Below are 89,107 nucleotides of genomic sequence, written 5' to 3' on the forward strand. Positions count from 1 at the left end.
ACGAAACGAAGCTCGCTGGAGCAATCCAGTCGTCAGGAAACGCCGGATACGTGATCCGTACGTCCGGTGTTGTGGGAGGACGGCGGGGGCAACCCCGCCTCCTACCCGATCGTCAGTAACGCAACTAACTGTCAGCATTTCCACACTCACCACCTCCCGCACCCGTCGCCAATGTTTTCAGTTTTTGTTGACAAAAACTGGCTGCCCGTACTCGTCTTGGCATTATCAAAACCGGGTAAGATTCCCGCCAGACAGCCGAGCAGCTTGGCTCGCAGCCTTTCGCTGACGCAACGCAGCACAAAAACTGTCGAAAATCGACGCAAAAATTGTTGACAATATTTGTGTCCGTCCTATGATGACCAACATACCGAGACGCCAACCATGTCCGACCCCGAATCCGTCGCGAACAGTTCGAAGCCCGAAGCAATCGCCGAGCGCATCCGCGCGGCGATCCTCGAGCACCGGCTGGCACCCGGCGCGAAGCTCACCGAAGCTCAGCTATGCGAAGTATTCGGTGTGAAGCGCGGCCCCATCCGCCAGGCGCTGTCGCAGCTGGCGAGTGAGCGCCTCGTCGATCTCGAGCCGAATCGTGGCGCGTTCGTCGCGAGTCCGTCGTTGCAGGAGGTGCACGAGGTGTTCGAAATGCGCCGCATCATCGAGCTGGCCGTCGTCGAAAAGATCTGTAGCGGACACGGCATGCGGCGTCTGAAGAACATCGGCGGCATGATCGGCCGGGAACGCAGGGCATTCGAAACGCGGGATTTTCCGGCATGGATCCGCTTGTCGGGCGAGTTTCATACGGAGCTCGCGAACCTGACCGGCAACTCAGTGTTGTGCGATTGCCTGAACGGGCTGGTCGCGCGTTCCACGCTGATTTCCGCGCTGTACGAATCGCTCGGACGCAGCCCGTGCTCGTTCGAGGACCACGAAGCGATTCTCGCCGCGCTCGACGCCGGCGATGCGAAGCAGGCGGCCGCGCTGATGTCTCACCATCTGCAAAGCGTCGAGTTGAAGATGCTGGAGCGCCCCGCGCGCGGGGCAGCGGATCTGCATGAAGTATTCGGCGCGCTTGCGTCGAAAGAAGCATCCACCTAGACAGCCGAAGCCGACTCCACCCCAGGCTGAGGCAAGCAGCAGGCGAGCGCCCGTTCGTGGTGCGCGCCGCACTGAATTGAACTGAACCGATAGATGCACGGCCAGGCGGCCTCGCATGAGCGCCGCCGGCCTGAACACGCACGTCCGTCGCGAGACGACGGAGCTCGGGTAGCGACGCATCGCCGGAAAGCCGCGGCGGCTGGCGATGCGACAACCACAAGTACGTCAGTACGGAGACACGCGCGGCACGGTCCGGGACCACGACGCCGACTTCTTCGACCCATGCGGGACGAGAAGCGAGCAACTGGCATGGCCGATGCAATGTCCGTCGATGCTCTTTCGACGGTCCCTATCCAAAGGAGGAATCATGGCTCAGTTCAGTGCAGCGCCAGGCAGTCACCCCATCTCCAACTATCCGGACGGCACGGCTCAAACCGATCCGTCGATGCCGGCCGGCTACAGCGAGCGGCTCTACAACAAGGACCTCGCGCCGCTGCGCGCGCAGAACTGGAGCGCGTACAACATCTTCGCGTTCTGGATGTCGGACGTGCATAGCGTGGGTGGCTATGTATTCGCGGGGAGTCTGTTCGCGCTCGGCCTGACGAGCTGGCAGGTGCTGGTGTCGCTGCTGATCGGCATCACGCTCGTGAACGTGCTGTGCAACCTGATCGCGAAGCCGAGCCAACTGAACGGCGTGCCGTATCCGGTCGCGTGCCGCGCGACCTTCGGCGTGCTCGGCGCGAATGTCCCCGCAGTGATCCGCGGCCTGATCGCGGTCGCGTGGTATGGCATCCAGACCTATCTCGCGTCGAGCGCGCTCGTGATCGTCGTGCTGAAGTTCGTGCCGCAACTGCTGCCGTACGCGGACGTGCATCGGCATGGCCTGCTCGGTCTGTCGACGCTCGGCTGGGCGGGCTTCATGCTGCTGTGGGTACTGCAGGCGCTGGTGTTCTGGCACGGCATGGAGACCATCAAGAAGTTCATCGACTTCGCCGGGCCAGCCGTCTACGTCGTGATGTTCATTCTCGCCGGCTACATGGTGTATCGCGCGGGTTGGCGCAACATCGGCATCAACCTCGGCGGCGTCAAATATCACGGCATGGAAGTGGTGCCGGTGATGATCACGGCGATTTCGCTGGTGGTGTCGTACTTCTCCGGACCAATGCTGAATTTCGGTGACTTCTCGCGCTACGGCAGGAGCTTTCGCAGCGTCAAGCGCGGCAACTTCTGGGGCCTGCCGGTCAACTTCCTCGCGTTCTCGCTCGTCACGGTGATCACCACCGCGGCCACGCTGCCGGTGTTCGGCGAACTGATTACGGACCCGGTCGAGACGGTGGGCCGCATCGACTATCCGATGGCCGTAATTCTCGGCGCGCTGACCTTCACGATCGCGACGATCGGCATCAACATCGTCGCGAACTTCGTGTCGCCGGCCTTCGACTTCTCGAACGTTGCACCGCGTCTGATTAGCTGGCGCGCGGGCGGCATGCTCGCGGCGGTCGCGTCGGTGTTCATCACGCCGTGGAACCTGTTCAACAATCCGGCCGTGATCCACTACACGCTCGACGTGCTCGGCAGCTTCATCGGGCCTTTGTACGGCGTCCTGATCGTCGACTTCTACCTCGTCAAGCGTCAGAAGATCGTGCTCGACGATCTGTACACGGTCGCGCCGAGCGGCTCGTACTGGTATCGCAACGGCGTCAACTATCGCGCGGTGGCCGCGTTGCTGCCGGCCGCGCTGATCGCGGTGATCTGCGTGATGGTGCCGGGGCTCGACGGCTGCGCGAATTTCTCGTGGTTCATCGGCGCGGGACTCGGCATGCTGTTTTACCGGATGCTCGCACGCTGAGTTTCACGGGCTTTCGTCGCTGCAATAACGAGTCGAACAGGAGTCGCCATGCGTATCAAACTGATCAATCCGAACACGACGCGCCGCATGACCGAGGCGATGGGGCGCTGCGCGCGCGACGTCGCCGCGCCCGGCACCGAAGTGATCGCCGTCAATCCGACGATGGGGCCGCCGTCGATCGAGGGCTATTACGACGAAGCGCTCGCCACGCCCGGTCTGCTCGCCGAAGTCGAGGCGGGCGAACGGGACGGCTGTGACGGCTACGTGATCGCGTGCTTCGGCGACCCCGGTCTCTATGCGGCCCGCGAGTTGGCGCGCGGCCCGGTGATCGGCATCGCCGAGGCGGCGATGCACGCGGCGAGCGTGCTCGCGCCGGGCTTTTCGGTCGTGACGACGCTCGCGCGCACCTGCGGCATGGCCTGGCATCTGGCCGAGCGCTACGGCATGAAGCGCTTCTGCCGCAACGTGCGTGCGACCGACGTCGCCGTGCTCGATCTCGACCAGCCGGGCTCGGCGGCGCGCCGCATCATCCTCGACGAATGCCGGCGCGCGCTCGCCGAGGACGGCTCGGACGCGATCGTGCTCGGCTGCGCGGGCATGGCCGAGCTGTGCGCGGAGATCGAGGATGCGCTCGGCGCGCCGGTGATCGAAGGCGTGACGGCGGCCGTCAAATGGACCGAGGCGCTGGTGACGCTGCGTCTCGCGACGGCCAAGCGCGGCGACTACGCGCGGCCGCTCGCGAAGCGCTACGACGGCGCGCTCGCGTCGTTCAGCCCCGGTCCGCTGCGGGTAAACGCCGAGTCGGCGGACTCGCACATACACTCGCTGTAACACGCACTATCTGCCCGGCTGTATGGGCGCACCGGGGTGTTTTCGCTACACTGGGTCAACTCGGCGCTGCGGTTTCCGCAGCCGCTGAAGCCGCCCGTTGCGTGGCTACACGTGTGAACCCCGCATCGTTGTCGAGGGGTTTCGAACCGCGTTCACGCGCATTCCTGGTCCCGTCACTACGCATCCGTCAAACCATGCCACTCGACCCGAACTACCCGCGCGATCTGATCGGCTACGGCCGCCACCCGGTGCATCCGAACTGGCCGGGGCGAGCGCGCGTTGCGGTGCAATTCGTCCTCAATTACGAAGAGGGCGGCGAAAACTGCGTGCTGCACGGCGATCCCGCTTCCGAGCAGTTCCTGTCGGAGATCGTGGGCGCGGCGGCGTATCCGGCGCGGCACATGAGCATGGAGTCGATCTACGAATACGGCTCGCGCGCGGGCGTGTGGCGCATTCTGCGCGAATTCGAAAGGCGCGACCTGCCGCTGACGGTGTTCGGCGTCGGCATGGCGATCGAACGGCATCCAGAAGTTGCGCGGGCGTTCGTCGAACTCGGACATGAGATCGCGTGCCACGGCTATCGCTGGATTCACTATCAGGACATGTCGCCGGAGGAGGAGGCGCAGCACATGCGCCTCGGCATGGAGGCGATCGAGCGCGTGACCGGCGTGCGGCCGCTCGGCTGGTACACCGGCCGCGACAGTCCGAATACCCATCGGCTGGTCGCCGAATATGGCGGCTTCCTGTACGACTCCGATTACTACGGCGACGACCTGCCGTTCTGGATGGACGTCGAGGTGGCGGGCGGCAAGACCGTGCCGCAACTGATCGTGCCGTACACGCTCGACACCAACGACATGCGCTTCGCCACCCCGCAAGGCTTCAACACCGCGGACCACTTCTTCACCTACCTGCGCGACGCATTCGACGTGCTGTACGAAGAGGGCGACGAAGTGCCGAAGATGCTGTCGATCGGCATGCACTGCCGGCTGCTCGGGCGGCCGGGGCGTTTCCGGGCGCTGCAGCGCTTTCTCGACCACATCGAGCAGCACGATCGCGTGTGGGTGTCGCGGCGCGTCGATATCGCGCGGCACTGGCACGAAACTCATCCTTACCAGCAAGACAACCGCGAGGCTGCGGCATGAAGGCGATGCAATACACCCTGGACCAACTCAACAGGATCTCGACCGACGCGTTCGTCGCGGCGCTGTCGGGCATCTTCGAGCACTCGCCGTGGGTCGCCGAAGTCGCGGCGCGGGAGCGGCCGTTCGCGAGCATCGACGAGCTGCATCGCAGGATGTCGCAGATCGTCGAAACGTCTGGCGAGGACAAGCAGCTCGCGCTTATCAACGCGCACCCGGAGCTGGCCGGCAAAGCCGCGGTGCGCGGCGAGCTGACCGCCGAGTCGACGCGCGAGCAAAGCGGCGCGGGTCTCGCGCAATGCACGCAGGAAGAGTTCGACAAGCTGCATGCGCTCAATCAAGCGTATCGCGAGAAATTCGGTTTTCCGTTCATTCTCGCGGTGCGCGGCTACGACCGCCACGGCATCATCGCGGACTTCGAATCGCGCGTGAACAACAGCCGCGCCGACGAACTGCGCGCGAGCCTCGATCAGATCTATCGCATTGCACGTTTGCGGCTCGACGACCTGATCGGCGCGTGACGCGCATTGCGTCACGCAGCGAGCCGTAACGTTTTTCCCGCACCAATCGATCTCAAGGACGACAAAGATGGCACTTCCGATTCTCGACCCCAACGCACCGGAATTCACGCGCCGTTACGTGAACCTGGCGGACCCGCGTCTGGGCGCGCAGGCGCTCGAGGCCAGCGACGAATTCTTCGCGCCGAAGGACCGCATGCTGAATCCGGAACCGGCCGTCTTCATTCCGGGCAAGTACGACGACAACGGCAAGTGGATGGACGGCTGGGAAACGCGTCGCAAGCGCACGACCGGCTACGACTGGTGCATCGTCAAGCTCGCGCGGCCCGGCGTGATCAAGGGACTCGACCTCGACACGAGCCACTTCACCGGCAACTTCCCGCCGGCGGCGTCGGTGGAAGCGGCGCGCGTTGCGGATGGCGAGCCGAATCAGGCGACGCAATGGACCGAGATCGTGCCGTCGACCACGTTGCAGGGCAATAGCCACCACTACCTCGAAGTCGGCGACGCGAGCGCGTATACGCATCTGCGCGTGAACATCTATCCGGACGGCGGCATCGCGCGTCTGCGTGTTTACGGTCAGCCGCAGGTCGACTGGGCCGGCGCGAGCCGCACCGAGCAGTTCGATCTCGCGGCGATGGAAAACGGCGCGTATCTGGTCGGCGCGAACAACCAGCACTTCGGCGCGGCCTCGACGCTGCTGATGCCGGGTCGCGGCGTGAATATGGGCGACGGCTGGGAAACGCGTCGTCGTCGCGAGCCGGGCAACGACTGGGCGATCATCGCGCTCGCGCAGCCGGGCGTGATCCGCAAGATCGAAGTCGACACCGCGCACTTCAAGGGCAATTATCCGGATCGCTGTTCGATCCAGGCCGCGTCCGTGAAGGGCGGGACCGACAGCTCGCTCGTCACGCAGGCGATGTTCTGGCCGGTGCTGCTCGGCGAACAGAAACTGCAGATGGACGAGCAGCATTTCTTCGAGAGCGAGATCGCGGCGCTCGGGCCCGTTACGCATGTGCGCTTCAACATCTATCCGGACGGCGGCGTGTCGCGTCTGCGTCTGTGGGGTACGCTCGAATGAAAACGCTCGCCATCGAAGCGCTGACGAAAGCGGCGTTCGCCGCATTCGGCGACGTGATCGAACTCGAAGGCGCGAAGCAGATTCCGATCAACCTCGGCACGACGATCCGCTATCACGACCTCGCGAAAGTCGACGTGGCCGACGAGCACGGCCGCACGCTCGTCAATCTGTTTCGTGGCCAGCCGCGCACGCTGCCGTTCGAAGTGAAGATGCTCGAGCGTCATCCGCTTGGCAGCCAGGCGTTCGTGCCGCTCAACGACAAGCCGTATCTGGTCGTCGTCGCGCCCGCGGGCGAACTCGACACGAAGAAGATCCGCGCGTTCGTCACCACTGGCTGGCAGGGCGTCAACTACGCGAAAGGCGTGTGGCACCATCCGCTGATCGCATTGGGCGAGACGAGCGACTTTATCGTCGTCGATCGTGGCGGCGAGGGGCTCAATCTGAACGAGCAGGATCTGGCGGAGTCGCTGTGGCTCACGGAAGATGCGCTGAGCGCGGTGGCGTTTTGATGGCGTTGCTGCTGCCGGGTCGCCGGCAGCGTTGTGGTTCGAAGAACAGGCCCGCGACGTGCGTTACGTCGTGGGCTTTTTTGCATGGATGGCGATCACTTGCGCCTGCCAAGCAGCGGCGAATGCCCAATGACTTCCCTTGACCGTTCGGGCGGCTCCGGCGCCGAAAATCCCGCTGCTTCGATGGCCGGCTTGAGCCCCCTGAATTGCAGGCTTTTCTTCGGCGAGCGCAGCGATGTCATGCCGTCGTCCCATGCATGCAGCATCTGCTTGGCGAGCGCACGCCACTGCGGTTCGTTGCGCGCTGCTTCGATCAACTCGTGGCCGACGTCGACAGCGGAGTCGCACAGCGCTTCAACCATCTGCGCATATTGCCGCGGGGCGATGCCCATGCGTGTGTTGAAAAATCGTTCCAGCGTTTTACCGGCTGCCCAGGTTTTGCGGCCGTCGACAGGCAGCCCGGGCGGATTGGCTGCGAAGCGCGGATAAGCCTGGGTCGTCACGACATCGTAGACGGGCGTGAACGCAACGTCGTCGACCGAGGTATAGAACAGTGCGACGTTCTTGGTGTGGCAGTCCGCATTGCGCACGACGTAGTTCGTCAGCAAATGCCAGCCGAGCTGCTGGAGTTGCATCCGCATGGTGTCGCGATCGAGCAGATACGCTCTTGCCGCGTTGAGCATTTTCTCGCTCGTCGAATGGTATTTTTCGTGCGGCGGCAAGCCGAGCAGACCGCACAAGTCTTCGACGCCATACGCCGGCAGTCCCTGCGCGTCGACATCGAAGCGCTCGACGACGAGCGCCCTGCCATCGTCCGACATCCGCGTGCGCGCAACGGGCGCCACTCCCAGCCGCTCCAGCACCCGCATCGAATGGAACTCGTTGAAACCGAGAAAGGGCGTGTTGTCGTCCGAACCTTTGACGATGTGACGGCTCGTTCGAATCGTCGGCTTACCGAGCTGCACCGGTGTCGATGCGGCAGACTGCGCCTGCGGCGCGATGAACTTCGGCACGACGCCCGAAATGGCCGCTCGCGCGTATTCACGTACGAGTTGCGCGAAATGTTCGGCGGTGTTGTCGCCGTGCAGGATGTGCTGGACGTCGAGCGCCTGGAGTTCGGTGCCCGGCGCCACGCCTTCGGGCGTCACGGTGACCCGGCCGATCCCCATCGAGCCCACGACGGCGAGCAGTGACAGGTCGGTTCCGTCGAGCAAGGGCCCGAATTGCTCGCGGATCAGATTCAGCAGATAGCCTTCAGGCAGGTTCTGCCGGAAAAACGGATGCAGGTCGCGTGGCCAGCGCCAAGGCTCTTCGCGCACCGGCATCGTCAGGCTGACGAAGTCGGCCGCGCTCGCATCGCCGTTATATTTGAGGACATAGTCGTCGCGCTCGCGAAACAGCGTGGCAACGTTCTTGCCTAGCACCTGAACGTCGAGCTTCATGGCTGCGCGTCCGGGCTGCGCTGTTCAGCGAGGATGTCTTCCAGCGTGCGGCCATGTCCATGCGCGACGAACTTGAGGTCGTAACCGGCAACCTCGAGCAGGCGCACGAGCACGGACACGCTCATATCGTTCCTGGCGAGGGTTTCCATCCGCGCGACGGTCGTGCGGGCCACGCCCGCGCGGCGCCCAAGTTCTTCCTGCGATAGTTTGCTGTCGCGTCGCACGGCTTTCAGCATGTCCGAGACATCGGCGAGGGTGGTCATTTGTAGCCTCAGGGCGTCAAACTCAACGTATTTGACATTTATTGTAGCCCAAGAGACACAACAAGGTTATTCGTATTTGTGTCTCCAAGGCTACATTTTATGTATCTTTGCCAATTTTTGTAGCCCAAGGGCGACAAATTCCGCACGTCACCTTCCCAAACAACAACGGGCTTGCCGCTCTCGCGACAAGCCCGCTTCGCACTCCAGCCTCTGCCTCGGCACCGGCTCCGTGATCCGGACAGACGTCCTTACTTCGCCGCGCCGCCTTCGAACCACGCGGCGATCTTCATCCGCTCGTCGTCGGTCATATGCGTGACGTTGCCGAGCGGCATCGCCTTCAACGTGACCGCCTGCTGGTAAATGCGCTGCGCGTTCTGCGAAATTTCGTCGGGCGTATCCATCAGCACGCCGGCGGGCGCGCTGCCCATCATCGTCGGATGCGCGGAGTGGCAGGCCACGCAGCGCTGCTGCAGCACCGGCGCGATGTCGGCGACCTTCAGCGTCGGCGCGTTGGCGGCCTGCGCCTGCGGCACCACCGGACGCGGCATGGTCCACACGAGTGCCGTGCACATCAGCGCGACGCCGACGATCGGCAGATACCACAACACCTGGCCGCGATGGCGCATCACGAAGAACTGACGGATCAGCGCGCCGGCCAGCATGATGACGACGAGCACCGCCCAGTTGTACGGATGCGTGTAGGTCATCGCGTAGTGGTTCGACAGCATCGCGAACACGACCGGCAGCGTGAAATACGTGTTGTGCACCGAGCGCTGCTTGCCGCGCTTACCGTAGATCGGGTTCGGCGTGTCGCCCTTCAGCATCGCGTCGACCATCTTGCGCTGGCCCGGAATGATCACGAAGAACACGTTGGCCGACATGATTGTCGCGAGCATCGCGCCCATGATCAGATACGCTGCGCGGCCCGCGAAGATATGGCAGGCGAGATACGCCGCGATCAGCACATAAACGCCGACGCAGATGCCGAGAAGTTTGTCGCGTGTGCCGAGAATGCGGCACAGCGAGTCGTAGACGATCCAGCCGGCCCCGAGGAAGCCGATTGCCGAGGCGACGGCGACCACCGGCCCCATGTCGAGCACGTTCCTGTCGATCAGGTAGGTGCTCGGCGAGAACAGATACAGCACGGTAAAGAGACCGAAGCCCGACAGCCACGTCGTGTACGACGGCCATTTCGACCAGTGCAGGTCTTCGGGCATTTCGGGCGGCGCGACCGTGTACTTCTGCATGTTGTAGAAGCCGCCGCCGTGCACGTGCCACAGCTCGCCGAACACGCCGCGACGGCGCTGGTTCGGATCGGTCGGCGGCTTCAGGCTGTTGTCGAGCGCGACGAAATAAAACGATTCGCCGATCCATGCAATGGCGGCGACGACGTGGAACCAGCGAATCGCGAGGTTCAACCAGTCGGTGATAAAGCCTTCCATGAAACTCCTCCACTTCTGATTCGTTGCGCGCGCGATGACGTTCGACGTCGTCGGTCATCGCGCCGACTGCGGATAGAAGACGCAGCGCGGGTTGTTATGGGTATCGCGGGGCGTTGTGCCTGTCCAGGTCTGTTCGCGCCGGTTCGGACGCGGCTCGCATCCAGCAGGGCTAGCTGCCCCGATACGTGCTGTACGAAAACGGCGACACCAGCAGCGGCACGTGATAGTGCGCGTCGGCATCGGCGACGCCGAAGCGCAGCACGACGCGATCGACGAAGCGTGGTTCCGGCACCTTCGTGCCGAGCGAGGCGAAGTAGTCGCCCGCGCCGAACACGAGTTCGTACTCGCCCGCGACGAGCGCGTCGCCTTCGAGCAGCGGCTCGTCGCAGCGGCCGTCGTGATTGGTGAGCGTGGTTTTGAGCGCGCGGCGCGTGTCGCCCGCGAGCGCGAAGAGTTCGACCTTGATGCCTGCGCCGGGACGGCCGTTCGCGGTGTCGAGCACGTGGGTAGTGAGCTTGCCCATTCGCAATTGTCCTTGTGTGAATGCGAGGTGTCGGCGGCGGCCCGATCCATTACGTTTGCGGCGGATCGAGGCTCCACGTCAGTGGCTACATACCCGTCGGCGAATCGAAGCGAGCGCCGTGGCAGCCATTGTAGAAAGGATGCTCTGTCCCGAGCGCGAGCGATAGGAAAGATAATAGTTCGCGCATGATGGACAGCCAGACGAAAGCCGCGCCGGCTCATCGGCCGATCGTACCGGCGCCAAAAATGCACCACTATATTGGCGGTGTGAAGTTGGGTATCGCAACCGCGCGGGTTGTCAGCGGGATTTTGGCTACCGAAGGTAAGCGCTGTGCGGCGCGACCCACCCGTGCAAAGGCAGGCCTTTGGCACGGACAACCCCGAAGACGGCGACTCACGCTGGGTAACCGGGCCAATGGCGTTCAACGGAACGCGACGGCACGGTGGCGTGCCGCCGCATCGCGTTCGAACGGCTTTGCATGCAGGCAATCAGGCGGACAGACGAATGACGATGAATGAAGCACTGAAACAACCCGGTAAGACGATGCTCGTGAAGCACGCGGACGTGCTGGTCACGATGGATGACGAGCGGCGCGAACTGCGCGACGCCGGGCTGTATATCGAGGACAACCGGATCGTCGCGGTCGGACCGACCGCGCAACTGCCGCAATCGGCCGACCAGATACTCGACCTGCACGGCCATCTCGTGATTCCGGGCCTCGTCAACACGCATCACCACATGTACCAGAGCCTCACGCGCGCGATTCCCGCCGCGCAGAACGCCGAGTTGTTCGGCTGGCTCACGAGCCTGTACAAGGTGTGGGCGAACCTCACGCCTGACATGATCGAAGTATCGACGCTGACCGCGATGGCCGAGCTGCTGCTGTCGGGCTGCACGACGTCGAGCGACCATTTGTATATCTATCCGAACGGCAGCCGTCTCGACGACAGCATCGCGGCCGCGCGCCGAATCGGCATGCGCTTTCATGCGGCGCGCGGCAGCATGAGCGTGGGACGCAAGGACGGCGGCCTGCCGCCCGATTCGGTGGTCGAGCGCGAAGCGGACATCCTGAAAGACACGCAGCGTCTGATCGAGACGTATCACGACGATGGGCGCTACTCCATGCTGCGCGTCGTCGTGGCGCCGTGCTCGCCGTTTTCGGTGAGCCGCGACCTGATGCGCGAATCGGCGGCGCTCGCGCGCCAGTACGGCGTGTCGCTGCATACGCATCTGGCGGAGAACCTCAACGACGTCGCGTACAGCCGCGAGAAGTTCGGCATGACGCCGGCCGAGTATGCGCACGATCTCGGCTGGGTCGGCCATGACGTATGGCATGCGCACTGCGTGCAACTCGACGACGCGGGCATTGCGCTGTTCGCGCGCACCGGCACCGGCGTCGCGCACTGTCCGTGCTCGAACATGCGGCTCGCGTCGGGCATCGCGCCGGTCAAGCGCATGCGGCTCGCGGGCGTGCCGGTTGGGCTCGGCGTCGACGGCTCGGCGTCGAACGACGGTGCGCAGATGGTCGCCGAAGTGCGCCAGGCGCTGTTGCTGCAGCGCGTCGGTTTTGGGCCCGATGCGATGACCGCGCGCGAGGCGCTCGAAATCGCGACCCTGGGTGGTGCGCGCGTGCTCAATCGCGACGACATCGGCGCGCTCGCCCCCGGCATGGCCGCGGATTTCGTCGCGTTCGATCTGCGTGAGCCGCATTTTGCCGGCGCGCTGCACGATCCGGTGGCGGCTCTGGTATTCTGCGCGCCGTCGCAGGTCAGCTATAGCGTGATCGACGGCAAGGTGGTGGTGAAGAATGGGCAGTTGGCGACGCTCGAACTCGGGCCGGTGATCGAGCGGCATAACGCGCTCGCGCGGCAGCTTTACGAGGCGGCCGCTTGAGCTCGAGCGGAACGGGCGGCACTCGCGCCGCGCCGCGCGCAAGCCGCGAGTCGCTGATCCATGAGCGGCGGCGCCAGTGCGATCGGCGCCGCATGCGGCGTCAGCACTTGTCGATCAACGTCCGGGTCGCCTCGCCAACCACGCCGCGCAGCCAGCGCACTTCGTCGGAGTAATGCACGCGCTCGTGCCACAGCTGGTAGTACTGCATCGGCGGAAAGTCGAGCGGCGCGGGCATCACGGTCAGCGGCAGGAACTTCGCGTAGTAGTCGGCAAAGAGGCGCGTCGTCGTGAAGATCAGATCGGATTTGATCAGCACGTACGGCGCGAGATTGAAGTAGGGCAACGTGACGACCACATGGCGCTTGAGCCGCTCGCGCGCGAGATGCACGTCGATCGCGCCGCGCTGGCCGACCGAATACGGCGTCGGCGCGAGATGTGGCGCGTTCAGGTACTGGTCGAGCGTGAGCCCGCCGCGTTTGGCGAACGGATGCGTGTTGCTCATCAGGCACACGATCTGATCGACGAACAGGTTCGACAGATGCAACTGCTCGGGCGGCTCCGGCCAGTTGCCGACCACGATGTCGAGCTTGCCGTCCTCGAGCGCGAGTTCGTAGTCGAACGCGGGGCCGAGCGAATGGAATTCGAGCGTCGCGTTCGGTGCGGCCTTGCGGAAACGTTCGACGACCGTCGGCACGAACAGCACGTTCAGGTAGTCGGGACAGCCGATCCGGTAGCAGCGGATCGACGTGGCTGGATCGAAGTTGTGCTGCTGGAACTTGATGCGCTCGATTTCGCGCAGCGCGTTCTGCACCGGTTCGAGCAGGCGCAGACCGTACTCGGTCGGCACCATGCCGGACTTGCCGCGCACCAGCAGCGGGTCGCCGGTGATGTCGCGCAGACGGCGCAGCGCCGCGCTGATGGCGGGTTGGGACTGGTTCAGTTTGACGGCGGCGCGGGTGACGCTGCGCTCCATCAGTAGCGTGTGCAACACGCGCAGCAGGTACGTGTCGATCGCCTCGCGTTGCTGGCTCATGGATTCTCCGAATATATGTGCAGGCTGATCGAACTAACGTGAGGGTATATGCGTTTTAATATGGACGAAAAACGGCGTCAAGGGCGACATACCCGCAGAGCTTGTAGCGGCGGGGGTTTGCGGGAATTTTGTCAACTCGACTGAGTGGGGCGAATTAGGTATTGTCATCCGGTTGTGGTGACGGATCGCCCGCCGGCGGGGCGGACCGATAGTCCGCAATCCGGCGGCAATCCGGCGGCAAGCAGGCGGCAAGCAGCGTCACGAACGCACTACGGAATCTCATGAGCGACACTCCACTTAGCGACGGCGCGCAACTCACCGGCCAGGCGGTGCCTCGGCTCGCGCTGACGGGCATCACGAAGCAGTACCCGGCCGTGCGCGCCAACGACGAAGTCACGCTCGTCGTCGCGCCCGGCGAAATCCACGCGGTGCTCGGCGAGAACGGCGCGGGCAAGAGCACGCTGATGAAGATCATCTACGGCGCCGTGCGACCCGACGCCGGCGAGATCCGTTGGGAAGGCGAGACGGTCGACATCGCGAGTCCGGCGGCCGCCCGCAAGCTCGGCGTCGGCATGGTGTTCCAGCACTTCTCGCTGTTCGAGACGCTGACGGTCGGCGAAAACATCGCGCTCGCGCTCGACGAACCGTTCGATCTGAAGACGTTGGCCAAACGCATTCGCGAGGTGTCGGCCGACTACGGGCTCGACATCGATCCGCAGCGGCATGTCCACAGCCTCACCGTCGGCGAGCGGCAGCGTGTCGAGATCGTGCGCTGCCTGCTGCAGAATCCGCGTCTGTTGATCATGGACGAACCGACCTCGGTGCTGACGCCGCAGGCGGTCCGCAAGCTCTTCACGACGCTGCGCCGGCTCGCGGCCGAGGGCTGCAGCATCCTCTACATCAGCCACAAGCTCGACGAAATCCAGGAGTTGTGCGACACCGCGACGGTGATGCGCGGCGGTCGCGTGACCGGCCATGTGACGCCGAAGAACGAGACGCATGCATCGCTCGCGCAGTTGATGGTCGGCCACTCGCTGCCGGACTACACGCGGCGCGAGCACAAGCCGGGCGCGGTGCTGCTCGACGTCAGGCAGTTGTCGGTCGCGAGCGACGATCCGTTCGGCACCTCGTTGCGCGACGTGTCGTTCAGCGTGCATGCGGGCGAGATCTTCGGCATTGCCGGTGTGTCGGGCAACGGGCAGGCGGAACTGCTCGCGGCGTTGTCCGGCGAGAAGCGCGCTGAACAACGCAGCCTGCCGGCCGACGCGATCACGATCTGCGGCAAACCGGCCGCGCGCCTCGGCGCGGGCGGGCGGCGCGCGCTCGGCTTCGGCTTCGTGCCTGAAGAGCGGCTCGGCCGCGGCGCGGTGCCGGCGATGAGCCTCGCCGACAACGCGCTGCTCACCGCGCACCGGCAGAGCATGGTCAACTCGGGCTGGATCAAAACGGGTGTGATGCGCGCATTCGCGAAGCGCTGCATCGACGCGTTCGACGTGCGCTGCGGCGGCCCCGACGCGCTCGCGCAAAGTCTGTCGGGCGGCAATCTGCAGAAATACATCATGGGCCGCGAGATTTTGCAGGCGCCGAAGGTGCTCGTGGTCGCGCAGCCGACGTGGGGCGTCGATGTCGGCGCGTCGGCGTTCATCCGTCAGCAACTGCTCGATCTGTCGGCGCGCGGCGTTGCGATTCTGGTGATCTCGGAGGAACTGGAAGAGCTGTTCGATATCTGCGATCGCATCGCGGTGCTCGCGGGCGGGCGGCTTTCGCCGGTGCGCGCGACCGGTGCGACCAACGCCGAGGAAATCGGCCGCTGGATGGCGGGGCTGTTCGGCGACCGCGAGGGCGCGGCGCCCGCGGCGGATCAACCGGCGCATGCATGAGGCGAGGCGTTGCCCGCCGGCCACGCCAACACGCTAACCACGCACGCGAATGCGGACCCTGAAGAACAGAACCCGAACACATACACGCTACCCATGATGCTTCCCTATCGACTCGAAGCCCGCACGTCGCCGTCGCGCACGATGCAGCTCGCCGTGCCGCTGATCGCCGCGTTGCTGACGCTCGCGATCGGCTTCCTGATCTTCGGCCTCGTCGGCCGCGACCCGTTGCAGGCGATGCACGGGTTTTTCATCGAGCCGCTGTCGAGCATCAACGGCTGGTCGGAGCTGCTGCTGAAGGCGTCGCCGCTGTGCCTGATCGGCCTCGGTCTCGCGATCGGCTATCGCGCGAACGTGTGGAACATCGGCGCCGAAGGGCAGATGCTGCTCGGCGGCATCGCGGCGAGCGGCGTCGCGATCTATTTCGATCAGGCGAGCGGCTGGTGGATCCTGCCGACCATGATGGCGGCCGGCATCCTCGGCGGCATGGCGTGGGCCGCGATTCCGGCGTTTCTGAAGAGCCGCTTCAATACCAACGAGATTCTCGTGAGCCTGATGCTCACGTACGTCGCGACGCAACTGCTGATCTATCTCGTGAGCGGCCCGTGGCGCGATCCGCAGGGCATGAACTTCCCGCTGTCGGAGATGTTCAGCGGCGACGCGCTGTTTCCGACGCTGTATGGCGACTGGCACTGGAAATTTCTGCGTGGCACGCGCCTGAACGCGTCCGTGTTCCTCACGCTGATCGCGATTCCGCTCGTCTGGCTGTTCATGCGCAAGAGCTTCGCGGGCTACCGGATGAACGTCGGCGGACTTGCGCCGCTCGCCGCGCGTTACGCCGGTTTCTCCGACAAGAAGACGATCTGGACGTCGCTGCTGATTAGCGGCGGCCTCGCGGGCCTCGCCGGTATGGGCGAAATTGCCGGTCCGATCGGCCAGTTGCAGGCGACGTGGTCGCCGGGCTACGGCTTCACCGCGATCATCGTCGTGTTCGTCGGCAGACTGCATCCGCTCGGCATCGTGCTCGCCAGTCTGCTGATGGCGTTGCTGTATCTCGGCGGCGAAGCGGTGCAGACCTCGATGCAATTGCCGCAGGCGCTCTCGGGCGTGTTCCAGGGGCTGCTGCTGTTCTGCCTGCTCGGCGCCGACCTGTTCGTGAACTACCGCGTGCGGCGCCGCTCGGCCGCAGCAGTGGCTCGTTAAGTTTGCCAATCAGCTCGCTAAATCCGCTTTCAGACTCGATATGGATATCCAGCAAGCCAGCGCGCTCACGTCGAGCGCGATCACCGCGTCGATCCCGCTGATGTTCGCGGGCGCCGGCGAACTCGTCGCCGAAAAATCGGGCGTACTCAATCTTGGCGTGGAAGGGATGATGCTGATGGGCGCCGTCAGCGGCTACGCGGTCACGTCGATCACCGGCAGCCCGTGGCTCGGCGTGCTCGCCGCGATCGGCGCCGGTCTCGCGATGTCGCTGCTGTTCGCGTTCCTCACGCTGACGATGCTCGCCAACCAGGTCGCGACCGGCCTGTCGCTGACGATCTTCGGCATCGGGCTGTCCGCGTACGTCGGCAAGCCGTACACGTCGGCGGCGGTGCGCGCGACGATCGATACGTGGACGATCCCCGGCCTGTCGAACATCCCGGTGCTCGGCCCCGCGCTGTTTACCCTCACGCCGCTCGATTACCTCGCGTTCCTGATGTTCGCCGCGATCGGCTGGTTCCTCTATCGCACGCGCGCGGGACTCGTGCTGCGCTCGGTCGGCGAATCGCCGCAGGTCGCGCATTCGGTCGGCTTTCCGGTGGTCGGCGTGCGCTATGGGGCGGTCGCGTTCGGCGGCGGCATGGCGGGGCTCGCGGGCGGCTACTATTCGATCGTCAATCTGCACCTGTGGCAGGAGAACCTGACCTCGGGCCGCGGCTGGATCGCGCTCGCACTCGTGGTGTTCGCGACGTGGCGCCCTGGGCGACTGCTGATCGGCTCGCTGCTGTTCGGCGCGGTGACGGGGCTGCAGTTCTATGCGCAGGCGATCGGTGTGCCGGTGCCGACGCAGTTCCTCGCGATGCTGCCGTACGTTGCGACGATCGTCGTGCTCGCGCTGATCTCGCGCAATCCGAACACGATTCGCCTGAATGCACCCGCGTCGCTCGGCAAGCCGTTTTTCTCGGCGGGCTGACGGCGACACAGGTCCTTTATCGATCCGCTCAAACTATTCGCTCATTACGACAGGGGAGAAAACATGAAGAGAAGAAATCTGCTGACCGCTTTCGCTTGGGGTGCGGCGTCGCTGGCGCTTGCGGCGCCGCTCGCGCAAACCGCGCAGGCCGCCGACGTGCCGGGCGTCGCGTTCGTCTATCTCGGCAATCCGGGCGATGCCGGCTGGACCTACGCGCACGACCAGGGCTCGCGGGAAGCCGAAGCGAAGTTCGGCAACAGGATCAAGATCACGCGCGTCGAGAACGTGCCCGAATCGGCCGACTCCGAGCGCGTGTTCCGCGATCTCGCGAACAAGGGCAACAAGATCATCTTCGGCACGAGCTTTGGCTACCAGGACTTCGAGCTGAAGGTCGCGAAGGACTTCCCGGACACCATCTTCCTGCACGCGACCGGCTACAAGAAGGCGCCGAACTTCGGCACCTACGACGTGCGCATGTACCAGGGCGCGTATCTGGCCGGCGTCGCCGCGGGCTACGTGACGAAGAGCAACACGCTCGGCTTCGTCGCGTCGGTGCCGATTCCGGAAGTGGTGCGCAACATCAACGCGTTCACGCTCGGCGCGCGCTCGGTGAATCCGAAGGTGCATACGAAGGTGATCTGGATCAACAGCTGGTTCGATCCGGGCAAGGAAAAGCAGGCCGCCGAAACGCTGATCGGCCAAGGCGCCGACGTGCTGCTGCAGAACACCGATTCGAGCGCGACGCTCGCGACCGCGTCGGAGAAGCACGTGCACGCGTTCGGCTGGGATTCGGACATGAAGAAGTTCGGTCCTGATGCGCATCTCGGCTCGGTGGTCGCGCACTGGGGCGTGTACTACAGCGCGGTGATCCAGCAGGTGCTCGACGGCAAGTGGACGAACGCTCCGGTGTGGTGGGGCATTCCGCAGAAGGCCGTCAACCTCGAGGACCTGAACACGTCGGCGATTCCGGCCGATGGGCAGAAGCAGGTTGCCGCGAAGCGCGACGAACTCGCGAGCGGCAAGCGCGACGTGTTCACGGGCCCGATCAAGGATCAGTCGGGCACGGTGAAGGTGCCTGCAGGCAAGACGCTGACCGATCCGGAACTGCAGCGCCTGAACTGGTACGTGGAGGGTGTCGACGGGTCGCTGCCGAAGTAAATCGGGCGGTCCGTTGTTGAAAAAAGCTGCGTCCAGCCCCGCCTGGACGCAGCTTTTCTGTTTGCGGCTTGCGCGTGGCAACGGGCAAGCGTGTCGTGCGGTCGCCGCTCACTCCTCGATGCGCAGGCCGACCTTCAACGTTACCTGCCAGTACGCGACCTTGCCGTTCTCGATCTGGCCGCGCGTTTCCGTGACCTCGAACCAGTGCAGATTGCGCAGCGTTTCCGACGCTTTGGCAATCGCGGTGGTGATCGCGTCGTCGATCGATTTCTTCGACGAACCGGTCAGTTCGATCTTCTTGTAAACGTGTTCTGACATGAGTTCCTCCTTGGTGTGCGCCGCTGGTCAGTAAAACGCTGCTCGGAAACGTGCATGGAAAAAGTATAGGCAACGGTTCGCGCAGTCCGACGGACAGATGCGCCCTCGCCAGCGCAATCGCCTGCGCGGCGGATCAGACGCCGCCGCTCGAACCATCGATACTGCACATCGCATGCCCGGTATCGCGCGACTTCAGCGCCTGGCGCGGTCGCTATCATCTGTACGCAACATAAGCGATTCAATCTGATAGCCGACGAGGTTCGAACGTGGAAACTGGTTTTTGCGGCCCCGGCCTGATGGGCGCGCCGATGATCCGGCACCTGCTGCGCCGCGCCGCATGCGCTGGATCGTCGATCATTCGAGCATTGCGCCGGCCGCGACGCGCGCGCTGGCGCGGCGGGTGGCGGATTTCGGCGAGGCGGGCGGGGGGCGGACGGCGCGGCGGGGGAGCGCCTACGAGGCGGGCACGCCGATGCCGGTCGCGTCGACGGTCCAGCAATTGTTGCGACTGGGTGCCGCGATGGGGCTCGCCGACGCGGATTTTTCGGCCTTCATCGACATTCTGCAGACGCCGCGCGGCGGCTCGAGCGGGTGACGCGGGCCGCGCCGGAACAACTGTCCGGTTGAAATCTCCAAACCTGCTAAAATATTAGGTTTTTCGCCGATATCACATTCAAAGGGACGCGCTGTGCTGTCTACTGCCAATATCACCATGCAATTCGGGCCGAAGCCCCTCTTCGAGAACATTTCGGTCAAATTTGGGGGAGGGAATCGCTATGGCCTGATCGGTGCGAACGGCTGCGGTAAATCCACCTTCATGAAGATTCTCGGCTCGGATCTCGAGCCCAGCTCGGGCAACGTGATGCTCGAGCCGAACGTGCGTCTGGGCAAGCTGCGCCAGGACCAGTTCGCGTACGAAGACGTGCGCGTGCTCGACGTCGTGATGATGGGCCACGCAGAAATGTGGGCCGCGATGACCGAGCGCGACGCGATCTACGCAAACCCCGACGCGACCGACGACGACTACATGCACGCGGCCGAGCTCGAAGCGAAGTTCGCCGAGTACGACGGCTACACGGCCGAAGCGCGCGCGGGCGAGCTGCTGCTCGGCATCGGCATCGCGATCGAAGACCACAACGGCCCGATGAGCAACGTGGCGCCCGGCTGGAAGCTGCGCGTGCTGCTCGCGCAGGCGCTGTTCTCGAAGCCGGACGTGCTGCTGCTGGATGAGCCGACCAACAACCTCGACATCAACTCGATCCGTTGGCTGGAAGATGTTCTCAACCAGTACAACTCGACGATGATCATCATCTCGCACGACCGGCACTTCCTGAACCAGGTCTGCACGCACATGGCCGACATGGACTACGGCACGCTGAAGGTCTATCCGGGCAACTACGACGACTACATGCTAGCCAGCACGCAGGCGCGCGAGCGTCAGCAGGCCGCCAACGCGAAGGCGAAGGAGCGCGTGGCCGATCTGCAGGACTTCGTGCGCCGCTTCTCGGCGAACAAGTCGAAGGCGCGCCAGGCCACCAGCCGTCTGAAGATGATCGACAAGATCAAGATCGAGGAATTCAAGCCGTCGTCGCGGCAGAACCCGTTCATCCGCTTCGAGTTCGAGAAGAAGCTGCACAACATCGCGGTGGTCGCCGACAGCATCTCCAAGAAATACGAGCGCTCGATCTTCAATAACTTCAGCATCAGCGTGCAGCCGGGCGAGCGCATCGCGATCATCGGCGAGAACGGCGCGGGCAAGACCACGCTGCTGCGCTCGCTGCTCGGCAATCTGCAACTCGACCACGGCACGGTGAAGTGGGCGGAAAACGCCAACGTCGGCTACATGCCGCAAGACACGTACGAAGAGTTTCCGGGCGACGTCACGCTGATGGACTGGATCGACCAGTACCGCAAGGAAGGCGACGACGAGCAGATGGTGCGCGGCACGCTCGGCCGGCTGCTGTTCAATGCGGACGACATCCGCAAGTCGGTCAAGGTGCTGTCGGGCGGCGAGAAGGGCCGCATGATCTGGGGCAAGCTGATGCTGGGCCGCCACAACGTGCTGCTGATGGACGAGCCGACCAACCACATGGATATGGAGTCGATCGAGTCGCTGCAGATCGCGCTCGACAAGTTCGACGGCACGCTGATTTTCGTCTCCCACGACCGCGAGTTCGTGAGCGGCCTCGCGAACCGGATCATCGAAGTGAAGACCAATGGCACGCTGAACGACTTCGGTGGCAACTATGAGGACTTCCTGACGAGTCAGGGCGTGCAATAAGCGCTTCGGTTCACGCTGATCGAATCGCGTCACAGCAAAAAGCCCGCTTCGTCGAAGCGGGCTTTTTTTATGGTCGCGTCAACGTGCGATGCGCGCAACGAACACCCTCACACCTTGTCGTTCTGAAACCGCATCGCCGTGCCTTCCCGTTCGATCCGAGTCCAGATCGCGCGCTTTTCCTCGTCGCTCAGAAACACCCAGTTCGACACTTCGGTGGCGGTGCGGCCGCAGCCTTTACAGACCTCGTCGAAGAGCGTGGAGCAGACGCCGATGCACGGGCTGTCGGGAAGATCGTGGAGATTCGAAGTCATCGGAAACCTTGAGGCGGGGAGGCGAAGTCCCGCTATGTTAACCGATGCGCGCCGCGCGCCTTGCATGCGCCGCTCAGCGTCGTGCGAACTTCATGTCAATTGCGCTGACCTTTGCGTCTGCGATCACGCCGAAGTCGCCAGTTGCCACATCAGCGCGCCATTGAGCGCAATGATGAAACGCCGCCGACAGCCATGACAGCACGAGCGGCACGCCGTGCACGCGCCAGCCGCGCATCAGCGCCGCAGCGGACGCGCAGCGGATCAGCGGCACGACCGCGAGCGGCAATTGCAAGCTCAGCACGACCTGGCTCGCGACCAGCAACTGATTCGAGCCATGCTGACCGAACACGCCTACCGCGAGCAGGGCCGGCCCGATCGCGAGCGCACGCGTGAGCAGCGCGCGTTTCCAGCGCGGTAACCGCAGCCGCCGCAGGAAGCCCTCCATCACCGTCTGACCGGCCAGCGTCCCGGTGACGGTCGCGCTGAGTCCACACGCGAGCAGCGCCGTCGCGAACAGGATGCCGGCCCAGCGGCTGCCGACGAGCGGCGCGATCAGCCGATGCGCATCGGCCAGATCGGTCACGTCGCGATGACCGCTGGCATAGAACACGGCCGCCGCGACGATCAGCAGCGCCGCGTTGATCACGAACGCGAACGCAAGCGAGCCGAAAGTATCGAGATTGACGACGTGCAGCGCGATCTTGATCTGCGCGTCGCTGCCAGGTCGCGCCCGCGATCAGCGCGCCGGCGCCGAGGAACGAGAACCAGTGCGCGGGACGCATCGGCTCGCCCGGCAGGCGCCGGCGCCGGTCGGGACGCATCGCGAAAGGATTGGTGTTGATCGTGCCAGAGCTTGTGGGAAACGCATCCTGTTGCACGTCACATGCCCATCGCACGCGCGCAGCGGCGGGCCGGCCATCGCGCGACGACGTCGCGCAATACGCATCAAAAGATCATGATAGGAGCATTCGAGCCGTCGTGGCGGCGCCGCGGCGCATGAAAGGCGCGCCGGACGCCGACGCGGCTCTGCACCGGCAAGCACCGTCCGGCACTCGCGCGCGCCAGAGCGGCGCACCGCCCAGGTGCGAGCCAACGCCGAGCTGACAACCAGATAACAGCGACGCGATGAAACCCTCGCAGCCTGTGCCCAGCGCGGATAAAGCGCGGCCGACGTCCGCGTATTTTTCGGTAGACACGGGCCGATAACCCGTTAAAATTTCGCCCATTTTGCAAGGGTGCGGCCAGAGCCTGTACCGTTTGCGCGACAGCTCCGGGTTTTTTTTTGTGTGGGCAATAATTGGTGGTAGTTTTCGGGGTTTTCAGGGGACCGTGCGGGCGACGGCGCGGCTTGAGTGACGAGAGGATCGGAGAACGGGATGAACAAGCGGATAGTGGGGCATATGGCGGCGCTGATCTTGTGCGCGGCGCCGTGGTTGACGGCCGCTGCGAAGGATACGCAGCTCAACGTGTATAACTGGTCCGACTACATCGCGAAGGACACGATACCGAACTTCACCAAACAGACCGGCATCCAGGTCAAGTACGACAACTACGACAGCGACGACACGCTGCAGGCGAAGCTGCTCGCCGGCAATTCGGGCTACGACATCGTCGTGCCGACCAGCAACTACGCGGGCAAGCAGATCGCCGCGGGCATCTTCGAGCCGCTCGACAAATCGAAGCTGCCGAACCTGAAGTACCTCGACCCGTCGCTGATGGCGCTCGTCGCCGGCGCCGATCCGGGCAACAAGTACGTGGTGCCCTGGGCGTACGGCACGACCGGCCTCGGCTACAACGTGACGAAGGTCCAGCAGATCCTCGGCAAGGACGCGCCGCTCGATAGCTGGGACATCCTGTTCAAGCCGGAATACATCTCGAAGCTCAAGGCCTGCGGCGTGTCGGTGCTCGACGCGCCGGACCAGATGTTCGCAGCCGCGCTGCACTACATAGGCAAAGACCCGATGAGCACGAACCCGGCCGACTACCGCGCCGCGCTCGCGATGCTGAAAAAGATCCGCCCGTACATCACCCAGTTCAACTCGTCGGGCTACATCAACGACCTCGTCGGCGGAGACATCTGCTTCGCGTACGGCTGGTCGGGCGACGTCGTGATCGCCAAGCATCGCGCGATCGAGGCGAAGAAGCCGTACAAGATCGAGTACTTCGTGCCGAAGGGCGGCGCGCCGGTGTGGTTCGACGTGATGGCGATTCCGAAGGATGCGAAGCACAAGGAAGCCGCGCTCGAGTGGATCAACTACATCGAGACGCCGCAGGTGAACGCCGCGATCACCAACGCCGTGTACTACCCGAGCGTCAATATGGCAGCGCGCAAGTACGTGGACAAGGACGTCGCGAACGATCCGGCCGTGTACCCGTCGCCGGAAACCATCAAGACGCTGTTCCTGTTGAAACCGCTGCCGCAGGAAATCCAGCGGCTGCAAACGCGGCTGTGGACCGAGTTCAAGTCCGGCCGCTAGGCGCGACAACAAACAGATAAGCAGCCTATGAAGCCCTCGGTGTTCACCGGGGGCTTTGTTCGTCAAACGCCGGAGTGAAGCAGCATTATGATGAGTATTGACCAGCCGGGCGCGCTGGCCGCGACGGCCGTGCCGTCGACGGGCTCGAACGCCGTGACGGGCGACGCAGCGGAGCAGTTCATCCAGATCGTCGATGTCGTGAAGAAGTTCGGCGAGACCGTCGCGGTCAAAGGGGTCAATCTGACGGTGAAGAAGGGCGAGCTGTTCGCGCTGCTCGGCAGCTCGGGCTGCGGCAAGTCGACGTTGCTGCGCATGATGGCCGGGCTCGAAACCGTGACGTCGGGCAAGATCCTGATCGATGGCGAAGATCTCGCGCAACTGCCGCCGTATCGCCGGCCGGTCAACATGATGTTCCAGTCGTACGCGCTCTTTCCGCACATGACGGTCGAGGCGAACGTGGCGTTCGGTCTGAAGCAGGAAGGCGTGCCGAAGGCCGAGCTGAAAGACCGCCTGCACAACGCGCTGGAACTCGTGCAGATGGGCCGCTTCGCGAAGCGCAAGCCGCATCAGCTGTCGGGCGGGCAGCAGCAGCGCGTTGCGCTCGCGCGCTCGCTCGTCAAGCGGCCGAAGCTGCTGCTGCTCGACGAGCCGATGTCGGCGCTCGACAAGCAGATCCGCCAGCGCACGCAGATCGAGCTCGTCAACATTCTCGACCAGGTCGGCGTCACCTGCATGATGGTCACGCACGATCAGGAGGAAGCGATGACGATGGCCAACCGCCTCGCCGTGATGAGCGAAGGCCAGATCGTGCAGCTCGGCACGCCGCACGAAGTCTACGAGTACCCGAACAGCCGTTTCTCGGCGGAATTCATCGGCTCGACCAATCTGTTCGAAGGCCGCACGGTCGAGGACGAGCCCGATCACGTGTTCATCGAAACGCCGGATCTGACCTGCCATTTGCACGTCAATCACGGCATCACCGGTCCGCTAGGCATGCCGGTGACGATCTCGGTGCGCCCCGAACGCATCGCCCTCACGCGTAAGCCGCCGGAGGGCGCCTACAACTGGGGCAGGGGCGTCGTCACGAATATCGCGTACATGGGCGGCTATTCGCTGTATCACGTGAAGCTCGACGGCGGCAAGACCGTGATCGCGAACGTGACGAGCCTGGCGCTCACCGAAATCGATCCGCCATCCTGGGGCGACGAAGTCTACGTGCGCTGGAGCGCATCGGCCGGCGTGGTGCTGACGTCATGAAAGAGGCGCTTTCGTCGTTTTTCGCGTGGTCCGTGCGGCGTCTGAAGTTCAGGGGACGCACCGCGGTGGTGGCGGGGCCGTTCATCTGGCTGCTGCTGTTCTTCCTCGTGCCGTTCCTGCTGGTCGTGAAGATCAGCTTCGCCGATTCGCAGCTCGGCATTCCGCCGTACACGCAGCTCGTCACCTTCGCGGAAGGCGCGCTGCACATCACGCTGGACCTGTCGCACTACGCGTTTCTGTTGACCGACAGCCTGTACTTCGCGACCTATGTGAATTCGGTCGTGGTCGCGGCGATTTCGACCGTGCTGTGTCTGCTGATCGGCTATCCGATGGCGTACTACATCGCGCGCTCCAATCCGGCCACCCGCAATCTGCTGATGATGGCCGTGATGCTGCCATTCTGGACCTCGTTCCTGATCCGCGTGTACGCATGGATCGGCATTCTGAAGAACAACGGGCTGCTGAATAACTTCCTGATGTCGGTCGGCCTGATCCATTCGCCGATCGAGCTGTATCACACGAACACGGCGGTCTATATCGGCATGGTCTATTCGTACCTGCCGTTTCTCGTGATGCCGCTGTACGCGCATCTCGTGAAAATGGACCTGACCTTGCTGGAAGCCGCCTACGACCTCGGCGCGAAGCCGTGGAAGGCGTTCTGGCAGATCACGCTGCCGCTGTCGAAGAACGGCATCATCGCCGGCTGTCTGCTGGTGTTCATTCCGGCGGTCGGCGAGTACGTGATTCCCGAGCTGCTCGGCGGCGCGAACACGCTGATGATCGGCCGCGTGATGTGGAATGAGTTCTTCGACAACGCCGACTGGCCGATGGCGTCCGCCGTCACATGCGCGATGGTGTTGCTGCTGCTGGTGCCGATGGCGCTGTTCCAGCATGCCCAGGCGAAGGCATTGGAGGAGGGCCGCCAATGAAGCCGAATCGCATGCTGCAGCTGATCGCTCTGGGCATCGGCTTTCTGTTTCTGTATATCCCGATCGTCAGCCTCGTCGTGTATTCGTTCAACGAATCGCAACTGGTGACGGTGTGGACGCGCTTCTCGACGCGCTGGTACGCGGCGCTGTTGCAGGACGGCGAGCTGATCACGTCGGCGTGGCTGTCGCTGCGTATCGGCCTGCTCACGGCATTCGCGTCGGTGATCATCGGCACGTGGGCCGGCTTCGTGCTCGCGCGCATGGGGCGCTTTCGCGGCTTCACGCTGTACACCGGCATGATCAACGCGCCGCTGGTGATCCCCGAAGTGATTCAGGGCATCTCGCTGTTGCTGCTGTTCATCGAAATGGCGCGCTGGATCGGCTGGCCGGCCGAACGCGGCATCTTCACGATCTGGATCGGTCACGTGATGCTGTGTATTTCGTACGTCGCGATCATCGTGCAATCGCGCGTGCGCGAACTGCATCCGTCGCTCGAGGAAGCCGCGCTCGACCTCGGCGCGACGCCGCTGCGCGTGTTCTTCTTCGTCACGCTGCCGCTGATTTCACAGGCGCTGGTGTCGGGCTGGCTGCTGTCGTTCACGCTGTCGATCGACGACCTCGTGCTGTCCGCCTTCCTGTCGGGTCCCGGCTCGACGACCTTGCCGCTCGTCGTGTTCTCGCGCGTGCGACTTGGTCTGAACCCGGAGATGAATGCGCTCGCGACGCTGTTCATCGCGGTCGTCACGGTCGGCGTCGTCGCGGCGAACTTCTTCATGCAGCGCGCGGAGCGCAGGCGGGCCGTGATGGCGGTTTGAGCTTGCGCGACGCGCGGGCATCGCGCGACGCGTGATCGAACTGGAAATCGCGGCCCTCACTTCTTCTGACGATAGCGATGATCGAGTCCCTTCTGCGTGTGCTGGACTGGCAGCCGCTCTATCGGCTGTGGGAACTGATCGTGATCATCGTGAAGTTTCTGTGGGAGCTGTTGCAGTTGCTGAGCGGTGGCGGGTAACGAATGCGCCGGCCCATGCCCGCGGCGCCGGATTGCCATTGTGCGGACTCAACGCGCGAAGCGGTAATCCTGCGGCCGCACGCGGCGCGTACGCTTGCGAAAGCTGAACGTGAAGCCGGGCCAGATCGCGGTGACTTTGCCGCTCTGCGTTTGATACCAGCTGTGGCAGCCGCTCGTCCACACCGCGTGCCGCATCTCCTGTTGCAAACGCGCGTTGAAATCGCGCTGCACGTCGGCGCGCAAGGTCATCGTGCGCGCATTCTGTTTGCGCAGCACGCGCAGGCAATCGCCGATATATCGCAGTTGCGACTCGATCATGTAGATCATCGAGTTATGGCCGAGCCCCGTGTTCGGGCCGACGATCATGAAGAAGTTCGGGAAGTTCGCGATGCTCGTGCCGAGATAGGCCTCGGGGCCATCGCGCAGCCATAGCGTGCTGAGGTCGGTGCCGTCGAGGCCGGTCACTTCGAACGGCGCGGGCACGTCGTTGACCTGGAAGCCGGTGCCGCAGATGATCGCGTCCGCGTGGTGGTGCACGCCGTCATCGGTCACGATGCCGTCCGCGACGATCTCGCGGATACCGCTCGTCACGACGTCGACGTTCGGCTGACAAACGGCCGGGTAATAGTCGCTCGACAGCAGCACGCGCTTGCAGCCGAGCCGGTAGTTCGGCGTGAGCTTCGCGCGCAGCGCCGGGTCCTTGACGCGTCGCTGCAGATAGCTGAGACCGAACTTCATCGGCATCTTCATCAGCTTCGGATTGACGACGAACGCGATCCCACGCGACTCGAGCTGCCAATAGATCGCGCTGCGAACGAAGCGCTGCGTGAACGGCAGCGTACGGAACAGCCATTGCGCGCGCAGGCCGATCGGCTTGTCGCGCTTCGGCATCACCCACGGCGCGGTGCGCTGGAACAGAGCCAGATGCGCGACATGCGGCTGGATTTTCGGCACGAACTGGATCGCGCTCGCGCCGGTGCCGATTACCGCGACGCGTTTGCCGTCGAGCGGATAGGCGTGATCCCAGCGCGCCGAATGGAACAGCTTGCCCTCGAAACGTTCGATGCCGGCGATGCGCGGCAGCGCGGGACGCGACAGCGGACCGTTCGCGGCGATCAGCACGTCGGCCTCGACGATTTCGCGCGCGCCGTTCGTGTCGAGCTCGACGAGCCAGATCTGCCGCGCTTCGTCGAAGCGCGCGGCGCTCACTTTCGCATTGCAACGCACGTAGCGATCGACGCCGTACTTGCGCGCGCAGTGCCGCAGATACGCGAGAATTTCGGCCTGGCTGCTGAACGAGCGCGACCACGCCGGATTCGCCTCGAACGAGAACGAATAGAGATGCGAGGGGACATCGCAGGCCGCGCCGGGGTAGGTATTGTCACGCCACGTGCCGCCGATGCCGCTCGCGGCCTCATAGACCGTAAACGACGTGATGCCCATTTGCTGCAGACGGATGGCCATGCCGATGCCGGCAAAGCCACTGCCGACGATCGCAATGCGCAGCGCGGTGGATGAAGCGGAAGGGGCAGGCGTCACGGCGGTCTCCGGCACGGGGCGAAAGCGGCGGGTGAAACGATAGCGGCTATGGCGCGCTGGACTCGCGCGGCGCGACGGGCAGGGGCGAAATCGCGCGTCTACAGCTGTCTACACACGGCTTAACGCGCAGGGTAGACAACTGTACACATCGCGTCAAGATCGTTTAGAGTGCAGCTATTAAACGCGCATACCGCGCGACGATTGAACGCACGATGACGACCGTCCCCGAAGCAGCGTCCGTCGCCGGCCCGGAGTTGCCGCCCGGCAAGCGCAAGCTGATCGAAGCCGCGCTGCGGTTGACCGCCGGCGGCCGCAGTTTCGCGAGCCTCGGCTTGCGCGAGCTCGCACGCGAGGCGGGGCTCAATCCGAACACGTTCTACCGCCATTTCAGCGCGCTCGACGAGCTTGCGCGCGAAGCCGTCGCCTCGGTGAGCCGACGGCTTCGGCCGATGCTGCGGCGCGAGCGCTGGCTCGCCGCGCACGACGAACCGCACAGCGTGCCGCGGCGCGCGTGCGTCGCGTTTTTCGCGTTCGCGCTCGCGAACCGCGAGGCGTTCCTGAGCGCGCTGGCCGAATACCACGGCACGTCGCCGGCTTTGCGCGAAGCGGTGCGGGCGAACCTGCACGAGGTGTCGGCGGAGATGGCGGACGAGGTCGTGCAGCTCGAATTGATGCCGCGACTCGCGCGCGAGACCGTCGACGAAGTCTGCACGCAGATCGTGCTGCAACTGTTTCATCTATCCGCTGAATACATCGATGCGAACGCCGCGCGCCGCGACGCATTGATCGATTACGCGGAACGTTTCATCGTGCGGCTGTTTGCGGGGGCGGTCGTGCTCGCGCAGCACGAGGCTAGCCAGGCGGCGTCGGCGCGGGCCTGACCTGAACGAAGGCGGCACACAAAACCGGCGGGCAAAAAACAGGCTCCGCGAAGGAGCCTGTCTTTTCATTCGACGCGGATCGATCGGGTTCGATCAGGTATCGGTCCAACCGCCGGAATCGTCGTTGCTGCCCATGTCGATGCCGCCGCCGCTGCCGTCATCGTTCCAGTCGTTCGAACCCTGACCGAAGTCGAGGCCGCCGCCGTTTCCGCCGTCGTTGCCGCGCCGGCGCAGTTCGTCGGGGTCGACGACCACGTCGCGCTCGACTACGCGGTCACGCCCATGACTGAGCGCCTCGCCAAGCAGCACGCCGGTCAGCAGGCCGCCCATGCCGCCACCCATGCCACCGCCTTGCTGCACGATGACCTGCGGCTGCTGCTGATAGGGCCCCTGTTGCGGATAAGGCGGTTGCGGGTTGCCGAAGCGCTCGGCTTCCTGCGCGTACGTCGATTGCTGAGCGCTGCCCACGGACGCGGCGGTCGGATCGGGCCGGCCGTCGGCGCGCGCGCGCAGGCTCGCGATGCGCTGCTCGAACTCGTCGAGTGCATAGGGCGGCAGCGGATTCTTGCCGTTCGACAGCGTTTCGACGGCGCCGCGCAACTGTTCTTCGGTCGCTTCGACGTCTTTCTCGAGCAACTCGTGACCCGGCGCGGTGGATAGCTTCACGTCGAGCTTGATCGAACGCACCGTGTTGAGCATGTCGGTGGCGCGCTTCAATTGCGCGCGGCGGTCCTCGTCGGCGCGCGTGTCTTCCTGGCTGCGCGCGCGGCGCAAGGTCCAGCGCAGCACGAGCGCGATCACCGCGATCAGAACAATGATACCGATCCACATACCCACCCCCGGACCATGCCGTTGTTGCGCTTGCGACATCATCGCCGACTGTTGCTGCACAGCAGGCGCATTCTGCTGCGCGAACGGATTCGCGGCGTGACGGGTGACGTTGCCGCCCGCGCGTTCCGCGTCGCGGCGCAGGCGCGCTTCGGTTTGCGCGAAGCGGCTCGGGTCGGTGAAGCGGACCTGCGGATCGAGCGTCTTTGCCTGTTGGAGCTGCGCGAGCGCCTCGGCGGAACGGCCTTCGCGATCGAGCACCTGGGCGTACAGATAGTGCGCGTGTGCGTTGTTCGGATGCGCTTGCAACACTTCGGTGAGGCCGGCGTCGGCCTGCTGCCAGTTGCCCTGCGACATCGCCGATTCGATTTGCTGGGCGGTCGGCACCGCGAACGCCGCGGCCGACACGAGCAGCAGCGAAGCGAAGGCGGTTGCGAAAAGTTTTTTCATTTGCGGACCGGGCGGGGCGCGCCCGTCTCCATCAGTCGATTGCGGTGGCTGCCTGTGGCGGCCGGTATGCCGGTGCGTTCAGAAGCGAGCGCGCCGGCATGTACTGCTACTGCTGTCATTGCTGCGTGTACTTGCTGCGAGGAAGTACACGCATCCAGCATTTACTGCGCCGGCGTATTGAGCTGCTTCTTCAGCGCTTCGAGCCGATCGTCGACGGACGGGCCGCGGTTCAGATCCGCGAGCTTGTCGTCGAGCGCCTTGCCGCTTTTTTCGTCGGCGGAGTTCAGACGTGCGTCGGAACGCGCGTTCGACAGCGCGACTTTATCTTCGAGCTTCTGGAAATCCTCGGACAGGTTCTTGCCGCCGATGCCGCCGAGTGCGGTGGCCGCGGTATCTTTCGCCTGCGCGATCTGCTGCTTGGCTTGCAGGATGTTCGAGCGCGCGTTCAGGTCGTTGCGGCGCGTGCGCATGTCCTCGATCTGGCTCTTCAGTTGCGCGACCGACGGCTCCAGCGAAGTCAGTTCTTTGGTCAGCGCATCGCGTTCGGCTTCGGCCGTGGCCTGCGCACTGAGCGCTTCACGCGCGAGCGCTTCGTCGCCGGACTGCAGCGCGCGGCGAGCACCGTCTTCATACTTCTTCGCCTTGTCCGCGGCAACATCGCGCTTGCTTTGCTGGGTGGCGACCTGCGCCTGAATCTCGATCAGCGAGTTTTCGGCCTTGCCGATGCTGTCGTCGAGTTCGCGCACGATCTGGCGCGAGTCGCGCGACGGATCCTGCACCGAATCGGCCGCATCGTTCAAAAGACCTTTGAGCGTGCGCGAAATGCTGTCAAAAAGCGACATGAAAACCTCCAGAGAATGTGAGCGGCGCCGACGATGCGTGCGCGCCTGACTGCCTTGAACTACTGCTACTTTACGCCGCCGTGCGCCATGCTGCGCAACGTTCGGACCGGAGTTCGGGGCGCACTTGCCGATTGCAATAGCGCGGTCCGTTTTGGTTGAGGCGCAATGCCGGTTGAGGATTGCCTCGATGATGGAAAGCCGCGATGGGCATGGACTTGACGGCGGATCATGGACTTGACGGCGGATATTACACCACCGGCTGTCTTAAAGATGGCTTAATCGATGCGGCTTCCCGAAGGCTCGAACGATGCGCGAAAAGTCGCTGTTTGCGGGTGTGGGCGGGCGTTACCGAGCGGCGTTTCACGCAGGTGTCACTGATGTAACGATATGCAACGGGGACTCGTTGCGTACGCTCGCCTGCTCGCTCGGATGCAGTGATTGCGGCTCGGTGCGCAGTAATTTTCCGTCACGCTTTGCGTCACGCGAAACGGCCGCCTTCGGCGCTCGGGTCGCTGTGCGGTTCGTCGTCGTCGGAGTCCTGGTCGTTGGGGCGGCGCTTGAGTGAGTTGCGCAGACGCGCCGACGTGCCGGGCAGCCGTTTCGACGCGGCGTTGTCGATTGCGTCCGCTTCGGCGTTTTCCGCGTTTTCGGCGGCTCGTGCTGCCGTCAGACGCGCGACGGCTTCGGCGGTGGCCGCGGCCTGTTCGTCCTGCTCGGCGGCGAGCGCGGCGGCGACGCCCGCGGGAAGCAGCGGGGCGGGGGCATCCACAGCGTCGGTCACGGGAGCGGGGCGACCGGCTTGCTGCCTCGAGGGCGAAGCCACGGCATCGGCCGCGCCGGCAGCCGCCGGAGCCGCCGCGTCTTTCTCATCCGCTTGCAGCGCTACCGGCAGCGCTGCGCGCGCATAGCGCGTACCGCGCGCGACGCGCTGCAGCGCCGCGTTCAGCGGATCGGGCGCGCGCGGCGCGCGCAGCCGGTCGACGATGCTCGCGGCCTTGACCTGTTCGCTGGTCGCGCCGAAACTCAGCACCGCGCGCCGCATCAGTTCACTCACGCTGATGCCCAGATCCTCGGCAGTCGCGGTGATCGCACGTTTCTGCGCGGCCGTGACGAATACGACGATGCGCTCACTGGGCTTGGACATGATCGACTCGCAGTCTTGTTAGCATGGGCGGATCGGCGCGTGCCTTCGGATACGGTGTCGGAACCCGTCATCGGAACTGCCGTTGGATCCCGCCGTTGGGGTCCCCGTCGCGCGCATCGAGGGACGCGCGCGGGGTTCATCATATGACGAGTTGCGCCGCCACGGAACAAGCGCGGTGCGAAAATCCCGTGACATCAACGAGTTGTAGTGTTTGCGGCCGGTTTGTCCACAGCCCTTTCAACAGAAAATGTTGATAACCCCGCATAAGCTGCGCGTCGCGCGCTGCGCGAAATTACAGACCCTTACTAGGAAAAGGCGGCGGCAAAGGGAATTCTTACAAAAAAACTGCCTTGGACCGCTGCCGATTTCTTTAAAATGCGCTGTTACGTTGCGCCGGACATGGTCCGAGGCGTGCCGTGCGGCCGGCCGGGGGCAAGGTCCGCAGGGCGGCGTACGTCCCGGCCAGGATGTCGAACACGACCCATGCGCGCGCCGCGAGCGCGTGCAGACAGGCGCGCAGTTGCGGGCCCATTATTCCAGTCATGCCAATCATCAAACGACCGCATTCCTCGAACTCTCCGGCCGGTGAAGACCGGGACTCCCACCAACGCACCCCTGGACGCAATGCCGCCTCGCGCGAGCCCGAGCGCGGCCGTCGTTCGATCGGCGCGTCGCTCGTGCTGTGGTTCTTCGGCCTGATCGCGACCGTCGTCGTGGTCGGGGCGCTGATCGTCGGCTATGCGCTCGTCGTGATGGGGCCGCAATTGCCGTCGCTCGACGCGCTGACCGACTATCGCCCGAAAGTGCCGCTGCGCGTCTACACCGCCGATCACGTGCTGATCGGCGAATTCGGCGAGGAGCGGCGCAGCCTCGTGCGCTTCCAGGACATCCCCGACCAGATGAAAAAAGCGGTGCTCGCGATCGAGGACTACCGCTTTTACGAACACGGCGGCGTCGACTTCGTCGGCATCCTGCGCGCCGGTTTCGCCGACCTTGCGCATGGCGGCGCGTCGCAGGGCGCGAGCACGATCACGATGCAGGTCGCGCGCAACTTCTTCCTCTCCAGCGAGAAGACGTACACGCGCAAGATCTACGAGATGCTGCTCGCGTACAAGATCGAGCGCGCGCTGACGAAAGACCAGATCCTCGAGCTGTACATGAACCAGATCTATCTGGGCGAGCGCGCGTACGGCTTCGCCGCGGCCGCGCGCGTGTACTTCGGCAAGGACCTGAAGGACCTCACGCTGGCCCAGGCCGCGATGCTCGCGGGCCTGCCGAAGGCGCCGTCCGCGTATAACCCGGTCGTCAATCCGAAGCGCGCGAAGATCCGTCAGGAGTACATCCTGCGACGCATGCTCGAGCTGAACTACATCACGCAGCAGCAGTACGACCAGGCCGTGAAGGAAGAGATTCACACGAAGAATCCGGGCAACGAGTACAGCGTGCACGCCGAGTACGTCGCCGAAATGGTGCGGCAGATGATGTACGCGCAGTACAAGGACGAAACCTATACGCGCGGCCTGAACGTGACCACCACGATCGATTCCGCCGATCAGGACGCCGCGTATCGCGCGGTGCGCAAGGGCGTGATGGACTACGAGCGGCGCCACGGCTATCGCGGACCGGAAGGCTTCGTGCAGTTGCCCGAGGCGGGCGACGACCGCGACCAGACGATCGACGACGCGCTGACCGATCACCCGGACAACGGCGAGATCATCGCCGGCGTGGTGACGGACGCGAGCCCGAAGCAGGTGGCCGCGCAACTGGTCGACGGCACCCAGGTGACGGTGTCGGGCGACGGCCTGCGCTTCGTCGCCGCGGCGCTGAGCCCGCGCGCGAACGCGACGCTGCGCATCAAGCCGGGTTCGATCGTGCGCCTCGTCGCCGACGACAAGGGCAACTGGCAGATCACGCAGCTGCCGCAGGTCGAGGGCGCGCTCGTGTCGCTGACGCCGCAGGACGGCGCGATCCGCGCGCTGATCGGCGGTTTCGACTTCAACAAGAACAAGTTCAACCATGTAACGCAAGCATGGCGGCAGCCGGGTTCGAGCTTCAAGCCGTTCATCTATTCGGCGGCGCTCGACAAGGGGCTCGCACCGGCGACGATCATCAACGACGCGCCGCTGTACTTCCCGCCGAGCACGCCGGGCGGCGACGCGTGGGAGCCGAAGGACGACGACCAGCCTGATGGTCCGATGTCGATGCGCCTCGCGCTGCAGAAGTCGAAGAACCTCGTGTCGATCCGCATCCTGTCGTTCATCGGCACCAAATACGCGCAGGACTTCGTTACGCAGCGCTTTGGCTTCGACGCCGACAAGACCCCGCCGTACCTGCCGATGGCGCTGGGCGCGGGCCTCGTCACGCCGCTGCAGTCGGCGGGCGCGTACTCGGTGTTCGCGAACGGCGGCTACCGGATCAATCCGTATCTGATCAACGAAGTGACTGACGCGCGTGGCGTGGCGATCTCGCGCGCGCAGCCGCTCGTCGCTGGGCACGACGCGCCGCGCACGCTCGAGCCGCGTAACGCATACATCATGAACAGCCTGTTGCACTCGGTCGCGACCGCGGGTACGGGCGCGGGCACCAACGTGTTGAAGCGCTCGGACCTGCAGGGCAAGACCGGTACGACCAACGACGCGAAGGACGGCTGGTTCGCCGGCTATCAGCAGTCGCTGGTGGCGGTCGCGTGGATGGGCTACGACCAGCCGAAGAGTCTCGGCAGCCGCGAATTCGGCGCGCAGCTCGCGCTGCCGATCTGGGTCGAGTACATGCAGCGCGCGCTGCGCGGTGTGCCCCAGGCCGAGCCGCAGCAACCCGACGGTGTGACGGTGATGAACGGCGAGCTGTTCTTTACCGACAAGTTGCCGGGGCAAGGCTTCGTCGCGAGCATCGGTCTCGATTCGGGCAATCCGATGGCCGGCGCGACCGATGCGGTGGGCGGGGTCGGCCCGGCGGGCATGACGCCGCCGGTGGTGCCGCCGCCGAGCGTGTCGACGACCGAGAAGAAGCAGATTATGGATCTGTTCGAGTCGAACAAGCCTTGATGTCTCGGATGGCGGGTGCGCGGTGGGCCACGGATTCTTAAGCGATACGGGCACTGGCCCACTCTCGCCGCATACCGTCATGTCAGCGGCGAAACACCTCGACGCGAGGCACATCGTCGGAAAAAGCGGACTGAAGTGCCCACTCCTCGTAGCGTTTCGCGCCGGCAAGATGCTCTGATAACTTCATGGTCAGATCATGCCAGGCTGAATCGCCTTCCGGCACGGTCATGGTACGGCCATCGTCTAGCCGGACGAGCAATACGATCGAATTTCCAATCCATTGTTCTGACCGCGTAGCGACGATTTCGCAAATATCTTCCCAGGCAATCTGTTGCTCGCCTTGCTGATTTGTCACGACGAGACCCTTATCGCTCAGGGATAGAGCGAAGGAGAATCTGCGTGACGGCAGGCGTCCTAGCAGCCAGGAGTTGATCCGGCTCATTATCATGTCGTAGCTCTATTTCCATTTGATTGGGGCGAGGCGCCAGATATTCTCTGCGGCCTCCTTGCCGACATGGTGGCCGAGCCAGCTCGCCATCATTCCACCGGCAATACCCCCCAGCACAATTGCCCCGCCTTCCGCCAACTCTCCTACGACCGGAATCATCAACGATGGCGCGGCCCATGTGCCAGCCCATGCCGCGCCAGCCGCCGCACCTGCCCACATGCCTCCCGTGCCCGCTGCCAATCCACCGATGGCTCCTGCAAATTCCTCAGTCGCTACTCGCGCTTTGTCCTTCTGCGGCGCTTTCTCGATGACTACGCCGACGGCAACAATCTCAATCACGATGCCGGCGGACCCAGCCATCCGGCCTACAAATGCGATACGGTTAACGACAGACCGCGTTTTGCCGACGCTCAGCAGAACCGCTTCTATATTGCCTTTTTTTCGAAGCAGGGTGTCCAGGGTTGGCAAATTTTTGGATGGTTTGAGCGCCTCAGAGTAAAAGCGCCCGAATGGACTTAGACGCCTGCGCATTTCAATCACCAAACCGTTGCGTTGCACTTCGACCAATTGTCTGGCTTCCTCGTGAGTGATATTCCCACGCTGAAGGAGTCGCTTGGCCTGTTGCTGAATTACGGAATTCGTCTTGTCATAGATGTGTCTTGCATATCCGTCCCAAGCCATATTCGCGGCGACGGGAAACTGAATGTTAACTACATCTGAAACTTTAGCGGTATAGCTGTATCGTGTTCTACTTTGATCTGCCATTATCTAACTCGCATTGAGAAAATCGAAAATCTTGCATAGTCTATATGGCGAATCATCCTAAAATTGCGGCGATAGCTACCGTGACCTAAGCGCACTGTGCGCGGCAACCGTGACTCAAAGCAGTGCGCGGGTAGCCCAAAACTGGACGGAAAGGAAACGCACGAAAAAAGTATGAGCAAGTGTTAAATAACGGGATGCAGATCCAACGCAAATCATCGTCATGACCTCGGATATTGATGATATCTCCAATCGAGAGCCCTTTTTCGCGATTCTGATACAGTTCTATTCACCACAGACTCACGATGGGCGTCCGATCGATCTTTGAAATAGACAACGGTTTGAAATGAACGAAAGTGAAACCTTTGAGCGTCGCCGTTTAGTGGCAGTGGCACAGGCAATGTTGGACGGCAATCTATTCGTTCTTGAAGGGGCGGCGCAGCTACTCGCTCTTAAGAATCAGTTAGACGGGATTGCCGATCGCGATCCGGACTTTGATGTCTTCGTCGTCATTCGATCAGAGACCGATCATTTGCCTCTCGAAGCGCAACGGTCGCAGTGGCTATCTGAGGCGCTTGCTCGTCTTGAGCCCGAGTTCAAAAGCTCGCAAGAGTGGGCAAGCTCTTTCGCGCCTCAAGCATGCATCGATCTGATAGCACGATTCAGTGATCGATAAACACCGTTGAGGCGCTGCAGAGCACGTGTACTGTGGCTTGCTTCTGATTCGTTTCGCACCGTACAAACAAATCGTATTAGGTTCAATGCGTTAGCCCGTTGTTCAGACAGTTTTCAACAGGTTCATCAACACGAACTGGGGATAAGTGCGCCGCGTTCCGTACGGAATCCGAGACTTAGTTGGATGTCACCGTGTTCGTCGTCCCAACCGATGCAGGCGCAGAAGCCGAAGTCGCCGCAGCCGATGATGCGCCTGCCTGATCAACCGGCGGATTCCCCATCGCCTGAAACAGCGCGGCCGTATCCGTCAGCCGCGCGCTCATATAGCGGATCTCATCGAGCTGCGCGTTGCGCCATTGCTGCTCGCTCGAACGCGTCGCGGCGACGGGCAGCGCGCCGAGCCGATAGCGCGCCGAGGTCTCGTTGAACACACCCTGTGCCGAACGCGCGGCAACGTTCGCGGCGTCGAGCGACTGCGCGTCGTGCTCGAGTGAGGCGAGCGTGTCGGCGACGTTCTGAAACGCGGCCAGCACAGTCTGTTTGTACTGCGACACGCTCGCTTCATACGTGTGCTGCGCCGCGCGGCGCTGCGCGAGCAGCGCGCCGCCGTGAAACAGCGGTTGCGACAGCGACGCGCCGATGCTCCAGATGGCCCCCGCACCGGACATCGCGACCGGCCAGCTAAACCCGCCTTGTCCCATCGATGCCGACAGCGACAGACTCGGGAACATCTGCGCGGTGGCGACGCCCACATCGGTCGCAGCGGCCTTCAGCGCGGCGTCGGCGGCCTCGATGTCAGGCCGCGTGCGCAGCAGCTCCGACGGCACCACCACCGGCACCTGCTTCGGCACATGCAACTGCGCGAGATCGATGTCGTCGGGCGCGGCATCGGGTGTGCGGCCAAGCAGCACCGCGAGCGCGTGACGCGTAGTGAGCCACTGTTGCTTCAGCGCCGGCAGACTCGCCGACACGCTCGCCGCGCTCTGCTGCGCGTTCAGCAGATCGGCATGCGATACCGCACCGAGCGCGAAGCGCCGCTCGGTATCGCGCGCCTGATCGTTGGCGAGGACCACGAGCCGCTCGGTCGTATCGACCTGAGCATGCAGCGCGGCGCTCGTGATCGTCGCGGTCACGATGTTCGCGGCGAGCGCGCGCCGCGCCGCCTCGAGCTGGTAGACCTGCACGTTCACGCGCGCGGCGAGCGCCGCGTTCGCGAGCCGCGCGGCGCCGAACAGATCGAACGTGTAGTGCGCCTGCAACTGGCCGACGAACACGTTGTACAGAAACGTGTTCGGTCCGATCTCGGGGATCGCGAGCGCGCGATTGCGGGTGGCCTGGCCGCCGGCGTCGATGGTCGGCAGCAGCGAGCTGCCGACCTGCGCGCGCAATTGCTCGCGCGCGGCCGCGAGACTGCGGTCGGTCGCGTCGAGCGTCGGACTATTGCGCAGGCCTTCGTCGACGAGCGCGTTCAGCGCATCCGAGCGGTACAGCTTCCACCATTCGGGCACCGGCTGCGCGCCGGTCACGAACTGCTGCGAGACGCCCTGCGCAGTCACGGTTTGCGTCGGTAGCGGCTCGGCACCGTAGTGCGCGGGCTGCGGCATCGCGGGCGCATCGCCGTTCGGTCCGAACGAGCAAGCGCCGAGCATGCAGGTGATGCCGGCGATGCTGGTGGCAAGCGTGGTACGGGCCAGCGCGTCGAAGCGCGCGCGGCGGTGGCGGGATAGGGCGGGAATAGTCATGCTCGTGCTCATGCTCAGTTACCCGTGTGCGTGGCGCCGGCACCGGACGGCGTCTGCGGCTCGCGCTCGTCGGCGCGTACGCGGAACGACGCGGCGTACAACGCGGGCAGATAGAACAGCGTGAGGATCGTCGCGCTCGTGATGCCGCCCATCAGCGCGGTGGCCATCGGCCCGAAGAAGTTCGAGCGCAGCAGCGGGATCAGCGCGAGCACGGCGGCCGCGGCGGTCAGCGTGATCGGCCGGAACCGCCGCACGGTCGCGCCGACGATCGCATCGAAGCGCTTGTGCCCCGACGCAATGTCCTGCTCGATCTGATCGACGAGAATCACCGAGTTGCGCATGATGATGCCGAACATCGCGATCACGCCGAGCATCGCGACGAAACCGAACGGCTGGCCGAACAGCAGCAAGGTGAGCACGACGCCGATCAGGCCGAGCGGCGCGGTCAGCACGACCATCAGCACGCGCGCGAAGCTTTGCAGCTGGATCATCAGCAGCGTGAGCACCGCGATCACCATGATCGGAATCTGCGCGTTGATCGAGGTTTGACCCTTGGCGCTTTCCTCGACGGAGCCACCGATCTCGATCCGGTAGCCGACCGGCAGCGTCGCGCGGATCGGCGCGAGCGCGCGGTCCACCGCGTGCGTGACGTCGATGCCTTGCGCGCCGGCCGCCACGTCCGACTGCACGGTGATGGTCGGCTGACGGTCGCGTTCCCAGATCACGCCGTATTCGAGGTCGTTGCGCAGATGTCCGAGCGTGCCGAGCGGCACCGGGCCGTTGGGCGTCGGCATCGCGAGCGCGGTCAGCCGCGACGGGTCGACGCGTTCGGCGCGCGGCGCGCGCAGATCGACGCTGATCAGCTTGTCGCGCTCCCGATACTGCGTGACCGTGTAGCCGGACATCGTCATCGCGAGGAAGCTGGCGATGTCTTCGGACGTCACGCCGAGTTCGCGCGCGCGCTTCTGGTCAATCTCGAAGCGCACCGAGCGCTCGGCGGGTTCGTCCCAGTCGAACTGCACGTTGCGCGTGCCGCGATTGGCGCGCATCGACGCGGCGACGCGTTCGGCGATCGAGCGCACGGTCGCGATGTCGTCGCCGCTCACGCGGAACTGCACCGGATAGCCGACCGGCGGCCCGTTCTCGAGGCGCGACAGGCGCGTGCGGATCGCCGGGAAGTTGTTGAGCAACTCCGGTTCGAGCCACTGCGCGAGCTTCTCGCGATCCTTGACCGACTTCGCGGTGATCACGAACTGTGCGAAGTTCGGCTGCTGCAATTGCTGATCGAGCGGCAGATAGAAGCGCGGCGCGCCGGTGCCGACGAAGCTGACTGAGTGATCGATTTCAGGCCGGCCTTTGAGAACCTGTTCGAGGCGCTGCGCCTGGCGCAGCGTTGCATCGAACGACGCGCCTTCGGGCAGCCGCACATCGACCAGCAACTCCGGCCGGTCCGAGCTCGGGAAGAACTGCTGCGGCACGAGCGAGAAGCCGGCCATCGCGAGCACGAACAGCAGCACGGTGATCGCGAGCACGACGAAGCGCCGCTCGATGCACCAGCCGATCCAGCCGCGCAAGCGCGTGTAGAAGCGCGTGTCGTAGATGTCATGTTCGTGATCGTCAGGCTCGTGCGCATGGCGCTTGCGCTCGGGCAGCATGTGATAGCCGAGCAGCGGAATCAGCACGACCGCCGCGAGCCACGACGCGATCAGCGCGATCGCCGACACCTCGAAGATCGAGCGCGTGTACTCGCCGGTGCTCGACTTCGCGAGCGCGATCGGCAGGAAGCCGGATACGGTGACGAGCGTGCCGGTCAGCATCGGAAACGCGGTGCTGGAGTACGCGAAGGCCGCGGCGCGCGTGCGGTTCCAGCCTTGCTCGAGCTTCACCGACATCATTTCGACCGCGATGATCGCATCGTCGACGAGCAGGCCGAGCGCGAGCACGAGTGTGCCGAGCGATACCTTGTGCAGGCCGATATCGAACAGGTACATGCACAACGCGGTGACCGCGAGCACCACCGGAATCGAGATCACGACCACCATGCCGGTGCGCACGCCGAGCGACACGAGGCTCACGACCAGCACGATCGCGACCGCTTCGGCGACCGCTTCGAGGAAGTCGTCGACCGAGCGCGCGACCGCGTGCGGCATGCTCGATACTTCGACGAGATTCAATCCGGCGGGCAGCGCGGCGCGCAGTTGGGTCATCTGCTGATCGAGCGCGCGGCCGAGGCGGATCACGTCGCCGCCCGGCTGCATCGTCACGCCGATACCGAGCACGGGTTTGCCGCCGAAGCGCATCTGCGTGACGACGGGGTCGTCGTAGCCGCGCTTGATCGTCGCGATGTCGCCGAGACGCAACGTGCGATTGTTGATGCGGATCAGCGTGTCGGCGAGCGCGGCCACGTCGTTGAACTGGCCGCTCGGGCGCACGAACACGCGGTCGTCCGTGGTGGTCAGCGTACCCGCGGGAGCGATCGTGTTCTGCGCGTTGATCGCCTGCCCAAGCTGTTGCGGCGAGATGCCGAGACGCGTCAACTGCGTGTTCGCGATCTCGATGTAGATGTGCTGATCGGGATCGCCGAAATAGTCGACCTTGCCGACGCCCGGCACGCGCACCAGCACCGAGCGTAGCTGGTCCGCGTAATCGTGCAGTTGCGCGGCGGAAAAGCCGTCGCCTTCGAGCGTGTAGATGTTGGTGTAGACGTCGCCGAATTCGTCGTTGAAGAACGGGCCCTGGATGCCCGGCGGCAAGCTCGACGCGATATCGCCGACTTTCTTGCGCACCTGGTACCACGTCTCGGGCACCTGGCTCACCGGCGCCGAGTCCTTCATCGTGAAGAAGATCAGCGATTCGCCGGGACGCGAGTAGCTGCGCACGAAATCGATGTACGGCGTTTCCTGCAGCTTGCGGCCGATGCGATCGGTCAGCTGCTCCTGCACCTGGCGCGCGGTGGCACCCGGCCAGAACGTGCGGATCACCATCACGCGGAACGTGAAGGGCGGGTCTTCCGACTGCGCGAGCCGCGTGTAGGCGAGGATGCCGAACGCGGTGGCGAGCGCGATCAGGAATACGACCAGCGCCTGATGACGCAGTGCCCACGCGGACAGATTGAAGCGTCCTTCTTCGTGCGACGTGCTCATGAAGCGAAGTCCTCGGGATGCAGCGGCGCGATCGCGCGGACTTTCTGGCCGGCGCTCACGGTGTGCACGCCTTGCAGCACGACGCTTTCGCCATCTTTCAGGCCATCGCTGACGACGAACGTGCGCTCGTAGTAGCGCGTGACGGTCACGCGACGCAGCTCGAGCGTGTTGTCCGCGGCGCGCACGACCCACACGGCCGGTTCGCGCCCCTCGTGAAACAGCGCGGTGACCGGCAGCGTGAACACGCCGTGCTGCGCGGCCGCCGCGGCGAGCGGCACGGCCGGCGTGACGTCGGCGGTCATGCCGAGGCGCACGTCGGCGCCGGCATCGAGCAGGGTCAGACGCGCGCGCCAGGTGCGGCTCTGCGGATCGGCGGCCGGCGACAGCTCGCGCACGCGTGCGCCGAGCTTGCGGCCCGGCAGCGCGGCGAGCGTGACGCTCGCGTTCCGGCCGACCGCGAATGCGGCGAGCGCGCTTTCGGGCACGTCGCACAGCACGTCGACGTCGCCGCTCCACGCGAGGTTGTAGACGGCCTGACCCGCCGACACGTTCTGGCCCGTGTCCGCCTGTTCAGCCGTGATGACGCCCGCATGACCGGCGACGAGCGTCGTGTACTGCAGCTGGTTCTTCGCGAGTGCCGCCTGCTGCTGCGCCTGATCGCGCTGCGCGAGCGCGGACGCGTAGGCGTTGGTGGTCTGTTCGAGCTGCGCGGGCGCGATCAGGTTTTCTTTGGCCTGCGCCCTGTCGCGTTCGAGCTGCTGCTGCGCATAGACGAGGTTGTGCTGCGCGGCGTCGAGCTGCGCCTGCGTGCTCGCGGCGTTTTTCTGCGCATCGGCCGGGTCGAGCAGCGCGACGACTTCGCCGCTTTTCACCGTGTCGCCGAGCCGTACCCGCCGCTCGATGATCTTGCCGGCGACGCGGAACGACAGCGGCGTCGAATAGCGCGCCTGCACTTCGCCGGGCAGCGACGCCGCCTGCAGCGCGTGGCCGTCCGCATGCACGGCGAGCGCGACCACCGGGCGCGGCGCGGGCGCCGCGGCTTCCTTCTTCGAGCAGGCCGCGAGCACTAGCACGCCCGCCAGCGCCAGCGCGCAGGTCTGCCTGGAGAAACCGCGGTGAGAGGATGGGGGAGACTGCTGGCGCATCGCTGACGATGCAGGAGAACCGGGACGCTTCACAATTACCCCAACTGGAGACAGCGAACGAACACGGCAAGCCGCGCGGCCCGCCAGCGAAGACCCGCATGCCGCGTCATGCTAATGGCATACAGGAATGGCTTTGAATGACGAAGCGCATTCTAATACACTCATGTATCTGAATGCATAGATGGATTTGAATTCTTTTGGGTGCTAGGCTTGCGGCCATGAAACGTCAAAGACTGACAAGAGAGCAGAGCAAGGACCAGACGCGGGAGCGGCTGCTCGATGCCGCGCAGGCAATTTTCATGAAGAAGGGCTTCGTCGCGGCGAGTGTCGAGGACATCGCGGCGGCGGCCGGCTATACGCGCGGCGCGTTCTATTCGAACTTCCGCAGCAAGACCGAGCTGTTTCTGGAGCTATTGCGGCGCGATCACGAAGCGATGCAGGCGGGCCTGCATGCGATCTTCGAAAGCGCGGCGTCGCGCGAGGAGATGGAGGCGCGCGTGCTGCGCTACTACAGCTCGCTGCATCGCGAGAACAAGTGTTTTCTGCTGTGGGTCGAGGCGAAGCTACTGGCGGTGCGCGACGGCCGTTTCCGGCTGCGCTTCAACGCGTTCATGCACGAAAAGATCGAACAGTTGAGCGCCTATGTGCGCGAGTTCTCGGAGCGCGTGGGCACGCCGATGTCGATGCCGCCCGAGCAACTCGCGATCGGCCTGATGGGTTTGTGCGACGGCGTGCAGTTCTTCTACACGGTCGATCCGCAGAATGTCCCGGCGGAGATGGCCGAAACGGTGCTGGCGGGGTTTTTCTCGCGCGTGGTGTTCGGGCGCGATGCGTAACGGTAGGCGTTGAGCCTGGAGGCGCGGATGCGCGACCCGGAGGGATCGCGCATCAGATACGGTTCAAGGCGGAAAAATCATTCGACCGGCAGTCGCGCGCAGGCCTCGGCGGCGGGCGCCGCGCACGCGAACGCGTACTGGCCGCTGGCGTCGAGGAATTTTTCCCCGGCGTGCAGGGCAACCTTGATATCGGGGCAGCGCTCGTAACCGATATAGGCCGAGCCCGCGGCGGCCGACCAGCAAACCAGCGAAAACGCGATCTTTTCCAGCAGACGAAAACGATGTGGCATGGCGGTGTAGCGGTAACTTTCTTTGGCCGCCATCTTAGCAGCAAACTAGGGTTTATACCTAGCTAAAATCCACGATAGACGCCGTAATAGTGGCGCGATGGACACGCCGCGCCGAATCTGACCGGAATGTCATGTCTGGGTCAGGGTTGGGACATGTCCTATCGCTAGAATCGGTTGCGTTGGGCGGACCCGCGCGCGCCCATGCGGCGCGGGTCGACACAGGCGGCAACGGTTGCGCCGGCCCGGCTTTACCGAGGCAGGAGTCGTCCATGAATCAACTGCAGTCGATGCGCGTGTTCGTCAAGGTGGCGGACCTCGGCAGTTTCGTCGGCGCGTCGGGCGCGCTGGATCTGTCCACCGCGGTCGTCACGCGGCACGTCGCGGATCTCGAAGCGCGGCTCGGCACGCGACTGCTGAACCGCACCACCCGCCGTCTTTCGCTGACCGAATCCGGCGCGACCTATCTGGAGCGCGTACGCCACATCCTCGCCGATCTCGAGAGCGTTGAGCAGATGGTGGTGGCGCGCAATCACGAGCCGGTCGGCACGCTGCGCATCGTCGCGCCGGTCGTGTTCGGATTGCACAGTCTCGCGCCGGTCGTGCAGTCGTACGCGGCGCGCTATCCCGACGTCGTGCCCGACGTCACGCTCGCCGACCGCCACGTCGATCTGGTCGAAGAGGGCTTCGACGTCGGCATCCTGGCTGCGCGGCACATGCGCAGCGCGAGCATCGTCACGCGGCGGTTGACGACCGGCTACATGACGGTTTGCGCGACGCCCGAGTATCTGGCGCAACACGGCACGCCGAGGCGCCCCGAGGATCTGCTCAGGCATTCGTGCCTGAGCAGGCCGGCCGAGCAGGGCGGCGAGGAGCGCCTGTTCAATGGGCCGGACGGCGAAGTGCGGGTGCGGCCGACCAACGCGATCGCGGCGAACAACGCCGAGATGCTGCGGCAGTTCGCGCTGCTCGGCATGGGCGTGGCGATCCTGCCGAGCTACCTGATCGGCCGTGATCTGACGGCGGGGCGGCTCGTGCGTCTGCTCGACGCGTACAGTCTGCCGCCCATCGAAATCACGATTGCGTATCCGAGCCGGCTGCATCTGCCGGCAAAGGTGCGGACGTTCATCGACCATCTGGTCGAGCATTTCCAGCCGGACAGCGCGCAGGCGCGGGATTCCCGTAGCGTGGCGCCGGTGCGGGTGGTGGCTGGGGTGAGCGGGTCCGACGCTCCGACGGCGCGCGAGATCGCCGACGACGCGCTCGAAAACAGCCGCACGACGCGCCGTGTGACGCGGGTGGCGCGCGCGCGGATCGCGGCGTCGTCGCAGTTCTGACGTGTGAGGTGAGGCGAGGTTGAATCCGGGTTCAGATCCCCAGGCCCGGGCCATAGTTGCCGCCGATCAGGAGCGTGACCGACTCGATGTCGACATAATCCTGCTCCGGCATACCATCGAGCATCGCCAACACCTCGTTGCTCGCGCCGGCTTCGCGCGCGGCGTCGACGAGTGCGTCCTTGTTGGTCGGGAACTCGACTTCGCTGAGAAGATCGGCGATCTGCAGATCGATCGATTCGCCGGGGATGTCCGAGGCCGTCATGCGCATGCTCCTGGTGAGCTTGAGTTAGTCACGTCGTTATTGCTGCCACGACAAGCCAGCGCCTCGCCGCGATGAGTTTCTCGCAGTCTGTTGCAATCCCGCGCGCGCCACCCCAACGTTATGACAGCCGGCGCAAACCGGGCAGGCGCGCCGTCGTAGCCGCGCCGCCGCCCGCCGTTGCGGCGGCCCTCACGTGGTCAGATGCTCGTTCTGCCCGGTCAGGCTGCGGTCCAGATGTCGGGACTTCGGCAGCGCAATATGCTCCCAGTGCTGCGGACGGCTGGCGTCGGTGCTCGACACGTCTGGGGCCGGAGGCGCGACCGGCGCGGCGTTCGCGCGTTGCGCGAGCGTGATGGAATCCGTGCTGTCCGAGGCGGTATGAACCGGCGCGGCAAAGCACGAGGCTGACAGCGTCACCATGATTAACAGTGTCGAGGTTTTCATCGCCCGACCTCCTAAAGCTCATGCGGCGCTGACAATCGAGCAAACCCTGTGCCGTCCCGCGTCGAGAGGACGGTGCAAGCCGAGGACGGCATGGCGCTGCGCGGCCCAGGCTCCTTACCATCTTAGATGGCAAATACTGCAACGCGCGCACATTTGCGACAAAACCGGATTGTAGATTCGATCATCGCACGAACAGGCGCGCGCGTCCGCCATGCGCTAGCGCAGCACATCGAAGCGCGTCCACGGCCACGACGGCCGGTCGCGCATATAGCCGTTCAGCCAGTTCCACTGCGGATGCCGCTTCATGAACGCCTGTGCGTCGAACGGCCGGCCGCACGGATGCCCCCAGCGCGCGGTGAAGGCCATCTCGCGGGCCATTTCGCTGTCGATCACCTTGCCGTCGTTCGCGCCCCACGGATTGAACGGCCCGTGATCGGTGCCGCCGAAGCGCGCGTCGTCGAGCTCCAGATGCCCGCAGATCGTGCGCGAGCACGGGTTGTCGTTGCGATCGAGATAGACGTCGTGATGATCGGCGATCATCTGCTTCGCGAGCTCGACGTCGATGCTGCCGCGATGCAGTTCCTCGAGCTGCATGAAACGCAGACGCCGCGCGCCGTTCTTGCGCACGTCGGTATAGTCCTCGCCTTCGCCGATGCATTCCTGGTTGCGGATCTTCAGATCCGTCGCGGTGTTGTAGCCGCTGTAGAAACCGTCTTTGGTGGTCTCGAAGCCCGCATAGTGCAGCCCGAGTTCGTAACGCGCGATCTCGCCGGTCTTCGTGTCGCCGAGCAGCCAACTGTTCGCGTAGCCGCCGTTGTTCGCGAGCGAGAACATGTCGCACCATTCCTTGATGCTGTTCGCATATTGCGACGCGCGCCGCGAGCGATAGAACTCGGGCGCACCGGCCGCGTTGTAGCCCGCGAAGTTCGAGATCGTCGTTTCGGTGATCATCAGGCCGGCCGCCGTGACCCAGAAATCGGTCAGGCTCGAGATGCAGCCCGGCAGGCCCTGCATCAGGATGCGGTTGCCGCGGTCGGGCACGATGTCGAACACGACGTTGAACGCGTCGCCGGCCGCGTAGCGGTCCCACGAGTTGTGCGCCATCACGATACGGCCGTCGCGCGTCGCGTTGCCGGTCGCGATGAACGCGCTGCAGTGGTGACCGCGCCGGCCGCGCCACAGTTTCGCGCCCAGATGCGGCTGCGCCTGCGCGGCGTGCGTCGGCCACCAGCTTTGCAGCAGATCCATGTAGCCGTTCCACGCGAGCACTTCGGCGAACGGCAGCTTCGCGCCGTCGGCGATGCCATGGATTTCATCGGCGAATTCGGTGTCGAGCTTGCTCGCGAACTGGCTCGTCGCGGCATTGACGAAGGTGTCGAACTCCTCCCCGGTGTCCCATTTGGCGAGATAGCGCGCGGTGCGGATCGCGTTTCTGATTTCGTCGGCGAGCAACTGGCCGTGCTGCTCGCCGCGATCGTACGGTTCGCCTTCGATATGCACGAAAATCCAGCCGGCCTGATCGCGGCGTACGGCCTCGGGGGACGGTTCGCTCATCTTCGCTCCGACGCTACGGCGGGCGCTGTCGCTGCGCCCAAGCTGGGCTCACGCGTGCCGGCCGCGTGAAGGGCCGGCGGTCTGTCCATTGTAGAGAATCCGCGGCGCTTTGCATCGCGCCCCGCGAAGCCTTCGAAAGCTCTAGCGCGACGGACTCATGCGGAAGTACGCATCGAGCAGCGAGGTCTTGTAGACGACGCCGGCGAGCTTCGGATGCGCGGTGCTTTCGATCACCGGCAGCCGCTCGCCCTGAAACGCCATGAAGTGCTGTAACGCGATGGCGAGCGACATGTCCGGCGTCAGCACGTCGAAATGCGGCTGCAGATAATCGGCGGCGGTTTTCATCGACGTTTCGCGCCGCTCGAGCAGATCGGACGTGATGTCCTTCAGCGCGACCACGCCGAGAAACGCGCCCGAGTCGTTCGCGACGTACAGATACTTGACCGGATACTCGAGGAACACGCGCGTCATGTCGTGCACGGTCGCGTTCGGCGGCACGACGGTCTGCGCGGGGCGGATCAGCTCGCGCATCTGCGTCGCGCGCAATCGCGAGCGCTCCTGCTCCTCGCGATTGCGGCGCAGCGTGATCTCGTACATCGAGGTCTTGCCGATCGCGCGAGCGATGAAATACGCGACCACACACGACAGCATCAGCGGCAGCACGACCTGATAGCTCAACGTCATCTCGAAGATCATCAGGATCGCCATCAGCGGCGCCTGGGTCGCGCCCGCGAGGAATGCGCCCATGCCGACCATCGCATAGGCGTAAGCGGCCGACGTCGCATGCGGCCACAACGCGTGCATGCCCTGGCCGAACAGCGAGCCGACCGCCGCGCCGACGAACAGCGTCGGCGTGAACACACCGCCCACCGCGCCGGAGCCGGCCGTCGCCGCGGTCGCCGCGAGCTTGCAGACGAGCACCAGCAGGAGCGCGGACCATGTCCACGGCGAATGCAGGATCGAGTTCACGACGCTGTAGCCGTTGCCCCACACCTCGGGCTCCGCGACCGAAATGATGCCGACCACGAGACCGCCGAGCGCGAGCCGCACCGGCAACGCCACCGGCAGCTTGCGAAAGGCCGCCTTCGATGCGTTGAGCAGCCGCAGAAACTGCGGCGCGGCCGCGCCGCACAGCGCGCCGAGCGCGACGAACAGCAGCACCTCGGGACCGGTCACGGTCGGAAACTCCGGCATCTCGTAGGGCGGCTTGTAGCCGGCGAACTCGCGCATCGTGATGTTCGCGACGACCGCCGCGACCAGCACCGGCCCGAAGCTTTCCATCGCGATCGAGCCGAGCACGATCTCGGTGACGAAAAACGCGCCCGCGATCGGCGCGCTATACGCGGACGTGATACCGGCCGCCGCGCCGCACGCGACGAGCAGGCGCAGCCGCGGCGGATCGAAGTGGACCCAGCGGCCGATCAGCGACGCGGCGAGCGCCGCGAGCTGCACCATCGGACCTTCACGACCGATCGAACCGCCGCTCGCGATCGTAAACAGCGACGACACGCTGCGCCACAGGCTCAGGCGCACCGGCACGACGCCGTCGCCGATCGCGACCGCTTCCATGTAGTCGGTGTGCGTTTTCGTGTCGGCGTGACGCTGCGCAATCAGCAGGAAAATGCCGGCGACGAGACCACCCGCGGCCGGCAGCCAGATGCGCATGGTCCACGGTAGGCTGCGCGCCATGTCGACGAAGCTGCCGGAGCGGCCGGCAATCGCCAGTTGCAGCAGTTCGATGCCCTTGCGAAACAAGATGGTCGCCAATGCGCCGGCAATGCCGACCACAACGGCCCAGACCAGCACCGTATGGGCTTCTGAGAGGCGGAAAACGCTTTGGGCGCGGGTGCGCAGCTTCAGCAGGAATGAAAGCACGTCGTCGGTACGGGGCGTGATGGAAGGTTGAAAAAACCGCGGCACAACAGCAGCGCGCCCGCCTCGAATGGCGGGCGCGCGGCGGCGAGCGGGCGGAGGCGGGCGGCGCGGTTCAAGTCGCCGCCTTGTCGAGTTCAGGATAGTGCCGGAAGATGCAGCTTTCGTTATGGCCGATGCGCCGGTCCGAGTCCAGATACGCGGCGATGTTCGGTCTTGCGATCACGGCGTCGTGCAGCGCGGCGAGCCGCGGATAGTGCTCGCCGAAGCGCTTCAGCGCGCGCGGAAACGCGTACAGCAGACCGTCGATCAGCTGGAACATCGACAGGTCCACATAGGTCAGCGTGTCGCCGACCATGAAGCTGTCGCCGGCCGGATTCTGCGCGAGCACGCGCTCGAAGTACGACATGAACTTCGGAATCCGATGGTCGATGAAGTCGTGCGCGCGCACCTTCGCCGCGTCTTTCTGCTCCTCGTAGTAGAGGCCGCTCGCGAGCGGATGGTGGGTGTCGTGCGCTTCGGTGACGACGTCGGCGATCGTCAGCTGCAGGCCGTTCGCGACATAGCGCAGGCTGTCCACCTCCGGCGCCAGCTTGAGCCGCGGGCCGAGATAGAACAGGATGTTGGCGGTCTGCGCGATGACCAGATCGCCGTCTTTCAGAAACGGTGGCGCGAACGGCGGATACGGCTCGTCGGGGCTTTGCATCACCGCCATCATCGCTTTGGTGCCAAGGCCCTTCGAAGGCTTGCCGCGCGCGACTTCGACATAGTCGACGCCGGCTTCCTCCAGCGCGAGCCGCACGAATTCGCCGCGGCCTTGCAGGCCATCCCAGTAGTACAGTTCCAGGCTCATCGATCGATCCTCATTCCGGTCGCCCGGACGCGTCGCGGCAAGGCGGTTTCACCGCTGCCATCGGACGTCGCGCACGGGCGGGTTGGGGGGCAAAGTTCGCAGCAACGAGTATGCCGTGTGATCGGCCGGGATGGTGCGCCAGAAAGCGCAAAACCCCGCGCGCGGCGGGGTGTCGGGGAAGGCGGGAGAGCCCGCGACGGCTTAGTGGAACAGGTGCTGGACGGTCCATGTGATGCCGAGTCCGCCGGCGATCAGCCATACATACAGAATCAGGCCGGTGGTCAGCGCGCGCGGACCCGCTTCGCGAATCTGCGAGAAGCGCGTTTCCATGCCGAGTGCGGTCATCGCCATCGTCAGCGCGAAGGTGTCGAACAGGTTCAGCGTCGAGGTGGCGCTTTCCGGGAGCACATGCAGCGAGTTGATCGCCACGCAGGCGAGGAAGCCGAGTGCGAACCAGGGGATCGCCAGCTTGCGCGGGGCGGTGCCGTCCGTGCCGCCATCCGTCGCGCCGCGCGTCGCGCGGTTCACCCACAGGCCGACCACCAGCAATACCGGCACGAGCAGCATCACGCGGGTCATCTTGACGATCGTCGCGATGTGCGTCGCTTCGGGGCTCACGTTGCTCGCCGCGCCGACCACCTGCGCGACCTCGTGGATCGTGCCGCCGAAGAAGAGGCCCGCGCCGACCGTGTCGAGATGCAGCCAGCCTGCGTTGAACAGCACCGGGTAGAGGAACATCGACAGCGTGCCGAACAGCACGACGCTGCCGACCGCCATCGCGCTCTTGTGCGGCTTCGACTGCAGCGTCGATTCGAACGCGAGCACCGCGGCCGCGCCGCAGATCGCGCTGCCGGCCGCCGTCAGGAGCGCGGTGTCGCGATCGAGCTTCATGATTTTCATGCCGGCCCAGGTGCCGATCACGAGCGTGCTGACGACGATCAGCACCGACTCCGCGAGACCCGGCAGGCCCACCTGGGCGATTTCCTGCAGGCTCACACGCAAGCCGAAGAACGCGACCGCGATGCGCAGCAGCTTGCGCGCCGAGAAATTCACGCCGGCCGCCCAACTGACCGGCATGCCGTCGCGCAGCGCGTTGCCGTAGATCGCCCCCGCGACGATGCCGACGATCAGCGGACTCAGGCCGAGGCCGGCAATCGCCGGAATCGCCGCGATGCGCGTGACCGCGGCGGCGAACAGCGCGACGAACAGTACGCCGTTGAGCTGGCCGCGGGTGGACAGCGCGGGGGAGGCGGCGGCGAGCGGGGCGGTGGGTGTGGACATGATCGGTGGTTTCGTAACGGACTTGTGTGGGACTGCATGGGCAGCAATGGGGCTAATCCTAAATTAGATATATCGATATGAAAAATTGTGATTTAGAATGTGAAGTATCGGCTCAACGGATATTTAATCGAGATGACCCCGGACCAACTTATAACGTTCGCCGCCGTCGCTGAGCACCGCAACATCAGCCGGGCGGCAGTGGCGCTGCATCTGTCGCAGCCGGCGGTATCCGGCCAGCTGAGGCAATTGCAGGACGAGTTCGGCGAGCCGCTGTATCTGCGCGATGGCCGCGGGGTGCGGCTGACGCCAGCCGGCGAGCAGCTCGCCGCCTATGCGGCGCGGCTGCGCGACACCTGGCGGCAGGCGCATGCCTATCGCGACGCGCTGCGCGGTCTCGAACAGGGCACCTTGCGGATCGGCGCGAGCACGACGCCGGCGAGTTACCTGCTGCCGTACCTGATCGCCGAATTCCATCGCCGCTATCCGCACGTGACCGTGCATACCGCCAACGGCAACACGGCCGAGATCGTCGGTGCGCTCGGCTCGGTCGACATCGCGATGATCGAGGGTCCCGCCGGCGCAGATCTGCCGCCGGACACGGTCGTCCATGCGTGGCGCGAGGACGAGATCGTCGCGATCATGCCGCGCTCGCATCCGCTCGCGCAGGCGGACAACGGCGGGCGCATCGAGCTGGCCGCGTTCGGCGCGTATCCGCTGGTGCTGCGCGAGGAAGGCTCGGGCGTGCGGCAGACGGTCGAGCGCGAGTTCGCGCGCGCGGGCGTGCCGATGCGCGTGGCGCTCGAAATCGCGGGGGTCGAAGGGGTGAAGGAGGCGGTGCGGGCGGGGATGGGTGTCGGTTTCGTGTCGGCGATGTCGATGCGGCATGAGGACGGTGCGCTGCGGCTCATGTCGCTGAGCCCGCAGCCGCTGACGCGGCGGCTGTCGATTCTGGTGCCGCATGCGAGCGCGCCGTCGCGGGTGGTCGAGCAGTTTCTGGCGATGTGCGTCGCGGACGAGGGCGGCTGACTTCCGCGCTGGCAGCGTATGGGGTCGAGAATCCGAAGCCGCGCGGGGCGCTGCCGTGGCCGGCGCGCTTCGCTTTACGCTCGCCGTATGCCGGCCGCGCCTGGGGATTTCCTCTATGGTGCGCGATGGCTGTCCCGAGCACCATTCGCACATCGCAGCGCCTCGGCGCTTTTTTTCGAAGTTTAGTTGGAACCGGTTCCAAAAGCGGTTTCGCTTCAGGATTGCGTGAGTTGGATATGGCTGATGCAGTGGAGATCGTGGTCGTCGCCAGCGCGTTCGGTGTGAACGCCGTGCGCGCCGACGGCCATCTGAAATGGGCGCAGGGGGCAAAGCGCGCCGGCGCGGCGGGTTTCGAAGTGCGTCGGGAGCTGTTCGCGAGCGACGCGGACGCGGACCCGCAACGGCTGCGCGCGCTCGGCGCGGCGTTGGCCGATCTCGGGCTGTGGTCGGTGTTCTCGACGCCGGCATCGTTGTACGCGGCGGACGGCCAGCTCGATACCGACGCACTGCGTGTCGCGCTCGATCAGGCGGCCGCGCTCGGCGCGCGCTTCGTCAAGCTGCAACTCGGCGGCTTCGCGGGCGAGGCTCACGGCGCGGCCATCGTCGCGCACGTCGCGAGCGGCTCGGGCACCACGGGCGGTGTGCAGCCACGGCTCGTCGTCGAAAACGGGCAACTGGCGCAGGGCGGCTCGCCCGCGCAGTTCGTCGGGCTGTTCGATGCGCTCGCGCGTGAAGGCCACGCGGGCGTGCTCGGCATGACCTTCGATACCGGCAACTGGGCGTGGCTCGACGTCGCGCCGCTACCCCTCGCGCCGCAGCTCGCGCCGTACGTCGAGTACATCCATTGCAAGACCACCACGGGCGAGGGCGCGCGGCGCTTTGCGAGCGCGCCGGCCGAGGATGACGCGCCATTGCGCGCGCTCCTCGACCGGCTGCCGCGCGATGTGCCGCGCGGCATCGAGTTTCCCTTCGATCCGAGCCGGATCGACGCGGATGCCGCGCGTTATGTGAGCTGGCTTGCGCGCGTGTAGACGCGCGACGCGGCATCACGAAGCGCCTCGGTCGAAGCCGTAGGGAGCAGACGAGGCGGCAACTCAGGCAGCAACCCCGGCAGCAACCCAGGCAGCAAAGAACGCATTCCACGCAACACGAATCACCGCATCAGCAGCACCACCAGGAGCCCAGCATGACGCACCCTTACCCCGCGCTCGACGTGATCACCTACGGCGAAGCGATGGCGATGTTCGTCGCCGCCGAAGCCGGCCCGCTCGCGGGCGTCGGGCACTTCACGAAGCGCATCGCCGGCGCGGATCTGAACGTCGCGATCGGCTTGTCCCGACTTGGCTTCAGGGTGGGCTGGATGAGCCGCGTGGGCGACGATTCGTTCGGCCGGTACGTGCGCGACACGCTGACGAAAGAGGGCATCGACCAGCAATGCGTGAGCACCGACGCGCGCCATCCGACCGGCTTCCAGCTGAAGTCGAAGAGCGACGACGGCAGCGACCCGGCGGTCGAATACGTCCGCAAGGGCTCGGCGGCGAGCCATCTGTCGCTCGACGACTACCTCGCCGATTACGTGCTGCCCGCGCGTCATCTGCATCTGACCGGCGTCGCCCCGGCGATCTCGGCAAGCTCGCGCGAACTCGCATTCCACCTGGCCCGCGAAATGCGCGCTGCGGGCAGGACGATCTCGTTCGACCCGAACCTGCGTCCGACGCTGTGGCCCTCGCGCGCGGCGATGGTCGAAGGCTTGAACGCGCTCGCCGCGCTCGCCGACTGGGTGCTGCCCGGCATCGGCGAGGGTGAGATTCTGACCGGCCACACGCAGCCGGAGGACATCGCGAAGTTCTATCTCGAGCGCGGCGCGCGCGGCGTGATCGTCAAGCTCGGCGCGCAGGGCGCGTATTACGGCACCGCGACCGATGCCGCGACGATCGCCGGCCGGCCGGTCGCGAACGTCGTCGATACGGTCGGCGCGGGCGATGGTTTCGCGGTCGGCGTGATCAGCGCGCTGCTCGAAGGCCGCACGCTCGCGCAGGCGGTCGCGCGTGGCAACCGGATCGGCGCGCTCGCGATCCAGGTGATCGGCGATTCGGAAGGTTTGCCGAGCCGCGCCGAACTCGACGCACTGGAGCTGGCCGAGGTACCGGACATCGCAAGCGCGGCCTGACGCGGATCGGACCGCATCGATAGCGCTGCATCCACAACCAGCATCGACGACAACAAGAGCGCCCACAGCGCGCCCAGATTTTTTCATCATTGATTCGGGACGACGCCGTCCAAGGAGACTTCCATGACCTCATCGCTTGCGATTCGCCGTTGGTGGACGATCATGCCGATCGTGTTCATCACCTACAGCCTCGCGTATCTGGATCGCGCGAATTTCGGCTTCGCGTCAGCGGCCGGCATCAATCAGGATCTCGGCATCAGCAAGGGGCTCGCGTCGCTGATCGGCGCGCTGTTCTTCCTCGGCTATTTCTTCTTCCAGATTCCGGGTGCGATCTATGCCGAGCGCCGCAGCGTGAAGAAACTGGTGTTCTGGAGCCTCGTTCTGTGGGGCGGCTGCGCGGCGTTGACCGGCATGGTCAGCAACATTCCGTCGCTGATGGCGATCCGCTTCCTGCTCGGCGTCGTCGAAGCCGCGGTAATGCCGGCGATGCTGATCTTCATCAGCAACTGGTTCACGAAGAGCGAGCGCTCGCGCGCGAACACGTTCCTGATCCTCGGCAATCCGGTCACGGTGCTGTGGATGTCGGTCGTGTCGGGCTATCTCGTGCATTCGTTCGGCTGGCGGCACATGTTCATCGCCGAGGGCGCGCCCGCGATCATCTGGGCGATCTGCTGGTGGTTCCTCGTCAAGGACAAGCCCGAGCAGGTGTCGTGGCTCACGCAAGAGGAAAAAGACGCGCTCGCGCAGACGCTGCGCGCCGAGCAGGCCGCGATCAAGCCGGTGCGCAACTACAGCGAGGCGTTTCGCACGCCCGCGGTCATCAAGCTGTGCGCGCAGTATTTCTGCTGGAGCATCGGCGTGTACGGCTTCGTGCTGTGGCTGCCGTCGATCCTGAAGAACGGCTCGTCGTTCGGCATGGTGGAAACCGGCTGGCTGTCGGCGCTGCCGTATCTGGCCGCGACGATCGCGATGCTTGCAGCTTCGTGGGCATCGGATAAACTCAACCGCCGCAAGGTGTTCGTGTGGCCGTTCCTGCTGATCGGTGCGATTGCGTTCGCGGCGTCGTACGGGCTCGGTTCCGCGCATTTCTGGGTCTCGTATGCGCTGCTCGTGATCGCGGGCGCCGCGATGTACGCGCCGTATGGACCGTTCTTCGCGATCGTACCGGAGCTGCTGCCGAAGAACGTCGCGGGCGGCGCGATGGCGCTGATCAACAGCATGGGCGCGCTCGGTTCGTTCGTCGGCTCGTACGTGGTCGGTTATCTGAACGGCGCGACCGGTTCGCCCGCGGCATCGTATGCATTCATGAGCGTGGCGCTCGTCGCCGCGGTGATCCTGACGCTCGCCGTCAAGCCGGCCGCGGCCGAACAACGTGGCCCCGCTCGTCCCACCGTCGCAAGGAAAATTAGCTGATGAACAAGATCGTCGCCTGGAAGTCGCTGCCCGAGGATGTGCTCGCCTATCTGCAACAGCATGCGCAGGTCGTGCAGGTCGATCCGTCACAGCATGATGCGCTCGTCGCCGCGCTGCGCGATGCCGACGGCGGCATCGGCGCGAGCGTGCAGATCACGCCGGCGATGCTCGAAGGCGCGAGCCGGCTGAAGGCGCTGTCGACGATCTCGGTCGGCTACGACCAGTTCGACGTCGCCGACCTCACGCGCCGCGGCATCGTGCTCGCGCACACGCCGGACGTGCTGACCGAATCGACCGCCGATACCGTGTTCTCGCTGATCCTCGCGTCCGCGCGGCGCGTCGTCGAGCTGGCCGACTGGGTCAAGGCGGGGCAGTGGCGCACGAGCATCGGGCCCGCGCAGTTCGGGCTCGACGTGCAGGGCAAGACGATCGGCATCGTCGGCTTGGGGCGGATCGGCGGCGCGGTCGCGCGACGCGCGGCGCATGGCTTCAACATGAAGGTGCTGTATACGAACCGCAGCGCGAACCACCAAGCGGAGCAGGCGTATGGCGCGCGGCGCGTCGAGCTGGCTGAATTGCTCGCGCAGTCCGATTTCGTCTGTCTGCAGGTGCCGCTCACGCGAGAGACGCGGCATCTGATCGGCGCCGCCGAACTGCGCGCGATGAAGAAGAGCGCGATCCTGATCAACGCTTCACGCGGCGCGACCGTCGACGAACCGGCGCTGATCGAGGCGCTGCGCAACGGCACGATTCACGGCGCGGGCCTCGACGTGTTCGACACCGAACCGTTGCCTGCCGACTCGCCGTTGCTCGCCATGCCTAACGTGGTCGCATTGCCGCATATCGGCTCGGCGACGCACGAGACCCGTCATGCGATGGCGCTCAACGCGGCGGAGAACCTGGTCGCCGCGCTCGACGGCACATTGACGACCAACATCGTCAACCGTGACGTCCTGGCGAAGTGATTCGCAGGGCGGCACGCAAGCTCCCGTCCTCGGACCGGCACGAGCGATGAGCGAATGAGCACGACCCCGCCCCCGGCCAGCATGCCGCCTGGTCCCCCGAGCGCGCCGCCGCGCCGCGCGACGATCACCGATGTCGCGCGTGAAGCCGGCACCGGCAAGACCAGCATCTCGCGCTATCTGAACGGCGAGTTCAGCGCGCTGTCGCCCGAGCTGCGCGCGCGCATCGAAGCCGCGATCGCGCGGCTCGACTATCAGCCGAACCAGATGGCGCGCGGCCTGAAGCGCGGCCGCAACCGGCTGATCGGCATGCTGGTCGCCGACCTGACCAATCCGTACTCCGTCGAAGTGCTGCAAGGCGTCGAGGCCGCGTGCCACGCGCTCGGCTTGATGCCGCTGATTTGCCACGCGGCGAACGAAGTCGAGATGGAGCGGCGTTATCTGCAACTGCTGACCACGTACCGCGTGGAAGGTGTGATCGTCAACGCGCTAGGCGTGCGCGAGGAGACGTTGCGGCCGGTCGGCGACGGCGGGATTCCGGCGGTGCTGGTCGATCGGCGCGTGGAGGGGCTGGTCGCCGACATGGTCGGTCTCGACAATGGCGCGGCCGCCGCGCTCGGTACGCGGCATCTGCTCGAACGGGGCTTCGAGCAGATCTGGTTCGTCGTGCAGCCGTTCGAGCAGGTCAGCTCGCGGCAGTTGCGCGTCGAAGCATTCGATCGGGCGATGCGCGACGATGGCCGCGCGCGCGGTCGTACGCTGGTGCTCGATCTCGCCGATGCAACTGCGCTCGAGCGCGGTCTCGCGGAGCTGGATCGTGCGATCGACGCGCCAGGCGGGGCCGGTGCCGAGCCCGCCGGCGCCTCCCCACGCGTCGCGCTGTTCGCGGCCAATGCACCGGTCGCGTTGCGGCTCGCGCTGCATCTGAACGCGCGTTACGGCACGCACTGGCAGAGCCGCGTCGCGCTGCTTTCCATCGACGATCCGGATTGGGCCGAGCTCGCCGGCATCACGACGATCCGCCAGCCGACCTACGACATCGGTTATCGCGCGGTCGAATTCCTGCACGAGCGCATCGAAGGCGCGCAGACGGGCGCGCGCGACTGCCTGCTGCCCGGCGAGCTGATCGTGCGTGCGTCGACCGCACGCTGATTTCCGGCCAATCTGCGATGATGCGGGCTGCGGCGCGCAGCGGTTGCGCGCCGGGGATTGCAAGGAACCCCGCAAGGATACTCATGGTTGTGCCACCGCTTACCCTCGCGAGCCTCGCGCTCGCCACGCTCGTCATCGCCGCTTTACCGTTTCTGATTTACCGACAATTGCGCCGTCCGCTCGCGCTTCGGCCGCGCGACGCGATCGCCGGCGTCGCGGTGTTCGCGCTGTTCGCGATGGTCATCGAGCGTGCGCTGCACGACTATCTGTTGCGCGGCAACGAAACGACCGCGGCGTTCCTTTCGCAGCCGCTCGCGTTCGTCGTCTATGGTGCGCTGGCCGCGGGCGTTTGCGAGGAAGTGGGGCGGTTCTTCGGCATGCGGCTGCTCATGAAGCGCGCGGCGGCGCGGCCGGCGGTGCGCAAGAAGGCGACCGTCGACGCGCCCGCCGGCGTCGCTGCAAGCGCGGGCGCGAGCCCCGCCGCCAGCACGACCGCCGACACGCGCACCGCCGCATTGCGCGCCGACGATGGCGCCGCGCTCAGCTACGGCCTCGGCCACGGCGGCGCGCAAGCGTGGATGGTCGGCGTGTTCGTGCAGTGCCAGTGGCTCGTGTTCGCGGTCCTCGAAAACCGTGGCCGGCTCGGCGATTACCTCGGCAATCTGCCGGCCGAAGCGGTGATGCGCGTGCATCTGATTCTCGCGAGCCTGACGCCGCAACTGGCCGGCATTTTCGCGCTCGAACGCGTCGCGGCGCTGGTGTTCCAGATCGGCTTGTCGGTGCTGATGTGGCGCGGCGTGCGGGCCGGCTCGCGCGGCATCCTGCCGCTCGCGATCGGGGTGCACGCGCTGATCGACGTGCCTGCGGCAATGACGCAGGCGCGGCTGCTGCCGCTCGCGGCGGCCGATACGATCTATGGGGTGGCGGCGGTGTTCGTCGCGGGACTGCTGATACGGATTTACCGGCGGCCGGCGGCGGCGTGAGCGGATGAGCCGCTGGACAGCAGGCGCCTCGCTATCCCTTCAGCGTTTCTCTAAAATGCGCCTACGTTTCAGGACCTTCTTTTCCCGGCAGCCTTCATGGAAGCTTACCAATACGACTGCGCGCATCCGGAGTTCGACGAGATCGCGCGCGTCATCAGCGATCTGTTTCCCGAGCAGACGCAGTTCATCGAGCGTGCCGCCGACGATGGCACGCCCACACTGACGGTTCACTGGGTAGCAATGCGCTTCGGCTCGACCGCGCGCCGTATCGCGATGACGGTCGCGATCGCGCCGGCGGCGCTCGCGCGTTATCGCGCGATGCCGGCGCGGTTGCGTGGCCGCAGCTTTGCGGTATTGCGCGCGTACGTCGAAGCGAGCCTGGGCTCGCTCGAAGAAATGTACGCGAACGGCCAGGCGGTCCCGCGCGAAGTCACGGTCGATCTCGGCGAAGAGTTCGCGTGACGCGCGAATGAAGCGCGGGTGAAGCGGATTCAATCCGCGAGCCGATAGACCTTCGCGAAACGCGCGGCCTGCACGACGCCATAGTCGCCGGGCGCGTACTGCATGACCCAGTCGCCGGCCGCGCCGTGCAGCACGTCGCCGCCGCTCGCGCAGCGCGCGAGCGAGAAGGACTCGTCCATCCGGCGGGCGAGTACGACCGCCGGGCGATTGCGGTAGGCGCCGGCTTCGCCGTGCGCGAGCGCGGCATCGGCGGGCAGGTACTTCGCATCGAAGCGCTCGCGCGACACGACCCAGCGCTCGCCGGTCGAGCCGGTGATCAGCGCATCGCCGCGCACATAGCGGTTCGGGCCTTCGAGGCTCATCAACTGGCCTTCGGCGGCGGCGAATTCGACGCTTACCGTTTCGTCCTTGACGACGCGTTGGGCGTGCGGATCGTCACGCAAATCGAGATTCCTGAGTTCGGTCATGAAGCGGGTGGAAGATTAGGGGGAGAGCGTTGCGGCGAGACTTGCCGCTTTGCGGCGATCGTGCGTCGAGTCGCTGGGACGGGTTGCCGGCCCAGACAGCGCGCCCCGAATAATGCCAGATGCATGAGCCGGGCGGGGGGAGGCGAAAGGCTGAGACGTGGTGAGAAAGCCGCTGTTCGGGCGCCGGCGGAATTGCCGAAATCAACCGCGTCCGAACGGACCCGCGCCCGCAACGAGGCAACCCCCGCCGCGGGCGCTCTTTCATTACGGCTTGACAGTCGCGTCGCTCGCGGCTGCCGCGGGCTTGCCGCCCTTGCCCTTGCCATGGTGGCCGCGATGATGACCCTCGGGGCCGCCCTGGTGGAACGTCGCGTCGGCGAGCTTCTTCTGCTCCGGCGACAGGCTGCTATACAGCGGATCGAACGCATCGACGAGCTTCTTCATGCCGTCCGCATGCGCCTGCGCGATCGTTGCGTACTGTTTCATGTCGTCGAGCGCGCTCACGTTGGTGGCCGCCTTGCGCTGCTCGAACAGCCGGCCCATCGTTTCGCCGTTGCTGCGCATGACGTCGGCGAACGCCTTCCATTGCGTTTCCTGCGCGGGCGTGATCTTCAGTTGCGAGTGCAGATAAGCGATGCGGTCTTCGACGTTGCGTTCGTGGCCGGCCTTGGCCGCGGAGGCCGAGGCCGTGGTGTCCGGCGCTGCGGCCGGCGCGGTGGTTTGGGCGAACGCGCCGCCCATCGAAACGGCCGTAGCCAGCATAACCAGTGCTTTTTTCATCGAAACTCCTGATGTCTGTTCGTTATTGAGACACGGCGCGCGGCGAGCGTCTTGCCCCACGCCAGCGGCGAATGGCGCCGCACCGCAAGCGGCTGCCGCATTCGCCCGGCGCCGCTATTAGTAACACGTTAACCCTACAATACGGTGCGTGTGCGACAAACGCTTACAACCGAAACGAACGCGAAACGGCTCGGGCCTGATCGGCAATCGCGCCGACATACTGCGCCGAGGCCGCCCCACAGTGTGCCGTGCATCTGTGACCGTAGCGCGTGACATGGCGCCGCTGCGTGCAGACGCGCGATAATCCGCGACATTCCACGCCAACTTCCTTCCCCTTCGATGAGACCTCCGCGCCTCGACCAGCTCGACGACCTCGACCGCAACCTCGTTGCACTGCTGCAAGCCAACGCGCGCGAGAGCGTCGCGAATCTTGCGCGGCAGCTCGGCGTCGCGCGCACGACCGTGATCGCGCGCATTGCGCGGCTCGAGCGCAGCAACGTGATCGCCGGCTACAGCGTGAGGCTTGGCCAGGATGTGCTCGATTCGAGCATCGTCGCGTATGTCGGCATCATCATCGCGCCGAAGCACGGACCGGCCGTGCAGAAACGCCTCGGCAAAATGCCCGAAGTGCAGATGCTGTGCGCGGTCAGCGGCGAATTCGACTACGTGGCATGGCTGCGCGCCGATTCGCCCGAGCGGCTCAACGATCTGCTCGATCAGATCGGCGGGCTAGAGGGCGTCGAGCGGACCACGACGTCGATCATTCTCGCGCGCAAGATCGACCGCGGCACGGTGTGAGTCGGCGCGCGGCGTAACCTCTTCGCGAGTGCTGCGAGAGTCCATCGTTGACGCCTTTTTTACGCTGTTTCGACAAATCGTTTGAGCGGTTCGTCAGAACGTCGAACGGGATGGTCATACCGCAGCATTTTGCGCGTATGAACTGTTTTTGCTTCTTCCTACACTGTCATTCAAGGGTTCGGCCCGCAGGCGCCGCGCGCAACACGCGGCGCACTTCCCAAGCTCAGAGACAGCACATGGATAACAAGGAGAAGCAGATGAAAGTAGCTATCGTCGGCGCAGGTCTGATCGGTCACACCATTGCCCATATGCTGCGCGAGACGGGCGACTACGAAGTCGTCGCGTTCGACCGCGATCAGCACGCGCTCGACAAGCTCGCCGCCCAGGGCATTCCTACCCGCCGCATCGATTCCGCCGACGCCGCCGTGCTGCGCGCCGCGATCCAGGGCTTCGATGTGCTGATCAACGCGCTGCCGTACTACCTCGCGGTCAACGTCGCATCGGCCGCGAAGGGCGCGGATGTCCATTATTTCGACCTGACCGAGGACGTACGCGCGACGCACGCGATCCGCGCGATCGCCGAAGATGCCGATCACGCATTCATGCCGCAGTGCGGTCTCGCGCCGGGTTTCATCGGCATTGCCGCGCACGAGCTCGCGAATCGCTTCACGGAAATCCGCGACGTGAAGATGCGCGTCGGCGCGCTGCCCGAGTTTCCGACCAATGCGCTGAAGTACAACCTGACGTGGAGCGTCGACGGCCTGATCAACGAGTACTGCCAGCCGTGCGAGGCCATCCGCGATGGCCGCACGCAATGGGTGCAGCCGCTCGAAGGCCTCGAGCACTTCTCGCTCGACGGCACCGAGTACGAAGCGTTCAACACGTCGGGCGGGCTGGGCACGCTGTGCGAAACGCTGGCGGGCCGCGTCGAATCGCTCGACTACAAGTCGGTGCGCTATCCGGGTCATCGCAACCTGATGCAGTTCCTGCTCGAAGACCTGCGTTTGTCGAGCGACCGCGATACGCTGAAGACCATCATGCGCCGCTCGGTGCCGTCGACCGCGCAAGATGTCGTGCTGGTGTTCATCACCGTGAGCGGCATGCGCGACGGTCAGCTCGTGCAGGAGGTGTTCACGCGCAAGATCTTCGCGAAGACCGTCTGCGGCGTGCCGATGAGCGCGATTCAGATCACGACCGCCGGCGCGATGTGCGCGGTGCTCGATCTGTTCCGCGAGCGCAAGCTGCCGCAAAAGGGCTTCGTGCGCCAGGAGCAGGTGTCGCTCGGCGATTTTCTGGCGAACCGCTTCGGCAAGTTGTACGAAGGGCAGTCGCTGGAGGCGATGGCGACCGTTTGAGGCCGGCATGGCTCGCGTCGAATGAAAAATCCCCGTACGTCGCCGACGTACGGGGATTTTCCGTTTTTCAGCCATCATCGGGCCAGCGCGGCACTCGCCAGACAGAAGGGAGGGCCGTCATGCAGCCACGATTTGCGCGACGAGCGCTTCATGGTCCGCCGAACTGGGCGCGGTATTGTCGAACATCAGCAGACCCTCGCGGCTCGCGCCGCTCGGCTCGAAGCGCCGCCGCCGGTAGTCGTCCCAGTGCGCGAGCTTGTACGCATCGTTGGGATTCGCGCGCGCGACGATCCGCTGCCGCGCCACGTCCTCCAAGGTCCGCACCCACACGACACGCAACCTCACGTCCGGCGCGACGCCGAGCCACGCATGATCGAACAGCCGCCGCTCGCGCACCTCGCGAGACAGCGGGCCGACGACCAACGCGCTGATGCCGAGTTCGAGATTGTCGCGCGCCGTATCGATGAGGCCGCGATACTCGGGGTCGCGCAGATGCTGCAGGAAAAGAGGGCTGTCGCGATCGTTCGGATCGCCGGTCAGCATCGCCATCGCGGCCGCGCTATAGCCGCCGTACAGCGTGTCCTTGTCGAGCAGGCAGAAGGGGGTGCCGCTCACTTTCATCAGCGGGCCGAGCAGTTTTTTCGCCAGCGTCGTCTTGCCCGTGCCCGCATGACCGCAAAAGAAAACCAGAGAAGTCACGCAGGCTTGTCCTCACGCGGCGCGTCGGCGTCATCGGGGCGCGGGTCGCGCGCGAACGTGCCGTTGGCCTCGAGCCACATCACGTTGATGATGCCGAAGCCGAGCGCCACACCCACGCCGAGAATCCAGGTGAAATACCACATCGCAGTCTCCTTGATCGTGCGTCCGGCGACGCGGATCGACAGGCATGCCGGCAACCGACGATGGCCAGCCGCGAGCGCGGCCGCCTGCACCGATCATGAAGAAGAATGCCGCGCCATGCAAGAGGCGCGGCGCCCGAGCTCCGTGCACCGTGGCTGGCGGTATGTCCGCGCGTTGCTATGATGCGCAACGGTGATGCGTACGAGCGTACCGTGTCCGCCGAACCGGCGGACGCGGAGCGACGACCCACACCGCGTAGTCGGAAACTCGGGCCACAATCGAGAGCACAGGGGAGAACCAGCATGCCGATGCGCCAGTCTTGCCGCTGCCGGGCCGCACGGATGGCCGGGTCCGCACGCTGCGCCGCGTTGGCCGCATGCGTCGCGCTCAGCGTGCTCACGCTGGCCGGCTGCGCGTCGACGCCGGCCGAGCCGGTACCGTTCAAACCGGTGCCTGCCGAGCGCATCGTCAGACAGGGCTATACGGCGCCGGGCCCCGGCCTCGTCGCGGTGGACGTGCGGCGCGAGCGTTCGCGCGACGTGATCGTGCGGTTCCGCAATGCGCTCGTCTATATCGACGGCGAGCGCGTGACCGACCTGATGAACGGCGAGCACGTGGTGTTCTATCTGCCGCCCGGCGCGCATCGGATCGGCGTATCGACGCAGTTCGATCCGGTCATCGAGCTGAACTTCGTCGTGACGGCCGACCCGCGCTACACGAACCGCGCCTCGGTCACGTTCAACGACGATCACCGCATCGGCCTGCAGCGGGTCGCGCAGTAGCGTGCGGTCGAGCATTAACAATTGGAAACGCGCGGCTTAGGTATCGCGCCTTAACATGGCGGCTGATTCAAGCCGGCTGAAAGCGTGCTTGTCCGTTCATGCAGACCCGTCGACCGTCTTACGCAATGCTTACGTGAGAGGGTGGCGAGGTCTGCTTTTGTATGCAAGGTAATCCGAACATGCTGATCAATTGCGCCGCCTATCAGGACGGCCGGAAACTCGCCGACATCGATATCGACAGCATCAGCGACTACGTCGCGCGGCCCGAGTGCTTCGTCTGGGTCGCACTGAAAGACCCGGAGCCCGAGGAACTCGCGGCCATGAAAGACGAGTTCAATCTGCACGAGCTCGCGATCGAAGATGCGCAAAACGGCCATCAACGGCCGAAGATCGAGGAGTACGGCGATTCGCTGTTCACCGTGATGCACACGGTCGAGATGGACGAGCAGGGCGAATTCGTGATCGGCGAAGTCGACGTGTTCGTCGGCAGCAACTATGTGCTGTCGGTGCGCCGCGGCACGCGCACCGGCTTCAAGAGCGTGCGCGCGCGCTGCGAGCACGAGCCGCATCTGTTGAAGGAGGGCTCGGCGTTCGTGCTGTACGCGCTGATCGACGATGTGGTCGACCGTTATTTCCCGGTCGTGGAGGCGATCAGCACCGAGCTCGAAACGCTCGAGGACCGCATCTTCGAGAAGAACGATTCGGCCGCCTCGCGCGCGATCGTGCAGGACCTGTACACGATGAAGCGCCGGCTCGTGATCCTCCAGCACCATATCGTGCCGCTGCAGGAAGCGGTCGGCAAACTGACGGGCGGCCGCATTCCGAGTGTCTGCGCAGGCATGCAGGCGTACTTCCGCGACGTCTACGATCACCTCGACCGGATCGTCAGAACCATCGAGGGGCGCCGCGAAATCGTCGTCACGGCGGTGCAGGTGAACCTCGGCATGATCTCGCTCGCCGAGAGCGAAATCACCAAGCGGCTCGGCTCGTTCGCGGCGCTGTTCGCGGTGCCGACCATGATCGCCGGCATCTACGGGATGAACTTCGAGCGCATTCCCGAGCTGCATTTCAAGTTCGGCTATCCGGTCGTGCTGGCGGTGATGCTGGCGATCGACTGCGTGCTGTACCGGCGTTTTCGCAAGGCCGGCTGGCTGTAGCCGGCGCACCTTTCAATTTCCTCGGGGTTTCACTTGCGGCGCGCGCGATACCAGGCCAGCATAAGCGGCCTGTGGGTCGCGCCGCACGTAACGCACAGGCGTCATCGACTGCACGAACTGAGCGAGGGAACCTTGCCACACGCTGCCCGGATCGATCGAGCGCATTGCGGCGCCGCAGATGTTGCGCGCCGGTGCGTTGCAACAGCGCGAATCGTTGACATTCCGAAGAGCTTGCGCTGAGAATGGGCCTCGCAAACGGTTGCGCATCACAAAAAATACGGCTCGCCCGCGAGCCTGACAACCTTGGAGATACGCATGAGCCATCGAACCCGTCGTCGCATTCTTGCCGCCGCAGTTCTCGCCGCCGCCTCCGCCGTCCTGCCTTTTTCCGCCGCCCACGCGCAGAACGCCCCGGCTCATAAGCCGAAGGTCGCGCTCGTGATGAAGTCGCTCGCCAACGAGTTCTTCCTGACCATGGAGACCGGGGCGAAAGACTATCAGAAGCAGAACCCCGGCAAGTTCGACCTGATCACCAACGGCATCAAGGACGAAACCGACACCGCCAACCAGATCCGCATCGTCGAGCAGATGATCGTGTCGAAGGTCGACGCGATCGTGCTCGCGCCGGCCGATTCGAAGGCGCTGGTGCCGGTCGTCAAGAAGGCGGTCGACGCGGGCATCATCGTCGTCAACATCGACAACCGGCTCGATCCGGACGTGCTGAAGTCGAAAGACCTGAACGTGCCGTTCGTCGGCCCCGACAATCGCAAGGGCGCGCGGCTCGTCGGTGACTACCTCGCGAAGCGCCTGAAGGCCGGCGACGAGGTCGGCATCCTCGAAGGCGTGTCGACCACCACCAACGCGCAGCAGCGTACCGCGGGCTTCAAGGACGCGATGCAGGCAGTCGGCGCGAAAGTCGTGTCGGTGCAGTCGGGCGAGTGGGAAATCGACAAGGGCAACGCGGTCGCATCGGCCATGCTCAACGAGTATCCGAACCTGAAGGCGCTGCTCGCCGGCAACGACAACATGGCAATCGGCGCGGTGTCGGCCGTGCGCGCGGCCGGCAAGCAGGGCAAGGTGCTGGTGGTCGGCTACGACAACATCAACGCGATCCATCCGATGCTGAAGGACGGCCGCGTGCTCGCCACCGCCGACCAGTTCGCGGCGAAGCAGGCCGTGTTCGGCATCGATACCGCGTTGAAGGCATTGAGCGAAAACAAGAAGCAGTCGCAGCTGTCGGGCGTCGTCGAAACGCCGGTCGTTCTGGTGACGAAGGACACCCTGAAGTAAGCGCGCCGCGCCCGGCGTGAAGCACGAGCCGGGCGCAGCCGGAAAAACGCACGGGAAGCCGCAAAAATCACCACGAATTATGGATAGCGTGTTTTAGAGGCAAACCACCACCCAGCGATCCGCTTTTATTCAACGAACGCTCAAGAATCCCGCCGCACCGCCGTTAATCCCAGAGATAAGCGTCATGACGGCGGCTCGCGTGGTGAGAGGGAGCGCGGCCATGAGCAGATGTGCATTCCGCGTAGTGGGGCGCCACGAAGGCGCCAGAAGCGCCATGTAACCAGGAGCGCGATGGATTCGACCGACCACGACGCCTTGCCTGTCGTACTGAGCGTCAGCGGCATCGGCAAGACGTATGCCGAACCCGTGCTCGCCGACGTATCGCTGTCGCTGCGAGCGGGCGAGGTATTGGCGTTGACCGGCGAGAACGGCGCGGGCAAGAGCACGCTGTCGAAGATCATCGGCGGGCTGGTCGAAGCGAGCGCGGGCACGATGCGCCTTGCCGACGCGCCGTACGCGCCCGCGAGCCGCACCGAGGCCGAGGCGCTCGGCGTGCGCATGGTCATGCAGGAGTTGAATCTACTGCCTACGCTGTCGGTCGCCGAGAACCTGTTCCTGAACCGGCTGCCGCGTGCGGGCGCGTTCAGCTTCGGCTGGATCGATCGCGGCAAGCTGCGCGAGAACGCGCGCGAGGCGATGGCGCAGGTCGGGCTCGACGCGATCGATCCCGACACGCTGGTCGGCGAACTGGGCATCGGTCATCAGCAGATGGTCGAGATCGCCCGCAACCTGATCGACGACTGCCGCGTGCTGATCCTCGACGAGCCGACCGCGATGCTGACCGCGCGCGAAGTCGATCTGCTGTTCGAGCAGATCGGGCGGCTCAAGGCTCGCGGCGTCGCGCTCGTCTATATCTCGCACCGGCTCGAAGAGCTGGCGCGGGTCGCCGAACGGGTCGCGGTGCTGCGCGACGGGCGCCTCGTGCATGTCGACGCGATGGCGAACCTGACGAGCGAGCAGATCGTCACGTGGATGGTCGGCCGCGAGCTCGGCGAGCATATCGATCTCGGCGAGCGCAACATCGGCGCGCCGTTCCTGAAAGTGGAGCGGCTCGCGCGCGGCAAGGTCGTGCGCGACGTGTCGTTCGAGGTGCGCGCGGGCGAGATTTTCGGTGTGAGCGGACTGATCGGCGCGGGCCGCACCGAGCTGATGCGGCTCATCTACGGCGCCGACCGCAAGGACGGCGGCAGCGTGTCGCTCGCCGCGACGCCGGGCGCGCCGCCTACGCCGGTGCGAATCGACTCGCCGGCGGACGCGGTACGCGCGGGTATCGCGCTGATCACCGAAGACCGCAAGGGCGAAGGCCTGCTGCTGCCGCAACCGATCGCGGCCAACCTGTCGCTCGGCAATCTCGGCAGCGTCGCGCGGCACGGCCTCGTCGACGCGAAGCGCGAGAACGCGCTGGCGCACCAGCAGATCGCCGCGATGCGGATTCGCAGCTCGGGGCCCGCGCAGGTTGTCGGCGAGCTGTCGGGCGGCAACCAGCAGAAGGTCGTGATCGGCCGCTGGCTCGCGCGCGACTGCCGCGTGCTGTTGTTCGACGAACCGACGCGCGGCATCGACGTCGGCGCGAAGTTCGATATTTACGGCCTGATGGGCGCGCTCGCGCGCGACGGCCGCGCGCTCGTCGTGGTGTCGAGCGATCTGCGCGAACTGATGCTGATCTGCGACCGGATCGGCGTGATGTCGGCGGGCAGCATGACAGGCGTGTTCGAGCGCGCGAGCTGGAGCCAGGATGCGCTGCTCGCGGCTGCGTTCGCCGGCTACCGCGGCCGTGACGCGCTGCTGCACACGCACGGCGTCAACGAAGCAGGGAGTCTGTGATGACCGATCAATCGTGGCGCGAGGCGACGGGTGTCAAACAGGACGGCCAGCAGGACGGCAAGCAGGACGGCAAGCAGGGCGGTGCGCCGGACGCGCCCGCCGTGACGCCGCCCGCCGATCGGTCGGCGCCGCTCGCGAGCGGCAAGCCGGCCGGCACGCGGCTCGGCTTTTCGAACTACCTGGGCCTCGCCGGCGCGCTGCTCGCGATGATCGTGCTGTTCTCGCTGCTGAGTTCGCACTTTCTGACCTACGACACGTTCAGCACGATCGCGAACCAGATTCCGGATCTCGTCGTGATGTCGGTCGGCATGACCTTCGTGCTGATCATCGCGGGGATCGATCTGTCGGTGGGCTCGGTGCTCGCGCTCGGGGCGTCGGTGGTCAGCGTGGTGACGCTGAAGTGGGGCTGGGGGCCAGCTGCCGGCGCGTTGCTCGGGGTCGCGGTCGCGGCGCTGACCGGCACCGTGACCGGCGCGGTGACGGTGGGCTGGCGAATTCCGTCGTTCATCGTGTCGCTCGGCGTGCTCGAGGCGGCGCGCGGCATGGCGTATCAGATGACCAATTCGCGCACCGCGTATATCGGCGATGCGTTCGATTTTCTGTCGAACCCGATCGCGCTTGGCATCTCGCCGGCCTTTCTGATGGCGGTCGCGGTGATGGTGATCGCGCAACTGGTGCTGACGCGCACGGTGTTCGGGCGCTATCTGATCGGGATCGGCACCAACGAGGAAGCGGTACGGCTCGCGGGCGTCAATCCGCGGCCGTACAAGGTGATCGTGTTCGCGCTGATGGGCGCGCTGTCCGGACTCGCGGCGCTGTTCCAGATCTCGCGGCTCGAGGCGGCCGATCCGAATGCGGGTGTCGGCGTGGAGCTGCAGGTGATCGCGGCGGTCGTGATCGGCGGCACGAGTCTGATGGGCGGGCGTGGTTCGGTTATCAGCACGTTCTTTGGCGTGCTGATCATTTCGGTGCTGGCGGCGGGCCTCGCGCAGATCGGCGCGAACGAGCCGACCAAGCGCATGATCACCGGCGCGGTGATCGTGGTGGCGGTGGTGCTCGATACGTACCGCAGCCGTCGCAAACGCGCCTGAGATGGGAGCCGCGGCGCAACGATGATTGAGTGCATGGGACCGGAGTAAGCGCTAAAGCGCTAACTCCGTTCGACCGCGATGAAACTGCATGGGATCGGAGTAAGCGCTAAAGCGCTAACTCCGTTCGACAGGAGAGCAACAGGTTATGACGACGATCAAGGATGTAGCGGCGGTGGCGGGCGTGTCGTTCACGACGGTATCGCACGTCGTGAACAACTCGCGGCCGGTGTCGGCCGATGCGCGCGCGAAAGTCGAGCACGCGATCCGTCAACTGCACTATGTGCCGTCGGCGGTCGCGCGCTCGCTGAAGGCGCGCACGACCGCGACGATCGGACTGGTGGTGCCGAACAGCACGAACCCGTATTTCGCGGAGCTCGCGCGCGGTATCGAGGATGGCTGCGCGCGCAATGGCTACTGCGTGTTCTTCTGCAACTCCGACGATGACCCCGCGAAGCAGCGCAACTATCTGCGCGTGCTGCAGGAAAAACGCATCGACGGATTGATCGTCGCGTCGGCCGGCGACGACGCCGTGCTCGCGCAGGCGCTCGCCGACGCGCGCGAGCCGCTCGTGGTGGTGGACCGCAACATCGAGGGAGTCAGCGCGGACCTCGTGCAGATCGATCACGAGAAGGGCGCGTATCTGGCCACCCGGCATCTGCTCGAGTTCGGGCATGTGCGGATCGGTTGCATCACGGGGCCGGTGCAGACCGCGGTCAGCGCGATGCGGGTGCACGGCTTCATTCGCGCGATGGCCGAGCGTGGCATCGAGATTCCGGCCGATGCGATCGTCGAAAGCGATTTTTCGGGGACGGGCGGACATCGCGCGGCCGCGCAGCTGTTCGATACGGTCAGGCCGTCGGCGATTTTCGCGGGCAACGACATGATGGGCATCGGCGCGTTGCGCGCGGCGGCGGAGCGCAATATCAGCGTGCCGCGCGATTGCTCGATCATCGGTTTCGACGATATCGAGCTGGGCCGCTTCACGTTCCCGTCGCTGTCGACGGTCGGACAGTCGGTGCGCGCGCTTGGCGACACGGCCGCGCAGACGCTGATCGACCGGATCGCCGAGGCGTCGTCGAACAGCACCACGCGAGCGCCTGCGCGCCGCCGCGTGGTGTCGCCGCGGCTGATCGTGCGGGAGTCCACCGCGACATGGGCGGGCGAGGAACGGCGGGATCTGGCGGCCTGATGCGCCGGATCAAGGACGCATGAGGGGTGCTCGAAGGACGCGCGCGCAATCGCGACGCGACCCGTCGCGCAACGGAGGACACTCGAGTGGCAAGCAACCCAACGCGCGCACGCGTCACGGTGGTCGGTAGTCTGAACATGGACCTCGTGGTGCGTTCGCCACGCCTGCCCCAACCGGGCGAGACGCTGGCCGGCCGCGGCTTCGCGCAGGTCGCGGGCGGCAAGGGCGGCAACCAGGCGGTCGCGGCCGCGCGGCTCGGCGCGCAGGTGTCGATGCTCGGCTGCGTCGGTGCCGATGCGAATGGCGCGCAGCTGCGCGCGGGCCTCGAAGCGGAGCGCATCGACTGCGCCGCGCTCGAAACCGGCAGGGAGCCGAGCGGTGTTGCGCTGATCGTCGTCGACGATGCGAGCCAGAACACGATCGTGATCGTCGCGGGCAGCAACGGCGAGCTCACGCCGGCCACCATCGCGCGACACGAAGCGACGCTCGCCGCCGCCGCCGTCGTGATCTGTCAGCTCGAAACCCCGCCCGAATCGGTGCGCGCGGCGCTGGCGGCGGCGCGGCGGCTCGGTAAGACCGTGATCCTGAATCCGGCGCCCGCCACCGCCCCGTTGCCGGCCGACTGGCTGCCGCTGATCGACTACCTGATTCCGAACGAACTCGAAGCCGCCGCGCTGAGCGGTCTCCCCGTCGACTCGCCCGCGGACGCCGCACGGGCCGCCGCCGCATTGCGTGCGGCCGGCGCGCGCAACGTGCTGGTCACGCTCGGTGCGCGCGGCGTGCATGCGTCGCTCGAAGGCGCGGCCGCGACGCTGTACGACGCGCCGCGCGTCGAGGCGGTCGACACGACCGCGGCCGGCGACACCTTCATCGGCGGCTTCGCGGCGCAGCTCGCGCAGGGCGCGAGCGTCGATGCGGCGATCCGCTTCGCGCAGCGCGCCGCCGCGCTATCGGTGACGCGCGCGGGCGCACAGCCATCGATTCCGACGCGCTCCGAGCTCGACGCATCGGACTGATGCCGCGGCGGCATTGGCACCGCGCACGCTGCCTGATCGAACTGTCCTGCCACCGCTTCGGGCGACTCCGAACGGCTCGCATCTCCACCCATTCCCGCCAACACAACGTCAAAAATCGTGCTTTGACGAATATCGCCGCGTTTCCCTGCGCGCCGCGAACACACTCATTTGCAGTCAACTTGCTTTCAACGTCTTACAACGTCTTTGTTCATACCTTTTAAATGCTTCAAGTCTATGAGTGCGCTGCCGTAAACGGAAATTAGAGCGCTCTTTCAAAAAAGCGCCGGACCCAACACACGCCGCTCCCACGCTGCGTAGGCAGCAGCCTCTCATTGAGTACAGCACACAGGACCAAGCATGTTGAATAAAGGCATCACGATCAAGGCGCGAATTGGCCTCACGATGGCGTTCCTCGCCGCGTTGCTGGTTGCGATCGGCGTTTTCGGTCTGTTCGGCATGAGCCGTTCGAACGACGCGTATGAGGACACGTTCACCAACGCGATGCCGGGCGCGGTGAACATCGGCAACGCGGAAATCTACGCGGCGCGCGAACGACTCGCGCTCGACCGCGCCGCGTTCCTGGTCGGCACACCGGAAGCGGCCACCACCATCGAGCGCGGGCGCATGCTCGGGGGCACGTCCGACATGTGGTGGAAGAAATATCTCGATCTGCCACGCGACGCGGACGAAGACCGGCTTGCGCAGGACGTCGCCGCGAAGCGCAACGCGCTGCATCAGCAACTCGAAACGTTCGCGGCGGCGATCACGGCGAACGATCAGGGCAAGCTGGTCGAGCACGCGAAGAATCTGCAGGTCGTCTTCAACGACCTCGTCGGCGCCGACGACGCGCTGCGCAAATACCAGTTCGATTCGGCCAGGGAGGGCTTCGACTCCGCGCAGAGCAGTTTCCAGACCTTCCGCGTGGTCAGCATCGGCGCGCTGGTGGTCGGCGTGCTGGCGGCGGCGCTGTCGTATCTGACGCTGAGCCGCTCGATCGCGCGTCCGCTCGACGAAGCGCTCGGCCACTTCGATGCGATTGCGGCCGGCGATCTGCGTCATCCGGTGATCGCGACATCGCGCGACGAAATGGGGCAACTGCTCGAAGGCATCGCCAGAATGCAGCGCAGCCTCACCGAAACGGTGCGCAGCGTGCGCGGCGGTAGCGAGTCGATCGCGACCGCGACGCGCCAGATCGCGGCGGGCAACATCGACCTGTCGTCGCGGACCGAGGAGCAGGCGTCGGCGCTGCAGGAAACCGCCTCGAGCATGGAGCAGCTGACCGGCACGGTGCGGCAGAATGCCGACAACGCGCGCCAGGCGAGCGCGCTCGCGGCCAACGCGTCCGAGATCGCCAACAAGGGTAGCGCGGTGGTCGGCCAGGTGGTCGGCACGATGGGCGACATCAACCAGAGCTCGGCGAAGATCGCCGACATCATCTCGATCATCGAAGGCATTGCCTTCCAGACCAACATCCTCGCGTTGAACGCAGCCGTCGAGGCGGCGCGCGCCGGCGAGGAGGGGCGCGGCTTCGCGGTCGTCGCGGGCGAAGTGCGCAGCCTCGCGCAGCGTTCGTCGGCGGCGGCCAAGGAGATCAAGGAGCTGATCGATACGTCGGTCGAGCGCGTGCAGTCGGGCTCGGCGCTCGTCGACGAGGCCGGCCGCACGATGAGCGAAATCATCGGCGCGGTGCAGCGTGTGACCGACATCATGGGCGAGATCGCGGCGGCGTCGGAGGAGCAGAGCGGCGGCATCGACCAGGTCGCGCGCGCGGTCACGCAGATGGACGAGGTCACGCAGCAGAATGCGGCGCTCGTCGAGGAAGCGGCCGCCGCCGCGTCGTCGCTCGAGGAGCAGGCGGCGCGGCTGCGCAGCGCGGTCGCGGTGTTCCAGGTCGACGACAGCGGCCGGGGCGGTCACGAAGCGGCGTCGGCGCTTGCGGCGCCGAAGCGCCCGGTGTCCGCGAGCCCGGTCGCTACACGCGCACGCAAGCTCACGCTGGCGACGGCCCAGGCGGCGTTGCCGGCGAAGTCATCGATCCCGGCCGCGGCCGCTGTCGCGCCGCCGGTAGCGGCCGCCTCCACGCCCACGCCCACGCGCGCGCCGGCCAGGTCCGCGGCGACGGCCGGCAGCGATCGGGATTGGGAGACCTTCTGAGCTGGCTCGGATCAGGTGTACATGGGCAGCGGCGCTGTCGTGCGTCAGGTGAGTCGAGACGCGCCGTTCCCGTTCGCTAGCTGTCCGGCGTCCGCGTCGCACCCGCGACGATCGCTTCGCGAAAAGCCGCGCCTGGACACCCCATGCGCGGTTTTTTTCAGCTCCGGCAAGAATTAACGTTTGCGCGCCGCCGCCTTTCACCGGCGCGTGTCGCGATCCGGTACATTGACGGGCACGGCCCCGATCCGTTTGCGCGGCGCGCGGCTGCCCGCACCTCCAACAGGTGGTTCCCACATATTGCTACGTCCTGCGAACCCTGCCATGCGCCAGCCACAAGGAACCGACATGACGCGATACGATCTTGCGCAACGCCTCGTCGAGGCGCGCCGGCAGCGCCGGCCGATCGACGCGCCCGCACCCGACAGCCTGCCGCCCGACGCGGCGACCGCCTACGCGATCCAGCAGGCGGTGATCGTGGGCCTCGGCGAGTCGACCGGCGCGTGGAAGATCGGCGCGAAGTCGCCGGGCGGCGCCGCGTCGGGCGCACCGATTCCGGCCTCGCTGGTGATGCCATCGCCAGCGAGGCTCGCGCATGACGGCTTCTTTCGCGTGCTGGTGGAGCTCGAGATCGCGTTCCGCTTCGACGTGACGATCGAGCCGCGCGCTCAGGCGTATGCGCGCGACGAGGTACTGTCGAAGGTCGGCGCCGTGCTGCCGGCCATCGAGATTGTCGACAGCCGCTTCGCCGAATGGCCGAACGTCGCGCCGCTCGCGCAGTTGGCCGACGCGCAGAACAACGGCGCGCTGATCACCGGCCATCCGGCCGTCTATGCGAGCCTCGCGCGCGGCTTCGACTTCGTGTCGCCGGAACTGGAGCTGAGTTTCAACGGCCGCTCGCTGATACCGGAAGTGACCGGCAATCCGGCAGGCGATCCGCGCGAGCTGCTCGTGTGGTTCGTCAACCATTGCGCGGCGATGGGCATCACGATCGAGCGCAACTGGACCTTGACCACCGGTTCATACGTCGGCGCGCACAAGATCGACGAACCCGGCATCGTGCGTGGTCATATCGACGGATTGGGTGAAGTGGAAATTGAACTGACCTGATCGATGCTGCGGCGCTTGTAACCGCAAATTACAACGCTTGATTCCAAACGGCTGCCCGCGTGCAGCCGTTTTTATTTTGGCGAATTTGAAACGGTGGCAGTCTTTGAATCGTCAACCTGTTCGAATGCATTTGTTGCAACATTGCCGCGTCCTTCCGTATACACCTATGAGAGCGCCGTGAGTTCGTCACGTGCATGCTTTTGGTGACGAAGTGTGCGTGCGCAGACAGCCGCATTTTGGTGGACGGTCGACGGTGCGGGTACGGGATGTGCAATAGCAACGCGGTGACTTGACGCGATGCAGCGGTAGGGCGAAGTCCTGCAGGAGCACTGAATAGAGCGATGCGGTGCTGAAGAAAGTAGCGATACAGCGGTGCAGCAGATGAGGTGACTGGTTGCTGCGTGAGCAAAAAAAATTGTAGGTGGTTGAATCTCTGTTTCCAAGTGAGGATTGTAGGGTGGCGGTTACGGCGCGATTTTCGCAACGTAGTCCGTGAAAAAAAATTTAAAAGGGTTTAGGATGAATTCGAGCGATGTCGTTTCCGAATAGCGCGCCGCGCACGACATCGCCCCAGACTTCGGCGAGGAGGTAGCATGGATATCTACAGCAGTTTCGCGACCCGCTTCGAGAAAACACGGGAGGACGAACTCTCGCTCGAGGAGTATCTCGCGCTCTGCAAAGACAATCCCGCCGCGTACGCCACTGCGGGCGAACGCATGTTGACGGCAATCGGAGAACCGGAACAGATCGACACTCGCAACGATCCGCGTTTATCGCGTATCTTCGCGAACAAGGTCATCAAGGTATACCCCGCATTCCGTGAATTCTACGGAATGGAAGAGGTGATCGAGCAGGTGGTCGCCTACTTCCGGCATTCGGCCCAGGGGCTCGAAGAAAAGAAGCAGATCCTGTATCTGTTAGGACCGGTCGGCGGCGGCAAGTCGTCGATCGCGGAACGTCTGAAGCAATTGATGGAACGCGTGCCGTTCTATGCGATCAAGGGCTCGCCCGTCAACGAATCGCCGCTCGGTCTGTTCGACTACGAGGAAGACGGTCCGATCCTCGAAGAGCAATATGGCATTCCTCGTCGCTACCTGCGAGGCATTCTGAGTCCGTGGGCGGTCAAGCGCCTGCACGAATACAACGGCGACATCCGCAAGTTCCGCGTGGTGCGCCGCTATCCGTCGATCCTTCGCCAGATCGCTATCTCGAAGACCGAACCGGGCGACGAGAACAATCAGGACATTTCGTCGCTGGTCGGCAAGGTCGACATCCGCAAGCTCGAACAGTACGCGCAGGACGATGCCGACGCGTACAGCTACTCGGGCGGCCTGTGCCTCGCCAATCAGGGCCTGCTCGAGTTCGTCGAAATGTTCAAGGCGCCGATCAAGGTGTTGCACCCGCTGCTCACGGCGACCCAGGAAGGCAACTTCAAGGGCACGGAAGGCTTCGGCGCGATTCCGTTCGACGGCATCATCCTCGCTCACTCGAACGAATCGGAATGGAAGGCATTCCGCAACAACCGTAACAACGAGGCACTGCTCGACCGGATCTTCGTCGTCAAGGTGCCGTACTGCCTGCGCTATAGCGAAGAGGTCAAGATTTACGAGAAGCTGCTGCGCAACTCGTCGCTCGCCAGCGCGGTCTGCGCGCCGGGCACGCTGAAGATGATGGGGCAGTTGTCCGTGCTCACGCGTTTGCACGAGCCGGAGAACTCGAGCCTGTTCTCGAAGATGCAGGTCTACGACGGCGAGAATCTGAAGGACACGGACCCGAAGGCGAAGTCGTATCAGGAGTATCGCGACTTCGCGGGCGTCGACGAAGGCATGACCGGCGTGTCGACCCGCTTCGCGTTCAAGATTCTGTCGCGCGTGTTCAACTTCGACTCGACCGAGGTCGCGGCCAATCCGGTGCATCTGATGTACGTGCTCGAACAGCAGATCGAACGCGAGCAGTTCCCGCCGGAAACCGAGCAGAAGTATCTGTCCTTCATCAAGGACGTGCTCGCGTCGCGCTATGCGGAGTTCATCGGCAAGGAGATTCAGACCGCTTACCTGGAGTCGTACTCCGAGTACGGTCAGAACATCTTCGACCGCTATGTCACGTATGCGGACTTCTGGATCCAGGATCAGGAGTTCCGCGACCACGACACCGGCGAGAGCTTCGACCGTGCCGCGTTGAACGCCGAGCTGGAGAAGATCGAGAAGCCCGCGGGCATCAGCAATCCGAAGGACTTCCGCAACGAGATCGTGAATTTCGTGCTGCGTGCGCGGGCTGCGAATGCGGGCAAGAACCCCGCGTGGATCAGCTACGAGAAGCTGCGCGTCGTGATCGAAAAGAAGATGTTCTCGAACACGGAAGAGCTGTTGCCGGTGATCTCGTTCAACGCGAAAGGCTCGGCCGAAGAGCAGCGCAAGCATGAAGACTTCGTCAATCGCATGGTGGCGAAGGGCTATACGCCGAAGCAGGTGCGCTTGCTGTGCGACTGGTATCTGCGCGTGCGCAAGTCGTCATGATGCGCGCATGATACTCATGGTGTGCCGCCCGTACGGTTCGACCGTACGGGCAACCGGCGAGGCGCAAGCCGCATAGCATTGCACTGCGCGGCGGGCGTCTCGCGCACCCGAAATATTAGTGCGGCCGCAGGGAATCGCGGTTGCATGGACGGGAGACCGGGCGTGCTTCATCAAATCATCGACCGCAGGTTGGCAGGCAAGAACAAGAGTATTGCGAACCGTGAGCGCTTTTTGCGCCGCGTCAAAAACTATATTCGTCGTGCCGTTTCGGAGGCGGTGCGTGATCGCAGCATCAAGGACATCCAGAACACCCAGAGCATCACCATTCCGCGCAAGGACATCGCGGAGCCGTCGTTCCGTCATGGACCGGGCGGCCGGCGCGAGATGGTGCATCCCGGCAACTCGGACTACATCCGCGGCGACAAGATCAAGCGCCCGCAAGGCGGCGGTGGCGGCGGCGGAGGCAGTCAGGCCAGCAACGAGGGCGAGGGTCAGGACGACTTCGTGTTCGAGCTGAGCCGCGAAGAGTTCATGCAGTATTTCTTCGACGACCTCGAACTGCCGCGTCTCGTCAAGACCCATCTGATGGCCGTGCCGACGTGGAAAAGCGTCCGCGCGGGCTGGGCCGCGGAGGGCACGCCAAACAATATCGACGTGGTGCGCTCGTTGCGCAGCGCGCTCGGCCGGCGCATCGCGCTCGGCGCGCCGCTCGTCAACCAGCTGCACGAAATGGAGCGGCAACTGGAAGAGTTGAAGGCCGATCCCGCCGATCGCCGCGACGAGATCAAGCTGCTCGAGGACGACATCCACCATCTGAAAGGACGCATCTGGCGGATTCCGTTCATCGATCCGTTCGATCTGCGCTACGTGAATCGCGTGAAGCAGCCTACGCCGTCGAGCCAGGCGGTGATGTTCTGCCTGATGGACGTGTCCGGTTCGATGGACGAGCAGCGCAAGGATCTCGCGAAGCGCTTCTTCATCCTGCTGTACCTGTTCCTGAAGCGTAACTACGAGCGCATCGAAGTCGTGTTCATCCGCCACCACACGCGCGCCGAGGAAGTCGACGAAGACACGTTTTTCCACTCGACCGAAAGCGGCGGCACCGTGGTGTCGAGCGCGCTCGAGCTGATGCGCAAGGTGATGGACGAGCGCTACTCGCCGACTGAATGGAACATTTACGGCGCCCAGGCGTCCGACGGCGACAACTGGACCGACGACTCGCCGAAGTGCCGCAAAATACTCTCGGATGACATCCTGGAGAAGGTGCGGTATTTTGCGTATATTCAGGTGACGCCCGAAGAGCAGAATCTGTGGCTCGAATACGCGCAACTGGCGCTGTCGCAACCGCACATGGCGATGAAGAAGGTCGAAACCGCGGCCGATATTTATCCGGTGTTTCGCGAGCTGTTCGAGAAGCAGGCGGCGACTTCTTGATGGGATGCTGGTGGCGCACGAAGCGCCTGAACGACGAAGCGCGCGGCGATTCGTACGACAAGGGGTGACCCGCCGTATGACCGCGCCGCAGCGCAACAAAGGCGTGCCGCAGCGACAGTCGGGGCATGCCGAGGCAGGAGCGGCCAGCACGGGAGCCGCTCACGCCGGAGCAGTCCGCGATGCTGCAGCACGGGACACACCGGAACGCCCAACGAGGGCAAAGGGAAGTCCGTATGAACGTAGCCGATAGACGGCCTCTGCCGTGCCCGTCCGACTGGACCTTCGACTTGATCGAAGAGTACGACTCGCATATTGCCCGTGTTGCGGAGCAATACGAGCTCGACGTATATCCGATCCAGCTCGAACTCATCAGCGCCGAACAGATGATGGATGCCTATGCGTCTGTCGGCATGCCGGTGAACTACCGTCACTGGTCGTTCGGCAAACATTTCCTTGCTACCGAAAAAAGCTATCGCCGCGGCCAGATGGGGCTCGCGTACGAAATCGTCATCAATTCGAACCCCTGCATCGCCTATCTGATGGAAGAGAACACGATGACGATGCAGGCGCTCGTCATCGCGCATGCGGCCTATGGTCACAACTCGTTCTTCAAGGGCAACTATCTGTTCGGCTTATGGACGGACGCGCACGCGATCATCGACTACCTCGTCTACGCAAAGAATTACATCGCGGAATGCGAGGAGCGCTATGGGCTCGATCGCGTCGAGGAATTGCTCGACTCGTGCCACGCGCTGATGAATTACGGCGTGGACCGCTACAAGCGTCCGCAGAAGCTGTCGCTCCAGAAGGAGTTCGCCGCGCGTCGCGAACGTGAGGCGTATCTGCAGTCGCAGGTCAACGAGTTGTGGCGCACGTTGCCCACGCGCCATACGCCGCTGCCCGAAGAGGTCGAGGGGCGCTATCCGCCCGAGCCGCAGGAAAACCTGCTGTATTTCGCGGAGAAAAACGCGCCGCTGCTCGAAGCGTGGGAGCGCGAGGTGATCCGGATCGTGCGCAAGATCGGTCAGTACTTCTATCCGCAGCGGCAGACCCAGGTGATGAACGAAGGCTGGGCGACGTTCTGGCACTACACGCTGCTCAATACGATGTACAACCAGGGCAAGCTCGAAGACGGCTTCATGATGGAGTTTCTCCATTCACACAGCAACGTCGTCTATCAGCCGCCGGTCACGAAGCCGTATTACAGCGGCATCAATCCGTATGCGCTGGGCTTTTCGATGATGAGCGATATCCGGCGCATCTGCGAAGCGCCTACCGACGAAGACCGCAAGTGGTTTCCGAATCTGGCCGGCAGTCCGTGGCTGCCCGCGATGCACTACGCGATGCGCAACTTCAAGGACGAGAGCTTCATCGCGCAGTATCTGTCGCCGCATCTGATCCGCGAAATGCGCCTGTTCTCGGTGCTCGACGACGACATGCGCGACGCGCTCGAAGTGTCGGCGATTCACGACGATAGCGGCTACCAGTACGTGCGCCAGGCGTTGTCGCGGCAGTACGACATGCATCACCGCGAGCCGAACATTCAGGTGTGGGCCGTCAATACACGCGGCGATCGCAGCCTGACGTTGCGGCATTTCATGAGCGACAACCGGCACCTGTCGTCGGATAGCGAGGAGGTGCTCAAGCACATGGCGCGCTTGTGGCAGTTCGACGTGTACCTCGAGAGCGTCGACGAAAACGGTACCGTCAGAAAACGCTACGACTGCCGGTATATGCCGCCGTCCGTGAGAATATGAGCGCCGCCTGACTCCCGCCTGAGCGGTTCGTGTCGCCCGTCAAGCCCCTGCCAGTCCCCAACTGGCAGGGGCTTTGTTCTATTGGTGCGCAAATCCGGCCGACCCAGGGCTTTCATCAGGCCATGCTGACAAAAAACCTTCCTGTGCTTTCATTTATGTAAAATTCGCGCACCCGCGGCGGCCGCTCAGGCTGGGCGCGCGACATCAAGGCGGCACCACGACCGTCCTCCTCGTTTAAATAAGGAAAGACACCAGCATGAACGACCAAACCGAACAATACGTCGTGGCCTCGGCGCACGACACGCGGCGCCGCATTTTTGCAATCGTCGGCGCTTCATCGGGCAATCTCGTCGAGTGGTTCGACTTCTATGTGTATTCGTTCACGGCGCTTTACTTCGCGCCGTCGTTCTTCCCGAGCGGCAACACGACCACGCAGTTGCTGAACACGGCCGGCGTGTTCGCCGCGGGCTTCCTGATGCGGCCGATTGGCGGCTGGTTCTTCGGGCGGCTCGCCGACAAACGTGGTCGCCGCACCGCGATGATGGTGTCGGTATTCATGATGTGCGGCGGCTCGCTGGTGATCGCGATGCTGCCCACCTACGCGCAGATCGGCGCGCTCGCGCCGGCGTTGCTGCTGCTCGCGCGGCTGTTGCAGGGGCTGTCGGTGGGCGGCGAATACGGCACCAGCGCGACCTATATGAGCGAAGTCGCGTTGAAGGGCCGGCGTGGCTTTTTCGCGTCGTTCCAGTATGTCACGCTGATCGGCGGCCAACTGTGCGCGCTGCTCGTGCTCGTGACCCTGCAACAGACGCTGACGACCGAAGAGCTGAAGGCGTGGGGCTGGCGTGTGCCGTTCGTGATTGGCGCCTTCGCCGCGTTGATCGCGCTCTATCTGCGTAAATCCCTTGATGAAACCACCACCGCGGCGATGCGCCAGCGCAAGGAAGCGGGCACGCTGCGCGGGCTGTGGGAGCACAAGAGCGCGTTCATGACGGTGCTCGGCTTCACGGCCGGCGGCTCGCTGATCTTCTATACGTTCACCACCTACATGCAAAAGTACCTGGTCAACACGGCCGGCATGCACGCGAAGACCGCGAGCTCGGTGATGACCGCCGCGTTGTTCGTCTACATGCTGATGCAGCCGGCGTTCGGCGCATTGTCGGACCGCATCGGGCGGCGCCGCTCGATGCTGTGTTTCGGCCTGTTCGCGACGCTCGGCACGGTGCCGCTGCTGCATGCGCTGAAAGACGTGACGAGCCCGTATGCGGCCTTCGCGTTGGTCGTGGTGGCGCTCGCGATCGTCAGCTTCTATACGTCGATCAGCGGCCTGATCAAGGCGGAAATGTTTCCACCGCAAGTGCGTGCGCTTGGCGTAGGGCTGTCGTATGCGCTCGCCAATGCGATCTTCGGCGGCTCGGCGGAATATGTCGCGCTGTGGCTGAAGTCCGCCGGTGTCGAGACGATGTTCTTCTGGTACGTGACGGCGCTGTGCGCACTCGCGGGTATCGTGTCGCTGCGCATGCGCGATCCCTCGTCGGAAGGGTATCTGCGGCACGAGCCGTGAACCGCTAGTCGGGCACGGCGAAACGTCGTGCCGCGGTGGCAGCGTTCAGGCGGCGGCCCAGGGCAACCGGGCCGCCGTTTTTCATGGCATCGACGTTTGCGCGTCAATCCGCAAGCGAGGAGCAGCGCGCTTCGCTCAACTGACGACGATCCGTCTCCCCCACGCATGCAGCAGGTCGCGCAAGCTCTCGGCCTGTTCCATCGTCGACGAACTCATCGACCCTCGCGGCCTCATTCACCGTGGCCGCGCCAACGGCCGCGACCGTCGCCATCGACGGCGTCGCCGCTACGCCGGCGACAGCATCGGCCGCGGCGCGCGGCATCGGCAGACGGCCACGCCAGGCCGCGCGCGCCAGCATCAGCAGATGGTAGTAAAGCCGCGCGCTAAAGCCGTAGTTGTAGGCGAACAGATGCGCGCGCGCGATGCGCCAGCCCGCGCGCGCCTCGCCGTTTCTCGCGTGAATCGACACCACGATCGGTACGAGCCGCCGCAGCGCCTGCCGCCGCGACGGTTCGAGCGGCGCCGGCAGACGCAGCGACTTCACGAACGCATAGGCACTCAACGTTGCGGCCATGCTCGTGCCGCGCGTGCTGTGCGAGACCGACGTCGCGGTCTTCCGATACACCGACACATAGTCGTGCAGATAAAACACCTCGCGCGCGGCCAGGCATAGCTCATAGCGTTATACATAAGTCCTTAGCCGAGCCCGTCGCGGAGCGCGCGTAGCGTGTCAGCGGCAGCGAGTACCTGATCGAGCCCTCGCCAGATGGTCTTGGCACCCGGTTCACCGTCGCTCTTTCGGCCGAGGAAACCACCGATTTGCGCAATCAGCCGCACGACCTCATTCACAGTGGGCGGCGGCGTCGGCATCTTCTTTTTGGCCAGCAGATGGGCGCCACGAATTTCGTCCGGATCGAAGAACAAGGCGGCATCCAGATCCGGACAGGTCCGGCCTTTGCGCATCAGATACGTCACACGCCATGCCACTACCAGGAACAAGGCCAGCGCACGCTCGATCCGGTCGACAGCGGCCAATTGCAGGGTCTCGACTTCGCAGCCGTTCTTGAGCACATGGAAATAGATTTCGATTTCCCATCGGGCCCGGTACCAATTGATCAGTTCGACCGCGTCTTCCTGGGTTGCGACGGCTCGGTTGGTCAGCAAACGCCACTCAATCGGCTTGATGCCAGCGGGCGCCCCCACTTCGCGTGCGATTACGCAGTGAACCTTGAGCTTGCCGCGTTCGCCGTCCACTATCTCGACTTCGCGAGCCCACAGTTGCTGGCGTACGGTGCGGCTCTTCTGAGTCTCGCGGGCGCCGGTCATGAAGGTGATTTCACCCAAGGGCTCAGCGCTGGTTGTACTCGCCCACAGCCTGGCGCCGTCACCGCCGGGCAGGCAGCGGTCATGTTGGGCGCGCACCAGCCAGTCCGCTGGCGTGCCCAGTTCGTGCGCCCGGCGCATCATTTCCACCATGTCCGCCTCGCGGTCGGCCACGTACACCAGTCGCGTGTGCGGCATGTCCGGCGCCATTTCCGCCACGCGCTCGTAGCCTTCGATCCAGCGCGTGCTTTCTTTCGGCCCAGGACGTACACCATCGGCGTCAAGCTCCTCGCGCGCCCACATCCATGCATCGAGCACGCCCAGCGGTTCGCGTTCGGTCGTCACCGCATAGGTCGGGTGCAAGTACAGCCCGCGCCTTGCTTCGTAGTTCAACGGCCCCAGACCGTCGATGTCCTGGCCGTTAAAATCAAGCTCGGTGGTGTCCTGGATGCACAGCACGACCGACTGGCTGCGCATGCGTTCCTGCGTGCTCGCCCAATGCGGCTCCAGGATGGCTTCCCAGGCCACATCCGTATTGCGCAAAAATCGGTACGCCGCGCACGTCTCGCTCCAGCTATCGCACGCCTGGGGGATACTGGCCGTCGGATTGGCCGCAAGTCGTTCCATCAATTTCTTTGCCCTCCTGTCCAGGCGGGCGTCGCCAAGGTCCAGCCCCGCAAATTCCTGCTCGATCCACTGCTGTGCCGCCTTCGTCACCGCGTCCGCCCAAATTACGAGAGTAGACGCGATCCGGCCAAAGTTTACAAGCACGGCTTTCAAGTCATTGAATGTAAACGGCTTGCTGGCGCGGGCGGCTGCCGCAGCGAGATGTGTATAACGCTATGGTCCGAAGCCTCGAAAATGCGTGATTCCACTTGCGGATGGATTCGCTATCTGCTGGTGCTCTGTCTCAACAAACCGGAAGCGTAGTGAGCACTTCGACAAACTGAGTCCCGCCGTTGGAAACGCAGAGCACATGATCCACAAAAGAAAGGCCCGGTTTCGCGTCCTGATCGCACGGGCGCGCAGATGGCGGATGCCACGCGATGGCGTCATCTACGCGGGATGCGGTGTGGTGCTCGCAATGCTCGCGCTGTGTGGCTACGCGCTGTATCAGAGCCGCGAGGATGCGATTGCGCGCGCACTCGATTCGACGCGCGATGTCGCGACGATCACCGAGCGCGACATCGCGCGCAATTTCGAGCTGTACGCGCTGTCGCTGCAGGCCGTCGCCGATGGCCTCAGGCGTCCGGGCGTGCTCGATTCGCCGCGTTTGCGGCGCGAGATCCTGTTCGATCGCGCGGCGACCGGGCAATACGTCGGCGCGATGGTGGTGATCGACGCACTGGGCAACGTCGTGATCGATTCGGATAGCGACGTGCCGCGCGGGGGAAACCTCTCGGACCGTCCGTACTTCAGGATTCATCGTGAAGCTCCGGATCTCGGGCTCGATGTCAGCGCGCCGTACAACTCGAGACTCAGACCCGGTTCGCGCAGCATCGCGCTGAGCCGGCGACTGTCCCGGCCTGACGGATCGTTTGCGGGAATCGTCGCGCTCGGTATCGATCAGGAGTATTTCACGAGCCTGTTCGCGGATCTTCGGATCGGGCAGCATGGCTCGGTGTCGATCGTTAGAACGGACGGCACGATCATCGTGCGACGGCCCGACGATCGACACGTGACGGGCAGCGACATCAGCAAGACGGCGTTCTTCCAGCACCTGCTCGCGAAAGACGAGGGCAGCTTAATCGCGTCTTCGCCGCTCGATGGCGCCGAGCGGCTTTACTCGTTCAGACGGATTCCGCAATTGCCGCTGATCGTGCTGGTCGCCGAGGCGACCGACGATATCTATGCGGGCTGGTGGGGGCGCGCGCTGACGATCGGTTCGCTGATGCTGATCTTCGGGATCGGCGTGATCGTGTTGGCGGCGTGGCTCGGCGCCGAGTTGCGGCGTCGACAGCGGGTGGAGCACGAGCTCGAACGGCTTGCCGGCACGGATGGACTCACCGGCCTGCCCAATCGCCGCGCGCTGTGCGAAACGCTCGAGCGCGAATGGCTGCGCGCGCGCCGCACGGGCAGCGTGTTGTCGCTACTGTTCGTCGATATCGATCACTTCAAAGCCTATAACGATACGTATGGTCATCAGGCCGGCGACGTCGCGCTGACCGCGGTCGCGCGCTGCATCCGCAGGGTGATCCAGCGGCCGGGCGATTGCGTCGGTCGATACGGCGGCGAGGAGTTCGTCGTGGTGCTGCCGGATACCGACGCCGCCGGTGCCGGGGTGGTCGGCGAGAACATCCGCGTGGCGATCGGCGAGTTGGGCATCGCGCACCAGGGCGGCGAGTTCGGTCGCGTGACGGTCAGCATCGGCGCGACCACGTCGCGCTCGGATCGGGTGACGGATGTCAGCGTCGTCGTTCGGGCTGCCGATGAGGCGTTGTATACGGCAAAGGCCCGTGGCAGGAATAGGGTCGCGCAAATGGGAGTTGGGTGACCGGTCGCTCCTGATTTTTCTGCGCCGGAAATGAAGAAGGGTTGCGACGCTTTCGCGTGCAACCCTTTCTGAATTTCCGCGACGTGCTACCCTCGCGCCGGTTGTCGATGATGCCTGGATTAGAACGAGCCAGCGATAACGCGCACCAGCCCACTGCGCAGCGGCGGCGCTGCTTCAGCGAACTCGAGATTCACCTTGTTGGCGACGCTCAAGATGCGGGTCTGATACGTACGATAGTTCGTATCTTCGCTGTAGGTCACGGTTGTGCCGCCGCTGTTGCCTTGGTGCAGGTTGTGCGTGGAGTTTTCGTGGCTCGCTACGCCACTGTGCTGGCGCTCCTTGATTTGCACGTCGGTAATGGCGGGGACCGACGCTGCTGCGCCGACGTGTCTATGCATCTGGCCGGTGCAAGGTAGGTGAATTCCTGAACCGGCCAGATCTCACTTCGCACGGTGGGGAATCGGGCCAATGTGGGAGCAGCCGTCTGCTGAGCACGCAGAAAGGGCGAACAGATCACGATGGACGGAGGCTCGGCAAGGCGCTGGCTGATCGCGTGGGCCTGCTGTTCGCCCAATTCAGTCAGTGGGATCGACGCCGGGTCGCTGGTCGCATGGCCAGCGTTCGCGGCACTCTCACCATGCCGGAAGCATAGAACTCGAAGTAGGGGCATGTCTTGGGGGGCTCCGGTAGTTCTTCAGCGCAGAGCGTCGCCCGCGCTCGGAGCTTAGAAATTGCGACGTCGCACGAAATGACGTCCGTCCATAGGCGTCTAATTGTATTGCGCAATACAAATTTAGACGTGGTCTCCCCGCTCACTGACCGCATCCGCATTCGCGCAGGGCGCGCACAGGAGGCGATAGCCTGGTCCTTGGAATGAGACGGGTGTTTGCCTGGTAACAACCATCCTATCAATCCCTGGATCAGCCTCCTCCGTTTCTCTTCAAGTACTTACCCGCGTCCTCTCCTCCATGCTGGCTTAAGTAAGTGCCATTCGTTCTAAGGCGAATGGCACTTACTTAAGCCCGTGGAGCGTGCCCATATTTTTGGACGCGCTCACGTGCGATGTGACGAGGCTCTTTCAGCCATGGGTAGGACTTCGGTCTTCGTTTGCGCATTCGTGGTTCGATGCGACCGGGGCGACTCCCAACGCAAGACTGC

General features: G+C 64.8%; 76 protein-coding genes and 3 pseudogenes. 47 read left to right on the forward strand and 32 right to left on the reverse strand.

The window, feature by feature from the left end; all coding sequences use genetic code 11:
* The first annotated feature begins 381 nt into the window (after positions 1-381).
* The 7 genes from HWY30_RS26475 to HWY30_RS26505 all read left to right on the forward strand — a co-directional run bounded on the left by HWY30_RS26475 (position 382) and on the right by HWY30_RS26505 (position 7,025).
* Positions 382-1,095 carry a GntR family transcriptional regulator gene (locus HWY30_RS26475; RefSeq protein ID WP_090800528.1) on the forward strand — a complete coding sequence of 238 codons (714 nt, stop codon included), beginning with the start codon at positions 382-384 and terminating at the stop codon, positions 1,093-1,095.
* A gap of 367 nt (positions 1,096-1,462) precedes the next feature.
* Positions 1,463-2,944 (forward strand): NCS1 family nucleobase:cation symporter-1, encoded by a 1,482-nt coding sequence (locus tag HWY30_RS26480; RefSeq protein ID WP_090800526.1) that lies wholly within the window; start codon positions 1,463-1,465, stop codon positions 2,942-2,944.
* A 48-nt stretch (positions 2,945-2,992) separates the two neighbouring features.
* Complete coding sequence (locus HWY30_RS26485; RefSeq protein WP_090800525.1) at positions 2,993-3,775, forward strand: aspartate/glutamate racemase family protein; 783 nt, start codon at positions 2,993-2,995, stop codon at positions 3,773-3,775.
* A 194-nt stretch (positions 3,776-3,969) separates the two neighbouring features.
* Positions 3,970-4,920, forward strand: a complete 951-nt coding sequence (gene puuE, locus HWY30_RS26490; protein WP_090800523.1) for an allantoinase PuuE — start codon at positions 3,970-3,972, stop codon at positions 4,918-4,920.
* Positions 4,917-5,438 carry a 2-oxo-4-hydroxy-4-carboxy-5-ureidoimidazoline decarboxylase gene (gene uraD, locus HWY30_RS26495; RefSeq protein WP_090800522.1) on the forward strand — a complete coding sequence of 174 codons (522 nt, stop codon included), beginning with the start codon at positions 4,917-4,919 and terminating at the stop codon, positions 5,436-5,438. The genes puuE and uraD overlap by 4 nt, the downstream gene beginning before the upstream one ends.
* Positions 5,439-5,505: 67 nt before the next feature.
* Complete coding sequence (gene alc, locus HWY30_RS26500) at positions 5,506-6,516, forward strand: allantoicase (protein ID WP_090800520.1); 1,011 nt, start codon at positions 5,506-5,508, stop codon at positions 6,514-6,516.
* Positions 6,513-7,025 (forward strand): ureidoglycolate lyase, encoded by a 513-nt coding sequence (locus HWY30_RS26505; protein ID WP_090800519.1) that lies wholly within the window; start codon positions 6,513-6,515, stop codon positions 7,023-7,025. The genes alc and HWY30_RS26505 overlap by 4 nt, the downstream gene beginning before the upstream one ends.
* A gap of 95 nt (positions 7,026-7,120) precedes the next feature.
* Here HWY30_RS26505 and HWY30_RS26510 read toward each other — a convergent pair whose 3' ends face one another.
* From HWY30_RS26510 to uraH, 4 genes are all read right to left on the reverse strand, one after another.
* On the reverse strand, positions 7,121-8,467 hold the full coding sequence (locus tag HWY30_RS26510) for a type II toxin-antitoxin system HipA family toxin (RefSeq protein WP_090800517.1): 1,347 nt from the start codon (positions 8,465-8,467) through the stop codon (positions 7,121-7,123).
* On the reverse strand, positions 8,464-8,730 hold the full coding sequence (locus tag HWY30_RS26515; protein WP_090800516.1) for a helix-turn-helix domain-containing protein: 267 nt from the start codon (positions 8,728-8,730) through the stop codon (positions 8,464-8,466). The genes HWY30_RS26510 and HWY30_RS26515 overlap by 4 nt, the downstream gene beginning before the upstream one ends.
* A gap of 248 nt (positions 8,731-8,978) precedes the next feature.
* On the reverse strand, positions 8,979-10,172 hold the full coding sequence (locus HWY30_RS26520; RefSeq protein WP_090800514.1) for a urate hydroxylase PuuD: 1,194 nt from the start codon (positions 10,170-10,172) through the stop codon (positions 8,979-8,981).
* A 169-nt stretch (positions 10,173-10,341) separates the two neighbouring features.
* The gene (gene uraH / locus HWY30_RS26525) at positions 10,342-10,695 is read right to left on the reverse strand and encodes a hydroxyisourate hydrolase (RefSeq protein WP_090800513.1); all 354 of its coding nucleotides are present in this window, start codon (positions 10,693-10,695) and stop codon (positions 10,342-10,344) included.
* Between the two features lie 504 nt (positions 10,696-11,199).
* Here uraH and HWY30_RS26530 point away from each other — a divergent pair.
* A complete protein-coding gene (locus HWY30_RS26530; protein ID WP_090800512.1) occupies positions 11,200-12,588 on the forward strand; it encodes an 8-oxoguanine deaminase in 1,389 nt (462 codons plus the stop codon).
* Between the two features lie 100 nt (positions 12,589-12,688).
* Here the strand turns inward: HWY30_RS26530 and HWY30_RS26535 are convergent, their stop codons facing one another.
* Positions 12,689-13,621 carry a LysR substrate-binding domain-containing protein gene (locus tag HWY30_RS26535; RefSeq protein ID WP_090800510.1) on the reverse strand — a complete coding sequence of 311 codons (933 nt, stop codon included), beginning with the start codon at positions 13,619-13,621 and terminating at the stop codon, positions 12,689-12,691.
* A gap of 281 nt (positions 13,622-13,902) precedes the next feature.
* Here HWY30_RS26535 and HWY30_RS26540 point away from each other — a divergent pair, with 281 nt between their 5' ends.
* From HWY30_RS26540 to HWY30_RS26555, 4 genes are all read left to right on the forward strand, one after another.
* Positions 13,903-15,501 (forward strand): ABC transporter ATP-binding protein, encoded by a 1,599-nt coding sequence (locus HWY30_RS26540; protein ID WP_090800509.1) that lies wholly within the window; start codon positions 13,903-13,905, stop codon positions 15,499-15,501.
* Between the two features lie 93 nt (positions 15,502-15,594).
* Entirely contained in the window at positions 15,595-16,701 is a 1,107-nt protein-coding gene (locus tag HWY30_RS26545; RefSeq protein WP_090805345.1) for an ABC transporter permease, read from the forward strand.
* A 40-nt stretch (positions 16,702-16,741) separates the two neighbouring features.
* Positions 16,742-17,671 (forward strand): ABC transporter permease, encoded by a 930-nt coding sequence (locus HWY30_RS26550; protein ID WP_090800507.1) that lies wholly within the window; start codon positions 16,742-16,744, stop codon positions 17,669-17,671.
* Between the two features lie 63 nt (positions 17,672-17,734).
* Positions 17,735-18,829, forward strand: a complete 1,095-nt coding sequence (locus tag HWY30_RS26555; RefSeq protein WP_090800506.1) for a BMP family ABC transporter substrate-binding protein — start codon at positions 17,735-17,737, stop codon at positions 18,827-18,829.
* Positions 18,830-18,937: 108 nt separating this feature from the next.
* On the opposite strand, the gene HWY30_RS26560 is transcribed toward HWY30_RS26555, so the two are convergent.
* Positions 18,938-19,147 carry a dodecin gene (locus HWY30_RS26560; RefSeq protein WP_090800504.1) on the reverse strand — a complete coding sequence of 70 codons (210 nt, stop codon included), beginning with the start codon at positions 19,145-19,147 and terminating at the stop codon, positions 18,938-18,940.
* Positions 19,148-19,595: 448 nt separating this feature from the next.
* Between HWY30_RS26560 and HWY30_RS41855 the strand changes: the two are divergent.
* Positions 19,596-19,742: pseudogene (locus HWY30_RS41855) on the forward strand (NAD(P)-dependent oxidoreductase); the annotation flags it as partial.
* Between the two features lie 93 nt (positions 19,743-19,835).
* Complete coding sequence (locus HWY30_RS26570; RefSeq protein WP_090800503.1) at positions 19,836-21,428, forward strand: ABC-F family ATPase; 1,593 nt, start codon at positions 19,836-19,838, stop codon at positions 21,426-21,428.
* 107 nt (positions 21,429-21,535) lie between these two features.
* On the opposite strand, the gene HWY30_RS26575 is transcribed toward HWY30_RS26570, so the two are convergent.
* Positions 21,536-21,739, reverse strand: coding sequence for a DUF1289 domain-containing protein (locus tag HWY30_RS26575; RefSeq protein ID WP_090800501.1), 204 nt, complete (start codon positions 21,737-21,739; stop codon positions 21,536-21,538).
* 123 nt (positions 21,740-21,862) lie between these two features.
* Positions 21,863-22,469, reverse strand: a pseudogene (locus tag HWY30_RS26580) (divalent metal cation transporter); the annotation flags it as partial.
* 646 nt (positions 22,470-23,115) lie between these two features.
* Here HWY30_RS26580 and HWY30_RS26585 point away from each other — a divergent pair.
* From HWY30_RS26585 to HWY30_RS26600, 4 genes are all read left to right on the forward strand, one after another.
* Positions 23,116-24,216: a polyamine ABC transporter substrate-binding protein gene (locus HWY30_RS26585; protein ID WP_176078949.1), complete on the forward strand. Its 1,101-nt coding sequence runs from the start codon at positions 23,116-23,118 to the stop codon at positions 24,214-24,216.
* A gap of 90 nt (positions 24,217-24,306) precedes the next feature.
* A complete protein-coding gene (locus HWY30_RS26590; protein ID WP_176078950.1) occupies positions 24,307-25,473 on the forward strand; it encodes an ABC transporter ATP-binding protein in 1,167 nt (388 codons plus the stop codon).
* Positions 25,470-26,402, forward strand: a complete 933-nt coding sequence (locus HWY30_RS26595) for an ABC transporter permease subunit (RefSeq protein ID WP_090805342.1) — start codon at positions 25,470-25,472, stop codon at positions 26,400-26,402. The genes HWY30_RS26590 and HWY30_RS26595 overlap by 4 nt, the downstream gene beginning before the upstream one ends.
* Positions 26,399-27,217: an ABC transporter permease subunit gene (locus tag HWY30_RS26600; RefSeq protein ID WP_090805341.1), complete on the forward strand. Its 819-nt coding sequence runs from the start codon at positions 26,399-26,401 to the stop codon at positions 27,215-27,217. The genes HWY30_RS26595 and HWY30_RS26600 overlap by 4 nt, the downstream gene beginning before the upstream one ends.
* Before the next feature lie 245 nt (positions 27,218-27,462).
* Here the strand turns inward: HWY30_RS26600 and HWY30_RS26605 are convergent, their stop codons facing one another.
* The gene (locus HWY30_RS26605) at positions 27,463-28,953 is read right to left on the reverse strand and encodes a flavin-containing monooxygenase (protein WP_090805835.1); all 1,491 of its coding nucleotides are present in this window, start codon (positions 28,951-28,953) and stop codon (positions 27,463-27,465) included.
* Between the two features lie 212 nt (positions 28,954-29,165).
* Here HWY30_RS26605 and HWY30_RS26610 point away from each other — a divergent pair, with 212 nt between their 5' ends.
* Positions 29,166-29,834: a TetR family transcriptional regulator gene (locus tag HWY30_RS26610; protein WP_090805339.1), complete on the forward strand. Its 669-nt coding sequence runs from the start codon at positions 29,166-29,168 to the stop codon at positions 29,832-29,834.
* A gap of 93 nt (positions 29,835-29,927) precedes the next feature.
* On the opposite strand, the gene HWY30_RS26615 is transcribed toward HWY30_RS26610, so the two are convergent.
* The 3 genes from HWY30_RS26615 to HWY30_RS26625 all read right to left on the reverse strand — a co-directional run bounded on the left by HWY30_RS26615 (position 29,928) and on the right by HWY30_RS26625 (position 33,098).
* Positions 29,928-31,112 (reverse strand): tetratricopeptide repeat protein, encoded by a 1,185-nt coding sequence (locus HWY30_RS26615; protein WP_090805337.1) that lies wholly within the window; start codon positions 31,110-31,112, stop codon positions 29,928-29,930.
* A gap of 161 nt (positions 31,113-31,273) precedes the next feature.
* Complete coding sequence (locus HWY30_RS26620) at positions 31,274-31,954, reverse strand: PspA/IM30 family protein (RefSeq protein ID WP_090805336.1); 681 nt, start codon at positions 31,952-31,954, stop codon at positions 31,274-31,276.
* A 478-nt stretch (positions 31,955-32,432) separates the two neighbouring features.
* Positions 32,433-33,098, reverse strand: a complete 666-nt coding sequence (locus tag HWY30_RS26625) for a hypothetical protein (RefSeq protein ID WP_090805334.1) — start codon at positions 33,096-33,098, stop codon at positions 32,433-32,435.
* A 542-nt stretch (positions 33,099-33,640) separates the two neighbouring features.
* Between HWY30_RS26625 and HWY30_RS26630 the strand changes: the two genes are divergently transcribed.
* Complete coding sequence (locus HWY30_RS26630) at positions 33,641-36,142, forward strand: penicillin-binding protein 1A (RefSeq protein ID WP_090805333.1); 2,502 nt, start codon at positions 33,641-33,643, stop codon at positions 36,140-36,142.
* A gap of 82 nt (positions 36,143-36,224) precedes the next feature.
* Here HWY30_RS26630 and HWY30_RS26635 read toward each other — a convergent pair whose 3' ends face one another.
* On the reverse strand, positions 36,225-36,584 hold the full coding sequence (locus HWY30_RS26635) for a hypothetical protein (protein WP_143037174.1): 360 nt from the start codon (positions 36,582-36,584) through the stop codon (positions 36,225-36,227).
* A gap of 15 nt (positions 36,585-36,599) precedes the next feature.
* Positions 36,600-37,355, reverse strand: coding sequence for a hypothetical protein (locus HWY30_RS26640; RefSeq protein WP_090805330.1), 756 nt, complete (start codon positions 37,353-37,355; stop codon positions 36,600-36,602).
* A gap of 343 nt (positions 37,356-37,698) precedes the next feature.
* Between HWY30_RS26640 and HWY30_RS26645 the strand changes: the two genes are divergently transcribed.
* Complete coding sequence (locus tag HWY30_RS26645; RefSeq protein ID WP_090805328.1) at positions 37,699-38,028, forward strand: DUF2489 domain-containing protein; 330 nt, start codon at positions 37,699-37,701, stop codon at positions 38,026-38,028.
* A 175-nt stretch (positions 38,029-38,203) separates the two neighbouring features.
* Here HWY30_RS26645 and HWY30_RS26650 read toward each other — a convergent pair whose 3' ends face one another.
* The 3 genes from HWY30_RS26650 to HWY30_RS26660 are packed head-to-tail and all read right to left on the reverse strand — an operon-like array spanning position 38,204 to position 44,057.
* The gene (locus HWY30_RS26650; protein ID WP_090805834.1) at positions 38,204-39,769 is read right to left on the reverse strand and encodes an efflux transporter outer membrane subunit; all 1,566 of its coding nucleotides are present in this window, start codon (positions 39,767-39,769) and stop codon (positions 38,204-38,206) included.
* 14 nt (positions 39,770-39,783) lie between these two features.
* Positions 39,784-42,912: an efflux RND transporter permease subunit gene (locus tag HWY30_RS26655; RefSeq protein WP_090805326.1), complete on the reverse strand. Its 3,129-nt coding sequence runs from the start codon at positions 42,910-42,912 to the stop codon at positions 39,784-39,786.
* On the reverse strand, positions 42,909-44,057 hold the full coding sequence (locus HWY30_RS26660) for an efflux RND transporter periplasmic adaptor subunit (protein WP_090805325.1): 1,149 nt from the start codon (positions 44,055-44,057) through the stop codon (positions 42,909-42,911). Before HWY30_RS26660 ends, HWY30_RS26655 begins: the two co-directional genes overlap by 4 nt.
* 218 nt (positions 44,058-44,275) lie before the next feature.
* Between HWY30_RS26660 and HWY30_RS26665 the strand changes: the two genes are divergently transcribed.
* The gene (locus tag HWY30_RS26665) at positions 44,276-44,893 is read left to right on the forward strand and encodes a TetR/AcrR family transcriptional regulator (protein ID WP_090805323.1); all 618 of its coding nucleotides are present in this window, start codon (positions 44,276-44,278) and stop codon (positions 44,891-44,893) included.
* Between the two features lie 77 nt (positions 44,894-44,970).
* Here HWY30_RS26665 and HWY30_RS26670 read toward each other — a convergent pair whose 3' ends face one another.
* The gene (locus tag HWY30_RS26670) at positions 44,971-45,183 is read right to left on the reverse strand and encodes a hypothetical protein (RefSeq protein ID WP_090805832.1); all 213 of its coding nucleotides are present in this window, start codon (positions 45,181-45,183) and stop codon (positions 44,971-44,973) included.
* Positions 45,184-45,452: 269 nt separating this feature from the next.
* On the opposite strand from HWY30_RS26670, the gene HWY30_RS26675 reads away from it, so the two are divergent.
* Positions 45,453-46,517, forward strand: coding sequence for a LysR family transcriptional regulator (locus tag HWY30_RS26675; RefSeq protein WP_090805322.1), 1,065 nt, complete (start codon positions 45,453-45,455; stop codon positions 46,515-46,517).
* A gap of 31 nt (positions 46,518-46,548) precedes the next feature.
* On the opposite strand, the gene HWY30_RS26680 is transcribed toward HWY30_RS26675, so the two are convergent.
* The 6 genes from HWY30_RS26680 to HWY30_RS26705 form a co-directional block, all read right to left on the reverse strand.
* On the reverse strand, positions 46,549-46,779 hold the full coding sequence (locus HWY30_RS26680; RefSeq protein ID WP_090805831.1) for a DUF2795 domain-containing protein: 231 nt from the start codon (positions 46,777-46,779) through the stop codon (positions 46,549-46,551).
* A gap of 189 nt (positions 46,780-46,968) precedes the next feature.
* A complete protein-coding gene (locus HWY30_RS26685) occupies positions 46,969-47,223 on the reverse strand; it encodes a hypothetical protein (RefSeq protein WP_090805320.1) in 255 nt (84 codons plus the stop codon).
* Positions 47,224-47,439: 216 nt separating this feature from the next.
* Positions 47,440-48,777 carry a C45 family autoproteolytic acyltransferase/hydrolase gene (locus HWY30_RS26690; protein ID WP_090805319.1) on the reverse strand — a complete coding sequence of 446 codons (1,338 nt, stop codon included), beginning with the start codon at positions 48,775-48,777 and terminating at the stop codon, positions 47,440-47,442.
* A 141-nt stretch (positions 48,778-48,918) separates the two neighbouring features.
* Positions 48,919-50,652 (reverse strand): ClcB-like voltage-gated chloride channel protein, encoded by a 1,734-nt coding sequence (locus tag HWY30_RS26695; RefSeq protein WP_090805829.1) that lies wholly within the window; start codon positions 50,650-50,652, stop codon positions 48,919-48,921.
* A gap of 112 nt (positions 50,653-50,764) precedes the next feature.
* A complete protein-coding gene (locus tag HWY30_RS26700; protein WP_090805317.1) occupies positions 50,765-51,502 on the reverse strand; it encodes a glutathione S-transferase in 738 nt (245 codons plus the stop codon).
* A 201-nt stretch (positions 51,503-51,703) separates the two neighbouring features.
* Positions 51,704-52,783, reverse strand: a complete 1,080-nt coding sequence (locus HWY30_RS26705) for a YeiH family protein (RefSeq protein WP_090805316.1) — start codon at positions 52,781-52,783, stop codon at positions 51,704-51,706.
* A 132-nt stretch (positions 52,784-52,915) separates the two neighbouring features.
* Here HWY30_RS26705 and HWY30_RS26710 point away from each other — a divergent pair, with 132 nt between their 5' ends.
* The 8 genes from HWY30_RS26710 (at position 52,916) to HWY30_RS26745 (ending at position 60,951) form a co-directional block, all read left to right on the forward strand.
* On the forward strand, positions 52,916-53,809 hold the full coding sequence (locus HWY30_RS26710; RefSeq protein ID WP_090805314.1) for a LysR family transcriptional regulator: 894 nt from the start codon (positions 52,916-52,918) through the stop codon (positions 53,807-53,809).
* 236 nt (positions 53,810-54,045) lie between these two features.
* A complete protein-coding gene (locus HWY30_RS26715; protein ID WP_090805313.1) occupies positions 54,046-54,840 on the forward strand; it encodes a sugar phosphate isomerase/epimerase family protein in 795 nt (264 codons plus the stop codon).
* A gap of 155 nt (positions 54,841-54,995) precedes the next feature.
* Complete coding sequence (locus tag HWY30_RS26720; protein WP_090805311.1) at positions 54,996-55,979, forward strand: sugar kinase; 984 nt, start codon at positions 54,996-54,998, stop codon at positions 55,977-55,979.
* A 123-nt stretch (positions 55,980-56,102) separates the two neighbouring features.
* Positions 56,103-57,392, forward strand: a complete 1,290-nt coding sequence (locus tag HWY30_RS26725) for an MFS transporter (RefSeq protein WP_090805310.1) — start codon at positions 56,103-56,105, stop codon at positions 57,390-57,392.
* The gene (locus tag HWY30_RS26730) at positions 57,392-58,357 is read left to right on the forward strand and encodes a 2-hydroxyacid dehydrogenase (protein ID WP_090805308.1); all 966 of its coding nucleotides are present in this window, start codon (positions 57,392-57,394) and stop codon (positions 58,355-58,357) included. The genes HWY30_RS26725 and HWY30_RS26730 overlap by 1 nt, the downstream gene beginning before the upstream one ends.
* 54 nt (positions 58,358-58,411) lie before the next feature.
* A complete protein-coding gene (locus HWY30_RS26735) occupies positions 58,412-59,506 on the forward strand; it encodes a LacI family DNA-binding transcriptional regulator (protein WP_090805306.1) in 1,095 nt (364 codons plus the stop codon).
* A gap of 83 nt (positions 59,507-59,589) precedes the next feature.
* Positions 59,590-60,489, forward strand: coding sequence for a YhfC family intramembrane metalloprotease (locus HWY30_RS26740; RefSeq protein WP_090805305.1), 900 nt, complete (start codon positions 59,590-59,592; stop codon positions 60,487-60,489).
* Between the two features lie 96 nt (positions 60,490-60,585).
* The gene (locus HWY30_RS26745) at positions 60,586-60,951 is read left to right on the forward strand and encodes a DUF3022 domain-containing protein (RefSeq protein WP_090805303.1); all 366 of its coding nucleotides are present in this window, start codon (positions 60,586-60,588) and stop codon (positions 60,949-60,951) included.
* A 29-nt stretch (positions 60,952-60,980) separates the two neighbouring features.
* Here HWY30_RS26745 and HWY30_RS26750 read toward each other — a convergent pair whose 3' ends face one another.
* Positions 60,981-61,418, reverse strand: a complete 438-nt coding sequence (locus HWY30_RS26750; protein WP_090805302.1) for a PGDYG domain-containing protein — start codon at positions 61,416-61,418, stop codon at positions 60,981-60,983.
* Positions 61,419-61,682: 264 nt separating this feature from the next.
* Positions 61,683-62,198, reverse strand: coding sequence for a Spy/CpxP family protein refolding chaperone (locus HWY30_RS26755; RefSeq protein WP_090805300.1), 516 nt, complete (start codon positions 62,196-62,198; stop codon positions 61,683-61,685).
* A gap of 339 nt (positions 62,199-62,537) precedes the next feature.
* Here HWY30_RS26755 and HWY30_RS26760 point away from each other — a divergent pair, with 339 nt between their 5' ends.
* Entirely contained in the window at positions 62,538-62,996 is a 459-nt protein-coding gene (locus HWY30_RS26760) for an Lrp/AsnC family transcriptional regulator (protein ID WP_090805298.1), read from the forward strand.
* A gap of 257 nt (positions 62,997-63,253) precedes the next feature.
* Complete coding sequence (locus HWY30_RS26765; protein WP_090805828.1) at positions 63,254-64,351, forward strand: saccharopine dehydrogenase family protein; 1,098 nt, start codon at positions 63,254-63,256, stop codon at positions 64,349-64,351.
* Positions 64,352-64,468: 117 nt separating this feature from the next.
* Here HWY30_RS26765 and HWY30_RS26770 read toward each other — a convergent pair whose 3' ends face one another.
* Positions 64,469-65,050 (reverse strand): P-loop nucleotide/nucleoside kinase family protein, encoded by a 582-nt coding sequence (locus HWY30_RS26770; protein WP_090805297.1) that lies wholly within the window; start codon positions 65,048-65,050, stop codon positions 64,469-64,471.
* On the reverse strand, positions 65,047-65,193 hold the full coding sequence (gene cydX, locus HWY30_RS26775; RefSeq protein ID WP_090805826.1) for a cytochrome bd-I oxidase subunit CydX: 147 nt from the start codon (positions 65,191-65,193) through the stop codon (positions 65,047-65,049). Before cydX ends, HWY30_RS26770 begins: the two co-directional genes overlap by 4 nt.
* Positions 65,194-65,532: 339 nt before the next feature.
* On the opposite strand from cydX, the gene HWY30_RS26780 reads away from it, so the two are divergent.
* From HWY30_RS26780 to HWY30_RS26840, 13 genes are all read left to right on the forward strand, one after another.
* Positions 65,533-65,973, forward strand: a complete 441-nt coding sequence (locus HWY30_RS26780) for a DUF2846 domain-containing protein (protein ID WP_244145012.1) — start codon at positions 65,533-65,535, stop codon at positions 65,971-65,973.
* A gap of 179 nt (positions 65,974-66,152) precedes the next feature.
* A complete protein-coding gene (corA, locus tag HWY30_RS26785; RefSeq protein WP_090805825.1) occupies positions 66,153-67,130 on the forward strand; it encodes a magnesium/cobalt transporter CorA in 978 nt (325 codons plus the stop codon).
* Positions 67,131-67,445: 315 nt separating this feature from the next.
* Positions 67,446-68,420, forward strand: a complete 975-nt coding sequence (locus HWY30_RS26790) for a sugar ABC transporter substrate-binding protein (protein WP_090805823.1) — start codon at positions 67,446-67,448, stop codon at positions 68,418-68,420.
* Positions 68,421-68,711: 291 nt separating this feature from the next.
* Positions 68,712-70,304 (forward strand): sugar ABC transporter ATP-binding protein, encoded by a 1,593-nt coding sequence (locus tag HWY30_RS26795; RefSeq protein ID WP_090805289.1) that lies wholly within the window; start codon positions 68,712-68,714, stop codon positions 70,302-70,304.
* Positions 70,304-71,395, forward strand: coding sequence for an ABC transporter permease (locus tag HWY30_RS26800; RefSeq protein ID WP_090805288.1), 1,092 nt, complete (start codon positions 70,304-70,306; stop codon positions 71,393-71,395). Before HWY30_RS26795 ends, HWY30_RS26800 begins: the two co-directional genes overlap by 1 nt.
* A gap of 145 nt (positions 71,396-71,540) precedes the next feature.
* Positions 71,541-72,584 (forward strand): LacI family DNA-binding transcriptional regulator, encoded by a 1,044-nt coding sequence (locus HWY30_RS26805; protein WP_090805286.1) that lies wholly within the window; start codon positions 71,541-71,543, stop codon positions 72,582-72,584.
* Between the two features lie 86 nt (positions 72,585-72,670).
* Positions 72,671-73,600 (forward strand): ribokinase, encoded by a 930-nt coding sequence (gene rbsK / locus HWY30_RS26810; protein ID WP_090805821.1) that lies wholly within the window; start codon positions 72,671-72,673, stop codon positions 73,598-73,600.
* Positions 73,601-73,957: 357 nt separating this feature from the next.
* Positions 73,958-75,754: a methyl-accepting chemotaxis protein gene (locus tag HWY30_RS26815; RefSeq protein WP_090805284.1), complete on the forward strand. Its 1,797-nt coding sequence runs from the start codon at positions 73,958-73,960 to the stop codon at positions 75,752-75,754.
* A gap of 345 nt (positions 75,755-76,099) precedes the next feature.
* Entirely contained in the window at positions 76,100-76,861 is a 762-nt protein-coding gene (locus tag HWY30_RS26820) for a 2-keto-4-pentenoate hydratase (protein WP_090805819.1), read from the forward strand.
* A gap of 593 nt (positions 76,862-77,454) precedes the next feature.
* A complete protein-coding gene (locus HWY30_RS26825) occupies positions 77,455-79,377 on the forward strand; it encodes a PrkA family serine protein kinase (RefSeq protein WP_090805283.1) in 1,923 nt (640 codons plus the stop codon).
* Between the two features lie 162 nt (positions 79,378-79,539).
* Positions 79,540-80,811, forward strand: a complete 1,272-nt coding sequence (locus HWY30_RS26830; RefSeq protein WP_090805817.1) for a YeaH/YhbH family protein — start codon at positions 79,540-79,542, stop codon at positions 80,809-80,811.
* Positions 80,812-81,044: 233 nt separating this feature from the next.
* Positions 81,045-82,568, forward strand: a complete 1,524-nt coding sequence (locus tag HWY30_RS26835) for a SpoVR family protein (protein ID WP_090805281.1) — start codon at positions 81,045-81,047, stop codon at positions 82,566-82,568.
* 256 nt (positions 82,569-82,824) lie between these two features.
* Positions 82,825-84,132 carry an MFS family transporter gene (locus tag HWY30_RS26840; protein WP_090805279.1) on the forward strand — a complete coding sequence of 436 codons (1,308 nt, stop codon included), beginning with the start codon at positions 82,825-82,827 and terminating at the stop codon, positions 84,130-84,132.
* A gap of 103 nt (positions 84,133-84,235) precedes the next feature.
* Here HWY30_RS26840 and HWY30_RS26845 read toward each other — a convergent pair.
* Both HWY30_RS26845 and HWY30_RS26850 read right to left on the reverse strand, forming a co-directional pair.
* Positions 84,236-84,808: pseudogene (locus HWY30_RS26845) on the reverse strand (hypothetical protein); the annotation flags it as partial.
* Positions 84,809-84,828: 20 nt separating this feature from the next.
* Positions 84,829-86,172 (reverse strand): IS4 family transposase, encoded by a 1,344-nt coding sequence (locus HWY30_RS26850; RefSeq protein WP_425199403.1) that lies wholly within the window; start codon positions 86,170-86,172, stop codon positions 84,829-84,831.
* Positions 86,173-86,491: 319 nt separating this feature from the next.
* Here HWY30_RS26850 and HWY30_RS26855 point away from each other — a divergent pair, with 319 nt between their 5' ends.
* The gene (locus HWY30_RS26855) at positions 86,492-87,949 is read left to right on the forward strand and encodes a sensor domain-containing diguanylate cyclase (RefSeq protein WP_167368610.1); all 1,458 of its coding nucleotides are present in this window, start codon (positions 86,492-86,494) and stop codon (positions 87,947-87,949) included.
* A gap of 119 nt (positions 87,950-88,068) precedes the next feature.
* On the opposite strand, the gene traT is transcribed toward HWY30_RS26855, so the two are convergent.
* Positions 88,069-88,347, reverse strand: a complete 279-nt coding sequence (gene traT / locus HWY30_RS26860; protein WP_090802262.1) for a complement resistance protein TraT — start codon at positions 88,345-88,347, stop codon at positions 88,069-88,071.
* Complete coding sequence (locus HWY30_RS43050; protein ID WP_090805507.1) at positions 88,266-88,619, reverse strand: phosphoglycerate mutase family protein; 354 nt, start codon at positions 88,617-88,619, stop codon at positions 88,266-88,268. Before HWY30_RS43050 ends, traT begins: the two co-directional genes overlap by 82 nt.
* Positions 88,620-89,107 lie beyond the last annotated feature (488 nt).

Origin of the sequence: Paraburkholderia tuberum STM678 (genome assembly GCF_902833905.1) — a bacterium.
GTDB lineage: Bacteria > Pseudomonadota > Gammaproteobacteria > Burkholderiales > Burkholderiaceae > Paraburkholderia > Paraburkholderia tuberum.

Bases quoted from the DNA above. Each gene is read 5' to 3' on its own strand.
- HWY30_RS26475 (WP_090800528.1), top strand. From the start codon at position 382: ATGTCCGACCCCGAATCCGTCGCGAACAGTTCGAAGCCCGAAGCAATC.
- HWY30_RS26480 (WP_090800526.1), top strand. From the start codon at position 1,463: ATGGCTCAGTTCAGTGCAGCGCCAGGCAGTCACCCCATCTCCAACTAT.
- HWY30_RS26485 (WP_090800525.1), top strand. From the start codon at position 2,993: ATGCGTATCAAACTGATCAATCCGAACACGACGCGCCGCATGACCGAG.
- puuE (WP_090800523.1), top strand. From the start codon at position 3,970: ATGCCACTCGACCCGAACTACCCGCGCGATCTGATCGGCTACGGCCGC.
- uraD (WP_090800522.1), top strand. From the start codon at position 4,917: ATGAAGGCGATGCAATACACCCTGGACCAACTCAACAGGATCTCGACC.
- alc (WP_090800520.1), top strand. From the start codon at position 5,506: ATGGCACTTCCGATTCTCGACCCCAACGCACCGGAATTCACGCGCCGT.
- HWY30_RS26505 (WP_090800519.1), top strand. From the start codon at position 6,513: ATGAAAACGCTCGCCATCGAAGCGCTGACGAAAGCGGCGTTCGCCGCA.
- HWY30_RS26510 (WP_090800517.1), bottom strand. From the start codon at position 8,467: ATGAAGCTCGACGTTCAGGTGCTAGGCAAGAACGTTGCCACGCTGTTT.
- HWY30_RS26515 (WP_090800516.1), bottom strand. From the start codon at position 8,730: ATGACCACCCTCGCCGATGTCTCGGACATGCTGAAAGCCGTGCGACGC.
- HWY30_RS26520 (WP_090800514.1), bottom strand. From the start codon at position 10,172: ATGGAAGGCTTTATCACCGACTGGTTGAACCTCGCGATTCGCTGGTTC.
- uraH (WP_090800513.1), bottom strand. From the start codon at position 10,695: ATGGGCAAGCTCACTACCCACGTGCTCGACACCGCGAACGGCCGTCCC.
- HWY30_RS26530 (WP_090800512.1), top strand. From the start codon at position 11,200: ATGACGATGAATGAAGCACTGAAACAACCCGGTAAGACGATGCTCGTG.
- HWY30_RS26535 (WP_090800510.1), bottom strand. From the start codon at position 13,621: ATGAGCCAGCAACGCGAGGCGATCGACACGTACCTGCTGCGCGTGTTG.
- HWY30_RS26540 (WP_090800509.1), top strand. From the start codon at position 13,903: ATGAGCGACACTCCACTTAGCGACGGCGCGCAACTCACCGGCCAGGCG.
- HWY30_RS26545 (WP_090805345.1), top strand. From the start codon at position 15,595: ATGATGCTTCCCTATCGACTCGAAGCCCGCACGTCGCCGTCGCGCACG.
- HWY30_RS26550 (WP_090800507.1), top strand. From the start codon at position 16,742: ATGGATATCCAGCAAGCCAGCGCGCTCACGTCGAGCGCGATCACCGCG.
- HWY30_RS26555 (WP_090800506.1), top strand. From the start codon at position 17,735: ATGAAGAGAAGAAATCTGCTGACCGCTTTCGCTTGGGGTGCGGCGTCG.
- HWY30_RS26560 (WP_090800504.1), bottom strand. From the start codon at position 19,147: ATGTCAGAACACGTTTACAAGAAGATCGAACTGACCGGTTCGTCGAAG.
- HWY30_RS26575 (WP_090800501.1), bottom strand. From the start codon at position 21,739: ATGACTTCGAATCTCCACGATCTTCCCGACAGCCCGTGCATCGGCGTC.
- HWY30_RS26585 (WP_176078949.1), top strand. From the start codon at position 23,116: ATGAACAAGCGGATAGTGGGGCATATGGCGGCGCTGATCTTGTGCGCG.
- HWY30_RS26590 (WP_176078950.1), top strand. From the start codon at position 24,307: ATGAGTATTGACCAGCCGGGCGCGCTGGCCGCGACGGCCGTGCCGTCG.
- HWY30_RS26595 (WP_090805342.1), top strand. From the start codon at position 25,470: ATGAAAGAGGCGCTTTCGTCGTTTTTCGCGTGGTCCGTGCGGCGTCTG.
- HWY30_RS26600 (WP_090805341.1), top strand. From the start codon at position 26,399: ATGAAGCCGAATCGCATGCTGCAGCTGATCGCTCTGGGCATCGGCTTT.
- HWY30_RS26610 (WP_090805339.1), top strand. From the start codon at position 29,166: ATGACGACCGTCCCCGAAGCAGCGTCCGTCGCCGGCCCGGAGTTGCCG.
- HWY30_RS26615 (WP_090805337.1), bottom strand. From the start codon at position 31,112: ATGAAAAAACTTTTCGCAACCGCCTTCGCTTCGCTGCTGCTCGTGTCG.
- HWY30_RS26620 (WP_090805336.1), bottom strand. From the start codon at position 31,954: ATGTCGCTTTTTGACAGCATTTCGCGCACGCTCAAAGGTCTTTTGAAC.
- HWY30_RS26625 (WP_090805334.1), bottom strand. From the start codon at position 33,098: ATGTCCAAGCCCAGTGAGCGCATCGTCGTATTCGTCACGGCCGCGCAG.
- HWY30_RS26630 (WP_090805333.1), top strand. From the start codon at position 33,641: ATGCCAATCATCAAACGACCGCATTCCTCGAACTCTCCGGCCGGTGAA.
- HWY30_RS26635 (WP_143037174.1), bottom strand. From the start codon at position 36,584: ATGAGCCGGATCAACTCCTGGCTGCTAGGACGCCTGCCGTCACGCAGA.
- HWY30_RS26640 (WP_090805330.1), bottom strand. From the start codon at position 37,355: ATGGCAGATCAAAGTAGAACACGATACAGCTATACCGCTAAAGTTTCA.
- HWY30_RS26645 (WP_090805328.1), top strand. From the start codon at position 37,699: ATGAACGAAAGTGAAACCTTTGAGCGTCGCCGTTTAGTGGCAGTGGCA.
- HWY30_RS26650 (WP_090805834.1), bottom strand. From the start codon at position 39,769: ATGACTATTCCCGCCCTATCCCGCCACCGCCGCGCGCGCTTCGACGCG.
- HWY30_RS26655 (WP_090805326.1), bottom strand. From the start codon at position 42,912: ATGAGCACGTCGCACGAAGAAGGACGCTTCAATCTGTCCGCGTGGGCA.
- HWY30_RS26660 (WP_090805325.1), bottom strand. From the start codon at position 44,057: ATGCGCCAGCAGTCTCCCCCATCCTCTCACCGCGGTTTCTCCAGGCAG.
- HWY30_RS26665 (WP_090805323.1), top strand. From the start codon at position 44,276: ATGAAACGTCAAAGACTGACAAGAGAGCAGAGCAAGGACCAGACGCGG.
- HWY30_RS26670 (WP_090805832.1), bottom strand. From the start codon at position 45,183: ATGCCACATCGTTTTCGTCTGCTGGAAAAGATCGCGTTTTCGCTGGTT.
- HWY30_RS26675 (WP_090805322.1), top strand. From the start codon at position 45,453: ATGAATCAACTGCAGTCGATGCGCGTGTTCGTCAAGGTGGCGGACCTC.
- HWY30_RS26680 (WP_090805831.1), bottom strand. From the start codon at position 46,779: ATGACGGCCTCGGACATCCCCGGCGAATCGATCGATCTGCAGATCGCC.
- HWY30_RS26685 (WP_090805320.1), bottom strand. From the start codon at position 47,223: ATGAAAACCTCGACACTGTTAATCATGGTGACGCTGTCAGCCTCGTGC.
- HWY30_RS26690 (WP_090805319.1), bottom strand. From the start codon at position 48,777: ATGAGCGAACCGTCCCCCGAGGCCGTACGCCGCGATCAGGCCGGCTGG.
- HWY30_RS26700 (WP_090805317.1), bottom strand. From the start codon at position 51,502: ATGAGCCTGGAACTGTACTACTGGGATGGCCTGCAAGGCCGCGGCGAA.
- HWY30_RS26705 (WP_090805316.1), bottom strand. From the start codon at position 52,783: ATGTCCACACCCACCGCCCCGCTCGCCGCCGCCTCCCCCGCGCTGTCC.
- HWY30_RS26710 (WP_090805314.1), top strand. From the start codon at position 52,916: ATGACCCCGGACCAACTTATAACGTTCGCCGCCGTCGCTGAGCACCGC.
- HWY30_RS26715 (WP_090805313.1), top strand. From the start codon at position 54,046: ATGGCTGATGCAGTGGAGATCGTGGTCGTCGCCAGCGCGTTCGGTGTG.
- HWY30_RS26720 (WP_090805311.1), top strand. From the start codon at position 54,996: ATGACGCACCCTTACCCCGCGCTCGACGTGATCACCTACGGCGAAGCG.
- HWY30_RS26725 (WP_090805310.1), top strand. From the start codon at position 56,103: ATGACCTCATCGCTTGCGATTCGCCGTTGGTGGACGATCATGCCGATC.
- HWY30_RS26730 (WP_090805308.1), top strand. From the start codon at position 57,392: ATGAACAAGATCGTCGCCTGGAAGTCGCTGCCCGAGGATGTGCTCGCC.
- HWY30_RS26735 (WP_090805306.1), top strand. From the start codon at position 58,412: ATGAGCACGACCCCGCCCCCGGCCAGCATGCCGCCTGGTCCCCCGAGC.
- HWY30_RS26740 (WP_090805305.1), top strand. From the start codon at position 59,590: ATGGTTGTGCCACCGCTTACCCTCGCGAGCCTCGCGCTCGCCACGCTC.
- HWY30_RS26745 (WP_090805303.1), top strand. From the start codon at position 60,586: ATGGAAGCTTACCAATACGACTGCGCGCATCCGGAGTTCGACGAGATC.
- HWY30_RS26750 (WP_090805302.1), bottom strand. From the start codon at position 61,418: ATGACCGAACTCAGGAATCTCGATTTGCGTGACGATCCGCACGCCCAA.
- HWY30_RS26755 (WP_090805300.1), bottom strand. From the start codon at position 62,198: ATGAAAAAAGCACTGGTTATGCTGGCTACGGCCGTTTCGATGGGCGGC.
- HWY30_RS26760 (WP_090805298.1), top strand. From the start codon at position 62,538: ATGAGACCTCCGCGCCTCGACCAGCTCGACGACCTCGACCGCAACCTC.
- HWY30_RS26765 (WP_090805828.1), top strand. From the start codon at position 63,254: ATGAAAGTAGCTATCGTCGGCGCAGGTCTGATCGGTCACACCATTGCC.
- cydX (WP_090805826.1), bottom strand. From the start codon at position 65,193: ATGTGGTATTTCACCTGGATTCTCGGCGTGGGTGTGGCGCTCGGCTTC.
- HWY30_RS26780 (WP_244145012.1), top strand. From the start codon at position 65,533: ATGGCCGGGTCCGCACGCTGCGCCGCGTTGGCCGCATGCGTCGCGCTC.
- corA (WP_090805825.1), top strand. From the start codon at position 66,153: ATGCTGATCAATTGCGCCGCCTATCAGGACGGCCGGAAACTCGCCGAC.
- HWY30_RS26790 (WP_090805823.1), top strand. From the start codon at position 67,446: ATGAGCCATCGAACCCGTCGTCGCATTCTTGCCGCCGCAGTTCTCGCC.
- HWY30_RS26795 (WP_090805289.1), top strand. From the start codon at position 68,712: ATGGATTCGACCGACCACGACGCCTTGCCTGTCGTACTGAGCGTCAGC.
- HWY30_RS26800 (WP_090805288.1), top strand. From the start codon at position 70,304: ATGACCGATCAATCGTGGCGCGAGGCGACGGGTGTCAAACAGGACGGC.
- HWY30_RS26805 (WP_090805286.1), top strand. From the start codon at position 71,541: ATGACGACGATCAAGGATGTAGCGGCGGTGGCGGGCGTGTCGTTCACG.
- HWY30_RS26815 (WP_090805284.1), top strand. From the start codon at position 73,958: ATGTTGAATAAAGGCATCACGATCAAGGCGCGAATTGGCCTCACGATG.
- HWY30_RS26820 (WP_090805819.1), top strand. From the start codon at position 76,100: ATGACGCGATACGATCTTGCGCAACGCCTCGTCGAGGCGCGCCGGCAG.
- HWY30_RS26825 (WP_090805283.1), top strand. From the start codon at position 77,455: ATGGATATCTACAGCAGTTTCGCGACCCGCTTCGAGAAAACACGGGAG.
- HWY30_RS26835 (WP_090805281.1), top strand. From the start codon at position 81,045: ATGAACGTAGCCGATAGACGGCCTCTGCCGTGCCCGTCCGACTGGACC.
- HWY30_RS26840 (WP_090805279.1), top strand. From the start codon at position 82,825: ATGAACGACCAAACCGAACAATACGTCGTGGCCTCGGCGCACGACACG.
- HWY30_RS26855 (WP_167368610.1), top strand. From the start codon at position 86,492: ATGCCACGCGATGGCGTCATCTACGCGGGATGCGGTGTGGTGCTCGCA.
- traT (WP_090802262.1), bottom strand. From the start codon at position 88,347: ATGCATAGACACGTCGGCGCAGCAGCGTCGGTCCCCGCCATTACCGAC.
- HWY30_RS43050 (WP_090805507.1), bottom strand. From the start codon at position 88,619: ATGCCCCTACTTCGAGTTCTATGCTTCCGGCATGGTGAGAGTGCCGCG.